This window comes from Angustibacter luteus (assembly GCF_039541115.1).
Taxonomy (GTDB): Bacteria; Actinomycetota; Actinomycetes; order Actinomycetales; family Angustibacteraceae; genus Angustibacter; species Angustibacter luteus.
Genome location: NZ_BAABFP010000007.1, coordinates 378,802 through 494,144, shown reverse-complemented (window position 1 = coordinate 494,144; position 115,343 = coordinate 378,802). Strand labels below are relative to the sequence as shown.

At 72.9% G+C, this 115,343-nt stretch carries 103 protein-coding genes and 3 tRNA genes (2 of these 106 only partly in view); 43 read left to right on the top strand and 63 right to left on the bottom strand.

What is annotated here, in order from left to right; all coding sequences use genetic code 11:
- The 3 genes from ABEB17_RS16430 to ABEB17_RS16420 form a co-directional block, all read right to left on the bottom strand.
- Positions 1-803, bottom strand: the 5' portion of a protein-coding gene (locus ABEB17_RS16430) for an MFS transporter (RefSeq protein WP_345717805.1). Its footprint begins 496 nt before the window's first position; only the first 803 of its 1,299 coding nucleotides appear in the window; its start codon is at positions 801-803; the stop codon falls past the left edge of the window.
- 61 nt (positions 804-864) lie between these two features.
- Positions 865-1,065: a hypothetical protein gene (locus ABEB17_RS16425; RefSeq protein ID WP_345717804.1), complete on the bottom strand. Its 201-nt coding sequence runs from the start codon at positions 1,063-1,065 to the stop codon at positions 865-867.
- Positions 1,062-1,283, bottom strand: coding sequence for a hypothetical protein (locus ABEB17_RS16420; RefSeq protein WP_345717803.1), 222 nt, complete (start codon positions 1,281-1,283; stop codon positions 1,062-1,064). The genes ABEB17_RS16425 and ABEB17_RS16420 overlap by 4 nt, the downstream gene beginning before the upstream one ends.
- 173 nt (positions 1,284-1,456) lie before the next feature.
- On the opposite strand from ABEB17_RS16420, the gene ABEB17_RS16415 reads away from it, so the two are divergent.
- The 4 genes from ABEB17_RS16415 to rpsT all read left to right on the top strand — a co-directional run bounded on the left by ABEB17_RS16415 (position 1,457) and on the right by rpsT (position 5,433).
- Entirely contained in the window at positions 1,457-4,177 is a 2,721-nt protein-coding gene (locus ABEB17_RS16415) for a winged helix-turn-helix domain-containing protein (RefSeq protein ID WP_345717802.1), read from the top strand.
- Positions 4,178-4,291: 114 nt separating this feature from the next.
- Positions 4,292-4,528 (top strand): hypothetical protein, encoded by a 237-nt coding sequence (locus ABEB17_RS16410; protein WP_345717801.1) that lies wholly within the window; start codon positions 4,292-4,294, stop codon positions 4,526-4,528.
- Between the two features lie 9 nt (positions 4,529-4,537).
- Positions 4,538-5,002: a type II toxin-antitoxin system PemK/MazF family toxin gene (locus tag ABEB17_RS16405; protein ID WP_345717800.1), complete on the top strand. Its 465-nt coding sequence runs from the start codon at positions 4,538-4,540 to the stop codon at positions 5,000-5,002.
- Between the two features lie 170 nt (positions 5,003-5,172).
- Positions 5,173-5,433: a 30S ribosomal protein S20 gene (rpsT, locus tag ABEB17_RS16400; RefSeq protein ID WP_345717799.1), complete on the top strand. Its 261-nt coding sequence runs from the start codon at positions 5,173-5,175 to the stop codon at positions 5,431-5,433.
- A gap of 75 nt (positions 5,434-5,508) precedes the next feature.
- Here rpsT and holA read toward each other — a convergent pair whose 3' ends face one another.
- On the bottom strand, positions 5,509-6,606 hold the full coding sequence (gene holA / locus ABEB17_RS16395) for a DNA polymerase III subunit delta (RefSeq protein ID WP_378227147.1): 1,098 nt from the start codon (positions 6,604-6,606) through the stop codon (positions 5,509-5,511).
- A gap of 97 nt (positions 6,607-6,703) precedes the next feature.
- Between holA and ABEB17_RS16390 the strand changes: the two genes are divergently transcribed.
- Complete coding sequence (locus ABEB17_RS16390) at positions 6,704-7,195, top strand: beta-class carbonic anhydrase (RefSeq protein ID WP_345717797.1); 492 nt, start codon at positions 6,704-6,706, stop codon at positions 7,193-7,195.
- On the opposite strand, the gene ABEB17_RS16385 is transcribed toward ABEB17_RS16390, so the two are convergent.
- From ABEB17_RS16385 to ABEB17_RS16320, 14 genes are all read right to left on the bottom strand, one after another.
- Positions 7,185-9,659, bottom strand: a complete 2,475-nt coding sequence (locus tag ABEB17_RS16385) for a ComEC/Rec2 family competence protein (protein ID WP_345717796.1) — start codon at positions 9,657-9,659, stop codon at positions 7,185-7,187. The two genes, ABEB17_RS16390 and ABEB17_RS16385, sit on opposite strands and share 11 nt — an antisense overlap.
- Positions 9,656-10,369: a ComEA family DNA-binding protein gene (locus ABEB17_RS16380; protein ID WP_345717795.1), complete on the bottom strand. Its 714-nt coding sequence runs from the start codon at positions 10,367-10,369 to the stop codon at positions 9,656-9,658. The genes ABEB17_RS16385 and ABEB17_RS16380 overlap by 4 nt, the downstream gene beginning before the upstream one ends.
- A 259-nt stretch (positions 10,370-10,628) precedes the next feature.
- Entirely contained in the window at positions 10,629-11,267 is a 639-nt protein-coding gene (locus ABEB17_RS16375) for a glycerol-3-phosphate acyltransferase (RefSeq protein ID WP_345717794.1), read from the bottom strand.
- Positions 11,268-11,337: 70 nt separating this feature from the next.
- On the bottom strand, positions 11,338-12,180 hold the full coding sequence (locus ABEB17_RS16370; RefSeq protein ID WP_345717793.1) for a DegV family protein: 843 nt from the start codon (positions 12,178-12,180) through the stop codon (positions 11,338-11,340).
- A gap of 4 nt (positions 12,181-12,184) precedes the next feature.
- On the bottom strand, positions 12,185-15,070 hold the full coding sequence (leuS, locus tag ABEB17_RS16365) for a leucine--tRNA ligase (RefSeq protein WP_345717792.1): 2,886 nt from the start codon (positions 15,068-15,070) through the stop codon (positions 12,185-12,187).
- Between the two features lie 189 nt (positions 15,071-15,259).
- Positions 15,260-16,000, bottom strand: coding sequence for a diglucosylglycerate octanoyltransferase (gene octT / locus ABEB17_RS16360; RefSeq protein ID WP_345717791.1), 741 nt, complete (start codon positions 15,998-16,000; stop codon positions 15,260-15,262).
- A 58-nt stretch (positions 16,001-16,058) separates the two neighbouring features.
- Complete coding sequence (locus ABEB17_RS16355) at positions 16,059-17,015, bottom strand: GGDEF domain-containing protein (RefSeq protein WP_345717790.1); 957 nt, start codon at positions 17,013-17,015, stop codon at positions 16,059-16,061.
- Positions 17,016-17,053: 38 nt separating this feature from the next.
- Complete coding sequence (locus tag ABEB17_RS16350) at positions 17,054-18,256, bottom strand: endonuclease (RefSeq protein ID WP_345717789.1); 1,203 nt, start codon at positions 18,254-18,256, stop codon at positions 17,054-17,056.
- Between the two features lie 252 nt (positions 18,257-18,508).
- Positions 18,509-18,584, bottom strand: a tRNA-Ala gene (locus ABEB17_RS16345).
- A 70-nt stretch (positions 18,585-18,654) separates the two neighbouring features.
- Entirely contained in the window at positions 18,655-19,299 is a 645-nt protein-coding gene (locus tag ABEB17_RS16340) for a histidine phosphatase family protein (protein WP_345717788.1), read from the bottom strand.
- The gene (gene rsfS, locus ABEB17_RS16335) at positions 19,296-19,682 is read right to left on the bottom strand and encodes a ribosome silencing factor (RefSeq protein ID WP_345717787.1); all 387 of its coding nucleotides are present in this window, start codon (positions 19,680-19,682) and stop codon (positions 19,296-19,298) included. The genes ABEB17_RS16340 and rsfS overlap by 4 nt, the downstream gene beginning before the upstream one ends.
- A gap of 77 nt (positions 19,683-19,759) precedes the next feature.
- Positions 19,760-21,460, bottom strand: coding sequence for a LytR C-terminal domain-containing protein (locus tag ABEB17_RS16330; protein WP_345717786.1), 1,701 nt, complete (start codon positions 21,458-21,460; stop codon positions 19,760-19,762).
- 3 nt (positions 21,461-21,463) lie between these two features.
- Positions 21,464-22,084 (bottom strand): nicotinate-nucleotide adenylyltransferase, encoded by a 621-nt coding sequence (gene nadD / locus ABEB17_RS16325; protein ID WP_345717785.1) that lies wholly within the window; start codon positions 22,082-22,084, stop codon positions 21,464-21,466.
- Positions 22,085-22,094: 10 nt separating this feature from the next.
- Positions 22,095-22,250, bottom strand: a complete 156-nt coding sequence (locus tag ABEB17_RS16320; protein WP_345717784.1) for a hypothetical protein — start codon at positions 22,248-22,250, stop codon at positions 22,095-22,097.
- A 124-nt stretch (positions 22,251-22,374) separates the two neighbouring features.
- On the opposite strand from ABEB17_RS16320, the gene ABEB17_RS16315 reads away from it, so the two are divergent.
- Entirely contained in the window at positions 22,375-23,364 is a 990-nt protein-coding gene (locus ABEB17_RS16315) for a glycosyltransferase family 2 protein (RefSeq protein ID WP_345717952.1), read from the top strand.
- On the opposite strand, the gene ABEB17_RS16310 is transcribed toward ABEB17_RS16315, so the two are convergent.
- From ABEB17_RS16310 to rplU, 8 genes are all read right to left on the bottom strand, one after another.
- Positions 23,304-23,996, bottom strand: coding sequence for a class I SAM-dependent methyltransferase (locus tag ABEB17_RS16310; protein ID WP_345717783.1), 693 nt, complete (start codon positions 23,994-23,996; stop codon positions 23,304-23,306). The two genes, ABEB17_RS16315 and ABEB17_RS16310, sit on opposite strands and share 61 nt — an antisense overlap.
- Before the next feature lie 64 nt (positions 23,997-24,060).
- Complete coding sequence (locus ABEB17_RS16305; protein WP_345717782.1) at positions 24,061-24,429, bottom strand: MmcQ/YjbR family DNA-binding protein; 369 nt, start codon at positions 24,427-24,429, stop codon at positions 24,061-24,063.
- A gap of 2 nt (positions 24,430-24,431) precedes the next feature.
- Positions 24,432-25,688, bottom strand: a complete 1,257-nt coding sequence (locus tag ABEB17_RS16300; protein WP_345717781.1) for a glutamate-5-semialdehyde dehydrogenase — start codon at positions 25,686-25,688, stop codon at positions 24,432-24,434.
- 23 nt (positions 25,689-25,711) lie between these two features.
- Positions 25,712-26,083, bottom strand: coding sequence for a hypothetical protein (locus ABEB17_RS16295; RefSeq protein WP_345717780.1), 372 nt, complete (start codon positions 26,081-26,083; stop codon positions 25,712-25,714).
- Positions 26,084-26,118: 35 nt separating this feature from the next.
- Complete coding sequence (gene proB / locus ABEB17_RS16290) at positions 26,119-27,255, bottom strand: glutamate 5-kinase (protein WP_345717779.1); 1,137 nt, start codon at positions 27,253-27,255, stop codon at positions 26,119-26,121.
- A 19-nt stretch (positions 27,256-27,274) separates the two neighbouring features.
- Positions 27,275-28,807: a GTPase ObgE gene (gene obgE / locus ABEB17_RS16285; RefSeq protein ID WP_345717778.1), complete on the bottom strand. Its 1,533-nt coding sequence runs from the start codon at positions 28,805-28,807 to the stop codon at positions 27,275-27,277.
- Positions 28,808-28,923: 116 nt separating this feature from the next.
- Entirely contained in the window at positions 28,924-29,178 is a 255-nt protein-coding gene (rpmA, locus tag ABEB17_RS16280) for a 50S ribosomal protein L27 (protein ID WP_345717777.1), read from the bottom strand.
- Between the two features lie 46 nt (positions 29,179-29,224).
- The gene (rplU, locus tag ABEB17_RS16275) at positions 29,225-29,533 is read right to left on the bottom strand and encodes a 50S ribosomal protein L21 (RefSeq protein WP_345717776.1); all 309 of its coding nucleotides are present in this window, start codon (positions 29,531-29,533) and stop codon (positions 29,225-29,227) included.
- Positions 29,534-29,750: 217 nt separating this feature from the next.
- Between rplU and ABEB17_RS16270 the strand changes: the two genes are divergently transcribed.
- On the top strand, positions 29,751-30,104 hold the full coding sequence (locus ABEB17_RS16270) for a DNA polymerase ligase N-terminal domain-containing protein (protein WP_345717775.1): 354 nt from the start codon (positions 29,751-29,753) through the stop codon (positions 30,102-30,104).
- Between the two features lie 42 nt (positions 30,105-30,146).
- Here ABEB17_RS16270 and ABEB17_RS16265 read toward each other — a convergent pair whose 3' ends face one another.
- From ABEB17_RS16265 to ABEB17_RS16250, 4 genes are all read right to left on the bottom strand, one after another.
- Complete coding sequence (locus ABEB17_RS16265; RefSeq protein ID WP_345717774.1) at positions 30,147-33,071, bottom strand: M36 family metallopeptidase; 2,925 nt, start codon at positions 33,069-33,071, stop codon at positions 30,147-30,149.
- A gap of 204 nt (positions 33,072-33,275) precedes the next feature.
- Positions 33,276-36,428, bottom strand: a complete 3,153-nt coding sequence (locus tag ABEB17_RS16260) for an Rne/Rng family ribonuclease (protein ID WP_345717773.1) — start codon at positions 36,426-36,428, stop codon at positions 33,276-33,278.
- 347 nt (positions 36,429-36,775) lie between these two features.
- A complete protein-coding gene (locus ABEB17_RS16255; RefSeq protein WP_345717772.1) occupies positions 36,776-37,504 on the bottom strand; it encodes a TIGR03936 family radical SAM-associated protein in 729 nt (242 codons plus the stop codon).
- Positions 37,505-37,506: 2 nt separating this feature from the next.
- Positions 37,507-39,501, bottom strand: coding sequence for a TIGR03960 family B12-binding radical SAM protein (locus ABEB17_RS16250; RefSeq protein ID WP_345717771.1), 1,995 nt, complete (start codon positions 39,499-39,501; stop codon positions 37,507-37,509).
- Between the two features lie 126 nt (positions 39,502-39,627).
- Here ABEB17_RS16250 and ABEB17_RS16245 point away from each other — a divergent pair, with 126 nt between their 5' ends.
- Positions 39,628-40,005, top strand: coding sequence for a YchJ family protein (locus ABEB17_RS16245; protein ID WP_378227146.1), 378 nt, complete (start codon positions 39,628-39,630; stop codon positions 40,003-40,005).
- 30 nt (positions 40,006-40,035) lie between these two features.
- Here ABEB17_RS16245 and ABEB17_RS16240 read toward each other — a convergent pair whose 3' ends face one another.
- From ABEB17_RS16240 to ileS, 10 genes are all read right to left on the bottom strand, one after another.
- The gene (locus ABEB17_RS16240) at positions 40,036-41,466 is read right to left on the bottom strand and encodes a DEAD/DEAH box helicase (protein ID WP_345717770.1); all 1,431 of its coding nucleotides are present in this window, start codon (positions 41,464-41,466) and stop codon (positions 40,036-40,038) included.
- Between the two features lie 191 nt (positions 41,467-41,657).
- Positions 41,658-42,812, bottom strand: coding sequence for a rod shape-determining protein RodA (gene rodA, locus ABEB17_RS16235; protein ID WP_345717769.1), 1,155 nt, complete (start codon positions 42,810-42,812; stop codon positions 41,658-41,660).
- Positions 42,809-44,995: a penicillin-binding protein 2 gene (gene mrdA / locus ABEB17_RS16230; RefSeq protein ID WP_345717768.1), complete on the bottom strand. Its 2,187-nt coding sequence runs from the start codon at positions 44,993-44,995 to the stop codon at positions 42,809-42,811. The genes rodA and mrdA overlap by 4 nt, the downstream gene beginning before the upstream one ends.
- Complete coding sequence (gene mreD, locus ABEB17_RS16225; RefSeq protein WP_345717767.1) at positions 44,992-45,507, bottom strand: rod shape-determining protein MreD; 516 nt, start codon at positions 45,505-45,507, stop codon at positions 44,992-44,994. The genes mrdA and mreD overlap by 4 nt, the downstream gene beginning before the upstream one ends.
- Complete coding sequence (mreC, locus tag ABEB17_RS16220) at positions 45,504-46,355, bottom strand: rod shape-determining protein MreC (protein WP_345717766.1); 852 nt, start codon at positions 46,353-46,355, stop codon at positions 45,504-45,506. Before mreC ends, mreD begins: the two co-directional genes overlap by 4 nt.
- 120 nt (positions 46,356-46,475) lie before the next feature.
- Positions 46,476-47,495 (bottom strand): rod shape-determining protein, encoded by a 1,020-nt coding sequence (locus ABEB17_RS16215; RefSeq protein WP_345717950.1) that lies wholly within the window; start codon positions 47,493-47,495, stop codon positions 46,476-46,478.
- Positions 47,496-47,593: 98 nt separating this feature from the next.
- Positions 47,594-48,016 (bottom strand): nucleoside-diphosphate kinase, encoded by a 423-nt coding sequence (gene ndk, locus ABEB17_RS16210; protein WP_345717765.1) that lies wholly within the window; start codon positions 48,014-48,016, stop codon positions 47,594-47,596.
- Positions 48,013-48,426 carry a DUF4233 domain-containing protein gene (locus ABEB17_RS16205; protein WP_345717764.1) on the bottom strand — a complete coding sequence of 138 codons (414 nt, stop codon included), beginning with the start codon at positions 48,424-48,426 and terminating at the stop codon, positions 48,013-48,015. The genes ndk and ABEB17_RS16205 overlap by 4 nt, the downstream gene beginning before the upstream one ends.
- A complete protein-coding gene (locus ABEB17_RS16200) occupies positions 48,423-49,775 on the bottom strand; it encodes a bifunctional folylpolyglutamate synthase/dihydrofolate synthase (protein WP_345717763.1) in 1,353 nt (450 codons plus the stop codon). Before ABEB17_RS16200 ends, ABEB17_RS16205 begins: the two co-directional genes overlap by 4 nt.
- 133 nt (positions 49,776-49,908) lie before the next feature.
- Positions 49,909-53,154: an isoleucine--tRNA ligase gene (gene ileS / locus ABEB17_RS16195; RefSeq protein WP_345717762.1), complete on the bottom strand. Its 3,246-nt coding sequence runs from the start codon at positions 53,152-53,154 to the stop codon at positions 49,909-49,911.
- Between the two features lie 346 nt (positions 53,155-53,500).
- On the opposite strand from ileS, the gene ABEB17_RS16190 reads away from it, so the two are divergent.
- The 8 genes from ABEB17_RS16190 to ABEB17_RS16155 all read left to right on the top strand — a co-directional run bounded on the left by ABEB17_RS16190 (position 53,501) and on the right by ABEB17_RS16155 (position 62,820).
- Positions 53,501-54,277, top strand: a complete 777-nt coding sequence (locus tag ABEB17_RS16190; RefSeq protein WP_345717761.1) for a hypothetical protein — start codon at positions 53,501-53,503, stop codon at positions 54,275-54,277.
- 68 nt (positions 54,278-54,345) lie between these two features.
- The gene (gene valS, locus ABEB17_RS16185; protein WP_345717760.1) at positions 54,346-56,937 is read left to right on the top strand and encodes a valine--tRNA ligase; all 2,592 of its coding nucleotides are present in this window, start codon (positions 54,346-54,348) and stop codon (positions 56,935-56,937) included.
- A 114-nt stretch (positions 56,938-57,051) separates the two neighbouring features.
- Positions 57,052-58,542, top strand: a complete 1,491-nt coding sequence (locus tag ABEB17_RS16180; RefSeq protein ID WP_345717759.1) for a putative bifunctional diguanylate cyclase/phosphodiesterase — start codon at positions 57,052-57,054, stop codon at positions 58,540-58,542.
- A 181-nt stretch (positions 58,543-58,723) separates the two neighbouring features.
- Positions 58,724-59,449 (top strand): DUF4129 domain-containing protein, encoded by a 726-nt coding sequence (locus tag ABEB17_RS16175; RefSeq protein WP_345717758.1) that lies wholly within the window; start codon positions 58,724-58,726, stop codon positions 59,447-59,449.
- Positions 59,446-59,931 (top strand): hypothetical protein, encoded by a 486-nt coding sequence (locus tag ABEB17_RS16170; RefSeq protein WP_345717757.1) that lies wholly within the window; start codon positions 59,446-59,448, stop codon positions 59,929-59,931. Before ABEB17_RS16175 ends, ABEB17_RS16170 begins: the two co-directional genes overlap by 4 nt.
- The gene (locus ABEB17_RS16165) at positions 59,928-60,917 is read left to right on the top strand and encodes an AAA family ATPase (RefSeq protein WP_345717756.1); all 990 of its coding nucleotides are present in this window, start codon (positions 59,928-59,930) and stop codon (positions 60,915-60,917) included. Before ABEB17_RS16170 ends, ABEB17_RS16165 begins: the two co-directional genes overlap by 4 nt.
- Positions 60,918-60,922: 5 nt before the next feature.
- Positions 60,923-62,266, top strand: coding sequence for a DUF58 domain-containing protein (locus ABEB17_RS16160; protein ID WP_345717755.1), 1,344 nt, complete (start codon positions 60,923-60,925; stop codon positions 62,264-62,266).
- Positions 62,263-62,820, top strand: coding sequence for a hypothetical protein (locus ABEB17_RS16155; RefSeq protein ID WP_345717754.1), 558 nt, complete (start codon positions 62,263-62,265; stop codon positions 62,818-62,820). The genes ABEB17_RS16160 and ABEB17_RS16155 overlap by 4 nt, the downstream gene beginning before the upstream one ends.
- A 26-nt stretch (positions 62,821-62,846) precedes the next feature.
- Here ABEB17_RS16155 and clpX read toward each other — a convergent pair whose 3' ends face one another.
- The 4 genes from clpX to tig all read right to left on the bottom strand — a co-directional run bounded on the left by clpX (position 62,847) and on the right by tig (position 67,163).
- Positions 62,847-64,130: an ATP-dependent Clp protease ATP-binding subunit ClpX gene (gene clpX, locus ABEB17_RS16150; RefSeq protein ID WP_345717753.1), complete on the bottom strand. Its 1,284-nt coding sequence runs from the start codon at positions 64,128-64,130 to the stop codon at positions 62,847-62,849.
- Between the two features lie 145 nt (positions 64,131-64,275).
- A complete protein-coding gene (locus ABEB17_RS16145; RefSeq protein WP_345717752.1) occupies positions 64,276-64,953 on the bottom strand; it encodes an ATP-dependent Clp protease proteolytic subunit in 678 nt (225 codons plus the stop codon).
- Between the two features lie 52 nt (positions 64,954-65,005).
- Positions 65,006-65,626 (bottom strand): ATP-dependent Clp protease proteolytic subunit, encoded by a 621-nt coding sequence (locus ABEB17_RS16140; RefSeq protein ID WP_345717751.1) that lies wholly within the window; start codon positions 65,624-65,626, stop codon positions 65,006-65,008.
- Between the two features lie 202 nt (positions 65,627-65,828).
- Positions 65,829-67,163: a trigger factor gene (tig, locus tag ABEB17_RS16135; RefSeq protein ID WP_345717750.1), complete on the bottom strand. Its 1,335-nt coding sequence runs from the start codon at positions 67,161-67,163 to the stop codon at positions 65,829-65,831.
- Positions 67,164-67,355: 192 nt separating this feature from the next.
- Between tig and ABEB17_RS16130 the strand changes: the two genes are divergently transcribed.
- From ABEB17_RS16130 to ABEB17_RS16120, 3 genes are read left to right on the top strand one after another with little or no spacing between them, the layout of a single operon-like run.
- Positions 67,356-68,357 (top strand): AAA family ATPase, encoded by a 1,002-nt coding sequence (locus ABEB17_RS16130; RefSeq protein ID WP_345717749.1) that lies wholly within the window; start codon positions 67,356-67,358, stop codon positions 68,355-68,357.
- Entirely contained in the window at positions 68,354-69,439 is a 1,086-nt protein-coding gene (locus tag ABEB17_RS16125; protein WP_345717748.1) for a DUF58 domain-containing protein, read from the top strand. The genes ABEB17_RS16130 and ABEB17_RS16125 overlap by 4 nt, the downstream gene beginning before the upstream one ends.
- Positions 69,436-71,493, top strand: a complete 2,058-nt coding sequence (locus tag ABEB17_RS16120) for a transglutaminase TgpA family protein (RefSeq protein ID WP_345717747.1) — start codon at positions 69,436-69,438, stop codon at positions 71,491-71,493. Before ABEB17_RS16125 ends, ABEB17_RS16120 begins: the two co-directional genes overlap by 4 nt.
- Here ABEB17_RS16120 and ABEB17_RS16115 read toward each other — a convergent pair.
- Positions 71,475-71,548: transfer RNA gene (locus ABEB17_RS16115), tRNA-Pro, on the bottom strand. The genes ABEB17_RS16120 and ABEB17_RS16115 overlap by 19 nt on opposite strands.
- Positions 71,549-71,693: 145 nt before the next feature.
- Between ABEB17_RS16115 and ABEB17_RS16110 the strand changes: the two genes are divergently transcribed.
- The 3 genes from ABEB17_RS16110 to ABEB17_RS16100 all read left to right on the top strand — a co-directional run bounded on the left by ABEB17_RS16110 (position 71,694) and on the right by ABEB17_RS16100 (position 74,115).
- Positions 71,694-71,767 (top strand) — tRNA-Gly (locus tag ABEB17_RS16110).
- A 76-nt stretch (positions 71,768-71,843) separates the two neighbouring features.
- Positions 71,844-72,308: a nitroreductase/quinone reductase family protein gene (locus tag ABEB17_RS16105; RefSeq protein ID WP_345717746.1), complete on the top strand. Its 465-nt coding sequence runs from the start codon at positions 71,844-71,846 to the stop codon at positions 72,306-72,308.
- A gap of 43 nt (positions 72,309-72,351) precedes the next feature.
- Entirely contained in the window at positions 72,352-74,115 is a 1,764-nt protein-coding gene (locus ABEB17_RS16100; protein WP_345717745.1) for a SulP family inorganic anion transporter, read from the top strand.
- Between the two features lie 37 nt (positions 74,116-74,152).
- Here the strand turns inward: ABEB17_RS16100 and ABEB17_RS16095 are convergent, their stop codons facing one another.
- Entirely contained in the window at positions 74,153-74,476 is a 324-nt protein-coding gene (locus ABEB17_RS16095) for a type II toxin-antitoxin system HicB family antitoxin (protein ID WP_345717744.1), read from the bottom strand.
- A gap of 152 nt (positions 74,477-74,628) precedes the next feature.
- Here ABEB17_RS16095 and ABEB17_RS16090 point away from each other — a divergent pair, with 152 nt between their 5' ends.
- From ABEB17_RS16090 to ABEB17_RS16075, 4 genes are all read left to right on the top strand, one after another.
- Complete coding sequence (locus ABEB17_RS16090; protein WP_345717743.1) at positions 74,629-75,072, top strand: YciI family protein; 444 nt, start codon at positions 74,629-74,631, stop codon at positions 75,070-75,072.
- Between the two features lie 2 nt (positions 75,073-75,074).
- A complete protein-coding gene (locus ABEB17_RS16085) occupies positions 75,075-76,289 on the top strand; it encodes an RNA polymerase sigma factor (RefSeq protein WP_345717742.1) in 1,215 nt (404 codons plus the stop codon).
- An 83-nt stretch (positions 76,290-76,372) separates the two neighbouring features.
- Positions 76,373-77,608 (top strand): low temperature requirement protein A, encoded by a 1,236-nt coding sequence (locus ABEB17_RS16080; RefSeq protein ID WP_345717741.1) that lies wholly within the window; start codon positions 76,373-76,375, stop codon positions 77,606-77,608.
- A gap of 21 nt (positions 77,609-77,629) precedes the next feature.
- Positions 77,630-78,226 carry a DUF4395 domain-containing protein gene (locus ABEB17_RS16075; RefSeq protein ID WP_345717740.1) on the top strand — a complete coding sequence of 199 codons (597 nt, stop codon included), beginning with the start codon at positions 77,630-77,632 and terminating at the stop codon, positions 78,224-78,226.
- Here the strand turns inward: ABEB17_RS16075 and ABEB17_RS16070 are convergent.
- Positions 78,199-79,530: a D-arabinono-1,4-lactone oxidase gene (locus tag ABEB17_RS16070; protein WP_345717739.1), complete on the bottom strand. Its 1,332-nt coding sequence runs from the start codon at positions 79,528-79,530 to the stop codon at positions 78,199-78,201. The two genes, ABEB17_RS16075 and ABEB17_RS16070, sit on opposite strands and share 28 nt — an antisense overlap.
- A gap of 34 nt (positions 79,531-79,564) precedes the next feature.
- Here ABEB17_RS16070 and ABEB17_RS16065 point away from each other — a divergent pair, with 34 nt between their 5' ends.
- Positions 79,565-80,752: an amino acid deaminase/aldolase gene (locus tag ABEB17_RS16065; RefSeq protein ID WP_345717738.1), complete on the top strand. Its 1,188-nt coding sequence runs from the start codon at positions 79,565-79,567 to the stop codon at positions 80,750-80,752.
- A gap of 23 nt (positions 80,753-80,775) precedes the next feature.
- Here ABEB17_RS16065 and ABEB17_RS16060 read toward each other — a convergent pair whose 3' ends face one another.
- Both ABEB17_RS16060 and ABEB17_RS16055 read right to left on the bottom strand, forming a co-directional pair.
- On the bottom strand, positions 80,776-81,888 hold the full coding sequence (locus ABEB17_RS16060) for a PP2C family protein-serine/threonine phosphatase (protein WP_345717737.1): 1,113 nt from the start codon (positions 81,886-81,888) through the stop codon (positions 80,776-80,778).
- Positions 81,889-81,967: 79 nt separating this feature from the next.
- Entirely contained in the window at positions 81,968-82,336 is a 369-nt protein-coding gene (locus ABEB17_RS16055; RefSeq protein ID WP_345717736.1) for a VOC family protein, read from the bottom strand.
- Positions 82,337-82,399: 63 nt separating this feature from the next.
- On the opposite strand from ABEB17_RS16055, the gene ABEB17_RS16050 reads away from it, so the two are divergent.
- Entirely contained in the window at positions 82,400-83,686 is a 1,287-nt protein-coding gene (locus ABEB17_RS16050) for a GNAT family N-acetyltransferase (RefSeq protein WP_345717735.1), read from the top strand.
- A gap of 4 nt (positions 83,687-83,690) precedes the next feature.
- Here ABEB17_RS16050 and ABEB17_RS16045 read toward each other — a convergent pair whose 3' ends face one another.
- Both ABEB17_RS16045 and ABEB17_RS16040 read right to left on the bottom strand, forming a co-directional pair.
- Entirely contained in the window at positions 83,691-84,170 is a 480-nt protein-coding gene (locus ABEB17_RS16045; protein ID WP_345717734.1) for a ribose-5-phosphate isomerase, read from the bottom strand.
- A gap of 77 nt (positions 84,171-84,247) precedes the next feature.
- On the bottom strand, positions 84,248-84,859 hold the full coding sequence (locus tag ABEB17_RS16040; RefSeq protein ID WP_345717733.1) for a mycothiol-dependent nitroreductase Rv2466c family protein: 612 nt from the start codon (positions 84,857-84,859) through the stop codon (positions 84,248-84,250).
- 195 nt (positions 84,860-85,054) lie between these two features.
- Here ABEB17_RS16040 and pepN point away from each other — a divergent pair, with 195 nt between their 5' ends.
- On the top strand, positions 85,055-87,607 hold the full coding sequence (pepN, locus tag ABEB17_RS16035) for an aminopeptidase N (RefSeq protein ID WP_345717732.1): 2,553 nt from the start codon (positions 85,055-85,057) through the stop codon (positions 87,605-87,607).
- Positions 87,608-87,730: 123 nt separating this feature from the next.
- On the opposite strand, the gene malQ is transcribed toward pepN, so the two are convergent.
- Complete coding sequence (gene malQ / locus ABEB17_RS16030) at positions 87,731-89,866, bottom strand: 4-alpha-glucanotransferase (protein ID WP_345717731.1); 2,136 nt, start codon at positions 89,864-89,866, stop codon at positions 87,731-87,733.
- Positions 89,867-89,940: 74 nt separating this feature from the next.
- Between malQ and ABEB17_RS16025 the strand changes: the two genes are divergently transcribed.
- The 7 genes from ABEB17_RS16025 (at position 89,941) to ABEB17_RS15995 (ending at position 98,679) form a co-directional block, all read left to right on the top strand.
- Positions 89,941-92,067: a prolyl oligopeptidase family serine peptidase gene (locus tag ABEB17_RS16025; RefSeq protein WP_345717730.1), complete on the top strand. Its 2,127-nt coding sequence runs from the start codon at positions 89,941-89,943 to the stop codon at positions 92,065-92,067.
- 119 nt (positions 92,068-92,186) lie between these two features.
- Positions 92,187-93,140, top strand: coding sequence for a mechanosensitive ion channel family protein (locus ABEB17_RS16020; protein WP_345717729.1), 954 nt, complete (start codon positions 92,187-92,189; stop codon positions 93,138-93,140).
- Between the two features lie 139 nt (positions 93,141-93,279).
- On the top strand, positions 93,280-94,863 hold the full coding sequence (locus ABEB17_RS16015; protein WP_345717728.1) for an SDR family oxidoreductase: 1,584 nt from the start codon (positions 93,280-93,282) through the stop codon (positions 94,861-94,863).
- Between the two features lie 38 nt (positions 94,864-94,901).
- Positions 94,902-95,408, top strand: a complete 507-nt coding sequence (locus ABEB17_RS16010) for a SigE family RNA polymerase sigma factor (protein WP_345717727.1) — start codon at positions 94,902-94,904, stop codon at positions 95,406-95,408.
- Complete coding sequence (locus ABEB17_RS16005; protein ID WP_345717726.1) at positions 95,405-96,415, top strand: hypothetical protein; 1,011 nt, start codon at positions 95,405-95,407, stop codon at positions 96,413-96,415. The genes ABEB17_RS16010 and ABEB17_RS16005 overlap by 4 nt, the downstream gene beginning before the upstream one ends.
- Before the next feature lie 108 nt (positions 96,416-96,523).
- A complete protein-coding gene (locus ABEB17_RS16000) occupies positions 96,524-96,913 on the top strand; it encodes a globin (protein WP_345717725.1) in 390 nt (129 codons plus the stop codon).
- A 65-nt stretch (positions 96,914-96,978) separates the two neighbouring features.
- Positions 96,979-98,679, top strand: a complete 1,701-nt coding sequence (locus tag ABEB17_RS15995; protein ID WP_378227145.1) for a glycoside hydrolase family 13 protein — start codon at positions 96,979-96,981, stop codon at positions 98,677-98,679.
- Here the strand turns inward: ABEB17_RS15995 and ABEB17_RS15990 are convergent.
- The 5 genes from ABEB17_RS15990 to ABEB17_RS15970 all read right to left on the bottom strand — a co-directional run bounded on the left by ABEB17_RS15990 (position 98,654) and on the right by ABEB17_RS15970 (position 103,009).
- Positions 98,654-99,184 (bottom strand): protealysin inhibitor emfourin, encoded by a 531-nt coding sequence (locus tag ABEB17_RS15990; RefSeq protein ID WP_345717724.1) that lies wholly within the window; start codon positions 99,182-99,184, stop codon positions 98,654-98,656. The genes ABEB17_RS15995 and ABEB17_RS15990 overlap by 26 nt on opposite strands.
- 83 nt (positions 99,185-99,267) lie before the next feature.
- Positions 99,268-100,266, bottom strand: coding sequence for a formylglycine-generating enzyme family protein (locus tag ABEB17_RS15985; RefSeq protein ID WP_345717723.1), 999 nt, complete (start codon positions 100,264-100,266; stop codon positions 99,268-99,270).
- A 56-nt stretch (positions 100,267-100,322) separates the two neighbouring features.
- Positions 100,323-101,837, bottom strand: a complete 1,515-nt coding sequence (locus ABEB17_RS15980; protein WP_345717722.1) for an arylsulfatase — start codon at positions 101,835-101,837, stop codon at positions 100,323-100,325.
- Between the two features lie 73 nt (positions 101,838-101,910).
- Positions 101,911-102,555 carry a DUF8185 domain-containing protein gene (locus ABEB17_RS15975; protein WP_345717721.1) on the bottom strand — a complete coding sequence of 215 codons (645 nt, stop codon included), beginning with the start codon at positions 102,553-102,555 and terminating at the stop codon, positions 101,911-101,913.
- The gene (locus ABEB17_RS15970) at positions 102,548-103,009 is read right to left on the bottom strand and encodes an acyl-CoA thioesterase (RefSeq protein ID WP_345717720.1); all 462 of its coding nucleotides are present in this window, start codon (positions 103,007-103,009) and stop codon (positions 102,548-102,550) included. Before ABEB17_RS15970 ends, ABEB17_RS15975 begins: the two co-directional genes overlap by 8 nt.
- Before the next feature lie 67 nt (positions 103,010-103,076).
- Here ABEB17_RS15970 and ABEB17_RS15965 point away from each other — a divergent pair, with 67 nt between their 5' ends.
- From ABEB17_RS15965 to ABEB17_RS15950, 4 genes are all read left to right on the top strand, one after another.
- Positions 103,077-104,108, top strand: a complete 1,032-nt coding sequence (locus tag ABEB17_RS15965) for a phosphotransferase family protein (RefSeq protein WP_378227144.1) — start codon at positions 103,077-103,079, stop codon at positions 104,106-104,108.
- Positions 104,105-104,887 carry an alpha/beta fold hydrolase gene (locus ABEB17_RS15960; protein ID WP_345717719.1) on the top strand — a complete coding sequence of 261 codons (783 nt, stop codon included), beginning with the start codon at positions 104,105-104,107 and terminating at the stop codon, positions 104,885-104,887. The genes ABEB17_RS15965 and ABEB17_RS15960 overlap by 4 nt, the downstream gene beginning before the upstream one ends.
- Position 104,888: 1 nt before the next feature.
- Positions 104,889-106,118, top strand: a complete 1,230-nt coding sequence (locus ABEB17_RS15955) for an acyl-CoA dehydrogenase family protein (RefSeq protein WP_345717718.1) — start codon at positions 104,889-104,891, stop codon at positions 106,116-106,118.
- 72 nt (positions 106,119-106,190) lie between these two features.
- Entirely contained in the window at positions 106,191-107,795 is a 1,605-nt protein-coding gene (locus ABEB17_RS15950; protein WP_378227143.1) for a glucoamylase family protein, read from the top strand.
- Positions 107,796-107,837: 42 nt separating this feature from the next.
- Here the strand turns inward: ABEB17_RS15950 and ABEB17_RS15945 are convergent, their stop codons facing one another.
- From ABEB17_RS15945 to ABEB17_RS15930, 4 genes are read right to left on the bottom strand one after another with little or no spacing between them, the layout of a single operon-like run.
- Positions 107,838-108,638 (bottom strand): SDR family oxidoreductase, encoded by an 801-nt coding sequence (locus tag ABEB17_RS15945; protein WP_345717717.1) that lies wholly within the window; start codon positions 108,636-108,638, stop codon positions 107,838-107,840.
- Entirely contained in the window at positions 108,631-109,629 is a 999-nt protein-coding gene (locus ABEB17_RS15940; protein ID WP_345717946.1) for an NADPH:quinone oxidoreductase family protein, read from the bottom strand. The genes ABEB17_RS15945 and ABEB17_RS15940 overlap by 8 nt, the downstream gene beginning before the upstream one ends.
- 26 nt (positions 109,630-109,655) lie before the next feature.
- The gene (locus ABEB17_RS15935; RefSeq protein WP_345717716.1) at positions 109,656-110,435 is read right to left on the bottom strand and encodes an SDR family oxidoreductase; all 780 of its coding nucleotides are present in this window, start codon (positions 110,433-110,435) and stop codon (positions 109,656-109,658) included.
- A 20-nt stretch (positions 110,436-110,455) separates the two neighbouring features.
- The gene (locus tag ABEB17_RS15930; RefSeq protein ID WP_345717715.1) at positions 110,456-111,601 is read right to left on the bottom strand and encodes an acyl-CoA dehydrogenase family protein; all 1,146 of its coding nucleotides are present in this window, start codon (positions 111,599-111,601) and stop codon (positions 110,456-110,458) included.
- Between the two features lie 115 nt (positions 111,602-111,716).
- Here ABEB17_RS15930 and ABEB17_RS15925 point away from each other — a divergent pair, with 115 nt between their 5' ends.
- The 3 genes from ABEB17_RS15925 to ABEB17_RS15915 all read left to right on the top strand — a co-directional run bounded on the left by ABEB17_RS15925 (position 111,717) and on the right by ABEB17_RS15915 (position 114,177).
- On the top strand, positions 111,717-112,433 hold the full coding sequence (locus tag ABEB17_RS15925; RefSeq protein ID WP_345717714.1) for a TetR/AcrR family transcriptional regulator: 717 nt from the start codon (positions 111,717-111,719) through the stop codon (positions 112,431-112,433).
- Positions 112,430-113,344 (top strand): acyl-CoA thioesterase, encoded by a 915-nt coding sequence (locus tag ABEB17_RS15920; protein ID WP_378227142.1) that lies wholly within the window; start codon positions 112,430-112,432, stop codon positions 113,342-113,344. Before ABEB17_RS15925 ends, ABEB17_RS15920 begins: the two co-directional genes overlap by 4 nt.
- 353 nt (positions 113,345-113,697) lie before the next feature.
- Positions 113,698-114,177: a C40 family peptidase gene (locus tag ABEB17_RS15915; protein WP_345717713.1), complete on the top strand. Its 480-nt coding sequence runs from the start codon at positions 113,698-113,700 to the stop codon at positions 114,175-114,177.
- A gap of 22 nt (positions 114,178-114,199) precedes the next feature.
- On the opposite strand, the gene ABEB17_RS15910 is transcribed toward ABEB17_RS15915, so the two are convergent.
- Complete coding sequence (locus ABEB17_RS15910; RefSeq protein WP_345717712.1) at positions 114,200-114,871, bottom strand: anti-sigma factor; 672 nt, start codon at positions 114,869-114,871, stop codon at positions 114,200-114,202.
- Positions 114,868-115,343, bottom strand: the 3' portion of a protein-coding gene (locus ABEB17_RS15905) for an RNA polymerase sigma factor (protein WP_345717711.1). Its footprint extends 85 nt past the window's final position; only the last 476 of its 561 coding nucleotides appear in the window; the start codon falls outside the window, past its right edge; its stop codon occupies positions 114,868-114,870. Before ABEB17_RS15905 ends, ABEB17_RS15910 begins: the two co-directional genes overlap by 4 nt.

Genomic DNA, 115,343 nt, shown 5'->3' with positions numbered 1-115,343 from the left:
GCGACGAGATGGGCCGGCAGGAAGACGAACCACACGTTGAAGGTGGCGGCGAGCACCCCGATCAACGCGAAACCGGTGCGGACGGCGCGCCCGTGCTCGCGCCAGACCCGACCGAGCGACGGCGCGGGACGTCCTGGCCCCAGCGCCCGGAACTCAGCGGTCTCCCCCAACCGCCGCCACCCGGACCAGCCGACGAGACCCAGCGGCACCGCGAGCAAGAACGGGATGCGCCACCCCCAGCGCTGCAGGTCGTCGGCGGACAGCACGGCCGAGACGATCCCGGCCACTGCGATCCCCGACGCGATGCCGCCGGCGACGGTCGAGGTGTGCCAGCCGCCGTACAGACCCCATCGGGTCCGCGGCGCGGACTCGGCCACGAACGGGATCGAGGAGCTGATCCCACCACCGGACGAGAACCCCTGCACCATCCGGAGCAGCAGCAGCAGGACCGGGGCCAGCAGACCGATGGCCGACCACGGCGGCAGCAAACCGATCGCGGCCGTGGCGGCGGTCATCAGCAGGACCATGGTGGCCAGCGCCTGGCGACGTCCCGACCGGTCGGCCCGCAGGCCCACCAGGATCGCTCCGAGCGGCCTGGTCAGGAACGACGTCGCGAACACCGCGAAGACCGGGACCAGACCCTCGCGGGCCGCGCCGCTGGGCAGGACCACCCCGACCAGCACGGACGCGAGCGCCCCGTAGACCGCGTAGTCGTACCACTCCACGGCGCTTGCGGCGCAGACGACCACGAGCGCACGGCGCGGGACCACGCGAGCCGTCGAGGGCCCCGACCCGGCTGGCATCCACACGCTCCCCTCCGGCCCGGTGGCGCACGGCTCGGACCGGCCCGGAGGGCCACGGCAGCTACCGGGTGACCCGGTCGACCTCGATCCCTCGTCGCGCCAGCGTCTCCAGGAGCGCCTTCAGCTCACCGACGTCACCAGACGCCACGGTGAGCACATTGTGGCGCGGGACCACGGTCACGTCGAGGGTCGGCAGGACCTGCCCGAGCAGCAGGTCCACCCGGCCCCGCACCGTGACCTCGACGCGCAGCTCTCCGGTCACGGCTGCGCCGGTGAGGCCGGCAGGCGCCGCACCTCGACCAGCTCGAGCCCCAGCCCCTGCAGCCGGGTGAGCAGCCCGAAGAGCGCCGCCTGGTCGGGGACGACTCCGGTGAGCACGGTCTGGGCCGGCACGACGTCGGCGGAGAGGAAGTCCAGCTCCTCGAGCAGCTCCGGCGGCAGCTGTCCGCGGACGTGGACCTCGAACGGCTGAGCCAACACGAGCTCCTCCTCCAGCGGGCTACCTCCATGGTGACCGTTCCGCGTCGTGGCGCTTCACCCGAAGGGGGTACTCGGGAGGACGGCAGCGGGCCGGTGCTGCCCAGCAGTACGGTGAACGCTAGGTGCGCCGCGGCGGGTGGTCTGCGGGGGCCCGACCCAGACCGGGAGCAAGCGTGGGGCAACAGGTCGACCAGCCGACGATATCCGGCGCTCCGCCCGCGTTCTTCCGCCCCCCGGAGGCGGCCGACCTCGGCCTGCTGGCGAGCAAGCTCGCCCTTCCGCGCGTCCCGCCCTCCTTCGTGCCCCGCCCGCAGGTCAGTGCGTTGCTGGACGCCGGCACCCGTGGTCCGCTGACCGTGGTCAGTGCCGGTGCGGGCTGGGGCAAGACGCTGACGACCGCCGGCTGGGCGGCCGCCGGCCGGCCCGTCGGCTCGGTGGCGTGGCTGTCACTGGACGTCATGGACAACGAGCCCCGCACGTTCTGGTCGTACGCCGTGGCCGCGCTGCGCGGCGCGGTTACGCCGCCCGCCGGCAACCCGTTGGCCCAGCTCGTGCCCGGGCTCGGTGGCGAGGTCGCCGACCTCAACCGGCTGACGGCCGGTCTGGCCCAGCTGCCCGTGCCCGTCGTCCTCGTGCTGGACGACTTCCAGGTGATCCAGAACCCCGGCGTGCTCGACGGGGTGACCACGCTGCTGCGTCACCCGCCTCCTCAGCTGCGCCTGGTGCTGCTGACCCGGGCCGACCCCGTGCTCCCGATGCACCGGCTCAGGGTGACGCACGAGCTGGTGGAGATCCGTCCGCGCGACCTGGCGTTCACGGTCAGCGAGGCGGAGGCGCTGCTGGCCGCGGACGGGATCACCGTCGACGTCGCCGGGGCCGACCTGCTCGTGCAGCGAACGGAGGGCTGGCCGGCCGGGCTGCGGCTGGCCGCGCTCTTCCTGGGGCGCACGGGGCCGCAGCGGACCCCGGCCGACTTCGCGGGCGACGACCAGGCGGTCGTCGACTACCTCGCAGAGGAGGTGATCGCCAGCCACCCGCCGGACCTGCAGCGGTTCCTGCTCCTCACCTGCATCAGCGACCAGGTCAGCAGCGGTCTGGCCGAGGCGCTGACCGAGGAGCCGCGCAGCCAGCAGTTCCTGGAGCGGCTCGAGAGCACCAACGCCTTCGTCGTCGGTCTGGGGCCGGGACGGGAGTGGTACCGCTACCACGCCCTGATGCGCGAGATGCTCCAGCACCGGCTGGTCGTGGACGAGCCCGAGCTGGTGCGTGAGCTGCACCGGCGGGCCGCCCTCTGGTTCGCCGGGAACGGCGACCCGCTGGAGGCGCTGCGCCACGCCATCCGGGCACAGGACTGGCCGCTGGTCGGCAACCTGTTCGTCAACGACGCCCTGCCGCTGCTGGTGTCGGTGGATCGCGCCGCACTGGACCACGTGATCGCCGGCATCCCCGCCCAGCATCTGACGCAGAGCTCCCCGTTGGCGCTCTGCGCCGCCGCGCGCCTCATGCACGCCGGCCGTTTCGAGGCGATCCAGCCGTACCTCGACCTCGCCCAGGCTCGGCTGGAGGAGACCCCGGCCGACTCTCGACCGGGGACCGAGGTGGGGCTGCTGCTGCTCTCGACCGCGGTCGCCCGCTCCCGCGGCGACAACCCGGCGCTGGTCACTGCCACGGAGGAGGCCCTCGGACTGCTGGCCGGCCCGGCCATGGCCCTGCCGGCGGCTCGGGGATACCGCGCCACGGCGCTCGGCAACCTCGGCACGGGCCTGCTCTGGTCGGGGCGCCTGGACGCGGCCGAGCAGCGGCTGCGGGAGGGCCTCACCGAGGCGGACGGCTCGGCGCTGGAAGCCGCGCGGATCAACATGCTCGCGCACCTGTCACTCGCGGAGGTCGCCACCGGCCGCCTCCGGGTGGCGTACGCGCACGCCACCGAGGCGGTCGAGATCGTCGACGCGCGGGGCTGGGCGCCGTTGACCCAGGCCGCCACCGCGTACCTGTCGCTGTCCCTGGTCAACCTGCGCTGGAACAACCTGGACGAGGCCCAGGCGCTGCTGGCCCAGGGTCGGCGGGCGGCAGCGCTCGACCGGTCCCCGCGGGCCGCGTTCGGGCTGGCCCAGGCCCGGATCGACACCGCCCTCGGCCGCCTGGCCGCCGCTCGTGACCAGCTGGCCGACGTGCGCGAGGCCGTCACCGGCACCGGCTCGCCGACCTTCCTGCTGCGGTGGCTGGCCCTGGCCGAGGCGGAGCTCGACCTCGCGGCGGGCGACCCCACATCGGCGCTTCGTCGGATCGGGCCGGCGGTGAGCGTCGACGGCTCCCCGGGGGGTGGGCAGGTGCACGTCGCCCAGGCTCACCTCGCGCTGGGCCGGCCCGACCGCGCGGAGCAGGTGCTGGCGCCGATGCGCGACGGCGCCCCAGGCGGCTCGGGCGGCTCGGAGGTCGAGGTCTGGCTGCTCAGCGCCCTGACGGCCGACCGCCTGCGCGAGGACAACCGGGCGCTCGACGCCCTGCGGCGGGCCGTCGAGGCCGCCGAGCCCGAGGGGGTCCGCCGCCCCTTCGTCGTCCTGGACCCCGAGCACCTGCCGCGCCTGCTGACCAGCCTGACGCGCCTGCAGCCCCGGCAGAGCGAGTTCGCCACCGAGCTGCTGGCCGATCTGGTGCCCCACGACCCGGTTGCCGCAGCCGCAACCGAGCTCAGCGACCCGTTGACCGAGCGGGAGCTCAGCGTGCTGCAGTTCCTGCCGACGATGATGACCAACACCGAGATCGCAGCCGAGCTGTACGTCTCGGTCAACACCGTGAAGGCGCACCTCAAGCGCATCTACCGCAAGCTCGACGTGGTCAGCCGTCGGGCCGCCGTGCACCGGGCGCACGAGCTCGGCCTGCTGACCCGCTGACCAGCGGCCGGCTGGCGGCATGTATCGGCCGGGCCGGATCCTGCTCTGGTTACCGAGCGATCTCGTGGGTGGACGTCGTCGGCGTCAGCGGGTCGCGAAGGGAGGCCAGCGGCGATGTCCGGACGCGACGACCACTCGTTGGAGCTGACCCAGTGCCCGGAGTGCGACGCGCTCGCCGAGGTGCTCGCGCGCTTCACCCTGGCCAGCACCGAGGGCCTGGTGGAGCACGTGCGCGTGACCTGCCTGAACAAGCACGGTTTCGTGATGCCGGCCGAGCGGCTGGTGCCCGAGCGGCTCGTGGCCGAGCCGTCGCAGCGGCACCAGGCCCGGGCGCGGCGGCGGCGCGACTAGTCTTCGCGGATGCCGCTGCGCGACCTCCTGGCCCGGATCAGGCGACCCCTGCGCCGCACCGCGGGTTACCCCGGTGACTTCACGGGGACGTCGAGCACGCAGTACGCGCCGCACCCGGACGGTGTCGCCGACCCGGGCGAGGTCGTCTGGACGTGGGTGCCGTTCGAGGAGGACCACTCCCAGGGCAAGGACCGGCCGGTGCTCGTCGTGGGGCGGCAGCGCGGGCGGCTGCTGGCGCTGATGCTGACCAGCAAGGACCACGACCGGGACGCGGCGCGCGAGGCCCGGCACGGCCGGGTCTGGGTGGACATCGGGTCCGGCGCCTGGGACCCGCGGCGGCGGCCGAGCGAGGTGCGGGTCGACCGGGTGCTGCAGATCGACCCGACCGCCGTACGACGGATCGGGGCGCAGCTCGACCGGCCGCGGTTCGACGACGTCGCCGCGGCCCTGCGGGCGCGGCGGGGGTGGCGTTAGCCGTCTTTTGGTCGGTGGCGCCTGCGCTGGTAACCTTGATCCTCGCGTGCACACCCAGGTCGTGCGTGCACGGAGCAGCTCCGCCACAGGTGTCCCCACCACCTCGGTCCCGGAGCGGCTCGACGCCCTCTAACCGACCTATCTGACGAGCGAACCGAGAGAGTTCATCCGTGGCGAACATCAAGTCCCAGATCAAGCGCAACCTGACCAACCTCAAGCGCACCGAGCGCAACAAGGCGGTCAAGAGTGAGCTGCGCACGCACATCCGCAACGCGAAGGCGGCCATCGAGGCCGGCGACGCCGCCAAGGCCCAGGAGGCCGTGGCCGTGGCGTCCCGCAAGCTCGACAAGGCCGTGAGCAAGGGCGTCATCCACAAGAACCAGGCTGCGAACAAGAAGTCCGCGCTGGCCACGAAGGCCGCCGCGCTCTGAGGTAGCCCCACCGCACGTCCCGAGAGGCGCCGGATCCCTGACCAGGGGCTCGGCGCCTCTCGATTTTGCTGGGGATCAGGCCGTGCGACGGCGAGCGGCACCGATCTCGAGCACGGCCTTCTCGACGGCGTACACCGGGTCGCCTGCCCGGCGTCCCTTGATCGGCAGGCCACCCTTGACCGCGAGGTCGGCCGCGGCCACCGCCTGGATGGCGTCGGACAGCCCGGACGGCGTCCAGGCCCGCAGCTGTCGGCGGGCCTTGTCCACCTGCCACGGCGCCATGCCGAGGTCGCGGGCGACGTCCGCGGACCGCATCCCCCCGACGCTGGAGCTGGAGACCTTCGCCAGCGACCGTAGGCCGAGGGCGAGGACGGCGACGATCGGCACCGGGTCGACGCCGGAGGACAGGGCGTGCCGCAGTAGGCCGAGGGCCTGGTCGGTCTGACCGGCGATGGCCGCGTCCGCCACCTTGAAGCCGGTGGCCTCGACCCGGTCGCCGTAGTAGCGCTCCACCACGTCGAGCTCGACCGTCTCGGCGTCCTGCGGCGCGCCGTCCGGGGGCATGGTGTCGGCCATCAGCTGCGTGCAGCCCGAGGCCAGCTCTCGCACGTCCTGCCCGAGGGCCTCGACGAGGGCGACGACGGCCTCGGGGGCGATCCGGCGGCCGGCCCGGCGGAACTCGCCCTGGACGAAGGTGGTCTTGTCGGCGTCCGAGGTGATCTTGGGACAGTCGTGGACGCCGGCCCCGGCCTTCTTGGCCGCGTCGAGCAGACCCTTGCCGCGCTGACCGCTGCGATGACGCAGCACCAGCACGACGTCCGGCTCGGGTGCCAGGACGAGCGCCTTGGCATCCTCCAGCAGCTCGTCCGGCGCGTCCTCGAGGGCGCGCAGCACCAGGACGGTGCCCTCGCCGAACAACGACGGGCTGGCGTGCGCCGCGAGGTCGCCGGACACGTAGCCGGCGGGCTCGACCTGGACGACCTGCACCGACGGGTCGCCGGCCCGAGCGGCTGCGACGACACGATCCACGGCCCGCTCGGCGAGCAGGTCCTCCGGGCCGGTCACCAGGTGCAGCGGGCCGGCGGGGTCGACGTCGGGCTGACCCGTGCTGGGTCCGGCGGCTCGTCGGGCGGGCGGCGTCATGATGGCGACCGTATCGCTCACCTCCCACATCCTGGGACGGCGGCCCAGGCCCTTGCCTGCGAGCGGCAGCGGGCTGAGGCTGGCACTGGGGTGGGCACCCGGATCCGACCGAGCCTGAGGAGATCGCATGTCCGTCACCGACGAGTACCTGGAGAACAACAAGGGGTACGCCGAGGGGTTCAGCGGTCCGCTGCCGCTCCCGCCGTCCAAGCACATCGCCGTCCTGGCCTGCATGGACGCCCGGCTGGACGTCTCCCGGGTGCTGGGGATCGCCGAGGGTGAGGCGCACGTGATCCGCAACGCAGGAGGCGTCGTGTCCGACGACGCGATCCGCTCGCTCGCGATCAGCCAGCGGCTGCTCGGCACCACCGAGATCGTGCTGGTGCACCACACCGACTGCGGGATGCTCACGTTCACCGACGAGCAGTTCGCCGGCATCCTGCGGGACGACACCGGGTCCGAGCCCGAGTGGGCGGCGCGGTCGTTCACCGACCTGGACACCGACGTCCGGGAGGGCATTGCCGCCATCCGGACCAGCCCGTTCGTGCCGCACACCGACCAGGTGCGCGGGTTCGTCTTCGACGTGGCCGACGGGACGTTGCACGAGGTCACCGGCTGACCCGTCCGCGGGGCTCGTGCCGGTGCGGGCCCGAGGTCGACAGCGCGAGCCCGCCGTCGCGGACCACCACGGCGAGGTCGCCCTGCCGGTCCGTGCGGGCCAGCACCGTCCCCTGCTCCGCGAGCAGGCGGAGCAGGGACGGCGCGGGGTGTCCGTAGTCGTTGCCCTCTCCCACGCTGACCAGCGCCAGCCGCGGACGGGCGTCGGCGATCAGCCCGGCATCCTGCTGCGCGCTGCCGTGGTGGGCGACCTTGAGCACGTCGACCTGCGGACCGCCGGGGGCCTGGCGGGCCCGGACCGCGACCGCGCGCGCCGCAGCGGGCTCGACGTCCCCCAGGAGCAGCAGGCTCAGCCCACCGGCACTGGCGCGCAGCACGATGCTGGCGTTGTTCGGCACGGAGCCGTCGTGCACGACGCGTCCGGGCCACAGCACCTGCCAGGACAGTGGCCCGTCTCGCCCGGTCTCGCCGTCCACGACGGTCCGGACGTCGATCCCGGCCCGCCCGGCGAGCGCCCGGACCCGCCGAGCCTGCTCCGGCGGGTCGTCCACGATGGTGACGACGACCTGACCCACCCGCCGGCCCCGTATCGCACCGGCTAGCCCGTCGACGTGGTCGGCGTGGAAGTGGGTGAGCACCACCGTGTCGAGCTGCCGGATCGCGAGGTCACGCAGGCAGTCGTCGACGGCGTCCGGGTCGGGCCCGGCGTCGACCAGGACCCCGCGGCCCGGGCCCGTGGCCAGGACCAGGGCATCCCCCTGGCCGACGTCGCACGCGACCAGCACCCAGCCCGGCGGCGGCCAGACCCCGGCCCCGGGCCGCGGCGGCAGGCTGGGTCGGACCACGGCGAGCAGCACACCCACGGTGACCGTCGCGGCCGCGACCAGCAGCGACCGACGCCGTCGGGCCAGCACCGGCCCCAGGAAGACCGCGGCGCCGAGCAGCACCGCGAGCAGCACCGCGGCTGGCGCCGCATCGGGCCACGGCAGCTGGCCACCGGGCACCTCGGCCAGCGACCTCGCGATCCAGCCGATGGCCTGGCACGGCAGTCCGCCGACCCGGGCCAGCAGGGCGGCGACCCAGGGTGACACGGGCGAGACCACGGCGGCGGCGACCCCGATCACCGTGGCCGGGGCCACACACGGCTCCGCGAGCAGGTTCGCCGGCACGGCCACCAGGCTGACCCGGCCGGACAGCAGCACGATCAGCGGCGTGCAGGTCACCTGGGCGGCGACGGGGACGGCGAGCGCCGTGGCGAGCGGTCGGGCCAGTGGGCCGGGCAGCCGCCTCGACCACGCCCGGCCCCAGCGGGTGGCGAACAGCAGCAGGCCGAGCGTGGCCAGGACTGACAGGGCGAAGCCGAACGACCGGGCGAGCCAGGGGTCGAGCACGAGCAGGACGACGACGGCCGTGGAGAGCGCCGGCAGGGCGGCGCGCCGCCGAGACGTCCCGACGGCGAGCAGCCCGATCGCCCCCATCACGGCCGCCCGCAGCACCGACGGCTCAGGACGGGCCAGCAGGACGAAGCCGGCCAGCAGGACGCCAGCCGCCACGAGCCGGGTACGGCGGCCGAGGCCGATCCCACGGGCCAGCGCGAGGGCCATCGCGCAGACGATGGAGACGTTCGTCCCCGACACTGCCGACAGGTGCGTCAGTCCCGTCGTGCGCATGGCCTCGGCGAGGTCCTCGGGCTGTTGGGACGTGTCGCCGTCCACCAGGCCGGGCAGCAGCCCACGAGCGTCGACGGGCAGTGGCTCCACTGCGCGGCGCAGCCCGGCGCGAACCGCCTCGACCCGCCGGTCCAGGCTCGAGGCGGCCCGGGTGACCTCGGGCGGACCCCGCGCCGTGAGCGTGGCGACCACGTCGTCGGCGGTCGGTGACGGCCCGAGCCGGCCCCGTAGCCGCACCTGCTGGCCCCAGCGCAGCCCGGACCACCGCTGGTCGGCGAAGACCAACACGCGGGCCCGGACGCTCCGGCCCGCGCCACGGCCGGCCAGCGACCGCGCGGAGACCCGGAGCATCACCATCGGGGGCTGGTGGCCGCGGGCTGGCAGCGTCCGCGGGTCGCTGGCCACCACGCCCTCGACCACCACCGTCGCGCCGTCCTGCGCGAGGGCCCGCACACCCCCCGAGTCGCGCGCCCACGCCTGCAGACCGGACGACGCGAGAACCAGTCCGGCGGCCAGCGACGCCAGCGCGGCCGCGGCCAGGCCCGGCCCGGCGCGCAGCCTGGCGTGCCGTCCGCCTCGCTCCAGCCGGCGGCGGGCCGCCCTGGCCGTCCAGCCCGACGCCAGCACCAGGACCACCGCCGCCGCGCCGCGCCCGATGGACGGAGCGCCGAGCGAACCGGCGGCGGCGCACCACGCCACGAGGGCCGGGACGAGCAACCGCAGGTCCGGGGGCTCAGTGGGATCAGTGGGATCGGTGGGATCAGTTGGCTCGGCTGGCTCAGCGGTCTCCGTCACACCCGGACCAGCGGGCGCAGTCGCTCCAGCACCTTCTCACCGATGCCGCTGACCTCACCGAGCTCGTCGACGGAGCTGAACCGGCCGTGCTGGGTGCGCCAGTCCAGGATCCGCCCCGCCAGCACCGGCCCCACTCCTGGCAGCGCGTCGAGCTGCTCGACGGTAGCGGTGTTGAGGTCGACCGGTGTAGCGGGCGCAGTCCCGGAGACCGCCCCTCCGGTGGAACCGGCCGGGCCGGCCGGGCCGGCCGGGCCGGCCGGCGCGGGCGCGGCGAGCGCCTCGCCGCGCTTCGGCACGACCACCTGCTCGCCGTCCACCAACGGCCGCGCCAGGTTCACCGCGGCGAGGTCCGCACCGTTCCTCGCCCCGCCGGCCGCCTCGAGGGCGTCCTCGACCCTGGCTCCGACGGGGAGCCGGACCACCCCGGCCCGACGGACCTGGCCGACGACGTGCACCACCAGCCGCGCTGCGGTCACGGTGCCTGATGCGGTCGGCGTCCCCGGTGCAGTCGCGCCCACGGATGAGCTCGGCGCGGTGCTGGACGTCGCCGCCGCCGAAGCATTGGTGGCCAACGCCGGGATCGGCGTGGGCTCGGCGCCCGCCCGGGTCAACCCAGTGCGCAACCCGATGACGGCGAGCACGACGAGCGCGAGCACCAGCAGGCAGACCACGGCCCGCGGGCTCACTCCCGTCCGGGCTGCGACGTCCACCAGGAGTCGGTCCGCACCTGCGCGCAGGCTGGTCCGCCGTCCAGTCCGAGGCGCGGGTTCGTGTGGTTCGAAGTCGTCGATCACGCTGCGACGCTAGGCATCCGGCGTCCGCGGCACAGCCCGCCGACCCGCACCTGTGGACGGTGGGACGAACCGTCTTCCCGTGGACAAGAGCCCGCTTCCGCCGCCCAGGCCGGTTGCGTGGCCGGGAAACCGGCCTGAGTGGCGGAAACCGGACTGAGTGGCGTTAGTGGGGGGGTCAGGTGCTGGTGCTGGTGCCGGTGCTGGTGCCGGCGCCGGCCTTGCGCGCCATCCAGCGCAGCACCAGGTTCGTCCGGTGCCGGCCGAGCACCACGAGCACCAGGACGAGTCCGAAGACCCGCGACCAGGCGTCCGCCGGGACGCCCCAGACCGGCCCCAGCAGCAGGCACACCGGCGCCAGCGCCAGCGCTGCCGCGACGGACGCGCCGGCCACCCACCGGGTCACTGCCACCACCACGACGAACACCACCGCCACGGCCGCCACCCACAGCCAGGCCGCGGCGAGCAGCACGCCGAGCGACGTCGCCACCCCCTTGCCGCCCCGGCCCCGCAGGAAGGGCGACGTGACGTGGCCGAGCACGCACGCGACGGCGACGGCGTACACCCCCGGACGACCCAGCACGAGCAGGCCGACGAGAGTGGGGACGGTGCCCTTGAGCACGTCCAGGACGCCGACGGTGATCCCCCAGCGCCGGCCCATCGCCCGGGCCACGTTCGTCGCACCCGGGTTGCCGGACCCGCTGTGCCGCAGGTCGATCCCGCGCCGGCGGGCCAGCAGTGCGGCCGGGCTCACGGAGCCCACCAGGTAGGCCAGCACCACGAGCAGCACGAGCTGCCACCACGGCGCGCCGTTCATGCCCGGCCGATCATGGGCCGGCCGTTCATGGGCCGGCCGTTCATGGGCCGGCCGTTCATGGGCCGGCCGTTCATGGGCCCGGCACCACCACGACCGCGACCATCCCCGGCCCGACGTGCGTGCCGATCACGGCGCCGGCGTCCCGCACCTCGATCGGGCCGAGGTCGGGCAGTCTGGCGGCGAGCCCGTCCGCCAGGGCCTGCGCCCGCTCGAGGGCGTCCAGGTGGTGCACGGCGACCTCCGCCGGGCCCGGCCCGATCTGCGCCGCCGCCAGGTCCGCGAGCCGGGCCAGCGCCCGGGACGACGTCCGGACCTTCTCCAGCGGCGAGATGATCCCGTCGTCCAGCACCAGCAGGGGTTTGATCGCCAGCGCCGAGCCGACGAAGGCGGCGGTGGGCCGGATCCGGCCGCCGCGCCGCAGGTGCTCCAGGGTGGCGACGAAGAAGAACGCGCGCGAGGTCCGGGCGCGCTCGCGGGACGCGGCCGCGATCGTCGCCGCGTCCTGTCCGTCCGCGGCCGACCGTGCCGCCTGCAGCACGAGGTAGCCCAGGCCCATCCCCATCGAGCGCGAGTCGACGACCTCGGTGGGCACGGGCGAGTCGCGCGCGGCGAGCACCGCGGACTCGTAGGTCCCCGACAGCGCCGCCGAGATGTGCAGCGACACCACCGAGTCCGCGCCGGCCTCGGCGGCCGCCGTGTAGGCGTCCAGGAAGAGCTGGGGGCTCGGCCGGGACGTCGACGAGGGCGTCCCGGCCCGCAGCGCGGCCGCGACCTCGGCCGAGGTGATCTCGACGCCCTCGTCGTACGCCGTCCGGCCGACCACCACCTGCAGCGGGACGACGCGCACGTCGAGCCCCTGGAGGTCGTGGTCGGTCAGGGTGGCGGTGGAGTCCGTGACGACGGCGACGACCACCGTGCTACTCCGGCACCACGTTGACCAGCTTCGGCGCCCGGACGACGACGGTGCGGATGCCGCGACCGGCCAGGGCCGCGACGACCTTGTCGCTGGCCAGGGCCAGCTCGCGCAGCTCGTCCTCGGCGATGCCCGGCGGCACCTCCAGCCGGTCGCGGACCTTGCCCTGGACCTGGACGACGCAGGTGACCGTGTCGTCGACCAGCAGCGCGGGATCGGCCTGCGGGAACGGTTCGAACGCCAGCGAGGTGTCGTGCCCCAACCGGCGCCACAGCTCCTCCGCCAGGTGCGGCGCCATCGGCGCGGCCATCAGCACCAGCGGCTCCGCCAGCTCGCGCGGCACGGCCGCCAACGGCGTCAGCTGGTTGTTCAGCTCGATCAGCTTGGCCACGGCGGTGTTGAACCGCATGCCCTCGAAGTCGCGCCCGACCGCGTCGACGGTCTGGTGCAGGGCCCGGCGCAGCGCCTCGGGAGCCGGCTCGTCGACCACCGTCAGCCCACCGGTCTGCTCGTCGACCACGTTGCGCCACAGTCGCTGCAGGAAGCGCAGCGAGCCGACGACGGCCCGCGTCTCCCACGGCCGTGACACGTCCAGTGGACCCATCGACATCTCGTAGACCCGGAAGGTGTCGGCGCCGTAGCTCTCGTACATCTCGTCGGGCGTCACGACGTTCTTCAGCGACTTGCCCATCTTGCCGTGCTCGCGAGCGACCGACTCGCCCTGCCACGACCACTCGCCGTCGTCCTCGACGACCTCGTCGGCCGGGACGACCTGACCACGGGTGTCCCGGTAGGCGAACGCCTGGATCATGCCCTGGCCGAAGTAGCGCCGGAACGGCTCCTCGCTCGTCACGTAGCCCAGGTCGTGCAGCACCTTGTGCCAGAAGCGCGCGTACAGCAGGTGCAGGACGGCGTGCTCGACGCCGCCGACGTACAGGTCGACGCCGCCGGGGTCGGCCACCCCCGGCGCGCGCTCGCCGCGCGGCCCCATCCAGTAGGCCTCGTTCTCCGGGTCGCAGAACGTGTCCTGGTTCGCCGGGTCCAGGTACCGCAGGAAGTACCAGCAGGACCCGGCCCAGTTCGGCATGGTGTTCGTCTCGCGGCGGTAGCGCCGCGGGCCCTCACCCAGGTCCATCTCCACGGACACCCACTCGGGCACGCGGCCCAGCGGCGGCTCGGGGTCGGAGTCGGCGTCGTCCGGCGCGAACGTGCGCGGCGAGTAGTCCGGGACGTCGGGCAGCTGCACGGGCAGCTGGTCGTCCGGGACGGCGTGCACCCGACCCTCGTCGTCGAACACCACCGGGAACGGCTCGCCCCAGTAGCGCTGCCGGCTGAACAGCCAGTCGCGCAGCTTGTAGGTGATCGCTCCCTCGCCAGACCCGTTGCGCTGCAACCACTGCGTGATGGCGGCCTTGGCCTCGGGGATGCCCAGGCCGTCCAGCCTGATCTCGTCGTTGGCCGAGTTGATCGCCGGACCCTCACCGGTGAACGCCTCACCCTCCCAGCCCGACGGCGGCGCGACGGTCCGGATGATCGGCAGGTCGAACCGGGTGGCGAACTCCCAGTCGCGCTCGTCCTGGCCGGGCACGGCCATGATCGCGCCGGTGCCGTAGCCCATCAGCACGTAGTCGGCGACGAAGACCGGGACCGGCTGGCCGCTGACCGGGCTGGTCGCGAACGCCCCGGTGAACACGCCGGTCTTCTCCCGGCCCTCGGTCTGCCGCTCCAGGTCGCTCTTCAGCGACGCCTGCTGCCGGTAGGCGGCGACCGCGGCCGCCGGGTCGCTCGCGCCGCCGGTCCAGGCGTCCTTCGTGCCCTCGGGCCAGGCCGCGGGGACGATCTGGTCGACCAGCGGGTGCTCGGGCGCCAGGACCATGAACGTCGCACCGAACAACGTGTCGGGCCGCGTGGTGAAGACCTCGATGTCGGCCCCGCCGGCCACCGCGAACCGCACCCGCGCACCGTGGCTGCGCCCGATCCAGTTGCGCTGCATCAGCTTGACCGGTTCCGGCCAGTCCAGCCGGTCCAGGTCGTCGGTCAGCCGGTCGGAGTACGCGCTGATCCGCATCATCCACTGCCGCAGGCTGCGCTTGAAGACCGGGAAGTTGCCGCGCTCGCTGCGGCCTTCGTTCGTGACCTCCTCGTTGGACAGCACCGTCCCCAGGCCGGGGCACCAGTTGACCGGCGCCTCGGAGACGTAGGCCAGCCGGTAGCCGTCCACGACATCGCGCCGCTCCCCCGCGTCCAGGTCCGCCCAGTCGCGCCCGTCCGGCAGCGGCCGGACGCCGTCCGCGAACTCGCGCTCCAGCTCGGCGATGGGCCGCGCCCGACCCCGCCCGCCCTCGGCATCGGTGTCGTACCAGGCGTCCCAGATCCGCAGGAACATCCACTGCGTCCAGCGCACGAACTCCGGGTCCGTGGTCGCCACCGACCGGCGCGAGTCGTGCGCCAGCCCCAACCGCCGCAGCTGGCGGCGCATCGTGACGATGTTCTCCTCGGTGGTCTTGCGCGGGTGCTGCCCGGTCTGCACGGCGTACTGCTCGGCAGGCAGGCCGAACGCGTCATAGCCCAGGGCGTGCAGCACGTTCAGCCCGCGCATCCGCTGGTAGCGGCCGAACACGTCCGTCGCGATGTAGCCCAGCGGGTGCCCGACGTGCAGGCCGGCGCCCGAGGGGTAGGGGAACATGTCCAGCACGAACAGCTTCTCCCGGGCGGCCACGCCGTCCGGGTCCGCCCACGGCCCGGCGGGGTTGGGCGCGCTGAACGTGCCCTCGCTCTCCCAGTGGTCCTGCCAGTCCTGCTCGATCTGGCCGGCAAGCTGCGCGGAGTACCGGAACGGCGGGGTCTCCGCCGCGCTCGCGGTGCTGGCGCTGTCGATCGTGTCGCTCATCATGGTCCTGTCGTCGTCAGGGTGCCGGCCGCTGGAGTGTCTGCGAGACACGAAAAGACCCCCGGGTCACAGGCTGGACCTGCGCAGGAGGGTCGCCGCGCTGACGCGGGATCGTGCGGGGCCCGGCGGGGTCGCACCCGTTCTCGAGGTCAGCGCGGCCGGCTAAGGAGCTGCACGACTCGCACCTGGTCAGGTTAGCGCAGTGCCGGCGGCGCTCGCGCGGACGGCGCGGGCCACGGCAGCACTGACCGCCCGCCCGATCTCCTGGTGGGTCGGCCAGTCCCAGTGCAGGCCGTCCGGGTTGCCCCGGCCGGCGGCCAGTGCCGGTGCGACGATCGGGTCCAGCTCGACGAGGTCGACCCGCTCGCGGGCCGCCCAGGCCCGCGCGGCCTGCACGGACGGGCCGTGCGTCCGGTGCACCGGGAAGTCGGCGGATCGCCACGGCGGCGGGGTCAGCGCGACCACCGCGATGCCCGGCCGGTAGTGCCGCGCACCGGCCACGACCCGGGACAGGTAGTGGTCGGTGGCCCGCTGCGGCAGCGCCCGCAGCCGACCGCCGGTGCACCGCACCACGACCGGGTGAGCGGTCCGGTAGGCGGCGCGCACCCGACGGCGCGCGGCGGCCGGCCGCACGTACGGGATCCCCTCCCGCAGGTACGTCGGGAGGCTGGCCGGCAGCGCGTCCATGCCGCCCACCGCGAGGACCAGGACGTCGGCCCGCGGCAGCAGCACGGACCAGGCAACCGGGTCCTTGGTGAGCGCCCACCACGCGTCGCGGGCGGTCCAGCCCTGCCGGGCCAGCAGGTCGAGCCGGCGTCCGGTGGACGCCGCCACCTGCTGCGGCCACAGCCGCGGGTCGGTGACGAGCTCGGGCCCGGTGGGCCCGTGGTAGGTCAGCGAGTCGCCGAGGACGAGCAGCCGACCGGTCACGCGAGCACGCTAGCGCTGCCCGTGCCCCTGCCCGTCCCCGTGCCCGCGCAGGTGCGGGTCAGTCGGACCAGCCGTGCGGGCGGCGCAGGTCCGGCGGGTTGGGGCTCTGGTCGAGGCGCACCGGCCGGTACGGCGGGGCCGCGGCCTCGCGGCGCAGTGCGCGCCGCAGGTGCATCTCGCGGTCGGCCTGGCGCAGCAGCGAGTCGACGTCCCCGTCGTCCCAGGGCTCAAGGACGGCACCGCCGGCGCTGATCCGGGCACCCCAGCGCTCGCGCGGGACGGGCGAGTTCTCCAGGCAGCGGGCGCGGACGCGGCGCTCCATCTCCAGCGGCGCTAGGCCGGTGCCCGGGCCGACGACGACGAACTCGTCGTCACCCCAGCGGGCCACGGCGTCCGTGGCGCGGGTGGAGGTGGTCAGGGCCTCGGCGACAGTCAGCAGGACCTCGTCGCCGGAGGCGTGGCCCAGCTCGGTGTTGACCCGGGCCAGCCCGTCGACGTCCAGGAACATGCAGTAGACGGCGTCGCCGCGGCGTCGCGCGGTCTCCATGATCTGCGCACCGAGCATGGCCAGGCCCTTGCGGTTGGCCAGGCCGGTCAGCGGGTCGTGCACCGTGGCGTCCTGCGCGAAGGCCATCGCCCGGTCGACCTCGTGCCGGCCGCGGTGCAGCCGGGCGTGCGCGACGAACGCGACCCACCCGACGCCGGCGAGGACGACGAGGGCCAGGGCCCAGTCGAGGATCTCGGAGAGGGTCCACGTGGGCGTCCGCACGACGTGCATCCCGACGCTGACCAGGAGCGCGGTGCAGCCGGTGGCCAGGGCGATCGACAACCAGACGGAGCGCTCGGATCCCAGCACGCCCACGGCCAGCGCGAGGACGGCGAGGGCGGTCCAGCCCGGGTCGACCGACAGCACGGTGAGCACGGCGCCGACGGCGGCGAGCGCCACGGCGGCCACGTCGAACGCCCACAACGGCAGGGCCGGTGCGTGGTGCGGGCGATCCAAGGGTTCCGTCACGGGTGAATCTTCGTCACACGGGCGCGGTTCCTTGAGCCTCAGCCCCAGATCGACGCGACCCATTCGGGGTGATCGACGAACGGGTTCCGGTTGTGCTGGAACTGGTCGTAGATGACCTGGTTCCGCCGTTTCTCGAACGCGTCCGGCGGGTCCTGGGCGTTCCACTGCTTGAGCACGGAGAGGCGGCCGATATAGGGCGCGCTGCCGTTGTTCACCACGTCGTCCAGCTCGAGGTTCGCGAACCCGTCGCCGCCCTCGTAGCGGATCGCCATGTAGAAGATCATCCGGGCCACGTCACCGCGGACCGCCGCGCGCGGGGCGAACGAGTCGGCGTCCACGGTGCAGCCGCTGCACTGCGCCACGGCGCTGCCGCCGTTGTCGAAGTCCAGGTTGCCGCGGGCCGAGTTCACGCTGACGTCCTCGGGGCGCAGGTGGTGGACGTCGGTACCTGGCCCCGTCGCGGTCCCGAAGTCGCCGTGCGACTTGGCCCAGACGTGCTCGCGGTTCCAGTCGTCGACTCCCCCGCCGTTGCTGCTCTTGGCGATCGAGCGGCCGGAGTAGATCTCGATGACGTTGGCGGTGTTGTTCGGGTCCTGGTCGGTGACCTTCAGGGCGTCCCAGACCTGGTCGTAGGTGAGCCGGGTGACGCCGGTGGAGATGATCGAGTGCAGGGCGTTGCGGAGCGCGGCCCCGCTCTTGCCGGCGGCCGCCGCGTAGTACGTGGCGTTCGGGTCGGACCCGGTCGGGCTGGATGTCGGGGTTGGTGTCGCGGTTGACGTCGGGCTGGACGAGCCCGACCTCGCGAACGCCGTGGACGACGTGACGCCGGGTCGGGAGAAGTACGCGCTGAGCGCTCCGGTGACGTCGAGCTGCTGGCCGAGCAGCGACGGGTTGCTGCGCAGGCCCCACGCGGAGCGGAACGCCGCCGGGATCTGCACGTAGACCATCGACGTCGTGCTCGTGGTGGAGGCGCTGTCGGCGAGCGCCATCGCGTAGTCGTTGGGGAACCCTGAACGCACCACCGTGTCGGACGCCGTGGGCTGGCCGACGACGTAGCCCCGCACGGTGCCGGTGGCACCGGTCTGGCTCGCCCGGGCCTGGGCCACGGTGAGCGGGGCTGCGGCCCCGGCCGTGCCGGCGAGCCCCGGGACGACGATGACCGCCGCCGCGAGCGCGGCGACGAGCGCCAGCACACCCTTCCACCGGCCTCTCGTCCACCGGTTGCCCGGGTTGCGCGTCATGGGTGCTCCCGTCTCGTCTACCGCCAGTCCTCCTGACGGAGCCTCGACAACGTAGCGATCCTGCGGTCAAGAACGGGCAAAGCGCACGTTTCGACTTGTCGTCGATCACGCCGCTTGCCCGCGTCGCGGACGCGAGACCAGAGAAAGTGGGGCAGCCGAGCCGGCCCAGATGCCCCACTTCTCTGGTCTCGGCGCCGCACCAGGTCGCAGGCAAAACAGAAGCGGCGGGCCGTCACCGGCCCGCCGTCGTCCTGGTGGAGCTGAGGGGACTCGAACCCCTGACCCCTTCCATGCCATGGAAGTGCGCTACCAGCTGCGCCACAGCCCCGTTCACCCCGTAGGGCTCGCCAAGTTTAGCCTGACCCCCCGGCACCGGACCAAATCGGGGGTCGAACGCCTCAGGACTCGTCGCCGACGACGTCCTCGGGCAGCGAGAACGCGTTGTGCTCGGTCAGCACCCAGCGTGCGTCCCGCTGCTGCTCCAGGACGGTCCAGTGGCAGTTGCCGACCCCGGACACGACCGGCCAGTACTCGCGCGGCACGCCCAGCAGGGTCTGCACGCCGTTGCTGATGGAGCCGCCGTGGGTCACCACGACCAGCAGCTCGCCGGGGTCGATGATCTCCGCGTGCTCGCGCACCGCCTCGGCCACCCGCTTGCCCAGCTCGAGCCGCGTCTCGCCGTCCCCGCCGGGCCGCACGTCGGCGCCGGTGCGCCAGGCCTGCCGCAGCTCGGGGGTCTGCTCGTCGATCTCGGTGGTCGTGAGGCCCTGCCACGACCCGGCGTAGACCTCGCGCAGCCGGACGTCGACGGCGACCTCCAGCTGGGTCTGCGCGGCGAGCGCCGCGGCCGTGGCCCGTGCCCGGAGCAGGTCCGAGGACACGATCGCGGACGGCGAGAGCCGAGCCAGGTGGGACGCCGCCCGCTTGGCCTGACGCCGGCCGACGTCGTCCAGCTCGATGTCCGTCTGGCCCTGGAAGCGGCCGGCGGCGTTCCAGCCGGTCTGGCCGTGCCGCAGCAGCAGGACCTGTCGGCCGCGACTCACGCGTCCGTCCGCTTCCGGCCCCGAGCCTCCTCGGGGAGCTCGATCAACGGGCAGTCCTTCCAGAGCCGCTCGAGCGCGTAGTAGGTGCGTTCCTCGTCGTGCTGGACGTGCACGACGACCTCGGCGTAGTCGAGCAGCACCCAACGTCCGTCCCGCTCGCCCTCACGGCGCAGCGGCTTGGCGTCGTGAGCGCGCAGCGCCTCCTCGACGGCGTCGACGATCGCGCCGACCTGGCGGTCGTTGGGTGCCGAGGCCACCAGGAACGCGTCGGTGATGACGAGCTGCTCGCTGACGTCGATGGCCACCACGTCGGTGGCGAGCTTGTCCGCGGCCGCGTGCGCGGCGGCGAGCACGAGCTCGCGGGCACGATCGGAGGCTGGCACCGGTACTCCTTGCGGGTCAGGAGGCGGGCCGGGGACCCGGCCGCGCGCGCCCCTAGCCTCTCACGAGCCGGCGACCGCTACGTCCGGGCGAAGTCCGCCCCAAGCACGGCGACGACGTCCGCGACGGACGGCATCGAGTCCGACAGGCGCAGCGCCGACTCGGTGAGCCCCAGAGCCTGCGCGACCGCGAGGCCCCTGGCCCGGCTGGTGGACGACCCGTCCGGGATCAGCACCACGCTCTGCGTGACGCCGAAACCCTGGATGTTGCCGCCGCCCTTGTACTTCAGGCCGTGGGCGACGAGCTTCGACCGGGCCGTGTCACCCAGACCCGGGCTACCGACACCGTTCTGCACCAGCACGATCAGCCGACCGCCGGCCGGGACGGGCACCAGTGCGCCGGCGAGCCGGCTCTTGACCACGTCCGCAGCCGCCGCGTCGTCCAGCCCGTAGGCGGTGATGTCACCGCCGGTGTCGATGTCGCGCACGGGGAGCACGGTGGAGGGCAGCGCGTTGCTCGCGGCCGCCTCGCGCAGCCCACCGGTGACCGCGACCACGGCGTTGAGCACGTCGGACGTCGGAGCCCCCGGCAGCCCGACCAGGAACGCGCGGCGACGGGCGTCGTCCTCCGGCAGAGCGGCCAGCAGGGCGGTCACGACCCGCTCCTGGCGGGCCAGCCGGACGGCCTCGGGCTCGTCGCCCACCAGGAGCTGCGCGTACGCGGCGGCCTGTGCGCCGTTGAGCCGCTGGTCGTCGCCGGCGGACGCCACGATCGCGGCGCCCTCGCCGGAGCCCTTCGGGACGTCGACGTCGACGTCGACGCTGACGCCGCCGACGCTGTCCACCAGGGTGGCCAGCGCGGACGTGCTGAGCACCCACGTGCCGGCGACCCGGATGTCCAGGGCGTCGGCGACCGCCGCACCGGGGGCCGAGGCGCCGGGGGCGAGCGAGCGGGACACCGGGAGCCGGCCGGCCCCCGGGACGTCGAGAAGCAGTCGGCTGGGGACGAGCACCTGCTGAGCCCCGCCCTGGCCGGCCGCGAGCAGCGACACCCCGGTCAGCTGGTCACCCGCGGACAGCGCGAGGGCCACGACCTGCTGGGACGGCGCCGCGGCGGCGCCGGCGCCGTCAGGTTTGTCGGAGCTCCCGTGGGTGAGCACGACCACGGACGCGACGGCGGCGAGCACCGCCGCGACGGCGCCGGCGATCACGGCCAACCGGCGCCGCTGCGACCGGCGACGCGCGCCGCGCTGGGAGCGGGCGACCGAGGGCAGCAGGTCCGGCCGCGTCGCGCGGCTGGACGACGGCGGCCCGGCCTGGGCGGGGATGTCCAGCTGGGGCTCGGGCTGGGGCTCGGGTTCGGGCTGGGGGTCGGGCTCGGGCTGGGGGTCGGGCTCGGGCTGCATGGTGGGCTCGTACTGACGGCCGAGCACGCGCGACAGCTCGTCCTCGACCAGGTTGAGCACCGGCGGGGTGATCAGCGGGTCGGGCTGCCAGCCGTCGGTGACCTGGGCCTGCTCGAGCGCCCGACGGCGAGCCATCCGCGTCGGGTAGGTCACCAGGTCGACCCGCTCGACGACCCAGTCGGGGACGTCGGCGATCGCGATGCCACGACCTGCGCCGGGATCGCCGGCCGGGTCGTCGGGCGGGTCGTCGGGCGCATGCAGGGTCGGCGTCGCGGCCGAGCCGCTGAGGGCGCCCACGGGGGCTCCGTCAGGGTCCGGCTGGACGCGCTGCCAGGGACGCTCGGTGTCGCCACCGGAGACGAGCAGATCTGCCACCCTCTATCTCTCGGCAGATTCACCCGTTCGGTAGAGCCCATATTTTCCGATGAACTGGACGACACCGTCGGGGACCAGGTACCAAACCGGCATTCCGGTCCGAACCCGCTCCCGGCAGGCGGTGGACGAGATGGCCATGGCAGGCACCTCGAACAGCGTCACCCGGTCCGCCGGGAGCCCCGCGCCGCTCAGCTCGTGCCCGGGGCGGGTCACCGCGACGAACTGGGCGAGCTCGAACAGCTCGTCGACGTCCTTCCAGGACAGGATCTCGGCCAGCGCGTCCGCGCCGGTGATGAAGAACAGGTCGGCGTCGGGGTGCTGGGCGTGCAGGTCACGCAGCGTGTCGATCGTGTACGTCGGACCCGGACGGTCGACGTCCACCCGGCTGACGGTGAAACCGGGGTTGGAGGCGGTGGCGATCACCGTCATCAGGTACCGCAGCTCGGCGGGGCTGACCGCCCGCTGGTCCTTCTGCCAGGGCTGGCCGGTCGGGACGAACACGACCTCGTCCAGACCGAACCCGCTGGACACCTCGCTGGCCGCCACCAGGTGGCCGTGGTGGATCGGGTCGAAGGTGCCGCCCATCACGCCCAGCCGACGTCGCACGCCGTCCGCCGGGGTCATCTGGTCGGGCTCAGTGGTGCTTGTTGGAGCTGCCGCGGAAGGTCCAGACCAGGCCGAGGAGCGCGATGAACACCGTGATCGCGATCACGCCGTACATCAACGGCGGCAGCGGCAGCTCGGTGTGGTGCTCGGGCGTGGTGGCCGCCAGGACCAGGGCCTGCGACATCGTGGGCTCCTCGTTGCAGCGCGGGCGTGGGGGCCCGACGCGCGGTCGGTGATGGGCTCGTCCGCGTACAGTCTGACAGAAGGCCCCGACCGTCCTCGAAGGAGCAGTCATCGACGCGCCTGTGCTGTCCGTCGTCGTCCCCGTCTACGACGAGGCCGAGGTGCTGCCGTTGTTCACCGAGCAGCTGCGCCCGGTGCTGGACGACATCGGCGAGACGTACGAGGTCCTGGTCGTCGACGACGGCAGCAAGGACGCCACGCCGGTGCTGCTGGAGCGGATCCGGCGCGAGTGGCCGGCCGTGCGGGTCGTGCGGTTGCGGGCCAACAGCGGCCACCAGGCGGCGTTGTCCGCCGGGCTGGCGCGGGCCCGCGGTGACTGGGTGGTGAGCATCGACGCCGACCTGCAGGACCCGCCGGAGTCCATCGCCGCGATGCTGCAGGCCGCACGCTCGCAAGGCGTGGACGTCGTCTACGGGGTGCGTACGGACCGCAGCACCGACTCGGTGTTCAAGCGCGGCACGGCCAGCGCGTTCTACCGCGTCATGGGCCGGATCGGGCGGACCAGTGGCCCCTCCCACGCCGGAGACTTCCGGTTGATGAGCCGGGCGACCGTCGACGCGGTCAACGTGCTGCCGGAGCACCACCGGGTGCTGCGGCTGGTCGTCCCGGCCCTGGGCTTCCCCAGCGCCGAGGTGGGGTACCAGCGCGCCGCCCGGGCCGCCGGTCGCTCGAAGTACCCGTTCACCAAGATGCTGCGGCTCAGCGTCGACAGCATCACCGGCTTCTCCACCGCGCCCTTGCGACTGGCCACCTGGTTCGGCCTGGTCGGCGGGGTCGCCGCGCTCGCGCTGCTGGTCTACGCCCTCGGGTCGTTCCTGACCGGGCACACCACGCCCGGCTGGACGTCCACGTTCGTCGCGGTGGCCGCCGTGGGCGCCGTGCAGCTGCTCTGCCTCGGGATGCTCGGTGAGTACGTCGGGCGGATGTACACCCAGATGCAGGGCCGGCCGTCGTACTTCGTCGCCTACGACTCGCTCGCGGCGACAACGCCCGATCAGGGACGTCGGGCCGCCACCAGCAGCGAGACGCCGGGCAGCGAACGCACCGGCAGGTAGCGCTCCGCGGTGATCACCGCGCGCAGCCCGTGGTTCACGATGCCGGGCAGCTGCTCGAGGTCGCTGCCGCTGCTGCTGCGCCGCCGGACCGCCACGACCGGGCGGAGCAGCACGTTCCAGGAACGAACCGGGCCGATGGCGAAGCCGTTGCGCACCAGGAGCGTGGTCAGGGTGGGTCGGGTGTACCGGCGCACGTGCCCGACGGCCTCGTCGTGCGCGGACCACAGCTTCGGGTCGCACGGCACGGCGACGATGTAGTGCCCGCCCGGACGCAGCGCCCGCAGCACCTCGCGCACCGCGGCGTCGTCGTCCTCGATGTGCTCCAGGACGTCGAAGGCGACGACGAGGTCCAGGCTCGCGTCGGCCACCGGCAGCGCCGTCGCGTCGCCGCGCAGGGTGGCCAGGCCGCGCTCCTGCGCGACGCCCGCTCCCTCGGCGCCGTACTCCAGCGCGGTGGCGCGCCAGCCCAGGTCGCGCAGCACCCGGGTGTTCCCGCCGCCGGCGGCGCCGACATCCAGCGCCGTCCCCGGACGCAGGCCACGCAGCTCGCGGGCCAGCAGGTGCCGGCGCTCCCGGTACCACCAGTGGGTGTCCTCGAGCTCGGCCAGCTTGCGCACCTCGGTTGCTTCCACAGGCGTGCATCCTGCCAGGCCGCCCGGCGGCCACCTAGCCGGCCGCCACCGAGTCGGCCGCCACCTAGTCGGCCGCCAGCTCCTGCACCAGGCCGGGCGGCGCCACGCACCGGTACGAGTCGGTGACGACCTCGGTCAGCGCGTCGACGCCGACGACGGGGAGTCGCACCAGCACGACCGCGTAACCGTCGTAGTGCGGCTCGGTGAAGAACGCCTCGGGGTCACTGGCGATCAGGGCGCCCTTGTCCGGCAGGTCGGGGACGCGCACCGCGAGGACGTCGGGGCGCGGCACCTTGGTCTTCTTCGGGTGCACCCGTTCGCGCCACGTCCAGACGAACTGCTTGCCGCGCACCGTGAAGAGCGGGTCGCCCGGCGTCTGCTCCGCCTCGGGCAGGGCCAGTGCGATGCGGCCCAGGTCGTCGTTGGTCGCCACGGTCAGTCCCGGACGTGACCCTCGCCGGTGACCACCCACGTCGTGGTGGTCAGCTCGGCGAGGCCCATCGGCCCACGGGCGTGCAGCTTCTGCGTGGAGATGCCGATCTCGGCGCCCAGGCCGAGCTGGCCGCCGTCGGTGAACCGGGTCGAGGCGTTCACCATGACGGCAGCCGAGTCGACGGCCGCGACGAAGCGGCGGCTCGCCGTGAGGTCGTCGGTGACGATCGCCTCCGTGTGGCCGCTGGACCAGCGGTCGATGTGCGCGATCGCGTCGTCCAGGCTCTCGACCACCCGGACGGCGAGGTCGAGCGAGAGGTACTCGCGGGCCCAGTCCTCGTCGTCCGCCGCGACGACGTCGATCCCGGCGGCCAGGCCGGCCCGCACCGTCTGCGAGTCCCCGTGCAACGTGACCCCGGCGGCGTCCAGCGCGGGGATGGCCGCAGCCAGGAACGAGCCCGCCACGGACTCGTGCACCAGCAGCGTCTCGGCCGCGTTGCACACGCTGGGCCGGTGGGTCTTGGAGTTCAGCGCGATGGCCAGGGCACGCTCGAGGTCAGCAGCGGCGTCGACGTACACGTGACAGTTGCCGACCCCCGTCTCGATGACCGGCACCGTCGAGCCTTCGACCACGGTGCGGATCAGCTCTGCGCCACCGCGCGGGATCAGCACGTCGACCAGCCCGCGCGCGGTCATCAGGTGCTTGACCGCCTCGCGTCCGCCGCCGTCGATCAGGGTGACCGCGTCGGGCGGCAGTCCGGCGTCTGACAGCACGGACCGCAGCACCGCGACGAGCGCCGCATTCGACTGCGCCGCAGCGGATCCACCGCGCAGCACCACCGCGTTGCCGCTCTTCAGGGCGAGCCCGGCGGCATCCACCGTGACGTTCGGACGGGCCTCGTAGACCATCGCGACGACGCCCATCGGCACCCGGGTCTGGCGCACCTCGAGGCCGTTGGCGAGGCGCTCACCACGGACCACCTCGCCGACCGGGTCGGGCAGCGCGGCCAGGTCGCGCAGGGCCTGGGCCACGGCGGCGACCCGGTCGTCGTCCAGCCGGAGCCGGTCGACCAGTCCCTCGGACAGCCCCTCCGCGCGGCCACGGGCGACGTCCTCGTCGTTGGCGCGCACGATCACCGCGGTCTGGTCCACGAGCGCGTCGGCCATCGCGAGCAGCAGCGCGTCCTTGTCGGCGCGGGTCAGCGGGCGGACGGCGCGACTGGCGAGCTTCGCGTTGCGGCAGGCCGCGAGGACATCCATGCGCCCAGGCTACGCGGGACGGGTCAGAAGGGGGCGACGCCGGCGACGATCAGCGGCGTCTGCGGGCGCTCGACGCCGCGCACGTGCACGGTCTCGCGGTCGATCACCTCGATGCCGACGACCCGCCAGGCCGGCAGCTCGCAGCTCGCCCGGTGGTCCCCCCAGATCCGCAGGGCGAGCGCCGCGGCGTCGTCGACGTCCTCGGCCTCGTCCCAGTACCGCAGCTCGGCGCGGTCGGCCGAGTACTTGACGGCGAGCATGAAGGGCCGTTCCTCGACGAGGCGCTCGAGCCCCGTGCGCAGCTCGGCGGCCGTCACCGCCTCCCCCGCCACCGTGAGCGTGACGTGCCACAGCGGCAGTCCGCTCGTCGATGTGCCGTCGACGCCTCTCGCCACGCGGTCCTCCCCAATCGCACGCCCTTTCGGCGTGCTCAGTGCAGCAGCACCAGGTCGTCGCGGTGGACGACCTCGCGCTCGTAGGCGGGTCCGAGCTCGGCAGCAAGCTCGTGCGTGGAGCGCCCCAGCAGGCCGGGTAGCTCCCCCGCTCCATAGTTCACCAGTCCGCGGGCCACGACGTGACCCTTTTGATCACACAGGTCTACCGGATCTCCGGCGTCGAACTGCCCTTCGACGGACACCAATCCGGCCGGGAGCAGCGACATGCGGCGCTCGACCACCGCCGCGACCGCCCCGTCGTCCAGCACGAGCCGCCCCCGAGCCAGGCTCGCGTGGGCGAGCCAGAGCAGCCGGCTGGCCCGCCGCGAGCCGGTCGGCGCGAACCAGGTGCCGACGTCCTGACCCTCCAGCGCCGGCGCCACCTGGGCCGCGCTCGTGAGCACCGTGGCGATGCCCGCGGTCGTCGCGATCGACGCCGCCTCGACCTTGGTCACCATGCCGCCCGTGCCGATCCGGCTGCCCGGGGTGCCCAGCGACACCCCGGCCAGGTCCTGCGGGCCGGCGACGACGTCGATCCGGCGCGCGCCCGGCTTCGACGGCGCCCGGTCGTACAGCCCGTCGACGTCGGTGAGCAGCACGAGCGCGTCCGCGTGCACCAGGTGGGCGACGAGCGCGGCGAGCCGGTCGTTGTCGCCGAACCGGATCTCGTCGGTGGCCACGGTGTCGTTCTCGTTCACCACGGGCACCACGCCGAGCTGCAGCAGCCGGTAGAGGGTGCGCCGGGCATTCACGTAGTGGGTGCGGCGGATCACGTCCTCGGCGGTGAGCAGGACCTGCCCGACGCCGATGCCGTGCCGGCCGAACGCCGCCGTGTACCGGGCCACCAGCAGGCCCTGACCGACGCTGGCCGCCGCCTGCTGGGTGGCCAGGTCACGGGGGCGCCTCGGCAGCCCGAGCGGGTCTAGCCCGGCGGCGATCGCGCCCGAGGACACCAGCACCACCTCGGTGCCGGCGGCGCGCCGGACGGCCAGGGCGTCGACCAGCGCGAGCACCCGCTCGTCGTCCACCTTGCCCTCGGAGGTGGTCAGCGAGCTCGAGCCCACCTTCACCACGATCCGCCCGGCCGTGCGCAGGTCCGCGCGGGCGCGCAGCGACGCGGCAGACCCGCTCATCGCCGCGTGCCGGTCATGGTCAGGCGTCCTCGACGGGGTCGGCCTCTGGGTCGGTCCAGCGGCCGGCCTTGCGTTCGGCGGCGAGCTCCTCGCGGGCGCTCTCGCGGGCGTCCCGCAGCCGCTCCAGGGCCTCGCGCTTGTCGGCCCGGGTGGGCCGGACGTCGTCCCCCGAGACCCGCACGTCGGTGCCGCGCGGGCCGGCGAGCAGCTCGGCGCCCGCGCTCATCGTGGGCTCCCAGTCGAACACGACGGCGTCGTCGCCGACACCGATGAGCACCTCGGCGCCCGGGGTGGCGCCCTTCTTGAACAGCGCCTCCTCGACACCCAGCCGCGCCAGCCGGTCCGCGAGGTAGCCGACGGCCTCCTCGTTGGCGAAGTCGGTCTGCCGCACCCAGCGCTGCGGGCGCTCGCCGACGATCCGGAAGCGCGGCCCGTCGGCGGTGTTCTCGGCGTGCACGACGAAGCCGGTGTCGTCGACGGCCTTGGGCCGCAGCACGATCCGTGGGGCCACGTCGACGACTCGCGCGTCCCGGTCGGCCTGGACCATCGCGGCGAGCGCGAAGCCCAGCTCGCGCAGGCCCTGGTGGGTGGCGGCGCTGACGACGTGGACGGCGACGCCGCGGGCCTCCAGGTCGGGCCGGACCATGTCCGCCAGCTCGACGGCGTCGGGGACGTCCGCCTTGTTCAGCACGATGACCCGCGGGCGCTCCTGCAGCGGACGGCCGCCGAGCGTCTCGTCGATCGTGTAGGCGGCGAGCTCGGCCTCGATGACGTCCAGGTCGGTGAGCGGGTCGCGGCCCGGGTCGAGCGTGGCGCAGTCGATCACGTGCACCAGCACGGAGCAGCGCTCCACGTGCCGCAGGAACTCCAGCCCCAGACCCTTGCCCTCGCTCGCGCCCGGGATCAGCCCGGGGACGTCAGCCATGGTGAACCGCACGTCGCCTGCCTGCACGACACCGAGGTTCGGCACCAGCGTGGTGAACGGGTAGTCGGCGATCTTCGGCCGCGCGGCGGACATGGCCGCCACCAGGCTGGACTTGCCGGCGCTCGGGTAGCCGACCAGCGCGACGTCCGCCAGCGACTTGAGCTCCAGGACGACGTCCCCGCCGTCGCCGGGCTCGCCGAGCAGCGCGAAACCGGGCGCCTTGCGCCGGGCCGAGGCCAGCGCCGCGTTGCCGAGGCCACCTCGGCCGCCGCGGGCCACGACGAAGCGCTCGCCCGCCGTCACCAGGTCGGCCAGCACCTCGCCCGTGGCGTCCTTCACCACGGTGCCCAGCGGCACGGCCAGCTCGATGTCGCCGCCCTCGGCGCCGCTGCGGTGCGAGCCCTGACCGGGCTTGCCGTTGGCGGCCTTGCGGTGCGGGCTGTGGTGGTAGTCCAGCAGCGTCGTGGTGCTCGGGTCGACGACGAGGACGACGTCCCCGCCGCGGCCCCCGTTCCCGCCGTCCGGACCGCCGAGCGGCTTGAACTTCTCGCGGTGGATCGAGGCGCAGCCGTGCCCACCGTCCCCGGCGGAGACGTGCAGCACGACGTGGTCGACGAACGACGTCATCGCTGGCCTCCTGGGTGGTGCGGAGCCCTTACGGGCTGGGTGGCTGGGCTGGACATGCCACGAGGGGGTGGGCCGTCATCGGCCCACCCCCTCGCGAGAGATCTTGGTGCGGCCGGTCAGGCCGGCGGCAGCACGCTGACGACGCGGCGACCACGCTTGGTACCGAACGTCACCGCACCCTCGACCAGCGCGAACAGCGTGTCGTCGCCGCCACGGCCGACGCCGTCGCCCGGGTGGAAGTGGGTGCCCCGCTGGCGGACGATGATCTCGCCCGCACCGACGACCTGGCCGCCGTAGCGCTTCACGCCGAGGCGCTGGGAGTTGGAGTCCCGACCGTTGCGCGTGGAGGACGCGCCCTTCTTGTGTGCCATGAGGTGCCTGCCTTGTTCTGGGTGTGTGTGAGGACGAGCGCGGGGCTCAGGCCTCGATGCCGGTGACCTTGACGCGGGTGAGCTTCTGGCGGTGACCCTGGCGCTTGCGGTACCCGGTCTTGTTCTTGAACTTCATGATCGTGATCTTCGGGCCCTTCTCGGCCCGCACGAACTCGGCGGTGACCTTGACCTTGGCCAGCTTCTTGGCGTCGGTGGTCACGGTCGCGCCGTCGACGAGGAGGAGCGGGGCGAGCTCGAGGGTGTCACCAGCCTTGCCCTCGATCTTGTCGATGACCAGAATGTCGCCGACGGACACCTTCTCCTGACGGCCGCCAGCGCGGACGATCGCGTACACCTGAAGCTCACTTCTCTCGTCGTTCGGGGGGACCGGGCACGACCAACCGGCAGCGACCGGGGTCGCACTGGCACACGCTCGGGGAGGCGCGCACGTGGCGCGCCGACCACTCAGGATACCGCGAGGCCCCGGGTCCGGGTCAAACCGGCCACCGAGCACCCCTGCGCGAGGGTGACGAGGACGGGCGCGCGCGGCGCTGAACGGGCAGGCTGGGCGGGTGGACCGACCCGCTTTCGTGCTGCACGAGCACCACAAGCCGCGCCACCACTTCGACCTGCGGCTCGAGGAGGGCGGCGTGCTGCGCTCCTGGGCGCTGCCCCGCGGCCTGCCGGACTCGCCGTCCAAGAACCGGTTGGCGGTCGCCGTCCCGGACCACGACATGGACCACCTGACGTACACCGACGCCGACAAGTCCATCGCCGACACCGGCTGGTGGGAGCAGGAGTCGCGCGACGAGCGACGCATCGTGCTGGTCCTGCACGGTCAGCGGGACGAGCGCCGCTACGCCCTGATCCACACGGGCGACGACTGGTTGATGCACCTGACCAAGGACCAGCCGGGGCGTGCCTGACGCTCTCGCGCCGGGCACGCCCCGCTGGTCCTCGCGTGGCCGCTAGGCGGCCGGCACGCCCTGCACGACCAGCTCAGAGGCGTCGATGAAGACGCAGCCCGAGGTGACCACGGTGGTGCAGTTGACCCCGAAGTCGCCGGTCTGGGTGCCGAGCAGCACCAGCCGCACGTACCGCACGCCGGACGTCGACCCCGCCGTGAGCGGGACGGTGGCCAGCGTGTGGATCTGCGCCGGCGTGAAGTGACCCGTGGCCGCGACCGTCCACGTGGTGCCGTCGGTGGAGGTCTCGAACCGGTAGTCACCCGTCGATGCCGAGATGTCGTCACCACAGGTGCCGGACGGGTCGACCTGCACGGACGACACGTTGACCGACGCCGGCAGCTGGACGACGGCGTGCACGTCCTGACCGGCCTCGGGCAGGAACGCGGACCAGCCGACGCCCTGCGAACCGTCGATCAGCGCCGCGGCCCCGCACCCGAACGGTGCGCCCGTGTCGTCGTTGGTCTCGGTGATGCTCGCCCCGCCGCTCGACTGGGCCCAGTTGCGGACCACGGCCCAGTTCTGCGTGTTCGGACCCTGGTGCAGCGACAGCGTCTTGACCTGCGGCAGGTAGCCGGGGCCGCCGGCGATCACGTCGGGGTAGCGACCCGGGAAGAACCCGGTGATCGTGTAGTGACCCGTGGCGTCCGTCGTGGCCGCGAGGTCGCCGGCGAAGCCGGAGGCGTGGCCGCCGAAGACGACCGTCGCGCCCTGGACGGGGGTGCCCTGGCCCGCGGAGGTGACGACGCCGTTCAGGCTGGCGTTCGGCGTGCCCGTCGGCGGGACCTGGAAGTCCTCGACGGGAGCGGTGTCGTTGGCACTCGTCGTCCCCGCGAAGTAGCCCATGCCACGGGTGGCGAACAGCTTCCAGAGCTTCTTGGCGTGGCTCCCGTTGTGCAGCACCAGGTCGGCCTGCAGGATCGAGTTGCGCATGTCGAGCATCGAGGGCTCGGGGGGCGACAGCTCCATCCCGCGGGTCACCAGCGACTCGGTGAGCTTGCTGCCGAGGGCGGTGCGGATGTCCCACAACGTCTCGCCCCAGATCTCGCCGTCCGCGTGCACCTCGGCGCCGCGGCTGCTGATGTGGCCCATGTCGCCGTAGGTGTAGCCGCCGGCTCCGGCGTTCGGCCGGCCCGGGCACGCGGCGTCGACGACGCCCACCGGGCAGTCCAGCGGCTGGGTGCGGATCAGGTCGTTGCCGGTGCCGACGTAGTCGCCGACCCGGACCTCGCCCGGCTTGGCGGTGTCCTTGGCCAGTCCCTCGTTGTTCAGCAGGTCGAACGCGTACCAGTCGGACCACGCCTCACCCATCGCCCCGGACTGCGCCGAGTTCAGCGCACCGGCGCCCGAGGTGTCGGTGACCAGTCGGTTGGACAGGCCGTGGGTGTACTCGTGGAACACGATGTCGGCCTCGTCCGCGCCGCTGACCGCGATGAACGGGTCCTCGTCCGGGTAGCTGGTGCCGGGCTCGTGGAACAGGTACATCTGCATCCGCGGGGACTGCCCGTCCGGCGGGGTGCTCATGTTGGCGTTGTCGATGTGGTCGGCGTCCGGCAGGCCGGCGGCCGTGGACGCGCCGTCCAGCGGCTCGTCGAGCACCGGGTCCCCGCCCTGGCCCTGGCCGCTCTTGTTGACCAGCTGGAAGTTGCCGGCCGCCTCGGTGAAGCCGATCGGCTTGGCCGCCAGGTGGTCGTGGTACTTGTTCACCAGGAAGAAGTTGTTCGTCGCCGTGCGCTGCCGGTTGGCCGCCCACGAACGCGCCGTGCCCGGGTCCCAGGTGCAGATCCACGAGGTGCACGGCGGCTCGTCCGCCGGGAACGCGCGGACCAGCGGGAACTGGAAGCTGTTCGCGCCCTGCGTGGTGACCTCTTCCGCCGCGCCGGCCGCGTTGTCGTCGTTCACGTCGGTGTAGGTGTGCGCGTTGTTGCCGAACAGCGACACCGACCCGGCGGCGAGCCAGCCGGGAGCGCTGAGGTCGACCTTCTTGGCCGTCCCGCCCTTCGGGGCGCCCGGGTAGTTCTCGAACACCAGGGCGGTGGCCGGCTTCGCCTTGGCAGCGGGCGCGTTGGCGTCCGAGCTGAGCGAGATCCGGTACAGCGTGCGCCCGGTCTCGGCGTCCAGGACGTGCAGGGACGGCCTGTCCGCGCCCATGGTCACGACCTGCCAGGCCCGGCGCGTGCCGCCCGGTGACTGGAAGAGCACCGGGGTCGCCTCGTCGCCCTTGGCCGGGGTCAGCGAGCGCTCACCGAGGTCCTTGCGGGCGGATCCGATGGCCGACCTGGCGCTGGCCAGGTCCGGGCCGGAGAGCGTGGCCGGGGCGGACAGGCCGGGGACCGGGGAGCCGAGGACGCTGATCAGTCGACCGTCCTTGGCGACGTTCGCCTTCAGCCCGTTGCCGAACAGGCTAAGGCCACCGGCGGTCTGCTGCCAGGTCAGGTGGTGGGTGCCGGCGACGTCGACGTAGTCCCGGGTCAGGGTCAGGTGCTCGAGGTCGGCCGCGGAGAGCCGGAAGACGCCCGAGTTGGTGCGCACGTAGCCCAGCGCGACGTCCTTGGCCGCGGTCCGGCTCGGGCCGGTCAGGAAGCCGTCGACCTTGGTCACCTGGCGCGGTGTGCCGGTCAGGGCGTCGACATCCAGGACGCCCTGACCGCCCAGCGACGAGCGGAGCTTCTTGACGTCCGTGCGGGCAGCGGCCTTGGCCTCGCGCTGGGTGGCGACGTTGCGCTGGACGCGGGTGCTCGGCACGCGGACGTCGACGTCACCGTCCGAAGCCGCCTTGCCCAGCGCGGTCGAGGCGCCGCTGGACAAGGGCGACGCGGGCCCGGGAGAACCTGCTGCGGCCGCGACGCCGGGGACGAGGACCGTGCTGACGGCCAACGCTCCCGTCGCCACGAGGATCGTGCTGCGATGCCGAACTGCAGGCCTCATGCCCGCCCCCATTCGAGAAGGTCTCCGCGCCGGGTGGGTCCCGGAACGGTCGAACCGCCCGAATAGTTACACTATGGAGGCTTGCGTGCAAGAGATCCCAATAGCGGGATCCGCGAAGGATCTTCCCTGTGGCGCAACGCGCAAGATCGCGGCGAGCACGCGCCACAGGGGGCGCGTGCTCACCGCGATCTTGGGTGGACCGCTTCAGTCGGTGGTCGCGACCGGCGGACCGGCCGGAGCGGACGCCCGACGACGCCGCCGGGGGGCCTTCGCCACAGGAGCCTGCGTCACCGGCGCCTCGGCCACCGGAGTCTCTTCAGCCACCGGAAACTGCTCGGCAGACTGCCCCTCCGTCTCAACGGCCTGGACGTCCGCAGGCTGGGCCTCGGCAGGCTGTGCGTCGGGCTGCGCCTCGGCAGGCTGCGCCTCGGCAGCCTGGGCCTCGACCTGCTCACCTTCGGGGTGCTCGTGGTCGTGGTGGTGTGCGAGCGAGGCGACGAGTCCGGCCGGGATCGGCTGGCGGGGCGGCGCCGGCGGCTGGGCCGGTGCGGCGGGCTCGGCGTCCTGGCCCTTGCCCCGACCGCGGCGCGAGCGGCCGGAACCCTCACCCTTGGCGCCGCGGTTCGCGTCACCCTTCCCGCTCTCCCCCCGACCGCTGTCACCGCGGCCGCTGTCCCCGCGACCGCTGTCGCCCTTGTCGGACTCACCGCCGCCCTTGCTGCCGTTGCTCTTGGACTGCACGGGGTCGGCGTGCACGATGATGCCGCGGCCGTTGCAGTGCTCGCACGACTCGCTGAACACCTCGAGCAGGCCCTGTCCGACGCGCTTGCGGGTCATCTGCACCAGACCCAGCGAGGTGACCTCGGCGACCTGGTGCTTGGTGCGGTCGCGGCCCAGGCACTCCAGCAGACGGCGCAGGACGAGGTCGCGGTTGGACTCGAGCACCATGTCGATGAAGTCCACGACGATGATGCCGCCGATGTCTCGCAGCCGGAGCTGGCGGACGATCTCCTCCGCTGCCTCCAGGTTGTTGCGGGTGACGGTCTCCTCGAGGTTGCCGCCGGCGCCGGTGAACTTGCCGGTGTTGACGTCGACCACGGTCATGGCCTCGGTCCGGTCGATCACCAGGGAGCCGCCGCTCGGCAGCCAGACCTTGCGGTCCATCGCCTTCGCGAGCTGCTCGTCCACGCGGTGGGCCGCGAACACGTCGTCCTCCGACGTCCACTTCGACACCCGCTCGGCGAGGTCGGCGGCGACGGAGTCGACGTACGGCTGGACGACGTCCCAGGCCGAAGCACCGCTGACCACGAGCTTGTTGAAGTCCTCGTTGAAGACGTCGCGGATGACCCGGACCGTGAGGTCAGGCTCGCCGTGCAGCAGCTTCGGCGCGGACCCGCCCGCCGACGACTTCGACTTCTTCTCGATGGCCTCCCACTGCGCGGTCAGCCGCTCGACGTCACGCTGCAGCTCCGCCTCGCTGGCGCCCTCGGCGGCGGTGCGCACGATGACGCCGGCCTGCTCGGGGACGACGGCCTTGAGGATCTTCTTGAGACGAGCCCGCTCGGTGTCGGGCAGCTTGCGCGAGATGCCGGTCATCGAGCTGTTCGGCACGTACACGAGGTAGCGGCCGGGCAGCGAGATCTGGCTGGTGAGCCGGGCACCCTTGTGACCCATCGGGTCCTTGGTGACCTGCACGAGCACCGAGTCGCCGGACTTCAGCGCGACCTCGATGCGCCGGGGCTGGCCCTCGAGGCCGGCGGCGTCCCAGTTGACCTCACCGGCGTACAGCACGGCGTTGCGGCCCTTGCCGATGTCGATGAACGCGGCCTCCATGCTGGGCAGCACGTTCTGCACCCGGCCGAGGTAGACGTTGCCGATCATCGACGCGTTGGTCTCGTTGGCCACGTAGTGCTCGACGAGCACCTCGTCCTCGAGCACGGCGATCTGGGTGCGACCGGCGCGCTCGCGCACGATCATGGTGCGGTCGACGCTCTCGCGGCGGGCGAGGAACTCGGACTCGGTGATCACGGGCTTGCGGCGACCGGCCTCGCGACCGTCCCGGCGACGCTGCTTCTTGGCCTCGAGACGGGTCGAGCCCTTGACCGAGGCGACCTGGTCGTCCGAGGTGCGCGGCTGGCGCACCTTGGTCACGGTGCCCGGCGGGTCGTCCGTGGCGTCGTCCCCAGAGCCGGCGCGACGGCGACGACGACGGCGTCGACGGCTGGAGGCCGAGCCGCCCTCCTCGTCGGAGTCCTCGCTGTCACCGTCCGCCGGTCCGTTCGAGGTGTCCTCGGCGTCCTTGTCGGCGTCCTTCTCAGCGTCCTTGGCGGGAGCCTTGCGGCCCGACTTCTCCGCCGGGTCGGGGGCGTCGGCGGTCGAGCCGTCCTGGCCGGCCTCGGGCGCACCCGACTGACCCGAACCGTCGGCGTCGCCGCCCTCGGTGCGGCCACGGCGTCCGCGGCCACCACGACGGCGGCGCTTGCGCTGACCGCCGCCCTCGCTGGTGTCGTCGCCCTGCTGACCCGCGCCCGTCTCGTCACCCTCGGGACGCTCCGCCTCGGCTTCGTCCTCGATGGCGACATGCTGGGCGGGGTCGCCAGCCGGGGCCCCGCCCGGGCCGGTCGGAGTCGCCGGAGTCGCCGGAGTCGCCGGGCCGGACTCGGTCTCGATGGTGGGGTGGCTGGTCGGCGGGCCAGCCGGGGACGAGGCCCGTCGACGAGAGCGCGGGGCGGGTGCGGCGGACGGGTCCGGCGCCTGGAACAGCAACCCACCGAACCCGGCGGTCGCGGCCACCGCGGCAGCCGCCTCGGCCTCGGCCGACTCATCGGTCTCGTCGGTCTCGTCGGTCTCGTCCGGCTCGACGAGGGCGACGGCCTCGTCCTGCGTCGGCGCGAGCTCGGCGGCCGGCTGGGTCGCCTTCGCGGCCTTCTTGCTGGTCCGCTTGGCCGCCTTCTTCGCGGTCTTCTTCGCGGGCTCGGCGGACGGCTCGGCGGCCGGCTCAGCGGCGGTGGCTCCTGCCGGGGCGTCGCCCGGAACCTCGGACGCGGGCGCGCTGGCGGCCGTCGCCTTCGCCGTGCGCTTGCGCGCGGCCCTCTTCACCGGGGTGGCGGGCTGCTCGGCGTCGCTGGGGGCGTCCGTCGGTGCGTCGGCCGGTGCGTCGGCCGGTGCGTCGGCCGGCGCGTCGGCCTGGACGTCGACGTCCAGGGTCGGCGCGCTCGCCGGGGGCTGGGCCGGCGCGGTGGCCTTCTTGCGCGGTGCGCGCTTGCGCGCCGCCTTCTTGGCGGTGGGCGCGTCGGGCGCGCCGCCCGCGCCGTCGTCCGCTGCGCCTGCGTTCTGCTCAGGTGTGGTCTCGCTCATCCGGGTACTCCCGTCGGCCCCGGGCGCCGTCCACACTTTCCGGCGCCGCACGGGGCGGGTCGCGTCGTCGCGCCGCGGGTGCGGTCACGACGGAAGTCGTGGTGTTTGCGCCCAGCAGTTCGCGCGGTTCGCGCGTGTGCTGCCGAACGCCGGCGAGGTACCCACCAGGACCGAGCTACCGGTCCAGTGCTCGGCCGTGCGGCGGCCCCTCAGGCAGAGTCACCTGGGATGGTGACCGCTGCGCCGGGTCAGCCACCGCGCGAGCGCGGCGGAAAGATCGTCGGGGCGAGCGACAGGTGTGGCTGTCGTTCGACCACGCTCAGTATCGCACACGGGCCCCGGAACGCTCACGAGGCGGCGACGGCCAGCGGGTCGCCGACGACACCGTCGCGGAGCGGACCCTGCCGCAGCCTGGTGGCCTGCGGCGCCTGGTCGGCCACCAACCCGAGCGATGCCAGGGCGACCAGCACCTCCTGGGGACGCACGGTCGGGGTGACGTGCCGCACCACCAGCCGCAGCGTCGGTTCGGCGGGCGCCTCGGCGGGGGCCTCGACCTCGAGGCTGACGACCGGCCCCCGGGCGTCCAGGCTGCGCGGGCCGTTCTTGGTCAGCCGCTCGACGTCCAGCTGCTCGGCCGCGAGGAACGTGGCGACCGCAGCCGTCACGGCAGCCCCGTCGGTGCCCGGCAGCACCACCAGCCACTCGCTGGCCTCGAGCCGGTCCGCGAGCGCGCCGGGAGCGGCCTCCACGACCTGGACGACGTCCAGCCCGTCGGGCAGTGACTCGTCCAGTGCCTGGCGCACGGCCAAGGGGTCGCAGCGCTCGGCCAGCGACAGCTCCACGTACTCGGCCTCACTGGCGGTGCCCGTAGGGGCGGCGTTCGCGAACGAGATCTTGGGGTGCGGGTGGAAGCCCGCGGAGTAGGCCATCGGGACGTCGGCCCGCCGCAGCGCGCGCTCGAGGGCGCGCTGGAAGTCACGGTGGCTGCTGAACCGCAGGCGGCCGCGCTTGGCGTACTGCAGGCGCAGCTTCTGGACGACGGGCGGCGGCGGCGGCCCGTCCGGCTGGCGAGCCACGGCTAGTGCTCGTGCCCGCCGGCGGACGACGCGCTGGCGGCGAGCCGCTGACGTCCTCCACCCGTCGCACCGTTGCCGGTCACGGTGAGGGGCAGCAGCGCCTTGCCGGTGGGCCCGACCTGGATGTCGGTGCCCATCTGCGGGCACACGCCGCAGTCGAAGCACGGCGTCCAGCGGCAGTCCTCCACCTCGACCTCGGACAGCGAGTCCTGCCAGTCCTCCCAGAGCCAGTCCTTGTCGAGGCCGGAGTCCAGGTGGTCCCAGGGCAGCACCTCGGAGAACTCGCGCTCCCGGGTGGTGTACCAGGCGACGTCCACCGGCACGTCCGCCAGCGCGGTCTCGGCGGCGGCCATCCAGCGCTGGTAGGAGAAGTGCTCGCTCCAGCCGTCGAACCGGCCGCCGTCCCGCCAGACCTGCTCGATGACCCGGCCAACCCGGCGGTCGCCGCGGGACAGCAGTCCCTCGACGATGCCGGGCTTGCCGTCGTGGTACCGGAAGCCGATGGACCGGCCGTACTTCTTGTCGGCTCGGACGGCGTCCCGCAGCAGGGCGAGCCGGGCGTCCGTCTCCTCCGCGCCGAGCTGGGCGGCCCACTGGAACGGGGTGTGCGGCTTGGGGACGAAGCCACCGATGCTCACGGTGCAGCGGATGTCGTTCTGCCCGCTGACCTGGCGGCCGGTGCGGATCACGTTGGCGGCCATCTGGCCGATCTGCAGGACGTCCTCGTCCGTCTCGGTCGGCAGGCCGCACATGAAGTACAGCTTCACCTGACGCCAGCCGCTGGCGTAGGCCGCCGAGACCGTGTTGATCAGGTCGTCCTCGCTGACCATCTTGTTGATGACCTTGCGCAGCCGCTCGCTGCCACCCTCGGGGGCGAAGGTCAGCCCGGAGCGCCGGCCGCCGCGGGACAGCTCGTTGGCCAGGTCGATGTTGAACGCGTCCACCCGCGTCGACGGCAGCGACAGGCCCGTGTTGGTGCCCTCGTAGCGGTCCGCCAGGCCTTTGGCGACCTCGGCGATCTCGGAGTGGTCCGCGCTGGACAGCGACAGCAGCCCGACCTCCTCGAAACCCGTTGCGGCCAGGCCCTTCTCGACCATCTCGCCGATGCCCTGCAGGCTGCGCTCGCGCACCGGCCGGGTGATCATGCCGGCCTGGCAGAACCGGCAGCCGCGGGTGCAGCCGCGGAAGATCTCGACGCTCATCCGCTCGTGCACGCTCTCGGCGAGCGGCACCAGCGGCTGCTTCGGGTAGGGCCACTCGTCCAGGTCCATGACCGTGTGCTTGCTGACCCGCCACGGCACGCCCGGGCGGTTCGGCGCGACCCGCTGGATGCGGCCGTCCGGCAGGTAGTCGACGTCGTAGAAGGCCGGTACGTAGACCCCGCCCGAGCGGGCCAGGCGCAGCAGCAGCTCCTCGCGGCCACCGGGCGAGCCCTGCGCCTTGAAGTCGCGGATCACGTCCGTGATGGCGAGCACGGCCTCCTCGCCGTCGCCGACCACCGCAGCGTCCAGGAAGTCGGCCATCGGCTCGGGGTTGAACGCGGCGTGCCCGCCGGCCAGCACGATCGGGTGCTCGTCCGTGCGGTCCACGGCGTGCAGCGGGATGCCCGCGAGGTCGAGCGCGGTCAGCAGGTTCGTGTAGCCGAGCTCGGTCGAGAAGCTGACGCCGAGCACGTCGAAGGCGCCCACCGGCCGGTGCCCGTCCACCGTGAACTGCGGCACTCCGTGCTCGCGCATCAGGGCCTCGAGGTCCGGCCACACGGAGTAGGTGCGCTCGGCCAGGGCGTCGGGCCGCTCGTTCAGCACCTCGTACAGGATCATCGTGCCCTGGTTCGGCACGCCGACCTCGTAGGCGTCCGGGTACATGAGCGCCCAGCGCACGTCGACGTCGTCCCACTCCTTGACGGTGGAGTTCAGCTCGCCGCCGACGTACTGGATCGGCTTGCTCACGCGCGCGAGCAGCGGCTCCAACGCGGTGAACACGGACTCGACCGGCATGACGACGGACCTTCCATGGGTGGGGGACGCCCGGCGACCGTCGGGCCCCACCAGGATAACGCGCTCAGGGCGGACCGGCCCCGCCCCGCGCTCGGCCGTAGCCGGGCGTGCGCGATGATGCGGGCCATGGGTGACCACTGCCCGTGCGGGTCCGGCGACCCGTACGCGGACTGCTGCGGCCGGCTGCACCGCGGGACGTCAACGGCCGCAACAGCCGAACAGCTGATGCGCTCGCGGTACAGCGCGTTCGTCGTCGGCGACCGCGACTACCTGCTGCGCACGTGGCACCCCGCGCACGCGCCGTCCGAGCTGGAGCTGGACGACGCGCTGCGCTGGGTGCGCCTGGACGTCACCGACGTCCGGCGCGGCGGCTTCCTGGACGTCGACGGCGAGGTGGAGTTCACCGCCCACTACCGCAACGACGGGGTGCGGGGCGTGCAGCGCGAACGCAGCACGTTCGTCCGCGAGGGCGGGCGGTGGCTGTACGTCGACTCAGCCGACTGACCACCGACCCGCGTCGTGGCGGGGCTGGGCTCAGCGCGCGCTGGGACGGCGGCGACGTCGTCCGCCGCCACCGGTCGGCTGTCCACCACTCTGGTTGTCGTGGGTGGCACGGCCCGCGCCGCCACCCTGAGCGCGCCCGCGTGACGGGGCGCCGGAACGGGACTGCCCGCCGGACGACGCCTGACCGCTCGAACGACCCTGGCCGGGACGCGACGAGCGCGCAGAACCCTTGCGCTGCACCGGCTGTGCGGCTGGCGCGGCAGCGGCGGGCTGGACGTACTCGGCGGGCGGCCCGGCGAGCTTGCTGAGCAGCTCGTCGCCCGGGACGACGACCGCCTGCTGCGGACGGATGCCGGCCTGACGGGTGAGCGAGCGCACGTCGCCGTGCTGGTCCGGCGTCATGATCGTGACGACGACCCCGGCGGCACCGGCGCGGGCCGTGCGACCCGAGCGGTGGGTGTACGCCTTGTGCTCGGCCGGCGGGTCGACGTGCACGACCAGGTTGATGTCGTCCACGTGGATGCCCCGAGCCGCGATGTCGGTCGCCACGAGCACCTTGACGCTGCCGTCGGAGAACGCGGCGAGGTTCCGCTCACGGGCGTTCTGCGACAGGTTGCCGTGCAGGTCGACAGCCGGGATGCCCGCCGCGGTCAGCTGCTTGGCCAGCTTCTTGGCGGTGTGCTTGGTGCGCATGAAGAGCAGGCTTCGGCCCTGGCCACCCGCGAGGGCGCGGACGACGTCCGGCTTGTGCTCCTTGTCGACCGCGAGCACGTGGTGCTCCATCGCGGCGGCGTCGGCCTTCACCGGCTCGACCGCATGGGTGACGGGGTTGCTGAGGTACCGCTTGACCAGGACGTCGATGCCGTTGTCCAGCGTGGCGGAGAAGAGCAGTCGCTGGGTACCGCGGGGCGTCTTGTCCATGATGCGCTTGACGCCGGGCAGGAAGCCGAGGTCGGCCATGTGGTCCGCCTCGTCCAGGACTGTGACCTCGATCGCATCCAGGACGACGTGGCCCTGGCCCATCAGGTCCTCGAGGCGGCCGGGGCACGCGACGAGGATGTCGACGCCGGCCCGCAGCGCGGAGACCTGCGGGTTCTGGCCGACACCGCCGAAGATCGTGGTGACGTTGAGCCCCAACGCCTTTGCCAGCGGCGTGATGGTTTCGGCGACCTGGGAGGCGAGCTCACGGGTGGGCAGCAGGACCAGGGCGCGAGGGCGGTTCGGACGGCGGGTGCGGCCGCTGCTGGCGAGCGCGGTCACGGTCGGCAGGGCGAAGGCGACGGTCTTGCCGCTGCCCGTCTTGCCCTTGCCGAGGACGTCGCGGCCGGCCAGCGCGTCCGGCAGCGTCTTGGCCTGGATCGGGAAGGGGGTGGTGATGCCGCGCTCGGCGAGCGAGCGGACGAGCCGTGCGTCGACGCCGAGATCAGCGAAGCCGGGCACAGCAGAGGTGGTGTCAGACAAGGGGTACTGCCTCTCGATGAGGTACGGGGTGGCCGTTGATGCGTGGCGACCCGCGACGTCATCGCGGCATACCTGGGCCTCGTGGTGAGGCACTGCACTCGACCGCGGCCAGGTGGGTTCACCGGAGCCGCTACCCACCAGTGTGACAGATCCGCGGCGCCGTTCCTGCCACTGGGCCTCTGGCGGGCCGATCAGGTGAAGCGCGAGCTCATGCCGAGGCGGACGTTCTGCAGCAACCCGATCGCCAGCCAGGACGCGAACATCGAGGAGCCGCCGTACGACACGAAGGGCAGCGGCAGGCCGGTCACCGGCATGATTCCCAGGTTCATCCCGACGTTCTCGAAGACCTGGAAGGTGAACCAGCACACCACCCCGACCGCGACCAGACGGCCGAAGAGCTCCTCGGCCCGGGCCGCGATCAGCAGACCGCGGACGAGGATGAAGCCTTCCAGCAGCAGGATCGTGGCCGCGCCGAGGAAGCCGAGCTCCTCACCCGCGACCGAGAACACGAAGTCCGTCTGCTGGTACGGCACGAACCCGCCCTGGGTCTGCGTGCCGTGGAACAGGCCCTGCCCGTCCAGGCCACCGCTGCCGATCGCGATGCGCACCTGCCGGGTCTGGTACCCGATCCCGCGCGGGTCGACACTGGGGTCGGCGAAGGCGGTCAACCGGTCCTTCTGGTACGTGTCCAGCACGTTGGTGCCCAGCCCGACCGCGATGCCGACGGCACCGACGACGAGCAGCCCGACCACCCAGCGCGCCGGCGCGCCGGAAGCCGCGACGACCCCCACCAGCAGGGCCGCCAGCACCAGCACCGAGCCGAGGTCCGGCTGGAGCATCACCAGGGCCATGGGGATCGCGGCCACCACCAGAGCCAGCGCCACGTCGACGTGCCGCGGCGTGTCGTCCGCATCACGCTTCTCGGCGAGCAGCAGGGCCAGCGCCACCACGAGCGCCACCTTCGCGAACTCCGACGGCTGCACCGAGAACCCCAGCGGCAGCACGATCCACGAGTGCGAGCCGTTGATGGTCGAGCCCAGCGGGGTGAGCACGACGACGAGCCCGATGATGGACAGCACGTAGAGCACGGGCGAGTAGGCGCGCAGGCCGCGGTAGTCGACCAGGGCGACCGCGCCGCCGAGCAGCAGCCCGATGGCGAGGTTCACCAGGTGCCGGATCATCAGCGCGTCGCCCTCGACGCGACGGGTCGCCGACCAGATGAGCAGGGCGCCGATCAGGGACAGCGCGAGAGCAGCGACCAGCAGCCCCCAGTCGAGCCGCACCCAGACACTGCCGTTCTCGCGCGCCCGGCGGGACCGGGTGTCCAGCCAGCCCATGGTGCTCATCGCGAGGCCCTGACCCGCGGGTCGGGCAGGCCCTGGGTCGAGGCGACCGGCCCCTCCGGGGTCTGGATGGTTCCGTCCGGCCTGATCGTCGGCAGGGCGGCCGGCGGGCGGCCACCGGGCAGGGCCGCCTTCGACTTCACGATCCTGTTGCCCTGCACGCCGTAGATCGCGGAGTAGATGTCCCGCACGATGGGCGCCGCGGTGGTGGCACCGGTGCCACCCTGGCTGACGACGACGGACACGGCGTACTGCGGGTTGTTCGACGGCGCGTACGACGAGAACCACGAGGTGGCCTGCTTTCCGTACACCTCGCCGGTGCCCGTCTTGCCTGCCACCGGCACCGGGAACCCGGCGAACACCCCCCGACCCGTCCCTGACGTCACCACGCCGCGCAGGGCGCTCTGCAGGAACTTCAGCACGTCGTGCCGCAGCGGCACGGTCCCCGCCTTCTTCGGCGCGATGCGCTGCACGACCTTGCCCGCGGGCGACACGATCGCCTTGCCCAGGTGTGGCGTCCAGAGCGTGCCGCCGTTCGCGATGGCCGCGTACACCCGCACCATCTGCAGCGGCGACACGCTCACGTCACCCTGCCCGATCGCGAAGTTCGCCGCGTCACCGCCGCGGAACACGTTGCCGTCGGCGCAGTTCTCCTTGGCCAGCTGGGTCAGGAACGCCGCGCGGGACGGGTCGTCCTTCGCGACTTCCGGGAAGCCGCTCTTCGCCTTGCCGCAGTAGTACTTTCGGGTGTCCTCCCAGTACGCCTGCTTCCAGGCCCGGTCCGGGATCCGGCCGGCGACGTCGTCCGGCAGGTCGATCCCGGTGTCCTTGCCCAGCCCAAACGCCTTGGCCATCGCCACGAACGGGTCCCTGGCGTCGCTGTGGTTGTCCGACCCACCCAGCCGCAGCCACGTCTCGTAGGCGAACTTGTAGAAGATCGTGTCGCAGGACACCACGATCGCCTTGTGCAGGTCGATGGTGCCGTACGCCTCGGACTCGTAGTTGTGGAAGGCGCGCTCCCCCACCTGGTACGAGCTGCCGCACTGGTAGCTGCCGTGCAGGTTGTAGCCGCTCTGCACCGCCGCGGGCAGCGAGACCACCTTGAAGGTGGACGCCGGTGGGAACAGGCCCTGGGTCGCCCGGGAGACCATCGGCGTCCCGGCCCTCTCGTCAGTCAGTCCAGCCAGCTCGGTGTCGGTGATGCCGCCCAGCCACACCTTCGGGTCGTACGTCGGCCAGCTGGCCATCGCGACGATCTGACCGGTGCGCACATCCATCACGACCGCCGCCCCGGAGTCGGCCTTGGTCTTCTTTCCACTGCCCCGGTCCGTGCGCTTGCGCGCCTCCTTGATCCCCTTGGCCAGGGCCTTCTCCGTCGCTGCCTGGACCTTCGCGTCGACGCTGGTGACCACGTAGTTGCCGGCGACCGGCTCCGTGCTGGACAGCTCGCCGGTGACCCGGCCGCGGATGTCGACCCCCACGTCGGTGACACCGGGCGACCCGCGCAGGGCCGTGTCGTACTCCTTCTCCAGACCCGCGCGGCCGACCCGGTCCGTGCGCTGGAGCTCGGCTCGCCCCTCACGCGCCGCCGCCGAGCTCGCCTTCAGCTCCGCGTCGGTCACCGGCCCGAGGTAGCCGAGCAGGTGCGCGGCGTTCACTCCGAGCGGCTCGGGGATCGTGCGGACCGCCTGGAGCTCAGCGGTGACCCCCGGGAAGTCCTCGCTGCGCTCCATGATCTGCAGCGCGATGCGCGGGTCGACGTCCTGCGCCACCGGCACCGGCTGGTAGGGCGCACCGTTGAAGCAGATCGGCGCCTTCGGCGCGCCCTTGGTGCCGCACAGCTGGGTGCGTCCCCAGACGGTCGCGAAGGGTAGCCGCAGCGCCGTGGCCAGCCGGGTGATGAGCGCCCTGCCCTCGTCGGCACTGTCCAGCAGCGTCGTCCGGCTGACCGAGACGACCAGCGCGGACCGGTTCGAGATCAGCGGCCGGCCGCGGTCGTCCAGCACCAGCCCCCGCACCGCCGGCGTGACGATCTCGCGCTCGCGGTTGGTCGAGGCGGCCGCCCGGTACCCGTCAGCGCCGACGACCTGGACCGTGAACAGGCGCGCGCCGAGCGTCACCATCAGGGACAGCACGAACACGCCGACGACGAGCAGCCGGGTGCCGCGGCCCGTGGTGCGCTTCACAGCCGCACCGCCTCGGCCGGGTCGCCCTCCACGAGGCGGTCCAGCAGGACCACCACCGGGACCACGACGAGCGCGCCCAGCACCGCGTACAGGACGGACGCCCCCAGGCCGGTCAGGGTGGAACCGATGCTCTCGCGTCCGCTGAGCAGCGGGATCAGGGCCTGCACGGCGCTCGCCACCAGCGCGGCCGCAGCCGCAGCGGTCACCGGCAGCAGCAGGGACCGCTCACCGGGGCGGTGCCAGCGCCCGGCGACCGCACCGGCCAGCGCGTAGGCGACCGCAGTCAGACCCAGCGGGCCGGCCCCCGGCGGCGTGAGATCGACCAGCAGGCCAGCGGACAGACCCGCCACCACACCGGACGCCGGCCCCCCGAGCAGCGCGAGCGCGACCACGACGAGCAGCGTGAGGTCCGGGGTGGCGCCCGGCCAGGACCAGCGGGCCAGGACGCAGACGTTCAGCAGCTGGGCGAGCACCACGAGCCCGGCGGCCAGCACGATGCGGGGGGCGCTCATCCCGCACCTCCGGTCGCGGTCGGGCTGGCCGTCGCAGTCGGCCGGGGAGGCAGCACGGCGTCGCGCGGGTCGGTGCGCGGCGGCTGGACGACGATGCCGACCAGGTCGAGGCGGGCGGGCTCGACGTAGGGGTTCACCTGCCCGGTCCGGGACAGGGTGCCGGGCGCGGTGCGCACCGACTTCACCTCACCCACCGGCACTCCGGGGACGAACGGCGAGCCGCCGGCGCTGCCCAGGGTGACGAGCCTGGCGCCCGGCACCACCTTGGTCTGCGCGTCCAGCAGCTTCAGGCTCATCGGCAGGTCGTCGTTGCCGGACGCGACCCCGATCAGTCCGCTCGCCTCCAGGCGCACGCCCACCGAGAACGTCGGGTCGGTGAGCAGGAGCACGTCGCAGGTCGTCGGACCCACCCGAACCACGCGGCCCACCAGGCCTTGGCCGGACAGCACCGTGAGCTCGGGCTTCACACCGTCCCGGCTGCCCGCGTCCAGCGTGACCATGCGGTGCGAAGCCTGCTCGGACGAGACGGCGACGACCCGCGCGGCGACCACGCGGTACCGCCCCAGGCCGGCTGTCCTGAGCAGGGCGTCGGCCTCCTCGGCGCGGCGCCGGTCGTCCTGGCTGGCGCGCTCCGCCAGCCGCAGCGCGTCGTTCTGCCGGCGCAGCTCGTCCAGCTGCGCGCGGTTGTGCCCGGTCAGCCCGGAGGCGGCGTCCGAGATCGCCCGGGCAGCGCCGGTGACGGCGCCCTCGGCCGGTCCCAGGACGGTCGAGGTGACCCCGCGCACCCGGTCGCCGGCCCCACCGGGTGAGGCGAACACGTCCAGCAGCAGCAGGGCCGCGGTGAGCACGACCAGCGGGGCGAGGATGGCGCGAGAACGACGCGGTGGGCGTCGCGACGGCCGCGGCACTAGGCGTCCAGGCGAGAGCGGCCCGGAGCGGGGCAGCAGATGGCGTTCACGTCGAGCTCGTCACATACGTCGTTCGGGCACGAGCACACGCTGCAGGGCGTCGAAGTCCTCGACGCACCGACCGGAGCCGAGCGCCACCGACATCAGCGGCTCGTCGGCCACGTGGATCGGCATGCCCGTCTCGTGCCGCAGCCGCTCGTCCAGACCCTTGAGCGACGCGCCGCCCCCGGTCAGCACGATGCCGCGGTCCATGATGTCGCCGGACAGCTCGGGCGGGCACTTGTCGAGGGTGGACTTCACGGCGTCGACGATCGCGTTGACGGGCTCCTCGATGGCCTTGCGGATCTCCTCCGCGCCCACCGTGATCGTCTTCGGCAGGCCGCTGACGAGGTCCCGGCCGCGGATCTCGGCGGTGGGCTCCTCGCTCAGCGGGAACGCCGAGCCGATGCTCATCTTGATCTCCTCGGCGGAGCGCTCGCCGAGCATCAGCGAGTACTCCTTCTTGACGTACTGGATGATCGCGTTGTCCAGCTCGTCCCCGGCCACCCGGATCGACTGGGCCGTCACGATGCCGCCGAGACTGATCACGGCGACCTCGGTGGTGCCGCCACCGATGTCGACGACCATGTTGCCGGTCGGGTCCTCGATGGGCAGGCCGGCGCCTATCGCGGCGGCCATCGGCTCCTCGATGATGTAGACCCGGCGGGCTCCGGCGTGGCTGGCAGCGTCCTCGACGGCGCGGCGCTCGACGCCGGTGATGCCGCTGGGCACGCAGATCACGATGCGCGGCCGGGCGAAGCGCGAGCGCTTGTGCACCTTGTGGATGAAGTAGCGCAGCATCCGCTCGGTGGTGTCGGCGTCGCTGATCACGCCGTCCTTCAGGGGGCGGATCGCCTTGATGTAGCCGGGCGTGCGGCCGATCATCCGCTTGGCCTCGATGCCGACGGCCACCATGCGGCCGGTGTGCTCGTCGATGGCGACGACGCTGGGCTCGTCGAGCACGATGCCGCGCCCTCGGACGTAGACGAGCGTGTTGGCGGTGCCGAGGTCGACGGCCATGTCACGACCGATGAAGGACAGGCTGCTCATGTTGGGGGGTACCACGACTTCCGGATCGCTGACTCAGGAGGTTTCGGACGTCATGGTACGTGGTCGCGCTGACGATTCGGACCAGCCGATCAGGCCAGATGGGGGAACCAGATCGCGATCTCCCGCGATGCGGACTCCGGTGAGTCCGATCCGTGGACGAGGTTCTGCTGGACCTTCAAGCCCCAGTCGCGGCCGAGGTCCCCGCGGATCGTGCCGGGCAGCGCCGCGGTGGGGTCCGTGGCGCCGGCAAGCGCCCGGAAGCCCTCGATGCAGCGCTCGCCCTCGATGACGACGGCGACGACCGGGCCGGAGGACATGAACTCGACGAGCGGCTCGTAGAAGGGCTTGCCCTCGTGCTCGGCGTAGTGCTCGGCGAGGATGTCGCGGCCCACGGTGCGCCGGTCCAGCGCGACCAGCTCGTAGCCCTTCCCCTCGATCCGGTGCAGCACCTCACCGGTGAGGCCGCGACGCACGCCGTCCGGCTTGACGAGGACGAGGCTGCGCTCGGTCATGGGGCACCTTCCGTGGGGGTCGCTGGATCGCGGTCAACCCTAGCCGCCGCCAGCCGCTGGGCCGTGATCGCGTCGGCCTGGGCGCCGAAGTGCAGCGCGGCGAACCAGATGCCGCCGAACAGCAGGCCGACGACGAACATCATCGGCACCCAGAACCCGCTCAGCACGAGGAGCACCTGGACGGCCCAGCCCAGCAGGTACCCGGTCCGGGAGCGCAACAGCCCCGCGGCGAGCAGGCACAGCACCGCCGTCCCGCCGGCGACGATCCCGAGCGTGCGCCCGGACACGTCCGACAGGTCCTTGGCGACCAGCGACGCGAACCCGACGACGAAGACCTCGCCGACCAGCACCATCGCCGCGAAGGACCGCCGCAGCGAGCGGGGCTCCGCCGAAGGGACGTCGTCGCTCACCGCAGCCCCAGGAGGGTCCGGACGTCGGCGGCCATCGTCACCGAGCCCGTGGCCAGCACGCCGGCGCCGAGGTCGCCGTTCCGCTCCGCGAGGTCCACGGCCATCCCGAGGCCCTCGGGCAGGTTGCGGGCGACGTGCACGCGGTCCTCACCGAAGACGTCCCGGGCCACCTCAGCGAGGTCGTCGGGGTCCACCGAGCGCGGGGACGACGTCCGGGTGACGACGACCTCGTCCAGCACGGGCTCGAGCGCGGCGAGGATCCCCTCGGGGTCCTTCTCGCTGAGCACGGCGACGAGGCCGACGAGTCGGGTGAAGGCGAACGCCTCGTCCATGGCGTCCGCCACGACCTGGGCACCGGCCGGGTTGTGCGCGGCGTCCACGACGACGGTGGGGCTGCGTCGGACGACCTCGAGCCGGCCGGGTGAGTCCATGTCCGCGACAGCCGTGCGGACGACGTCCGGGTCGAGCCGTTCCTGACCGCCTCCGACGAACGCCTCGACCGCGGCGATGGCGGTGACCAGGTTGTGCGCCTGGTGCTCGCCGTGCAGCGGGAGGAAGAGGTCCTCGTAGTCGCCGCCCAGCCCGCGGACGCTGAGCAGCTGCCCGCCCACAGCGATCTCGCGGGACAGCAGGCCCACCTGCTGGCCATCGAGGACGACGTCCGCCCCCACCTCGCCGGCACGGGCCAGCAGGACCTCGGCGGCGGGTCGGGTCTGCTGCCCGAGGACGGCAACCGCACCGGCCTTGATGATCCCGGCCTTCTCGGTGGCGATCTGCTCGACCGTCGACCCGAGCAGCCGCTCGTGGTCGATCGCGATCGGCGTGATCACGGCGACCTGGCCGTCGGCGACGTTGGTGGAGTCCCAGGTGCCGCCGAGGCCCACCTCGAGCACGGCGACGTCGACCGGGGCGTCCGCGAACGCCGAGAACGCCATCGCCGTGAGCACCTGGAAGTAGTTGATCTGCGGTTCGCCCGCGTCGGCGCAGCGCTGGTCGATGATCTGCAGGTAGGGGGCGATGTCGTCCCAGGCCGCGACGAAGCGCTGCGGGCTGACCGGCTCGCCGTCGAACGCGATCCGCTCGCGGATGTCGGACAGGTGCGGGCTGGTGAACCGGCCGGTCCGCAGGCCGAGCTCACGCAGCAGGCGCTCGATCATCCTGGACGTCGACGTCTTGCCGTTGGTACCGGTGATGTGCACGACCGGGATGGTGCGCTGGGGGTCGCCCATGAGCTCCATCAGCTGGGTGATGGCCTCGATGGACGGCTCGATCTGGTTCTCGGGGGTGCGGGCCAGGATCGCCTGCTCGACCTCGACCAGGCGGGTGGTCACCTCTTCGTCGTCCGGCACGGGGAAAGCGTACGGGGGTTCGAGGTCGGCCCCCCGCACGGCCCGGAACTCGACCTCCCCGGCCGCCCGACACCGCCGGATCGTGGCAACCCCGCATCACGGGCGATGCGAGGTTGCCACGATCGGCCAGGAACTAGTCGGCCTGGCGCTCCACCTGGACGCGCACCCGCAGCCCGTCGCCCACGCTCGCCTCGGTCACACCCTCGCCGAGCCCGAGCGCCTCGACGTCCGCGGACACCCCGACCTGCACGGCCAGCGTCTCCGACATCAGCAGCCCCTGGTGCTCGGTGAGCGCCTGCCACACCGCGTCGTCGCCGGCGACCGTCAGCCGGATCCGGTCGCTGACGTGCAGTCCGGCGTCCCGACGCGCCTGCTGGACGACGCGGATGACGTCGCGCACGACCCCGACCGCCTCGAGCTCGGGCGTCACCTCGGTGTCCAGGACGACGAACCCCTCGCGGGGCAGCACCCCCACCGCCCGGTGGTCGGACTCCTCGCCGCCGGCCACGACGGTCTCCACGACGTACTCCCCCTCGACGAGCGCGAACCCGCCCGAGGTCACCGTGCCGTCGTCCGCCACCGACCAGTCGCCGGACTTGCTGCCCCGGATGGCGGTCTGCACGTCCTTGCCGAGGCGCGGCCCGGCGGCCCGCGCGTTGACCGTCAGCCGTTGCGTCACGCCGAACTGCGACTCGCCGGCGTCGTCGAGACCGAGCAGCCGCACCTCGCCCACGTTCACCTCGTCGGCGACCAGCGCCGCGAAGTCCGACAGCGCCGCCGCGTCCTCGCCGACCACGGTCAGCGCGGGCAGCGGCAGCCGGACCCGCAGCTGCTCGGCCTTGCGCAGTCCCAGGGCCACGGAGCAGACCTCACGGGTGCGGTCCATCGCCGCGACGAGCGCTTCGTCGGCGGGCAGGTCGGTCGCGTCCGGCCAGTCGGTCAGGTGCACGCTGCGCCCCCCGGTCAGCCCGCGCCAGATCTCCTCCGACGTCAACGGCAGCAGCGGAGCCGCGACCCGGGTGAGCACCTCGAGCGTCGTGTACAAGGTGTCGAAAGCCCCTGCGCTGACCGAGTCGTCCTCACCCCAGAACCGCTCGCGCGAACGCCTGATGTACCAGTTGGTCAGCACGTCCAGGAAGTCGCGCACCGACTGGCACGCCGCGCTCACGTCGTACACGTCGAGCTGGCCCTGCACGACGGACACCAGGTCGCGCAGCTTCGCCAGCAGGTACCGGTCCAGCACGTCGTCCGACGACGTCGACCACTTCGCGTCGTAGCCCGCTCCCCCGCCGAAGGCGTTGGCGTACAACGAGAAGAAGTACCAGGCGTTCCAGAGCGGGATGAGCACCTGGCGCACGCCGTCGCGGATGCCGCGCTCGGTCACCACGAGGTTTCCCCCGCGCAGCACCGGCGACGACATCAGGAACCAGCGCATCGCGTCGGAGCCGTCGCGGTCGAAGACCTCTCGCACGTCCGGGTAGTTGCGCAGGCTCTTGCTCATCTTGCGACCGTCGTCGCCGAGCAGGATCCCGTGGCTCACGCAGCTGCGGAACGCGGGACGGTCGAACAGCGCCGTGGCCAGCACGTGCATCGTGTAGAACCAGCCGCGGGTCTGCCCGATGTACTCGACGATGAAGTCGCCCGGGTAGTGGTGCTCGAACCAGTCCGCGTTCTCGAACGGGTAGTGCACCTGGGCGAACGGCATCGAGCCGGACTCGAACCAGCAGTCCAGCACCTCCGGCACCCGGCGCATGGTCGACCTCCCCGTCGGGTCGTCCGGGTTGGGCCGGGTCAGCTCGTCGATGTACGGCCGGTGCAGGTCCTCCGGACGCACGCCGAAGTCGCGCTCCAGCTCGTCCAGCGAGCCGTACACGTCGACCCGCGGGTACGTCGGGTCGTCCGACGTCCAGACCGGGATCGGGCTGCCCCAGTAGCGACTCCGGCTGATCGACCAGTCGCGGGCGTTCTCCAGCCACTTGCCGAAGGACCCGTCCTGGATGTGGTCGGGCACCCAGGTGATGTTCTGGTTGAGCTCGACCATCCGGTCGCGGAACTGGGTCACCTTGACGAACCAGCTCGACACCGCGCGGTAGATCAGCGGCTGGTCGCAGCGCCAGCAGTGCGGGTACGGGTGGTCGTAGGACTCCAGGCGCAGCAGCAGCCCTGCGTCGCGCAGGTCGCCGGTGATCGCCTTGTTCGCCTCGAAGACGTGCTGCCCGGCGTACGGCGGCACCTCGGCGGTGAACTCGCCCTTGGCGTCCACCGGGACGACCGGCTCGATGCCGGCCGCGTCGGTGACGACCTTGTCCTCCTCACCGAAGGCCGGTGCGATGTGCACGATGCCGGTGCCCTCGTCGGTGGTGACGTAGTCGGCCTCGAGCACCTGGTGGGCGTTCTCGCGCCCGGCGAAGAAGTCGAACGGCGGGGTGTAGCGACGGCCCAGCAGGTCGGCGCCGGTCAGCCGCTCGACCAGCCGACCGGTCTCGGCGGCGTGCTCGACGTCGCGCAGCCCGAGCTCACGCTCGTAGTGCCCCAGGCGGTCCGCGGCCAGGACGACGCGCTCGCCGGCGAACGCACCCTCGGCGGGGCCGGTCACCACGACGTAGTCCACAGCCGGGTTCACGGCAGCGGCGAGGTTGCTCGGGAGCGTCCACGGGGTCGTCGTCCAGATCAGCGCGTACTCGCCCGTCTCCAGCTTCAGCCCGACCGTCACCGCCGGGTCCTGACGCTGCCGGTAGACGTCGTCCATCCGGGTCTCGGTGTTCGACAGCGGGGTCTCGCAGCGCCAGCAGTAGGCCAGCACGCGGAAACCCTCATAGATCAACTCCTTGTCCCACAACGACTTGAACGCCCACATCACCGACTCCATGTAGTCGGTGTCCAACGTCTTGTAGTCGTTGTCGAAGTCGACCCACCGGGCCTGCCGGTTGACGTACTCCTCCCAGTCCTTGGTGTACGCCAGCACCGAGGAGCGGCAGATGTCGTTGAACGTCTCGACGCCCATCGCCTCGATCTCGGACTTGTGGTGGATCCCGAGCTGCTTCTCGGCCTCGACCTCGGCAGGCAGGCCGTGGCAGTCCCAGCCGAACCGGCGCTCGACCCGCCGGCCGCGCATCGTCATGTAGCGCGGGACGACGTCCTTGACGTAGCCGGTCAGCAGGTGGCCGTAGTGCGGCAGACCGTTGGCGAACGGCGGCCCGTCGTAGAAGACGAACTCGTTGCTGCCGTGCTCGCCGGCCTCGCGCTGCTCGATGCTCGCGCGGAAGGTGCCGTCGGCGTCCCAGTAGCGCCCGATGCGCTCCTCGACCGCCGGGAAGCGTGGGCTGGCGGGCACCTCGGCGGTGCCGTGGTCATCGGGGCCGACCTTGGGGTACGTCATCGGTGCCTCTCGCGGGTGCGCTCGTCACTGCTGCCCACGAGGACGACGTCGGCCGGTTGGTCCGGACGGCACCGCGGTACCACCTCGCTTGCCCGTCCACCTGCTCGGCGGGCCACTCGTCGCCGGCTGGGGTGCGGGCCGGTCCGCCCGGTTCTACCAGGCACCCGAGGGCGCCGTTCTTCCGGAGGCTCCCCGGTGATGGCCGGATCAGTGCCTGCCCTCCATCGTAGCCACCACGGCCGCCTGGTCGAAACCGACTTGTGCGCACCTCCGGGACGCGGAACCTCCGTCGACGGCGACCAACCCCGCGATCAAGATCCACGGTGGAGCGGCCGAAAGACCAAGGGTGAGCACCAACGACCCGTTCCCGCCGCCCCCCGCCGGACAGCCGGCCAACCAGTTCGGGACGCCGTCCAGCCAGTTCGGCACACCGTCCAGCCAGTTCGGGACGCCGTCCAGCCAGTTCGGCACGCCACCCGGCCAGTTCGGCGCGCCCGCCGGGCCCGCCCAACCGACCCCGTTCGGCTACGCGGGCGCTCCCGCCGCTGGCTGGGGCTCACCGCCCGCGCCGGCCAAGCGCGGTCTCACCGGCCCCACGCTGGTCGCCCTGGCGCTCGGGCTCGCTCTGCTCGTCGGTGGCGGGCTCGCACTGCGGTACTACGTGTTCCCCGACCTGTCCAAGCCGATCGACCTGCCCGCCGTGGCCGCGGGCCTCGCGCAGAACGCCGGCACGGGCACCAACAGCGTCACGATCCAGGCCAAGGACGGCGACGGCCGCGCCCAGGCGATGGCGGTCTACGCCGACGAGCAGACCCGCCCGACGACCGTCGTGCTGCTGATGGCCGGGCGGGGGGTCAAGGGAAACAAGGACTTCGACCTCCCGACGACGATGCAGGTGTCCAAGGTCGGCAAGCTCACCTGCACGGCTGAGACGGACTCCGCCACGCTCCTCGGCTCGGCCCCGCAGGCCTCCGGCTCGCTCAAGGTCAGCGGGCTGGCCACCGGCGCGGTGTGCTGGCGCACGAGCCGTCACCTGACGCTGATGGCCGGCGCGTTCTCCGCCAACGGGTCCGCGCGGGTCACCGCGATCCAGGCCGTGAACGACGCCTGGCGCGCCCAGTAGGTCCCAGCCGCTCGTCCCAGGAGAAACCCGGACGCGACCACCCCCGCTCGTCTGGGAGAATCCTCGGCATGCCGAATACCCCGCGCGTGCCCGACAAGCCCACCCTCGACGGCCTCGAGGATCGCTGGGTGGCCGTATGGCGCGAGCAGGACACGTACGCGTTCGACCGCACCGCACCCCGTGAGCAGGTGTTCTCGATCGACACGCCGCCGCCGACGGTGAGCGGCAGCCTGCACGTCGGTCACGTCTTCAGCTACACGCACACCGACCTGATCGCCCGCTTCCAGCGGATGACCGGCAAGAGCGTGTTCTACCCGATCGGCTGGGACGACAACGGCCTGCCGACCGAGCGGCGCGTGCAGAACTACTTCGGGGTGCGCTGCGACCCGTCGCTGCCCTACGACCCGGACTTCGAGCCCCCGGCCAAGCCGGACGCGAAGCGCCAGATCCCGGTCAGCCGTCCCAACTTCGTCGAGCTGTGCACGCAGCTGACCGCCGAGGACGAGAAGGCCTTCGCCGCCGTGCTGCAGCACCTCGGCCTCTCGGTGGACTGGTCGACGCTCTACGAGACCATCGGGGTCGACGCCCGGACGGCGGCTCAGCGCGCGTTCCTGCGCAACCTCGCGCGTGACGAGGCCTACCAGAGCGAGGCGCCGAGCCTGTGGGACGTCAGCTTCCAGACGGCGGTCGCCCAGGCCGAGCTGGAGGCTCGCGAGTACCCGGGGCACTACCACCGGGTCACCTTCCACGGCGCGGACGGCCCGGTGGCCATCGAGACGACCCGACCCGAGCTCATCCCGGCGGTGGTCGCGCTGATCGCGCACCCGGACGACGAGCGCTACCAGCCGTTGTTCGGCACCACCGTGCGCTCACCCCTGTTCGACGTCGAGATCCCGGTGCTCGCGCACCCGGCGGCCGAGATGGACAAGGGCGCGGGCATCGCCATGTGCTGCACCTTCGGTGACCTCACCGACGTCACCTGGTGGCGCGAGCTGCAGCTGCCGACCCGCGCGGTGGTCGGTCGCGACGGGCGGATCCTGCGGGACACCCCCGAGTGGATCAGCACGGACGCCGGGCGCGAGCTGTACGGCCGGCTCGCGGGCCTGACGACGTTCTCGGCGCGCGAGACGCTCGTGCAGGCGCTGCGCGACAGCGGCGACCTGCAGGGCGAGCCGACTGCGACCCAGCGGATGGCGAACTTCTACGAGAAGGGCGACAAGCCGCTCGAGATCGTCACCAGCCGTCAGTGGTACATCCGCAACGGCGGCCGGGATGAAGCGTTGAAGGCGACCTTCGTCGAGCGCGGCCACGAGCTGAAGTTCGTCCCGGAGTTCATGGCGCACCGCTACGAGAACTGGGTCAGCGGCCTGAACGGCGACTGGCTGATCAGCCGCCAGCGCTTCTTCGGGGTGCCCTTCCCGGTCTGGTACCGGCTCGACGACGCCGGCGAGATCCGCTACGACGACCCGATCGTGGCGGAGGAGTCGGCGCTGCCGGTCGACCCGTCGTCCGATCCCGCCCCCGGCTTCCGCAACGACCAGCGCGGCGTCCCGGGGGGGTTCATCGGTGACCCGGACGTCATGGACACCTGGGCGACGTCCTCGCTCACCCCGCACATCGCCGGCGGCTGGGAGCGCGACGCGGACCTGTTCGAGCGCGTGTTCCCGATGGACCTCAACACGCACGCGCACGAGATCATCCGCACCTGGCTGTTCTCCCGCGTCGTCCGAGCGCACTACGAGAACGGTTCGCTGCCGTGGGCCCGATCGATGATCAGCGGCTTCGTGGTCGACCCGGACCGCAAGAAGATGAGCAAGTCGAAGGGCAACGCGGTCGTGCCGACCGAGATCCTCGAGAAGTTCGGCACGGACGCGGTGCGCTGGCGGGCGGCCATGGCTCGCCCGGGGATGGACTCCCCGTTCGACGAGAGCCAGATGAAGGTCGGACGCCGGCTCGCCATCAAGGTGCTGAACGCGACGAAGTTCGTGCTCGGCGCCGGCGCCAGCATCGACGCCGGCCCGGTCACCGAGCCGCTGGACGCCTCGATGCTGGCCGGCCTCGCCGAGGCGGTGCGCGAGGCGGGTGAGGCCTTCGCCGCCTTCGACTACACCCGCGCGCTCGAGGTCAGCGAGCGGTTCTTCTGGTCCTTCTGCGACGACTACGTCGAGCTCGTCAAGGAGCGCGCCTACGGCGAGGAGTCCGCCGACGCCGCCGCCACCGGCTCGGCGCGGGCCGCGCTGGCCATCGCCCTGTCGGTGCAGCTGCGGCTGCTCGCGCCGATCATGCCCTTCGTCACCGAGGAGGCGTGGTCGTGGTGGCAGGACGGCTCGATCCACCGGGCGCCGTGGCCGACGGTGGACGAGCTGGTCGGCCTGAGCGCGTCCGCGCGCGACGGGGACGCCGGGCTGCTGCCCGTCGTCGCGACCGCGTTGGCGGGGGTGCGGGGCGCGAAGTCCCAGGCGAAGGTCTCGCAGCGCACGGCCGTCGCACGCGCCGAGGTGAGCGCGCGGCCGGCGGACGTCGAGCGGCTGCGGGCCGGTGCGGCGGACCTGCGAGCAGCGGGCGGCATCGACGAGCTCGTCCTGCTGGACGGCGCTGCGGACGCGGACGGCGTGTACGTCGCGGCGGTCGAGCTGGTCGCCCAGGCGCCGATCGGCTGATCCGCCACGCCCGGGAGCGAAACCGCACGCCGCCACTGCTCAAGCGTCCTCCCGGCCCTGCCGAAAGGGAGGAGTCGGCGGGAGCATCCCGCCAGTGGTGAGAGGGACGTCGAAATGGGTGGCCTAGCACTGGTCGTCACGGTGATCTTCGCGGTCATCGCGGTGGCCTCGGCCGTCGTGCTCGCCGTCATGCTCGTGGCGCGCGACCGCGAGCGGGAGCGCGTCGCCCGTCGCGACCCGCTGACCCAGCTCGGCAACCGCCGCATGCTCACCGAGGCGGCCGACCGGCTGCTCGGCGACCTCAGTGACCTGGACGCGGTCGACGGCAACGGCTCGCACGGTCCGGCGCTGCTGCTGGTGGACCTGGACGGGTTCAAGGACGTCAACGACACCCTCGGCCACATCGCCGGCGACGAGGTCCTCGTCGAGGTGGCGCAACAGCTCGTCGCCTCGGCCGGTAGCGACGCGCTGGTCACCCGGCTGGGTGGCGACGAGTTCGCCGTCCTCATCCGCGGTCCGATCAACGTCTCTGGCGCCAGCGTCCGGGCCAAGCGCATCCTGGGCGCGCTGACGCTCAGCGAGTTCCAGGCCCGGGGGGTGTCCATCGACATCCGCGCGAGCATCGGGGTCACCGTCGCACCGCAGGACGGCCGCACCCTCAGCGACCTGCTCCAGCACGCCGACATCGCGATGTACCAGGCCAAGCGCGAGCGCGCCGGCGTCGCGACGTACGACCCGGCGTTCGACGACCACTCGACCGACCGGCTGGAGACGCTCGCCCACCTGCGTGAGGCGATGCTCGAGGACCAGCTGCACGTGCGCTACCAGCCGGTGATCCGCGCCGACGACCACACCCTGACCGGCTTCGAGGCGCTGCTGCGCTGGCAGCACCCCGAGCGTGGCCTGCTCCTGCCCGCGGAGTTCATCCCGATCGCCGAGCGCACCAGCCTGATCCACGCCCTCACCCGCTGGGTGCTGCTCACCGCCGTCCGGGACGCGACGCGCTGGCGCCAGGAGGGGCTGCAGGCCACGGTCGCGGTCAACATCAGTCCGATGTCCTTGGAGTTCGGCCTGCTCGGCATCGTCGAGGAGGTGCTGGCGCTGCACCGCTGGCCCGCCGAGCTGCTGGTGCTGGAGATCACCGAGAGCGCCGTCACCGACAACCCCGACACCGCCCGCGCGGTGGTGGGCTCGCTGCGTGACCGCGGCATCCAGGTCTCCGTGGACGACTTCGGCGCCGGCTTCACCAGCCTGAGCCAGCTGCGCGGCCTGCCGGTGCACCAGCTGAAGATCGACCGTCAGTTCATCACCCAGCTCGAGCGCTCCCCCAGCGACGACGCCGTCGTCACGTCGATCATCGAGCTGGGGCACCGGCTCGGGTTGTCGATCGTGGCCGAGGGCGTCGAGACCGAGGCGACGGCGGCCCGGTTGGTCGAGCTGGAGTGCGACGACCTGCAGGGGTTCTGGTTCGCGCGGCCCATGATCGCCAGCGAGGTGCTCGGCTGGGCCAGCGAGCACGCCGCGAGCCGGACGACGAGCGCCGTCGCAGCGGCCGCGGCGTCGGCCGCCGCTGCCACCGCCGCCGTCAGCGGCCCCGTCGACTGACCGAGGCCCCACCTTCTTGTCGCCCCCTTGTCCGTCCTGTCAGGTTGCGGAGACATGGGGATAGACCAGTGCCCTACCCGGATGGACGCCGGACGCCGTCCTCGCACCGTGGCGGGATTCCTGGCACCGGACCCGGGCAGCGTTGACGGCAGCGCCGCGCGCGCGCAGTAGGCTCGCCGCCGTGATCGCCGGAGGGGGAAAGCAGCGCCTCGTCGTGGCCCTCGCCGTCGGCGCCGTCCTGGTCGTCTGGGCGGCGACGACCGGCAGCACCCACCTGATCGACACGCCCCGGTTCGGCGCCAGCCCGCTGCCACCCACCGACGTGGCCAGCCCGACCACGACGATCCCGAGCGGGACGTCCACCGCCGACCCCACCACCACCACCCCGACGCCCTGGGCGGACCTGCACTGGCTCGGCTACCTGATCGCGGTCGCGTTCGTCGTTGCCCTCGGCGCCCTGGTCGTGCTCGGCCTCCTCCGGCTGGTCAACCGCCTGCGCTCCCACAGCCTCGACCTGCCGACGGCCCCGGCGGGCTTCGAACCCGAGCCCGATCCCGAGCTCGAGGTGGCCCGCGAGCTCAGTCAGCGCCGCGAGCGCCAGCTGGACGCGCTCCGTCACGGCACCCCGCGCAACGCCATCGTGGCGTGCTGGCTCGACCTCGAGGACGCGGTCGAGGCGAGTGGCGTGTCACCGGCGCCCCATCAGACCGCCGAGGAGCTCACCCAGCGGGTCCTGCGCGAGCTCGCGGTGGACCCCTCCTCGATCGGCGACCTCGCTCGCCTCTACCGCGAGGCCCGGTTCTCCCGGCACGCGATGGGCGAGGCCGACCGGGCGGCGGCACAGTCCGCCATCGAGCGCCTGCACGCGGACCTCGGTGCGGGCGCCGTCCCGCCGGCCTCGCCATGAGTGGCCCCTGGACGCGCGGACGACGGGTCGGCACGCTCCTCGTCTGGGCCGCGATCTGCGGGTTCGGCTACCTGGCGGGGCTGCACCCGTCGCCCGTGGGGCTGGCCGCGGCGGTCGGCGCGACGTCCCTGGTGCTCTGGACCGTGGTGGACCTTTCCGGACTCGTCCGGGCACCGTCCTGGTTCGCCCACGTCCGTGACCCCGAGGTGAGCTGGCGGGGGGACCCGCGGTTGACCCGGCTGCACCGCACGATGGCCAGCACCGGTCGCTCTCGGGCCAGCGCCGTCGAGGCCCACATGCTGCTGTCCCGCGTCGTCGACGACCGGTTGCGGGACCTGCACGGCATCCAGCGGGCCCAGCACCCCGAGCGGGCTCGACCGCTGCTCGGACCCGACCTGCAGGCCTTCCTGGACGACCCCCGGAAGGTCCCCACCGACCCGGCGGCGCTGACCGCGCTGCTCGAGCGAATCGAGGCCCTGTGACGACCACCCCACCCGCCGAGCTCTCCCTGCCGGAGACCACCGCGCTCGCCCACCGGGTGCTGGACGAGGTCGAGCGCGCGGTGGTCGGCAAGCGCGAGTCGCTCACGCTGGTCCTGGCCGCGGTCCTGGCCGGCGGGCACGTGCTGCTCGAGGACTACCCCGGCCTCGGCAAGACCCTGGCGGCACGCTCGTTCGCGAGCACGCTCGGGCTGGACTTCTCACGGGCCCAGTTCACGCCGGACCTGCTGCCCGCCGACCTGACCGGGTCGTTCGTCTACGACCAGGGCAAGGGCGAGTTCGCCTTCCGTCCCGGCCCGCTGTTCGCCGGGCTGCTGCTGGCCGACGAGATCAACCGGACGCCACCCAAGACCCAGTCCGCACTGCTCGAGGCCATGCAGGAGCGGCAGGTCACCGTCGAGGGGCAGACCTTCCGGCTGCCCGCCCCGTTCCACGTGCTGGCCACCGCCAACCCGGTCGAGTACGAGGGCACCTACCCGTTGCCGGAGGCGCAGCTCGACCGCTTCCTGCTGCGGGTGTCCTTCGGTTACCCGACCCCGGCCCAGGAGTGGGACGTGCTGGCCCGGCGGGTCGAGCGTCAGCAGGAGGAGGTGGCCCTGTCCCCCGTGACCGACGCCGCCGGGCTGCTCGCGATGCAGCGGGCGGTCGAGCGGGTGGACGTCGAGGCCAGTGTCGGGCAGTACTGCGTCGCCCTCGCCACCGCGACCCGCGAGCACCCGCAGGTGCTGGTCGGCGCCTCACCGCGGGGCTCGCTGGGCCTGATGCTCACCGCCCGCGCCTGGGCGGTGCTGGACGGCCGGGACTTCGTGGTGCCGGAGGACGTCAAGGCGGTGGCGGGCACCGTGCTCGCCCACCGCATCACGCTGCGCCCCGAGCTGTGGATGAGCAACGTCTCGGCCTCGGACGTCGTGGCCACGGTGCTGGGCGACGTCGCCACGCCGTCCGCCCGCGAGCGGCTGAGCAGCTGACCTCGGTGTCGACGCAGCGATCGACCACGGACGCCGGGTGGCGGCCGACTGCGGCGCAGGTGCGCGCCGTCGGCTGCGGGAGCGCCTTCGCGGTGGCGGCCGTGCTCACCGGGCGCCCCAACGTGCTGCTCCTCGCGGTTCCGCTGGTGGTCGTGTTCGTCTGGTCGCTGACGCTGCGGCCCGACCCGGCCCGCTCGGTGTCCGTCACCGTGACCGCGGATCCGGCGCGGTTGCGTGAGGGCGCCGTCTCGCGCTGGCGGGCGCAGGTCGAGCCCGCCCGGCGGGTCGAGCACGTGGTCGCCGCGCTCGACCACGACCGCTGGCTGCAGCCGCAGACGGACACGCCGAGTCTCGGGCTGGCTCCCGGCTCCGTCGCGCCGCTCCTGCTCCTGCAGGCCCAGCTCCGACCTCGGCGGTGGGGAGGACGCCGGGCCGGACCCGCGACCGTGTCACTGACCAGCGCCTGGGGGGCCTACCGGCTGGTGCCGCCCGTGCTGCCCGAGCGGAGCGTCACCGTGCTGCCGCAGCCCGCCGCGTTCGACAGCAACGCACCCGCCCCGCACCCGAACGGGCTGGTGGGGCCGGACCGGGGCCGTCGGGTCGGCGACGGGTCGGAGTTCGCCGGCATCCGCCGCTTCCAGGTCGGCGACCGGTTGCGTCGGGTGCACTGGCCCGTCTCGCTGCGCACGGGGCAGCTGCAGGTGGTCACCACGCACGCCGACCAGGACAGCGAGGTGGTGCTCGTGGTGGACGCGCTCGGCAGCGTCGGCCTCGACACCGACGTGACTGCGAGCAGCCTCAGCACGAGCGTGCGCGCCGCCGGAGCCCTGGCCGAGCACCACCTGCACCGCGGCGACCGGGTGTCCCTGACGTCGGTGGGCGGGGTGCGCGCGGTGCGCGTGCCCGCGCGGTCCGGCCGCCGGCACGCGTTCCGGGTGATCGAGGTGCTGGCGCGGATCGAGCCGCAGGGCCGCAGCCGCCGCACGCACCTGCACCGCGGGCTCGGCGTGCGGGCGGGCTCCCTCGTGCTGGTGGTCTCGCCGCTGCTGGACGAGGAGATCATCACGACGCTGCACGTCCTGTCCGGTCGCGGGCTGACCGTCGTCGCGGTCGACACGTTGCCGGATCCGGCCCAGCTGGGTGCGGCGGACCTCACGATCGACACCGACTCCGGCGACCCCTGGGTCGGGCCGGTGTGGCGGCTTCGGCTGCTGGAGCGCGCTGCGGCCGTCCGCGGGCTGCAGCAGGCAGGGGTGGCGGTCGTGCCCTGGCGCGGGCCCGGCAGCCTCGACCACGTGCTGCGCGAGGTCGGCGCCCGCGGCTCGCGGGTCCGGGCGGTCTCGCGATGAGCCCCCAACCGGTCAGCTGGGGTCTGCTGCGGCGGACCGTGCACACGGTCGTCCTGCTCAGTGCCGAACAGCAGTGGCTGCGCGCCGTCGTCCTGGTCACGCCGCCCCTGGCGGTGCTGTGCGCCGTCGCCGCGGGTGCGCCGGCACCCGGGGCCGCCCTGGTCGGGGCGGCCCTGCTGGGCCTGGCCTCGGCCGCTCGCCCGGACTCGCACTGGCCGGCTGCGGCGCTGGCAGCCGTCGGCGTCTACTGGCTCGGGTGGGGCCCGGCGGGTCTGTCCTGGTGGTCGCTGGCCGCGGCGCTCCTGCTGCTCGGCTGCCACGCGGCCGCCGCCCTGGCCTCCCTCGGCCCGCCGGGGATGCGGGTGGACGCCGTCACCTGGCGCACCTGGGCACGGCGGACCTCAGTGGTCGCGGCCGCGACGGTGGGCGTGTGGGCGCTCGCCTGGGGGCTGGGTCGCCTGGCCGACACCGGTCACCTCGTGCTGACCGTGCTGGGCCTGCTCGCCGTCGCTGTGGTGACCGCAGGGGCATTGACCCGGCCGACGTCCGACTGAAGGCCGCCCGACAGACGACCGGACGCTCAGGCCGACTTCTCGCGCGGGGCGCGCTTGCGCGGCTCGGGGGTGTCCCGACGGACGATGGTCGGGTTCACGTTGTCGAGCACGACCTCCTTGGTGACCACCACGCGAGCGATGCCGTCGTCGCTCGGGACGTCGAACATCACGGGCAGCAGCACCTCCTCCATGATGGCGCGCAGGCCACGGGCCCCGGTGCCGCGCAGGATGGCCTGGTCCGCGACCGCCTCGAGCGCGTCCGCCGTGAACTCCAGCTCGACGCCGTCGATCTCGAACATCCGCTGGTACTGCTTGGACAGCGCGTTGCGCGGCGCGGTCAGGATCTGCACCAGCGCGTCCCGGTCGAGGTTGGACACGGTCGTGATGACCGGCAGCCGGCCGATGAACTCCGGGATGAGCCCGAACTTCATCAGGTCCTCCGGCATGACGTCGGCGTAGCTGTCCGACGCCTGGTCGGCCGCCGTGTGCAGCTTCGCGCCGAAGCCGAGACCCTTCTTGCCGGCCCGCTGCTCGATGAGCTGGTCCAGCCCGGCGAAGGCACCGCCCACGATGAACAGCACGTTCGTCGTGTCGATCTGGATGAACTCCTGGTGCGGGTGCTTGCGCCCACCCTGCGGGGGCACGCTGGCCGTCGTCCCCTCGAGGATCTTCAGCAGGGCCTGCTGGACTCCCTCACCGGACACGTCCCGGGTGATCGACGGGTTCTCGCTCTTGCGGGCGATCTTGTCGACCTCGTCGATGTAGATGATGCCCGTCTCGGCCTTCTTGACGTCGTAGTCGGCCGCCTGGATCAGCTTGAGCAGGATGTTCTCGACGTCCTCGCCGACGTAGCCCGCCTCCGTCAGCGCGGTGGCGTCAGCGATCGCGAACGGCACGTTGAGCATCCGGGCGAGGGTCTGCGCGAGGTAGGTCTTGCCACAGCCGGTGGGACCGATGAGCAGGATGTTCGACTTGGCGAGGTCGATGGTCTCCTCGCCCTTGCGGCTCGGCTCACCGGCCTGGATGCGCTTGTAGTGGTTGTAGACGGCGACGGCGAGCGCCTTCTTCGCCGGCTCCTGGCCCACCACGTACTGCTCGAGGAAGTCGAAGATCTCGCGCGGCTTGGGCAGCTCGTCGAGGCCGAGCTCGCTGGTCTCGGCGAGCTCCTCCTCGATGATCTCGTTGCAGAGATCGATGCACTCGTCGCAGATGTAGACCCCGGGACCGGCGATCAGCTTCTTGACCTGCTTCTGGCTCTTTCCGCAGAAAGAGCACTTGAGCAGGTCACCCCCATCACCGATGCGCGCCACGTGCGGGTCCTCCCTCAGTCGCGATCGTCCGGGCCAGGACGTCGAGTTTCGTTCAGCGACGGTACCTCGCCCGATGCGGCACCGCTCCTATTGAACGCCGGTGTCGGCGCGCGAGTCAGCCCTGTACGCCCAGGGCAGAACCGGCCTAGTCGTTCGACGCCTTGCGGCTGACCAGCACCTCGTCGACCAGGCCGTACTCCTTGGCCTGGGCGGCCGTCAGGATCTTGTCGCGCTCGATGTCCTTGCGCACCTGCTCGGCCGTGCGACCCGAGTGCAGCGCGAGCGTGTCCTCGAGCCAGCCGCGCATGCGCAGGACCTCGTTGGCCTGGATCTCCAGGTCACTGGCCATGCCGCCGGTGCCCTCCATCGCGGGCTGGTGGATCAGGATCCGCGCGTTCGGCAGGGCGTACCGCTTGCCCTGGGCGCCGGCGCCCAGGATCACGGCCGCGGCGGACGCCGCCTGGCCGAGCACGTAGGTCTGGATGTCCGGACGGACGTACTGCATCGTGTCGTAGATCGCCGTGAGGGCCGTGAACGAGCCACCGGGCGAGTTGATGTACATGAGGATGTCGCGGTCCGGGTCCTGCGACTCCAGCACGATCAGCTGGGCGATGATGTCGTCGGCGGACGCGTCGTCCACCTGCACGCCGAGGAAGATGATGCGGTCCTCGAAGAGCTTCGTGTAGGGGTCGAGGCGCTTCATCCCGTAGGACGTGCGCTCCTCGAACTGGGGCAGGATGTAGCGGCTGCTGGGGGCCGGGGCCGCCAGCCGGCCGTACGGGCCGGGGACCTGCAGGCCGCCGTGCGGGGTGGGGACGCTCATCGCGCTGGATCTCCTGATCGGTCGAAGCGAAGGGGTGTGGTCGGGGCGGCCGTCAGTCGGTCGTGCCCGCGCCGCCGCGGGCCTCGCTGGCGCTCTCGATGACGTGGTCGACGAAGCCGTACTCCTTGGCCTGCTCGGACGTGAACCAGCGGTCGCGGTCCGAGTCGGCCTCGATCTGCTCCACCGGCTGGCCGGTGTGCTGGGAGATGAGGTCGGCCATCTGCTTCTTGATGTGCAGCATCTGCTCGGCCTGGATCTTGATGTCGCTGGCCGTGCCGCCGATGCCGCCGGAGGGCTGGTGCATCATGATCCGCGCGTGCGGCGTGGCGTAGCGCTTGCCCGGCGTGCCCGCGGAGAGCAGGAACTGGCCCATCGAGGCCGCGAGCCCCATGGCCACCGTCGCGACGTCCGGCTGGACGAACTGCATGGTGTCGAAGATGGCCATGCCGGCCGTCACCGAACCGCCCGGGGAGTTGATGTACAGCCAGATGTCGCGCTCGGGGTCCTCCGCGGCGAGCAGCAGCAGCTGCGCGCAGATCGCGTTCGCGTTGTCGTCGCGGACCTCGGAGCCGAGGAAGATGATGCGCTCCTTCAGCAGCCGGTTGTAGATGTGGTCGTCCAGGCCTACCGCCGACTGAGGGCCTGCGGCCTGGATGCTTCCGGACTCGCTCACGCTGGTCTCCCTGATGTGATGACTGCTGCGGCATCGTTCGCCGTCCTGGCAAGGACCCTAACGTCGACCCCCGACGCTCCACTCCCGAGAACCCCCGGTGTTCGCCGTGAGCGCAGCCCGCTCAGGTCGGCCCCGCGGGTGTTCGCGGACGGCGAAGGGGCACCGGACGTCGTCCGGTGCCCCTTCGCGGGTCGTCGAGCGATCAGCTCTCGTCGGCAGCGACCTCGGCGTTGGCCTCGGGCACCTCGGCGCCGGCCTCGTCGGCGTCCGCGGGGCGCAGCTGCTCGAGGTCCACGGCGTTGCCGCTGGCGTCGGTGATGGCCACCTGCTCCAGCACGACCGCGAGCGCCTTGCGGCGGGCGACCTCGGCGACCATGGACTGGACCTGACCGGCCTCGTCGACGGCCTGGGCGAACGCGTCCGGCGACATGCCGTACTGCTGGGCGCTCATCACCAGGTACTCGACGAGCTCGGGCTGGCTGACGGAGACCTTCTCCTGCTCGACGATGGCGTCCAGCAGGAACTGCGCCTGCAGGGCCTTCGTCGCGTTCTCGCTGACCTCGGCGCGGTGCTCGTCGTCCTCGAGACGGTCCTCGCCCTCGAGGTGCGAGTGCACCTCAGCCTCGACCAGCGCGGCCGGGACGGGGATGTCGGCGGCCTCGAGCAGCGCGTCCAGCACCTTGTCGCGGGCCTGGACGCCCTGCTGCAGCTTCTTGCCGCGCTCGGCCTGCGAGCGCAGGTCGGCGGTCAGCTCGCCCAGGGTGTCGAACTCGCTGGCCAGCTGGGCGAACTCGTCGTCCAGCTCGGGCAGCTCACGCTCCTTGACCGACTGCACCGTGACGGTGACGGCGGCCTCCTGGCCCTCGCGGTCGCCACCGGCCAGCGGCGCGGCGAAGTCCTTGGTCTCCCCGGCGGACATGCCGACGAGCGCGTCGTCCAGGCCCTCGAGCATGTTGCGGCTGCCGATCTCGTACGAGACACCGGTGACCGCGTCGATCTCGTCGCCGTCGATCTCGGCCTTGAGGTCGATCGAGACGAAGTCCCCCTCGACCGCAGCCCGCTCGACGCCCACCAGGGTGCCGAAACGCTGCCGCAGCGCGGTGATCTCGGAGTCCACGTCCGCCTCGTCGACGACCACGTCGTCGACCTCGACGGCGAGCGTCGCGTAGTCGGGCAGGGTGATCTCGGGGCGGACGTCGACCTCGACGCTGAACTTCAGGTCGCCGCCCTCAGCGGGGTCGGGAGCCTCGGTGATCTCCACCTCGGGCTGGCCGAGGGGGCGGATCTTCGCCTCCTCGACGGCCTGGCCGTAGAAGGTGGGGAGCGCGTTGTTGACGGCCTCCTCCAGCACGGCGCCCCGACCGACCCGCTGGTCGATGATGCGGGCCGGCACCTTGCCGCGGCGGAAGCCCGGGATCTGCACCTGCGACCCGATCGTCTGGTACGCGGCGTCCAGGCTCGGCTTGAGCTCGTCGAACGGCACCTCGACGGTGAGCTTGACCCGAGTCGGGTTGAGGTTCTCGACGGCACTCTTCACTGCGGTGGTCTCCTGCTGGTTCGGGGACGCGCACCAAGGTGGCGCCCACTCAAGGGCGCACGGAACGCGGCGCCCATGCTATCCGCCCGACGGGGTCTCGACCCAATCCGCTTCAGCCCGGGGCGGGTGAGGCCGATGGGAGGGGCAGCGAGCACCGGCGCCCCGCAGCGCCCCGTCGGAAGGTCCACCCCTGTGAGCAGCGCGACCACGTCCGAGCTGGCCGGTTCCCGGGACGAGTCCGCGGGCAGCGCTGCCGGCGACCCGAACGGTGTCGGGCTGCGGGTGGCGCAGGCCGTCGGCTCGGTGGTGCGCGGCGCCGAGACGACCATCGGCCTGGTGACCTGCGCCCTGCTCGCCGGCGGCCACGTGCTGGTCGAGGACCTCCCGGGAACCGGCAAGACCACGCTGGCCCGCGCGTTCGCCCGCGCGGTCGGCGGCTCGTTCGCCCGCGTCCAGGGCACCCCCGACCTGATGCCCGCCGACGTCACCGGCTCCGGCGTCTGGGACGACGGCCTCGGCGCGCTGCGCTTCGCGCCCGGCCCGGCCTTCGCCAACGTGCTGCTCGTCGACGAGCTCAACCGGGCCGCGCCGCGCACCCAGTCCGCGCTGATGGAGGCGCTTGACGAGGGTGCGGTGACCTCGGACGGCGTGCGGCACGCCCTGCCGGACCCGTTCTTCGCGATCGGCACCCAGAACCCGTCCGACCAGCACGGCACCTTCGCGCTGCCCGAGGGCGAGCTCGACCGGTTCGCCGTCCGGGTGAGCCAGGGCGACCTGGACCTGCGCACCGAGATGGCCGTCGTCCGCGAGCAGCTCGCCGGGCCCACCGTGGACGCGCTGACCCCCGTCGTCACGCTGGCGGACCTGCGCCGGGCGCGGGCCGCCGTCCGCACCCTGCACGTCGCCGAGGCCGCGCTCGCGTACGCCGTCAGCGTCGCCCGGGCGACCCGGGTGGACGAGCGGATCGTCCAGGGCGCCAGCTCGCGCGGCGCCCTGACCCTGGTCCGGACCTCGCAGGCCCGGGCCGCGCTGGCCGGGCGCGACTACGTCACCCCCGACGACGTCAAGGCCGTGGCCGTCCCCGTGCTGGCGCACCGGCTCGTCCTGCACGACCCCACGAGCTCGCCCCGGGACGCGGCCCAGGTGGTCGTGAGCCAGGTGCTGGCCCGGGTGCCCGTCCCGCTGAGCACGTGACCAGCCGGCTGGGCGGCTCGCGACCGAAGGTGCCCCCGCCGCGGCCGACCGCGCTGTCCGGGGCCCTCGTCGCCGCCGCCAGCCTGCTCGTGGTCCTGGCGATGCTGACGGCGAACCGTTGGCTCGTGCTCGGTGCCGCTGCCCTGGTGGGGCTCCTGGTCACGGCGCACCTGAGCCGCCCGAACCTGTCCGCGGTACGGATCTGCCTGGCCGGCGTCCACCGGGTCCGGGCGGGCGAGCACTTCACGGTTCGGCTGCACGTGCACAACGACGGCCGCCGGGTGCTGGCGCCGTCGCAGCTGCGGCTGCGGCTGGCCGGCACCACCGAGGAGGCCGTCGTGGACGTCGACCCGGTGGCCCCGGGTCAGACCGCCCGCGCGCAGGTGCCGGCGCTCGCGGTGCGCCGCGGCGTGTACGCCCGATCCATCGCCCTCGTCGAGGTCGGCGACCCGCTGGGGATCACCCGGTCCACCCGCGGCTGGGCGACGGACCACGAGCTGCTGGTGCACCCGTCACCCGCCCGCCCCGCCGATCCTGCCCTGTCCGCGGCACCGATCGACGCGGCGTCCCGGGCGTCGATCCGCGGGACGGAGGAGCTGGCCGGGCTGCGGCCCTGGCGCCCGGGTGAGGACCGGCGCGCCGTGCACTGGCGCGCCTCGGCGCGCCGCCGCCAGCTCGTGGTCGCCGAACGCGACGTCCCCGACCGGCCGACGCGTTGGGTGCTGGTGCTGGCCGGCGCCGCCGGCAGCGACACCGACGAACACGTCCTGGCCGTCGCGGCAGCCACCTGGGTGGACCAGCTCGCCCGCGGTCACGACGTGCACGTGCTCGCCTGGACGCCGGACGGCGCGCTGCTCCCGCCGCCGGACCGTGCCCCGAGTCCCGTCCTCGACTGGTTCGCGAGGCTGCCCGCGCTCGCCGTGCCCAGCCAGTACGCCGTCCTGGAGGCGCTGCCCGCGGGCACCGACGCCATGACCGTGCTGACGCTGGCGTCCACGCCGTACGGCTGGGTGGCGGACCTGACCGCCCGGTCGGCGCGGCAGGGCGTCCGGGTCAGCAATGGCTTCGGGAGCACCCGATGAGCGCTCCCCCCGGGCCGCGCTGCACCGACCCCGCGCTGCGCATCGCCGTCGTCGCGCTCGGCGTCTGCGCCGCCCTCGGGGTCGGCGTGAGTCACCTGATCGAGCCGGCCGCCGCCGTCGGCACCGTCGTCGCCCTGCTGCTCGCCGCCTTCGTCGCCGCCCACGGCGGCCACCGCGGGACCCGCACCGCGGTGGGCTTCGCCTGCCTGGGAGCGGCGACCATCCTCGGCGCGGCCACCGGTGGCTTCGCGGTCAGCACCCTGACGCTCGTCGCCCTGTGGCTGCTGGTCACCGCCCAGCTCTGCGCCGACACGCTCCGCGAGCTGCTGTTCGCCGCGATGCTCGCGATGGCCCTCCTCGTCCTGTCCGCCGGGCTCGCGCCCACCCTCGTGCTCGCCGTCCCGTGGCTGCTCGGCTGGGCCGCCGCCGTGAGCACCCTGGTCCTGGCCGTCCGGGCGCGCGCAGCCCAGAGCACCACCCACGTGCGGGCCCGGACCGATGAGGGCAGCGGAGCCAGCAGCAGTCCGTGGGGCGCGATCGGGCTGGCCTTCGGCATCTCCGTGCTGCTGGCGCTCGTGGCGGCCCTGGTCGTGCCGATGCCCCAGGGCGCGGCTGCCTCCCGGATGGACGCGCTGTCCCGGCTGGCCGGTCGGCCACCGGCGAACCTGCCGAGCCGCTCCGCCGCGCAGTTCCAGAGCGGCGAGATGGACATGCGCCTGCGCGGCGACCTGCCCGACACCGTGATCGGCTACGTCGCCCCGGACGGCCCCAGGTACTGGCGGGCGACCACCCTCGACGACTACGACGGCGCGGTCTGGCGCTCCGGCGGCGGCCAGCCGCCGGGACGCAGCTTCGACGCCGGCAGCCGGGGCACGTACGTCGCCAGTGCGCTCGCCGACCAGCCGTCGCCCGGCACCGGGGCCCTGCGCGAGGACCACGTCGAGCTCACCGGACGCACGTCCGGCTTCCTGCTGGCGCCCGGGCACCCGACGAACGTGCGTCCGGACGACGGCAGCCAGGTGCTGGTAGCCGCCGGTAGCGCGATGTTCCTGGTCGGCGGCGCGACCGGGCCGCTCGGCTTCGCGCAAGGCCCGGTCAGCTACGACGTGACCTCGGTCGTCACCCCGAAGGCCACGTCGGTGGCGGGCACGTCCGTCACGGTCGGGCAGGGTCCGGCCGGCGACTGGCTCCAGCTGCCCTCGACCGTCACCCAGCGCACCCACGACCTCGCCCTGAAGATCACGGCCGGCGCGACGACCCGCGGCGAGCAGGTCGCCCTCGTCGAGCACTACCTGTCCACGACGTACCGGTACCGCCTGGACTCACCGGTCCCGCCACCGGACCAGGACGCCGTCGACCACTTCCTGTTCGACGCCCGGACCGGTTTCTGCGAGCAGTTCGCCGCCGCGGAGGTCGTCCTGCTCCGCACGCTGGGTGTGCCGGCCCGGGTCGCGACCGGTTACGCCTTCCCGACCGTGGAGAACGGCCGCGGCGTGCTCCGCGCCAAGCAGGCCCACGCGTGGGCCGAGGTGTGGCAGCCGGGTTCCGGCTGGCTGACGTCGGACGCCACCCCGCCCGGGGAGGCGGCGACGTCGAGCTCGAGCAGGCTCGCCACCGCGCTGCACCGGCTGATGGGCTCGACTCGAGCCCGCTGGGCGCTGGCCGCTGGCCTGCTCGGCCTCGGCGGGGTCGTCGCGCTCGTGGTCCTGCTGGTCCGTCGGCGTCGCCGACGTCGCGCCCTGGTCCCGGCGACCGCCGACCTGGACGGGCTGGACCCGCAGCAGCGGCAGGTGGTCGCCGCGGTCAGCGGGCTGGTGGCAGCGCTGCGGGCGGCCGGGCGGCCCAGCCCGCCGGCGGACACGGTGACCGAGCTGGCCGGGCGGGTCCCGGAGCTGCGCCCGCGCGCCCTGCTGACCGCCGAGCGCACGCTGTACGGCCGTCGTCCGCCGCCGGCCGACCTGGTCGACGAGGCCGTCCGGGACATCGACACCGTGGCACTGCAGATCCGCACCGCAGCCGAGGAGGCCGGTGCCAGTCGGGGTACCCGGATTTGAACCGGGGGCCTTCCGCTCCCAAAGCGGACGCGCTACCAAGCTGCGCCACACCCCGTCGCGCGCGCCGACGTCACCGAGAGCGCACTGAGACGGCCCCATCGTAGGCCCTGCCGGACGGTCCCTCGTGCCGCACTCGTCGGGCCGACCGGTAGGCTGTACGTCGATCCTTCAGCCCGGGCGGTTGCCCGGTCGGGGGTCACGCGGATGTAGCTCAATGGTAGAGCCCCAGTCTTCCAAACTGATTACGCGGGTTCGATTCCCGTCATCCGCTCCAGCCTCCCCCGCGGTGATCATGCACGTCACCCCGGATTCGGGGCGAACGTGCAGGATCACCGCGGAGAGGAGCCGGCATGAGCTTCGACACGCAGAACGGGACGCGCGGCGCGCGCCAGCCCAACGGCGCTCCCCTGAGGTGGATCAACAAGCTGGTCGGCCGCCGGGTCGCCCGCAAGGGCCGGATGCCGGGCATGGGGTTCGACGCCCTGGTCCTGGTCACGGTCGGGCGCAAGAGCGGCCAGGAACGCAGGTCACCGCTCGGCTGGTTCCCGGGCCCGGAGGGCAGCTGGCTCGTCGTCGCGGCCGCCGCCGGCGCGCCGAACAACCCGGCGTGGTACTACAACCTCGCCGCCAACCCCCACCGGGTGCAGATCGAGGTCCCCGGCCGCACGGTGCCGGTCACGGCCGAGCAGCTGCACGGCGCCGAGCGCGACCAGGCGTGGCAGCAGATCGTCACGGCGTCCGCCCAGTTCGCCAAGTACCAGGAGAAGACCGATCGCGAGCTGCCGGTGATCCGGCTGGTGGCCAAGCCGGTGTAGTCGAGTCCTGTCGACGGCGGCCCACCCGCACTAGCCTCGGCGAATGGACCCGCAGGCACCGGCAGCCGGTGGGACGCGCGCGGCCGGCGGAGCGAGCCGGCTCTTCCCGATCGTCGGCTGGCTCGGGTCCTACCAGCGGTCCTGGCTGCGTGGCGACCTGATCGCCGGGGTGACCGTCGCGGCCCTGATCGTCCCGAAGAACCTCGGCTACGCGGGCATCGCCGGGATCCCCTTGCAGAACGGCCTCTACGCGGCCGCCGCCGGCGCGCTCCTGTACGCCGTGTTCGGCACCTGCCGCCAGATCTCGATGGGTCCGAGCTCGGGGCTCGCCGCGGTGGCCGCGAGCGCCGTGGTGGCCGCGGGCATCACGGACGAGGGCGACATCGCGTCCTTCGTCGCCGGGCTGACCCTGGCGTCCGGTGCGCTCTTCCTCGTCCTCGCCGTCCTCAAGATGGGCTGGATCGCCCAGTTCCTGTCCCGGGCGGTCGTGACGGGTTTCCTGTTCGGCGCGGCGATCGACGTCGTCATCGGTGAGCTGCCCAGGCTCACCGGCACGCAGACGTCCGGTACCAACTCGTTCCAGGAGCTGTGGTCCTGGCTGGGCTCGCTCGGCGACGCCAACGTGGCCACCGTGCTCGTCGGCACCATCTCGCTCGTCGTCGTCTTCGGCCTGCGCCGCATCGCCCCGCAGGTCCCCGGCGCCCTCGTGCTGGTGGTCGGGGGCCTGGTCGCGTCGTACGCGTTCGACCTGGGCGAGCACGGGGTCGCCCTCGTCGGGGACGTGCCTCGCGGACTGCCGTCGTTCGCCGTCCCCGACCTCGGGCTCATGTGGGACCACGTCGTCCCCGTGGCGCTCGGCGCGTTCGCGCTCGTGCTCATCGGCTTCTCGCAGACCACGGGCGACGCGCGGGCGTTCGCCGCCAAGCACCGGTACCAGATCGACGTGAACCAGGAGTCGGTCGCGCAGTCCGCCGCGAACGTCGGAGCCGGGCTGTTCCAGGGCATGCCCGTCTCGACCAGCCTGTCCGCGAGCTCCCTGAACGACCACGCCGGCGCTCGCACCGGGCTGGCCTCGATCACGTCCGGCGTGACGGTCCTGCTGACCCTGCTCGTCCTGGCCCCGCTGTTCTCCCAGCTGCCCAAGCCGGTGCTGGGCGCGCTGATCATCGAGGCCGTCGTCATGGGCATGATGGACGTCCGCGAGATGCGGCGGATCCACCGCGTGCAGCGCTTCGACTTCTGGATCGCGGTGGCCGCCATCGTGGCCACGCTCGCCTTCGGCGTCCTCGCGGGAGTCATGATCGGGATCGGGCTGTCGCTGCTGTGGCTGGTCCGGGTCGCGACGCAGCCCGACATGCCGGCGCTGGCCCGCCAGCCGGGCACGCAGGTGTACCGCGACCGCGACGAGCACCCGGACGACGAGCAGCCGGCCGGGGTGGTGGTGGTCCGGATCGACGGCGGCCTCTTCTTCGCGACGTCGGACGCCCTGGAGGACCGGATCCGCACGCTGATCCAGGCGGAGCCCGACGTGTCCGCGGTCGTGATCGACTTCGAGGGCGTCAACTTCATCGACTCGCAGGGGTCGGCGAAGCTGGACGACATCCTGGTGCTCTGCCAGCAGGCGGCGGTCTCGCTGCGGCTGGCCCGGGTGAAGCCTCGGGTCCGTGCGGTCCTGGAGCGCGAGGAGCTGGTCACCCGCCTCGGCTCGGACCACATCCACGGCAACGTGCACCGGGCGGTCGTGGCCCACGACCCGACGCCCCGTGACAAGGATGCCGCTGACTCGTCCCCCGCCGACCCGGGGTAGGGGTCGACGCCGACCGGTCAGGGTCAAGATGCGGCGGTCAGGATGCGGCGGTCAGCCTGCGGACGACGGAATGGTTGAGGCTGAGCCCCTCCTCGGCGGCGTGAGTCGCCAGGTCGCGGTGCAGTCGCTCACCCACGCGCAGGTTGAACTTGCCGGAGTAGCTCCGCTCGGCGAACGGCAGCGGGACCGGCTCACCCTGCTCCATCAGATCGGCGAGCACCTCCGTCAGGAGGTCTTCGAGCCCGCTCAGTGCCGTGATCTGCGAGGACGAGAGCCACGACAACGAAGGGAACTCCGCGCAGGACGCCACGAACTCCCGATCATCAGCCGACCACGAGACCCGGTAGGTGTCGTGCGACACATCAGGTCGCGGTGCACCCCTCACGACGCAGCCTCCTTCTTGTCGATCGCCTTCAGCACCGCGCCGACGAGGCGATGTCGAGGACGTCGTCCCCGCTCCGTTCTCCGGGTGACAGTGCCAAGGTGGGCACAGCACGAGGAGAGAAGGTCGACATGTCGAAGTACCTGCTGGTGGTGGACTTCCAGCCGGGCGTCTGCGAGGCGCCGATGTCGCAGTGGCAGCCGGACGAGATCACCGCGCACATGGACTACTACCGCCTCCTGCACGACGAGCTGGTCGCCAGCGGCGAGCTCGTGCAGTCCGAGGTGCTGACCGGGCCCGAGCTGGCCGCCGTCGTCACGTCGGACGGCCGCGGCTCCACCGTCGTGACCGACGGCCCCTTCCAGGAGTTCAAGGAGTGGTTGGCCGGCTTCCAGGTCGTCGAGGTCGAGACCCGGGCCCGCGCGCTCGAGATCGCCGCGCGCCTGTCGGCCGTGCCCGGCCCAGGCGGGGTCGCGATCCAGCAGCCCATCCAGGTGCGCGAGGTCATGGAGCAGGCCCCCCGGGACACCGGCGCCATGGACGACTGGCTGCAGACGGTCGGTGACGGCAGCTGAACGTGCCGGACGACGTCGAGGACCTGCTGCGCGAGCTGTCGCCGCAGGTCCTCGGCACGCTCGGGCGCCGGTACGGCGACTTCGACGCGGCGGAGGACGCCGTGCAGGAGGCGTTGCTGGCCGCCGCGACGCACTGGCCGCGGGACGGCGTCCCGGAGCGGCCGCGCGGCTGGCTGCTGCAGACCGCCGAACGCCGACTGGTCGACCAGTGGCGCAGCGAGCAGTCCCGGCGCCGCCGCGAGCAGGAGACCGCGGTGCGCGACGGGCCGGCGCCCGACGTCCCGGACCAGGACGACACCCTGGTCGTGCTGTTCCTGTGCTGTCACCCGGCACTGACGTCCGCTTCCGCGATCGCGCTGACCCTGCGGGCCGTCGGCGGACTCACCACCGCCGAGATCGCGAAGGCGTTCCTGGTGCCGGAAAGCACCATGGCCCAACGGATCAGCCGCGCGAAGAGGACCGTGCAGGACTCGGGTGAACCCTTCGCGCTGCCCTCGCCGGCGCAGCGCCCGACCCGGCTGCGACAAGTGCTGCAGGTGCTCTACCTGATCTACAACGAGGGGTACACGAGCAGCAGCGGCCCGGCGCTCAACCGGACCGATCTGGCGGACGAGGCGATCCGTCTGGCCCGCCTGGTGCACCACCAGCTGCCGGACGACCCCGAGGTCACCGGACTGCTCGCCCTGATGCTGCTCACCGACGCGCGCCGCGCGGCGCGGACCGACGCCGCCGGCGAGCTGGTTCCGTTGGCCGCACAGGAGCGCAGCCGCTGGAACCACCCGCGCATCGCCGAAGGCGTCGCACTGCTCGACTCGGCGATCGGCTCCGGCTCGGTCGGTGAGTACCAGCTCCAGGCCGCCATCGCCGCACTGCACGACCGCGCACCGGACGCCGCCGCGACCGACTGGCCGCAGATCCTCGCCCTCTACGGGCTGCTGGAGCGCATCACCAGCAGCCCCGTCGTCACCCTGAACCGGGCCGTCGCCATGGCGATGGTCGACGGCCCGGCGTCCGGACTCGCCGTGCTGGACGACCTGGGCGACCGCGTGACGGGTCACCGGGTGGACGTCGTCCGCGCCCACCTGCTCGAGATGGCCGGTGACCGCGCGGGCGCGGCCACCCACTTCGACGCGGCCGCCCGCCGGACGTCGAACCTGCCGGAGCAGCACTACCTGACCCAGCAGGCGGCCCGCCTGCGGTCGTCGCCGACCGACTGACGCGCGCCTCGCCGTCCCGCCTGATCGTGGCAACGTCGCATCGCCGGTGATGCGACGTTGCCACGATCGGCATACTCGGCGGCATGAGCGCGCCGACCCGCCACGCACGCCCCTGGCGCCGTCCGATGGTGGGACGCGACCCGGACGAGCAGCACCGCGCGTCCACCCCGCTCGAGCTGCTCTTCGACCTGACGTTCGTGGTTGCAGTGGCGCAGGTCTCCGCAGAGCTGGCGCACGCGATCGTCGACGGCTCGGACGTCGGCGGCGCGGTCGTCAGCTACCTGATGACGTTCTTCGCCATCTGGTGGGCCTGGGTGAACTTCACCTGGTTCGCCTCGGCCTACGACAGCGACGACGTCCCGTACCGGCTGCTCACCCTCCTGCAGATGCTCGGCGTGCTGATCCTGGCTTCCGCGGTGCCGCAGCTGTTCGAGCACCACGACTTCACCTGGGGCGTTATCGGGTACGTCGTCATGCGGATCGCGCTGGTCGGCCAGTGGCTGCGGGCCGCCGCGGGCGACCCGGCGCACCGGACGACGGCCCGGCGCTACGCGGTCGGCGTCACGGCGGTGCAGGTCGGCTGGGTCGCCTTCCTCGCGGTGCCGCAGGACTGGCAGCTGCCGGCGTTCGTCGTGCTGGCCGCCCTCGACATGCTCGTGCCGGTCTGGGCCGAGCGCACGGCCGTGACGCCGTGGCACTCGGAGCACATCGCGGAGCGGTACGGGCTCTTCGTCATCATCGTGCTCGGCGAGTGCGTGCTCGGGGCGACGGCGGCCGTGCAGCAGACCCTGCAGGGCAGCGAGGGACTGTCGGTGGCGCTGGCCGTGACCGGCGCCGGCGGCCTGCTGCTGGTCTTCGCCGTCTGGTGGCTGTACTTCCTGTGGCCGTTCCCCGACGCGCTGGACCGCGACTCCGGTCGCATCTTCGCCTGGGGCTACGTGCACTACGGCGTCTTCGCGGCGCTCGCGGCGCTCGGCTCCGGGCTCGAGGTCGCCGCGGAGACCTTGGGCCACCACGAGCCGACGGGGTCGCACGGCGGACCGGACCCGACGAGCGCGTGGGCGCTGGCGATCCCCGTCGCGGCGTTCCTGCTGATGCTGACGCTGCTGGGTCGGGTGGTCGCCATGACGACCACCGCCGACGTGGTCGCGAAGTGCGGCGCCGCGCTCGTCACGCTCGCCGTCCCGCTGCTCGTTCCGGGGCTGCCGTGGGTGGTGCTGCTCGTGGCAGCCCCGGTGGTCGCGCTGGACGCCCGCGGGGTGTGGCAGCAGCACCGCGCGCACCGTCTCAGCAGTCAAGACGCAGGAATCACGGGCTGAGATCTGCGGTTGGCTGAGGACATGAGCCAGCCCCGCTTTCCCCGGACGGTCGACGACGTCACCGTCCGCGTCATCGCCGGCGAGGTGCTGGTGCTCGCCGTCCTGGCTGTGGTGCTGCAGCAGCCCTGGCTGTACGGCGTGCTCGCCGTCGACTTCACGCTGCGCACCGCACTCGGTCCGAAGGCCAGCCCGCTGGCCCGGATCGCCTCGTCGTTGATCCGCCCGCGCATCGCGGCGGCTCCCCGGCCCACGCCCGGCCAGCCGAAGCGCTTCGCCGCCGCCATCGGCGCCGTCTTCACCATCGCGGCCACCCTCGCCTACTACGGGCCGGGCTGGTCCACCGTGACGTGGGTCATCGGCGCGATCATGATCCTGTTTCCCGCCCTGGAGTCGATCCTCGGCATCTGCGTGGGCTGCATCGCCTTCAGCCTGCTCATGCGCATCGGCGTCATCCCGCGCTCCATCTGCGAGGAGTGCGCGGACATCCGGCTGCGGCTGACCGCGAGCCAGCGGGCCAAGCTGGCCGACGTCCAGCCGGTCGCCGTCGCGGACGGCGTGCTGGCGGCTCAGCCGACCCAGGGGCCGTCCGCTCAGCCGGAGAAGACCCGCTCCAGGTAGGCGTTGCCGAACACCCGATCCGGGTCGACCCGGTCCCGGACCTTCATCGCGTCGGCGAAGCGCGGGTAGCGGGCGGCGAGGTCCGCCGCCGCCAGGGTGTGCATCTTGCCCCAGTGCGGCCGTCCCTCGTAGGCCGTCAGGATCGACTGGACGGCGGCGAAGTACCGGCGGTGGTCCATCCGGTGGTACTGGTGCACGGCGATCCACGCCGTCTCGCGGCCGTTCGCGGTGGACAGCCACGGCTCGTCCGCGGCCCCGAACCGCACCTCGACCGGGAACGGCAGCCGCTCCCCCGAGCGCTGCACCCAGGCGTCGATCTCGCGCAGCACGTGCGGCATCGCCGCCCGCGGCATCGCCCACTCGCTCTCCCGGAACCGCACCGTCCGAGAGGACGCGAACACCCGGTACGAGACGTCGGTGAACTCGCGGGCGCTGAGGGCGCGGGCGCTGACCGCGTTCAACGACGGGACCACCCGTGGGGCCAGCGTGGCCAACCGGTTCAGCCCCTCGAACAGGGTGTTGGACAACAGCTCGTCGTCCACGTAGGACCGCACCCGGCCCAGCGGTGCGAGCGGCGTGCCGGGCGAGACGCGGTTGTTGCGCTTCGTCAGCGTCCGCTGCGTGTGCGGGAACCAGTAGAACTCGAAGTGGTCGTTGGCGGCGACCAGCTCGTCCACGCCGTCCAGGACCTCGGCCAGCGGCATCGGCGCCTCGACCGCGTGCAGCGCGTACAGGGGCTCGCATTGCAGGGTCACCGCGGTCACCACACCGAAGGCGCCCAGTCCGACCCGCGCCGACTGGAACAGGTCGGGGTCGACGTCCGCCGAGACCTCGACGACCGAGCCGTCGGCCAGCACGAGCTGCAGCCCGCGGATCTGGTCCGAGATGCCACCGAACCCGCCGCCGGTGCCGTGCGTGCCGGTGCCGACCGCGCCGGAGATCGTCTGGACGTCGATGTCGCCCAGGTTGCTCATCGCCAGACCGTGCGCGGCGAGCGCCGGACCGAGCTCGTGCAGCGGCCAGCCGGCGCCGACCGTGACCAGCCCGCCGTCGTACACGTCGAGGCGACGCGTCAGCTGGTCGAGACGCACGTGCACGCCGTCCGTGACCGCGACCCCCGTGAACGAGTGGCCGGAACCCACCGCCTTGACCCGCCGCCCGGCGTCCACGGCGGCCCGGACGACCCGGCTGACGTCGTCCGCACTGCGCGGCCGGACGACGGCCGCCGGGGTGGCGACCTCGGTGCGCGCCCAGTTCGTCCAGGTCGCCCCGCCAGGAATCGCGTCAACGCGAGAGATAGTCACCACACGATGATGCCTCACCGGGCATGATGATCGGGTGAACGACCTCGGAGCGCGGCTCGACGCCGCCACGGCGACCCTGGACCCCCCGCTCGCCGTGGTCGACCTGGACGCGTTCGACGCCAACGCCAAGGACCTGCTGCACCGGGCCGGCGGCGTGCCGATCCGGGTGGCCAGCAAGTCGGTCCGCGTCCGCGACCTGGTCGCCCGCGCACTCGCCCGCCCGGGGTTCCACGGCGTGCTCGCGTTCTCGCTGCCGGAGGCGATCTGGCTGGTGCGCACCGGCGTCACGGACGACGTCGTCGTGGCCTACCCGACGGCCGACCGGGCCGCGCTGGCCGAGCTCGCCGGGGACGCCACCCTGCGCGCCGCGATCGCCATCATGGTGGACGACGAGGCGCAGGTCGCGCTCACCGCGAAGGCCGTCGCGGAGTCCGGCACCGTCACCGCGGACGGGCCGCTGCGGCTGTGCTTCGACATCGACGCCTCGCTGCGGATCGGTCGGGTGCACCTGGGAGTGCGCCGGTCGCCGCTGCGCACGCCGGACGACGCCGCCCGGCTGGCCCGCGCGGTCGCCCGGCACGAGGGCCTGGCCGTCATCGGCGTGATGTTCTACGAGGCGCAGGTCGCCGGCCTACCCGACCGCAGCCCCGCCGTCCGGCTGGTGAAGAAGCGTTCGCTGGCCGACCTCGCCACCCGGCGCGGCGCCGTCGTCCAGGCGGTCGAGACGACGATCGGGCACCGCCTCGAGCTGGTCAACGGCGGCGGGTCCGGCAGCCTGGAGGCGACCGCCGCCGACGGCGCGGTCACCGAGCTGACCGCCGGGTCGGGCCTGTTCTGCCCGACCCTGTTCGACGGGTACCGGGCGTTCACCCCACGGCCCGCGGCCTGGTTCGCGCTCTCGGTGGTGCGTCGTCCGGCGCCGGACGTGGCCACCTGCTTCGGCGGGGGGTACATCGCCTCCGGCCCGACCGGCAAGAACCGCCAGCCGCTGCCGGTCGCACCCGCCGGGCTCACGCTCCTCGGCGCCGAGGGGGCCGGCGAGGTGCAGACCCCGGTCCGCGGCAAGGCCGCCGCGTCGCTGCAGGTCGGCGACCGGGTCTGGTTCCGGCACGCCAAGGCCGGCGAGCTGTGCGAGCGCTTCGACAGCGTGCACCTCGTGCAGGGCGACCGGACGGTCGGTCAGGCCCCGACGTACCGCGGCGAGGGCAAGACCTTCGGCTGACCCCCGGCGACGACGGCGGCGCGCTACTGGCGCCAGATCAGCACGAGCGCACGGTCGTCGGTCTCGCCGGCGAGGGCGTCCTCGACGATGCGCTTGGCACCGCCGCGGAAGCCGTCGCGCACCATCCGCTCCGCCTGCCCGAGCATCCGGTCGATGCCGAGGTCGAGGTCGCGGCCGGGGATCTCGACCACGCCGTCGGTGTACATCAGCAGGGCGTCGCCGCGCTCGAGGGTGCCCACCACGCCGGGGAAGTTGACGCCGTCCATGACGCCCAGCAGCGGGCCGCCGCCGCCGGTGGTCAGCGTCCACCGGCCGGAGCCGGCCTGGTAGTGCGCCGCGGGCGGGTGGCCGGCACCTGCGATCCGGTAGCGGCCGGTCGTGAAGTCGAGGTCGAGGTGGACGGCCGTCGCGAAGCCCTCGTCCCAGCGCTGGCGCAGCAGGTACTGGTTCGCCGCCTGCAGGAAGTCCTGCGCGGCCATGGCTCCCAGCAGGCCGCCGAGCGCGCCGGACAGCAGCAGCGCACGGGTGCCCGCCGCTGCCCCCTTGCCGCTGACGTCGACGAGGGCGACCTCCAGGTGGGTGCCGTCCGTGGAGCGGCTGGCCACCAGGAAGTCGCCGGAGAACGAGTCGCCGTACGCGGAGCGCAGGAACGACTCGACCTGCCAGCCCGGCGGCAGGGCCGGCATCTCGCCCTGCATGCGCAGCCGGTCGCGCAGGTCGACGAGCATGGCCTCGCCCAGGTTGCCCTGCAGGCCCAGCCGGGCCCGGCTGCGAGCCACGAAGAACATCAGCACCGCCATGGCGGCCAGCACGACCACCACGCCCCGGTTCAGCCCTTCGGGCCGCTCCACCTGCACGTAGACCAGGCCCACCACCACCAGCAGGTAGAGCAACGACAGCGCCAGCGGGCGTAGCAGGAAGCCACCGGCGACGAGCACGATGGCGAACGAGGCCACCGGCACCCAGTCGTCGTAGCTGATGGTGGCGAAGGTGATGGCCAGGGTCAGGACGGTCAGGCCGGCCAGGTGGAACCCGCTGCTGGGCAGGACGCGCCGACGCACGAACGAGCGGGTGCGTCGCCACAGCGGAGCACGCCGCAGTCGCGTGCTCGTCGCACCACCCCGCGCGTTGATCACGCCGAAACCCTACTGATGGTCAGGGCGCAGGCCGGGGACTTGACCGACACATGACCTGGCGCGCCGTCCCACCAGGCCCTCAGACGGCGCGCTGCTCCACCAGCCCCAGCAGGTTCTGCTCGCTGTCCCGGACGAACGCCATCCACTCCGCCGTCCTGGCCGGTCCCAGCGTGTCGTCGTCGTGGGTGAAGATGACGTGCGGCTCGCCCTCGACGACGACACCGGCCGCGCGCAGCCGCGCCACGGTCGCCGGCAGGTCCTCGACGCCGAGGTACACGAGGCTGGCGGGCGCGCCGCGGTCCAGCAGCAGCCGGACGCCGTCCAGGTCGAAGAACGCCAGCCCGGGCGGGTCGTAGGTCGCGCGGTGGGCCAGCCCGACGACGTCCCGGTAGAACGCGACCGCGCGGTCGAGATCCTGCACACCTACCGCGACCTGCACGAGTCTCATGAGCGCGACCCTAGCCAGACAAAGGCGTTGCGCGCGGCGGTCCGTCCTGGCCAGGCTGGGCAGATGTCCTCCGCCGACCTGCCCGTCGTCCCCAGCGTCCCCGGCTCCGTCGTGGCGATCGCGAGGGAGCAGGACCGAGAGGTGCGCTGGCTCGACCAGGCTGCGTTCGTCTTCCCCGACGACCCCGGCCACGAGCTCGACTACTTCGAGTGGGACCGCACGTTCGGCGTCCGGGCGGACGACGGCGAGCTGGTCGGGGTGAACAGCACGTACAGCCTGCGGGTCGTGCTGCCCACCGGCGAGCTCGGCACCGGCACGGTGTCGCGACCGATGGCCGGGCTGAGCTGGGTGTCGGTGCACCCGGGCTACCGGCGTCGGGGCGTGCTCTCCGCGATGATGCGGCACCACCTGCACGAGGTGCACGCGCGCGGCGAGGAGGCGCTGTCCGGTCTGCACGCGTCGGAGGCGTCGATCTACCCGCGGTTCGGCTACGGCCTCGCCACGGTCGGCTACGCGGTCTCGCTCGGCCGGGGACTCACCCTGCGGGACGCCCCCGCCGCACCGGACGACGAGGGCCTGCGGGTCAGGTTCGCCACCGCGGACGTCGAGGCGCACGGCGCGCTCGTCGCCGACCTCTACACCCGGTCGTGCGCGCGCCGTCCCGGCATGGTCGACCGGACGGCGGCCCTGAACCGCGGCCGGTTCCGGCAGACCCCGCGGGAGCTGGAGAAGGAGGAGCCGCTGCGGATCCTGGTGGCCGACCGCGAGGGCCGGCCGACCGGGTACGCGCTGGTGCAGCGCGACATGAAGTGGACGGACCACGCCCCGGACGGCACGACCCGGGTGCTCGAGCTGGCCGCAACCGACGTGGTGACCGAGCGGCGGCTCTGGCAGGCGGTCGCCGACTTCGACCTGACCAGCGCGACGATCGCCTACCGGGTGGCGACGGACCACCCGCTGCTGGCCTGGCTGCCGGACGCCCGGACGATCAAGCCCACCCGGACCGACGAGCTGTTCCTGCGCGTCGTCGACCTGGACCGGGCGCTGACCTCCCGCGGTTACGCGATCGACGTGGACGTCGTCCTGGCCGTGACCGACGGGCTGTGCCCGTGGAACGCCGGCACCTGGCGGCTCGTGGGCGCAGCGGACGGCGCCACGTGCGAGCGCACGAACGACGCCCCCGACCTGACGCTCGACGTCCGCGAGCTCGGCGCCGCGCTTCCCGGTGGTGCCTCGCTCGCCGCCGCGGGCGCGGCCGGGCTGGTGCAGGAGCACACGCCGGGCGCGCTGGCCCGGCTGTCGACCGCGATGCGCTCCGCGATCGAGCCGGCCACCACCTACGGCTTCTGAGCGGTCAGCCCTCGGCCCCCGGCCAGGGCGGCAGCTCCTCGTGGTCCTCGTACCGGGTGACCATGGCGAGCCGGCGACGGTGCCGCTCGTCCTTGGTGAAGGTCGTGGCGAGGAAGGCGTCGACGATCGCCGCAGCGTCCTCGAGCGAGTGCATGCGGGCGCCGATCGAGACGACCTGCGCGTCGTTGTGCTCGCGGGCGAGCTGGGCGGTCTCGACGCTCCAGGCCAGGGCGGCGCGGATGCCGAGCACCTTGTTCGCCGCGATCTGCTCGCCGTTGCCCGATCCGCCGAGCACGACGCCGAGACTGCCCTCGTCGGAGCGGACGCCGGTGGCGGCGCGCAGCACCGCCACCGGGTAGTCGTCGTCGGGATCGAACCGGTCGGGCCCGTGGTCGACCACGTCGAACCCCTGCGCGAGCAGGTGGTTCACGAGGTGCACCTTCAGGTCGTACGCGGCGTGGTCACCGCCGATGTGGACGCGCATGCCCTCAGCATGGCACCAACCGGCGCGCAACGGTCAGCCCCGTCCGGTCGGGTTGACCTGGGTCGACCGGGGACCGGTCAGTCGAAGATGGGGCCCTGCGTGCGGGTGCGCTTGAGCTCGTAGAAGCCCGGGGTGCCGGCGACGAGCACGCAGCCGTCCCACAGCCGGCCGGCGTCCTCACCCTCGGGGGCGGGGGTCACGACCGGGCCGAAGAACGCGACGCCGTTCACGGACACGACCGGGGTGCCGACGTCCTCGCCGACGAGGTCGATGCCCTCCTGGTGGCTGGCCCGCAGCGCCTCGTCGAAGTCGGTGCTGTCCGCGGCGTCGATCAGGTCGGCCGACAGGTCGAGCTCGGCCAGCGCGGCCTTGGTCGCGGCCAGCAGGTCCTTCTCGCCGCCCGGGTGCACCCGGGTGCCGATGGCGTCGTACAGCTTCTTCACGACGTCGTCGCCGTACTGCTTCTGCGCGGCGATGACCACCCGGACCGGCCCCCAGGCCCTGTCCATCATCTCGCGGTAGTCCTCGGGCAGGTCGCGGCCCTCGTTCAGGACGGCCAGGCTCATCACGTGCCAGGTGACCTCGATGTCGCGCACCTTCTCGACCTCACCGATCCACCGGGACGTCATCCACGCCCACGGGCAGAGCGGGTCGAACCAGAAGTCGACGGACGAGGTCTCGGTGGTCACAGCAGGCACATTCGCTCCAGGGTTCGCGGTCAGGGTTCGGGCCAGTGGGCCCATTCCGGGCCCTGATGGCGGCAACCCCGAACCGCGTTGGGACATTCCGAGATCCGTGGGACCATGGATCGCCCCGCGCGGGACGCCGCCACCGCCGTCGTCGTCCGGGCTGCACCCGTCGATCCCGAGGAACGGAAGTCCCCTGTGCCTGGCATGAACCTGACCCGCGACGAGGCTGCCCAGCGGGCCGCGCACGTGTCCGTCGAGTCCTACGACGTGACCCTGGACGTCACCACCGGCCCGGAGGTCTTCCGGTCGCAGACCGTGGTGCGATTCGCCAGCAGCACCCCCGGCGCCAGCACCTTCATCGACCTGATCGCGCGCGACGTGCTGGAGGTCGAGCTCAACGGCCGCGCGCTGGACCCGGCCGGCGTCGTCGCCGACTCCCGGATCGCGCTGGACGACCTGCAGGCCGAGAACGTGCTGCGCGTCGTCGCCGACTGCCGGTACATGAACACGGGCGAGGGCCTGCACCGCTTCGTCGACCCGGTCGACAAGGAGGTGTACCTCTACAGCCAGTTCGAGGTCGCCGACTCCCGCCGCGTCTTCGCGGTCTTCGAGCAGCCCGACCTCAAGGCCGAGTTCACCTTCGCCGTCACGGCGCAGAACCACTGGACCGTGGTCAGCAACCAGGCCACCCCCGAGCCCGAGCAGCTCCCTGAGGGCAAGGCCGTCTGGCGGTTCGCCGCGACCCCGCGCATCTCGTCCTACATCACGGCCATCGTGGCCGGGCCGTACCACGTCGAGCGCAGCGAGCTGACGAGCGCCGACGGCCGGGTCATCCCGCTCGGCGTGTTCTGCCGGCACTCCCTGCGCGAGCACCTGGATGCCGACAACATCGTCGAGATCACGAAGCAGGGCTTCGAGTACTTCGAGCGGCTGTTCGACCTGCCGTACCCGTTCGACAAGTACGACCAGCTCTTCGTCCCGGAGTTCAACGCCGGGGCCATGGAGAACGCCGGTGCCGTCACGTTCGTGGAGACCTACGTCTTCCGCTCGAAGGTGCCGCAGGCCGTGATCGAGCGCCGAGCGCTGACCGTGCTGCACGAGCTCGCGCACATGTGGTTCGGCGACCTGGTGACCATGCGCTGGTGGGACGACCTGTGGCTGAACGAGTCGTTCGCCGAGTGGGCCAGCACCAGTGCGCAGGCCGAGAACACCCGCTGGCCGTGGGCCTGGACGACGTTCGGCGTCGCCGAGAAGTCGTGGGCCTACCGGCAGGACCAGCTGCCGACGACGCACCCGATCGTCGCGGACATCCGCGACCTCGAGGACGTCGAGGTCAACTTCGACGGCATCACCTACGCCAAGGGTGCCTCGGTGCTCAAGCAGCTCGTCGCCTACGTCGGCGAGGACGAGTTCGTGCAGGGCCTGCGCCGCTACTTCAAGGCGCACGCCTGGGGCAACACCGAGCTGGCGGACCTGCTGCGCGAGCTCGAGGTGACCAGCGGCCGCGACCTGCGCGGCTGGAGCGCCCAGTGGCTGCAGCGGGCCGGCGTGAACACGCTGGTCCCCGAGGTCGCGGTGGACGACGAGGGCCGCTACGTGTCCGTCGCCGTCACCCAGACCGCGCCGGTGGCGCACGCCGTGCTGCGTCCGCACCGGCTGGCGATCGGCTGCTACGACCTGGTCGACGGCCGGCTGCAGCGCACCGACCGCATCGAGACGGACGTCGTCGGCGACCGCACCGAGATCCCCGAGCTCGTCGGCCGCAAGCAGCCGGACCTGCTGCTGGTGAACGACGACGACCTGGCCTACGCCAAGATCCGGCTGGACCAGCGCTCGTTCGAGACCGCCGTCGCCCACCTGGACCGGTTCGGCGACTCGATGCCGCGCTCGCTGGTGCTCGGCGCAGCGTGGGACATGACCCGGGACGCCGAGTCGCCCGCCCGCCAGTTCGTCGAGCTCGCGCTCAAGGCGATCGCGACCGAGACCGACTCGACCGTGCTGCGCCTGCTGCTCGCGCAGACCACCACGACCGCCAAGCTGTACGTCAGCCCCGAGCACCGCCCCGACGTCCTCAGCCAGGTGTCGTCGTCCCTGCTCGATCTGGCGCGTGCGGCCGAGCCGAGCAGCGACCGCCAGCTGCAGCTGGCGCTCGCCTTCGCCGCCACGTCCACCACGGACGAGCACGCCGCGGTGATCCGTGGCCTGCTCGACGGTTCGGGCGAGCTGGAGGGGCTGAGCATCGACGCCGACATGCGCTGGGCCCTGCTCACCTCGCTCGTCGCGGCCGGCGCGGCCGGCGAGGACGACATCGAGGCGGAGCTGGACCGCGACTCGACCGCCAACGGTCAGCGGGCCGCGGCGTTCGCGCGGGCTGCGGTGCCGACGTCCGAGGCGAAGGACGCCGCCTGGCGGTCCGTGGTCGACGAGGGTGAGCTGCCCAACGCCGTGCAGGAGTCGATCATCGGCGGGTTCGCGCGCGTGCACGAGCCCGAGCTGCTGCGGCCGTACCTCGAGCGCTACTTCGCGGCCATCGAGCAGGTCTGGGCGACCCGCACCAACGAGATCGCCCAGCAGATCGTGCTCGGGCTGTACCCGACGGTGCTGGCCGACGAGTCGCTGGTCGAGGCCAGCGACGCGTGGCTGGAGGCGAACCCGCAGGCCGTTCCGGCGATGCGCCGCCTCGTCACCGAGAACCGCGACGGGATCGCGCGAGCCCTCCGCGCCCAGGCCCGCGACCACTCGGCCTGACCCGCAACACCACAGTTCCGCCGCTCAGGCCGCTTTCCGCCTCTTGGGCCGCTTCCGGACCCCTCCGGAGCGGACTGGGCGGCGAAAAGCGGCTTGAGCGGCGGAAGCGCGTGTGGTGGGGGGTCAGCCGGTGGTGCGGACGGCGCGCGCCAGCGAGCGCGCGCGACGGTCCCGGACGACGTCGTCGAGCAGCAGCGGCTGACCGGACGGGTCCGCCAGCGGCACCCGCCAGTTCGGGTACTCCTCGTCGGTGCCGGGCTGGTTGATGGTCCGCCGGTCCCCGACGGCGTCGGACAGCGAGACGCCCAGCAGCCGCGACGGCGTCCAGGTCAGGAACCGGTGCAGGGCCTCGACGGTCTCGCGCTCCCCCGACCCCGGCGCGAGCAGCCCGCGCGCCACCAGCATCGCCAGCACGGACTCGCGCTCGGCCTCGTCGATCTCCCGCTCCTGCTCGACGGGACGGGTCAGCAGCCCCAGCGACTCGCGCAGGTCCACGTGCACGCCGGCCAGGTACCCGGCGGTGGGCGGCAGGTCGTGCGTCGTCACGGTGGCCAGGCACAGCTCGCGCCACTTCTCGGGCGGCAGCGGCTCGCCGTCGTCGTCCTTCTCGAACCACAGGATCGACGTCCCGAGCACCCCGCGCTCGCTCAGGTAGGTGCGCACCCACGGCTCGACGACGCCCAGGTCCTCCCCGATCACGACGGCGCCGGCCCGGTGCGCCTCCAGCGCCAGGATGCCGACCAGCGCCTCGTGGTCGTACCGGACGTAGGTGCCCTCGGTCGGCGGGTGGCCGTCCGGCACCCACCAGAGCCGGAACAGCCCCAGCACGTGGTCGACGCGCACCCCGCCGGCGTGCCGCAGCACGGTGCGCAGCATATCCCGGTACGGCGCGTAGCCGAGCTCGGCGAGCTGGTCCGGACGCCACGGCGGCTGCGACCAGTCCTGGCCCTGCTGGTTGAACGCGTCCGGCGGCGCACCGACCGTGACGCCGTGCGCGAGCGCGTCCCGCAGCCCCCACACGTCGGCGCCCTCGGGGTGCACGCCGACGGCCAGGTCGTGGACGACGCCGAGCGACATCCCGGCGGCCCGGGCGCGCCGGTGCGCCGACGCCAGCTGCTCGTCGGCCACCCACTGCAGCCAGCGGTAGAAGTCGACCCGCTCGGCCAGCCGGTCGCGCTCGTCGGCGACGGCGTCGGACGTCGGGTCGTGCAGCTCGACGGGCCACTGCCCCCAGGGCAGTCCGTGCTCCTCGGCGAGCGCGCACCAGGTGGCGAAGTCCACCAGGCCCTGGCCCTGCTCGACGCAGAACGCCTCGAACTCGCGCTCACGACCCAGCGTGCGTCCCTGCTCGTGGACCTGCTCGAGGGCGGACCGCTTGGCCTGCCAGCAGGCGTCCCGGTCGAGCCCGTCGGCGGCGTTGGCCTGCTGCGCGGCGTCGGCCTGCCACTCGATGAGCTGGCGCTGGGCCGAGGGCATGGCCCCCACCTCAGGGATCGCCTCGACCCGGATGTACAGCGGGTTCACGAACCGCCGGGTGGTGGGCAGGTACGGCGAGGGCTCCATCTCGCCGACCGGCTCCGCGGCGTGCAGCGGGTTGGTCAGCACGAAGTCGGCGCCCAGGTCGGCCGCGCTCCAGACGGCCAGCTCCGCCAGGTCGTCCAGGTCCCCGATGCCCCAGGACCGGCACGAGCGCACCGAGTACAGCTGCGTCATGAAGCCCCAGGCCCGACCCTCGCCGGTCAGGGCGGCGGGCATGGTCAGCTGGGCCGGGGTGACCACCAACGGGCAGGACGACGTCCGGCCGGCCACCCGGGCCACCAACCGGTGCCAGCCCAGCGGCAGGTCGGCCGGCACCTCGAAGGTCGCCTCGCCCACCTGCTGACCCTCGAGCACCCGTGGCTCGACCCAGTGGTCGCGCTGCTCGAGCTCGCGCCGTCCGCCGCCCTCGAGCTCGATCCAGGCGAGCACGGAGCTGCCGTGCGGGAGGTGCACCGGCACCCACGGCGTCCAGCCGCTGCGCGTCACCACGACGGGTGGCAGCACCCGGCGCCACGGCGCCTCGTCGGCGAGGTGCAGCGACTGCTGGGCGGCCTCGTCGTCCGACGCGTCGACCCCGAGCGCCGCCAGCACCGCGCGCACCGTCGAGGCTGACACCAGGACGTGCTCGCCCGTCCAGCTCCAGTACTCGGTGGCGACCCCGAAGCGGCGCGCGAGATCGACCAGCTCTCGGCTGGGCGGTTCGTGCCGGGCGTCAGTCACGGGAGCTCGCAAGGGGTTCGGTCGTGCGGGGAAGGGCGGTGCAGCGTCCGATCCTGCCACGTAGGCTGCCCGACATGGCGTCCACCGCACCTCTGCCGACCCAGGACTACCCGCAGGCGGAGCGCCTCGACCTCGTCGAGCGCCTCCCCGAGTCCGACCCGACCCACGACGTGGCGGACCCGTACCGCTGGCTGGAGGACGACGCGGCCGAGGCGACGCAGGCGTGGTCCCGCGCGCAGGACGAGCTGCTCGCCGAGCACCGCGAGCAGTGGGGCGGGCGCGAGCACCTGCGCAGCCGGGTCACCGAGCTGCTCGGCGCGGGCGTCGTCAGCGCCCCGGCCTGGCGCGGCGACCGCCAGTTCGTGATCCGCCGCACGGCCGGGCAGGAGCACGCGCTGCTGCTGGTGGTGGACGGCGACGGCACCGAGCGGGTGCTGCTGGACCCGATGGTGATCGACCCGTCCGGCGCCACCACGCTGGACAGCTGGCAGCCCAGCAAGGAGGGCCACCTGCTCGCCTACCAGCTGAGCGAGGGTGGCCGCGAGGAGTCGGTGCTGCGGGTCCTGGACGTCGCGACCGGTGAGCTCGTGGACGGTCCGATCGACCGGGCCCGCTACTCCCCCGTCGCCTGGCTGCCCGGCGGCGAGGCGTTCTACTACGTGCGGCGGATCGACACCGCCCACCTGCCGGCCGACGAGCAGCAGTACCACCGCCGGGTCTGGCTGCACCGCGTCGGCACCAGCGCGGACGACGACGTGCTGGTCTTCGGCGAGGGGCTGGAGAAGACGAACTACTACGGGGTGTCGGTGTCGATGGACGGGCGCTGGCTCAGCGTCACCGCCTCGGCCGGCACGGCGCCGACGAACGACCTGTGGCTGGCCGACCTGCACGCCGGCTCCGTCGAGGCGCCCGAGCTGGTCGTCGTCCAGTCCAGCGACGTGGACGCCCAGACCAGCCTGTCCGTCGGCCGGGACGGCCGGGGCTACGTGTTCACCGACCGGGACGCCCCGCGCGGCCGCATCGCGGTCGTCGACCCGAGCGCCCCGGCGTACGAGAACTGGGTCGACCTCGTCGGGCAGGACGACGAGGCCGTGCTCGAGGGCTTCGCGGTGCTGGACGGCGACGCGCTGGACACCGCGCTGTGCGTCGTCGCCTGGACCCGGCACGCCGTCGGCGAGCTGACCGTGCACGAGCTCGCGACCGGCGTCCGGGTGGGCGAGGTGCCGCTGCCCGGCGTCGGTTCGGTCGGCGGGCTGAGCGAGCACCCCGAGGGCGGCCACGAGGTCTGGATCGGGTACACCGACTCGGTCACGCCGAGCAGCGTGCTGCGCTTCGACGCGAGGACCGGCGAGACGTCGACGTGGGCGACTGCGCCGGGCTCGGTGGACGTGCCCACGGTGAGCACCCAACAGCTGGTCTACCGGAGCAAGGACGGCACCGAGGTCCGGCTGCTGGTCGTGTCGCCCACCGCCGAGGCGGACCGCCCGCGCCCGACCGTGCTCTACGGCTACGGCGGCTTCGGCCTGCCGCTCACCCCCGGGTACTCCGCCGGCATCCTCGCCTGGGTCGAGGCCGGCGGCGTGTACGCCGTGGCCGGCCTGCGCGGCGGCGGCGAGGAGGGCGAGGACTGGCACCGGGACGGCATGCTCGGCCACAAGCAGAACGTCTTCGACGACTTCCACGCCGCGGCCGAGTTCCTCATCGAGCAGGGGTGGACGACGACCGAGCAGCTGTCGATCAGCGGCGGCTCGAACGGCGGGTTGCTGGTCGGCGCGGCCGTGACCCAGCGGCCGGAGCTGTTCGCCGCCGTGGTGTGCTCGGCACCGCTGCTGGACATGGTGCGGTACGAGAAGTTCGGCCTGGGCGCGACCTGGGCGAGCGAGTACGGGACGGCGGCCGACCCCGAGCAGCTGGGCTGGCTGCTCGGCTACTCGCCCTACCACCGCGTCGTCGAGGGCACCCACTACCCGGCGACGCTGTTCACCGTGTTCGCCGGGGACACCCGGGTGGACCCGCTGCACGCCCGCAAGCTCGCGGCGGCCATGCAGCACGCGACGTCCGTGGGTCCGGATGAGGCGCCCATCCTGGTGCGCGCCGAGGCGAACGTCGGGCACGGCGGGCGGGCGATCTCGAAGTCCGTGGAGCTCACCGCGGACGCGCTGGCGTTCGCTGCGCACCACACCGGGCTCGCGCTGGGCTGACGGGCTCGCCTGGGGCTCAGGGGTGGGCTGACACGCCGCTGTTCGGTCCTTCCCGGGTCGGCCCGTAGCCTGGGAGGCTGCCCGAAGCAGGGATCCGACGACCAGGAGGTCCCCTCCCCGTGCTCCACGCGCTCACCGAGTTCTCCGCTGCCGACGCCAAGAACCTCCCCACCTGGCTGACCGAGAACGTCGTCCCGCCGCTCGTCCGGATCCTCACGATCCTGTTCGTCGCGGCGGTCATCCGGTTCATCCTGCTGCGGCTGCTGCGGCGACTGATCCGCGGGACGGTGCAGTCCACCGACAAGCTGGCGGAGAACCGCGCGACCCGGGTGCTGGTGTCCGCGACCGGCGCCCTGAACGAGCGCCGGCGCGCGCGCACCGAGACGCTGGGTTCGGTGCTGGGCAGCGTGATCACCGGGGTGGTCTTCGGCATCGCGTTCCTGATGATCCTGAGCGAGCTCGGCTTCAACCTCGCGCCGGTGCTCGCCTCGGCCGGGGTGGCCGGTGTGGCGCTGGGTTTCGGGGCGCAGAGCCTGGTCAAGGACTACCTGTCCGGCATCTTCATGCTGCTGGAGGACCAGTACGGCGTGGGTGACCTGATCGACACCGGCGAGGCCGTCGGCACGGTCGAGGAGGTCACGCTGCGCATCACGAAGCTGCGCGACGGCAGCGGGGTCGCCTGGTACGTGCGCAACGGCGAGATCGTCCGGGTCGCGAACAAGAGCCAGGGCTGGTCGACGGCGATCGTGGACATCCCGGTCGCCTACGCCGAGGACATCGAGCGCGCGAAGCAGGTCATCAGCGACGTCGTCGCGCAGGTGTACGCGGACGAGTCGTTCGCCGGGATCATCCTGGACGCGCCGACCGTCGCGGGGGTCGAGCAGATCACCGGGTCCACCGTGACGATCCGCGTGATCGCCAAGACCGAGCCGAACGAGCAGTGGGGCGTCCAGCGCGCCATCCGCGAGCGGGTCAAGGTGGCGTTCGACGCAGCCGGGGTGCGCGCCCCGGTGGTGTACCCACCGGCCGGCGGCGCAGCGGCCGGCCCTGGCACCATCAGCGGCACCGTCTAGCTCCCACCCCCACCCACGCTTCCGCCACTCAAGCCGGTTTCCGCCGCTCAGGCCGGTTTCGGACCGGTGAAACCGGCCTGAGGGGCGGAACCGTTGCGGTGAGCGGGCGCGCGGACGGCGCGGGCGGCACTGTGGAGGCATGCCTCCCCTCGCACTCGTCACCGGCGCCACCGGATACATCGGCGGCCGCCTCGTCCCCGAGCTGCTGAAGGCCGGGTACGACGTCCGCTGCCTGGTCCGCAGCCCGGACAAGCTCCGGGACCGGCCCTGGCGCGACGACGTCGAGATCATCGAGGGGGACGTCGGGGACGTCGACACCGTCACCAAGGCCGTCGAGGGCACGGATGTCGCCTACTACCTGGTGCACAGCCTCGGCTCCGGCAAGCGCTTCGAACGCCGCGACCGTGACATGGCCCGCTCCTTCGCCCGCGGTGCCCGGGCCGGCGGCGCGCAGCGGCTGGTGTACCTCGGCGGCCTCTACCCCGACACCGAGGACCTGTCCCCGCACCTGGACTCCCGCAAGGAGGTCGGCGAGATCCTGCTCGACTCCGGGGTGCCGACCACGGTGCTGCGCGCGGCAGTGATCCTCGGCTCGGGCTCGGCGTCCTTCGAGATGCTCCGGTACCTCACCGAGCGGCTGCCGGTGATGATCACCCCGCGCTGGGTCGACAACAAGATCCAGCCGATCGCCGTCCGCGACGTGCTGCGCTACCTCGTGGGCGCCGCCCAGGTGGACCCCGAGGTCAGCCGCGGCTTCGACATCGGCGGTCCGGACGTGCTGACCTACCGCGAGATGATGCGCCGGTACGCGACCGCAGCCGGGCTGCCGCGCCGACGGATCTACCCCGTCAACGTGCTCACGCCCCGGCTGTCCAGCCACTGGGTCGGCGTGGTCACCCCGGTGCCGAACAGCCTGGCCCGTCCGCTGGTCGAGTCCCTGGTGCACGAGGTGGTCTGCAAGGAGCACGACATCGCGCGCTACGTCCCGGACCCGGACGGCGGCCTGGTCGGCTTCGACCGGGCGCTCGAGCTCGCGCTGGCCAAGGTGCAGGCGTACGACGTGGACACCTCGTGGTCGTCGGCCAGCATCCCCGGCACGCCCAGCGACCCGCTGCCCAGCGATCCGGACTGGGCCGGCGGCACGCTCTACGTCGACGAACGCTTCGCGCCGGTACAGGCACCCCGGGAAGCGTTGTGGTCGGTCATCGAGGGCATCGGCGGTGAGAACGGCTGGTACAGCTGGCCGCTGGGTTGGTGGGCTCGCGGCGTGCTGGACCGGCTCAGCGGCGGTCCCGGTCTGCGGCGCGGCCGGCGCAACCGCTACGACCTGGCCGTCGGCGACGCCCTCGACTGGTGGCGGGTGGAGGAGATCGAGGACCTGCACCTGCTGCGGCTGCGCGCCGAGATGCGGCTGCCGGGCCTCGCCTGGCTCGAGCTGATCGTCGAGTCGCCGCAGGACGCCGCGGACGGCCCGCAGGACGCGCCGACGGACGGCGTGGTGTTCCGCCAGCGGGCCATCTTCGCCCCGCGAGGGCTGGCCGGGCAGGCGTACTGGCAGGCCATCAAGCCGTTCCACGGCATCGTGTTCGGCGGGATGCAGCGCGGGATCGCCGCCGCGGCCGAGCAGGCGGCCCGGCGGGCGCCCGGTCAGGCGGGGGAATCGCCGGCGAAATGGCGCCCGTCGGGCAACCTTCCGGGCACCCTGGGTGGTCGTCAGGGCTGAGGGGCTCCGACCAGGAGCCCGCAGCACCCGGAGGCGACGTGGACGCAGGCTTCGAGGCCTACGTGGTGGCTCGCGGTGACGCGCTGCACCGCACCGCGTACCTGCTGACCCACGACCACGCGCTCGCCGAGGACCTCGTGCAGACCGCGTTGGCGAAGGCCTGGCCCGCCTGGGGCCGGATCCGGACCGAGCCGGACGCCTACGTGCGCAAGGTCATCGTGAACACCTTCGCGACCTGGTGGCGGCGGCGCTGGAACGGCGAGCGCCCCACCGAGACCCTGCCGGACGTCGCGTCCGCCGACCACGGTGACGCGGTCGCCACCCGGGCTGGGCTGGTCGACGCCCTGGCCCGGCTGCCGCGCCGTCAGCGCGCCGTCGTCGTCCTGCGCTTCTTCGAGGACCTCACCGAGGCCCAGACGGCCGACGTCCTCGGGATCAGCGTCGGCACCGTGAAGTCCCAGACCTCCAAGGCGCTGGCCCAGCTGCGCGTCTCCCCCGCGCTGGCCGACGCCCGCGCCTCCCTCCCGATCGAGGAGCAGTCATGACGCTGAGCACGGACGAGCTGCGCGCCGCCCTCGACGAGGCGTCCCACGCGCCCTACGACGCGGCGTCCTCCGCGCGGCTGTCCGGCGTCCGGGCTCGGGTGCGCCAGCGGCAGCGCCGTCGCACCGGTGGGGCGGCGGGCCTGGTCACCGTGGCCATGGTCGCCGTCGCCGCGGTCGCGACCGGTCTGACCGCGGGGAACGGTCCCGGCCCGGTGACCGCGGCCTCGCCGTCCCCGACGTCGTCGGCCGTGGCGGCCCTCCCACCCCTGCCGGTGCTGTACCGCGGTCAGGGCGTCCTCGCGCAGCTGTCCGGCGCGGACGACGAGAGCCCGGCCAAGCAGGTCGTGCTGCCCGCCAGCAGCAGCGGGGGCATCGTCGTCCGGTGCGCTGGCCCGAAGGACGCCGCACTGGACGACGGCACCTCGGTGCTCGTGTCGGCGGATCTCGGTGGCACTGCGGTCGCGCCGCACGCCGTCACCTGCCTACCTGACGGCGAGCCGGTCGACGGGACCATCCTGGCCACCGTCGACCCGAAGGCTGGGGCGGCGATCCGGCTGCAGGCGCGGTTCGACCGGCCGGTGCCGGCGGGGTCGACGTTCTCCGTCGCGGTGCTGGACGGCGAGAACGTGATCGACCTGTCGCCCTTGCGCAAGGCACCAGCGGGCTACGCGTTCGTGAGCTCGCTGGCGCTCTCCGACGGCTGGGTCTACGCCTCGGGATCACCCGACGGCGCCGAGACGTCGTCTCGCGACGACGTCCTGGGTGGCGCCGAGATCATCATGGAGCAGCAACGATCCGTGCACCTGGTGGTGCGGTGCATCGGCCGGCAGCAGCTGCTTGCCACCACGGCGGACGGCGGGCGGCAGACGGTGAGCTGTCCCGCCGGGGAACGGGTGACCAAGACCGTCGACCTCACCCTGAAGCGGTCCGCCGAGCAGCGGTTGCGGCTGGACGTCAGCGACGCCGATCCGGGCGCCCTCGTCGAGGTGGGCGTCTACTCCCGCTGACCCACGCTTCCGCCGTTCAGACCGGATTCGGACGTCGGAAAGCGGGCTGAGTGGCGGAAACCGGCCTGGGTGGCGGAGGCGTGGGTGGGGGTTTGAGAGACTGGGCGGGTGAGCGAGCAGCAGCAGGTCAGCTTCTACGACGAGGTGGGTGGGCACGACACCTTCGTCGCCCTCGTGCACCGGTTCTACCAGGGCGTGGCCGGCGACCCCGAGCTGCGCGCGCTCTACCCGGAGGACGACCTGGGCCCCGCGGAGATCCGGTTCCGGATGTTCCTCGAGCAGTACTGGGGCGGCCCCACGACGTACAGCGACGAGCGCGGCCACCCGAGGCTGCGGATGCGGCACCACCCGTTCGCGGTGACCACCCACATGCGCGACCGCTGGCTGCACCACATGCGGGACGCCGTCGACGAGGTCGCGCTCGCCCCCGTGCACGAGGCGATCCTGTGGGACTACCTGGAGCGGGCCGCGCACTCGTTGGTCAACACCCCCGACTGACCGGCACGCCGGTGCGCCGGACAAGCGCTCGCACGCTCGGCGCCCGCACCCCGTAGCCTGCTGCGGTGACTGCTGAGCCCCTCGAGACCCACACGGCCGTGCCCGCCGCGTTCGCGACGTCCGCCCCCGGCCAGGAGTGGTGGCGCAGCGCCGTCATCTACCAGGTCTACCCGCGCTCGTTCGCCGACTCGGACGGCGACGGCATCGGCGACCTGCCCGGCATCACCGCCCGGCTGCCGCACCTGGCCGAGCTCGGCGTGGACGCGCTGTGGCTCTCGCCGTTCTACAGCTCCCCGCAGGCGGACGCCGGCTACGACGTGGCGGACTACCGCGAGGTCGACCCGGTCTTCGGTGACCTGGCCGCCGCGGACGACCTGCTGGCCCGCGCGCACCAGCTCGGGCTGCGGGTCATCGTCGACATCGTGCCCAACCACACCAGCGACGAGCACGCCTGGTTCCAGGCGGCGCTGGCCGCCGGCCCGGGCAGCGCCGAGCGTGCCCGGTACCTGTTCCGGGACGGGCTCGGCGAGCACGGCGAGCTCCCGCCGAACAGCTGGCGCTCCGTGTTCGGCGGCCCGGCGTGGACGCGGGTCACCGAGCCCGGCGGCGCGCCCGGCCAGTGGTACCTGCACCTGTTCGACGTCAAGCAGCCGGACCTGGACTGGACGAACCCGGTGGTGCACGCCGAGTTCGACTCGGTCCTGCGGTTCTGGCTGGACCGCGGCGTCAACGGCTTCCGGATCGACGTCGCGCACGGCCTGGTCAAGGCCGAGGGCTTGCCGGACTGGGACCACGAGCTCGACCTGCTCGAGGGCGGCGACTCGCGCTTCTCCCGTCCCCCGTTCTGGGACCAGCCGGGGGTGCACGAGATCTACCGCGAGTGGCACCGGGTCGTCGCGGAGTACGCCGGCGACCGGGTGCTCGTCGCCGAGGCGTGGGTCTACCCGGCCGCACGCATCTCCGACTACGTGCGCCCCGACGAGCTGCACCAGTCGTTCAACTTCCCCTACCTCGTCACCCCCTGGCAGGGCGCCCCGCTGCGCGAGGTGATCACCGAGTCGCTGGCCGCGATGGCCGGGGTCGGCGCACCGGCGACCTGGGTGCTGAGCAACCACGACGTGCTGCGGCACACGACCCGGTTCGGCTTCGAGCCGGGCACCGCGCTGCCGAACGGCATCGGGGCGGACGACGCGCAGCCGGATGCCGAGCTCGGCCTGCGCCGCGGCCGGGCGGCCACGATGCTGATGCTCGCGCTGCCCGGCAGCGCGTACCTGTACCAGGGCGAGGAGCTGGGGCTGCCCGAGCACACGTCCCTGCCGGACGACGTGCGGCAGGACCCCACCTGGCTGCGCTCGAGCCACGAGCACCGCGGCCGCGACGGCTGCCGGGTGCCCCTCCCGTGGTCCGCGGACGCGCCGTCCTACGGCTTCGGCCCGACGAGCAGGACGTGGCTCCCGCAGCCGGCGAGCTGGGCCGCGCTGGCCCTGGACGCCCAGCGGGCCGTACCGGGGTCGACGTACGAGACCTACCGCGAGGCGCTCGCGCTGCGCCGGGCCGAGCGGCTCGGCGAGGGTGAGCTGACCTGGGTGGAGGGCTACCCGGCGGAGGTCGTCGCGTTCCGCACCGGCGAGGTCCTCGTGCTGGCCAACACGGGGACCGGGACCGTGCCGCTGCCCGACGGCGCACAGGTGCTGCTGACCAGCGTGCCGGTGGACCTGTCGCAGGGCCTGCCGGCCGACGTCACGGTGTGGGTGCGGGCGCGCTGAACAGCTCGCCCAGCGCCTCGATCAGGGGCTTGACCTCCTCGGGCGTCTGCGTGCCGTTGATCACGTAGGTCCGCGAGCCGACGCTGAGCTTGTAGTAGATCTGGTCGCTGGTCGTGGTGTCCGGCGTGCTCGCCGGCAGCGCGGGCAGGTTCGCCTGCTCGACGGCGTCGGCGATCGCCTTCACCTGCGCCGGGTCCGCGGTACGGGTGACCGGCTCCCCCACCTTGCGCGAGACCGTGTACGTGCCGTCCGGGTTCAGGACGACGGCGTCGTGCATGCCGGCGATGCCGCCGGTGCGGGTGAGCACCACGGGACCGGCCAGGACACCGGGCGTGCCGGTGGACGTCGCGGCCGTCGTCCCGGACGTCGTACCGGACGTCGTCCCTGCGGCCGGGCCGGGCTGCTCGGAACCGCACGCGCCGGCACCCAGGACGAGGACGCCGCCGAGCAGAGCGGGCAGCAGGCGTGCGGCGGACGTCGTTCGCAGGTCAGGTCGCATGGTCATGGGACGCTAGCGGGTGACGTCCGGTTCCACCCGTTTGCGCCGGATCTGGTTCGGCGCTGCCGCGACCCGCCCGCGACAGCGGCCTAGGTCGTGGTCGTGCTGGTGGTGATGGGCTCCGGTGCGCCGGCCGGGCGGATGATGCCGCGGAAGCCCACGTGCGCGGTCCCGGTGTCGACCATCTGAGCCTGGCGCGCCGAAGGCCGGTAGCGCAGGCAGTAGTTGGGGGCGCACAGGTGCGAGCCGCCCTTGATCACCATGCGCGGGAGGTTCGAGCCCGGCTCTCCGGCGGCGGCGAAGGACTCGTCAGGGCTGGTCACCCGAGGGTTGCGGGGGACGCAGCAGGAGTGCTGGCTCGGGCCCGGGTTCGTGTAGAAGTCGCAGGTCCACTCCCAGACGTTCCCGGTGATGTCGAGCAGGCCGTACCCGTTGGGCGGGAAGCTGCCCACCGGCGAGGTGCCCTCGTGCCCGTCCACCAGCAGGTTCTGCCAGGGGAACTCGCCCTGCCAGGTGTTCGCCATCGCGCGACCCTCCGGGAAGTGCTCGTCGCCCCAGGCGAACACCGCCCCGTCGAGGCCGCCGCGGGCGGCGAACTCCCACTCGGCCTCGGTGGGCAGCTCCTTGCCGGCCCACCGGCAGTACGCGTTCACGTCCTCCCAGGCGACGTGCACGACGGGGTGGTTCGGGCGGCCGGCGGACGAGCTGCCCTTCCCCGTGGGGCGCTGCCAGGACGCGCCCGGCTCGTACTGCCACCACATGCGGTTGTCGTTGAGGTCGACCGGGCCCGCGCTCTTGCGGAACACCAGGGATCCCGGGACGAGCAGCTGCGGGTCGGCGTCCGGGTAGTCGGCGGCGTCGAGCGGGCGCTCGGCCATCGTGACGTAGCCGGTCTCGGTGACGAACTCGCGGAAGGCCTCGACGGTCACCGGGTGCTCGTCCATCCAGAAGCCGTCGACCGCGACGCGGCGCACCGGGCGTTCCTCCGGGTAGAACTGCTCCGACCCCATCGCGAACTCACCACCGGGGATCCACACCATCCCCGGTGCCGGGGGTGCCGAGGGGGCCTCGCGGGCGTCGACCGTCATGGGGACAGCCTCATGCACCAGGCGCGGCTCGCTCAACCCGGGGCCGGTCGAGCCGGTCAGTTGGCGACCCCACCGGCCACCTTGCTGAGCACGGTGGCGAGCATCTGCGTCGGGTTGAAGTCGGCCGGCGCCTGCCGCGGCGGGAAGTCCGCGAACGTGTTGGCGTGCAGCTGCAGGATGTAGCCCGCCGGCATGACGGTCCACAGCTTCTCGCCGACGTAGATCGGGTAGGACGGCGCTTCCATGTGCTGCTCGAACGGGTCGACCCGCAGGTTCACCGGCAGCGGCACCGTCGAGCGCTTGAGCTGCCCGGCGAACCAGTCGTCCTTGACCTGGAAGTGGATCTTCCAGTTCCGGTACCGGATCGCGAACAGGTCGTGCTCGCCGTAGTAGTAGAACTCGTCGCGGGCCGACTCCTCGACCTCGCCGGTGAGGTACGGCAGCTGGTTGTACCCGTCCAGGTGGACCTTGAAGTGCTTGTCGCCGGCCTGGTGCCCGGCCAGCAGCTTCTCCTTGATGTCCGGGTCCCCGGCCGCCGCCATCAGGGTGGGGACGACGTCCTCCAGCGAGAAGATCCCGTTCAGCACCTGGCCGGCCGGGATGTGCCCGGGCCAGCGGATCGCGAACGGCGCCCGGAAGCCGCCCTCCCAGCCCAGGCCCTTCTCGCCGCGGAAGGGCGAGGTGCCGCCGTCCGGCCAGCTGAACTTCTCGGCGCCGTTGTCGGTCGCGAAGATCACGATCGTGTCGTCGGCGATGCCGAGCTCGTCGAGGCTGCCCAGGAGCTCACCGACCACCCAGTCCAGCTCCTGCATGCCATCCGCATACAGGCCGAACCCCGTCTTGTCCTTCCACCGCTCGGACAGGTGGGTCCAGACGTGCATGCGGGTCGTGTTGTGCCACAGCAGGAACGGCTTGTCCGCGTCGCGGGCCCGGGTCATGAAGTCGACCGAGTGCGCGAGCAGGTCGTCCTCGATGGTCTCCATGCGCTCGCGGGTCAGCGGACCCGTGTCGCGGATGGTCTGCTTGCCCACTCGGCCGAACCGCTCGTCGACGGTGTCGTCATCCACGTCGCTCGCCGTGCACTCCAGCACGCCGCGCGGCTTGAAGAAGTGCTGGAAGGCCGGGTGGTCGCGCGGGTAGTCAGGCTGCTCCGGCTCCTCCTCGGCGTTGAGGTGGTAGAGGTTGCCGTAGAACTCGTCCCAGCCGTGCACGGTGGGCAGGTAGTCGTTGCGGTCCCCGAGGTGGTTCTTGCCGATCTGCGCGGTCAGGTACCCGAGCGGCTTGATCAGCTCCGCCAGCGTGGGGTCCTCGGCCTGGATACCCTGCGGCGCACCGGGCATGCCGACCGTCGTGAGACCGGTGCGCATCGGCAGCTGCCCCGTGATCAGCGCGGCGCGACCGGCCGTGCAGCTCGCCTGCGCGTAGCAGTCGGTGAGCCGCACGCCGTCCGCCGCGATGCGGTCGATGTTCGGCGTCCGGGTGCCCATCAGGCCCTGGTGGTAGCAGCTCGGGTCGGACCAGCCGATGTCGTCGGCGAGGATGATCAGGATGTTCGGGGTGGACTGAGGCATGCCTCGAACGTAGGTGCGGGCGGACGGGGCTGGCATCACCCGCGGTGGGTGGCGCGCGGACGGCCGGGACGGCTCAGATCAGCGAGCGCCGCGCGATCACGTGGCCGCGGACGCTGGACAGCCGGCGCCACGGCCCCTGCGCGTGCAGGGTGACCGGCTCGTCCGCTCCCAGGAAGCCCAACGACTCGGCCACGTACGCGGCACCGGCCGGGACGCCGTCCACGCCGTCCAGGTCGCGGCCCCAGACGAGGGCCCGCAGCCGGACGACCGCGGCCGAACCGGAGCCCTCGCCGGCGCCGGTGGCGATCTCGTCGATCCCGGCCCGGGCCGCCACGCCGAGGGCCTGGACGTCGAGCGCGCCGACCGCCTGCCACCCGGTGCGCGGTGGCGTGACCCCGGCCCACCCGGCGTCCGTGGCGTCCATCGGCGGCACGGGCAGCGCCACGGTGCCGGTCTCAGCGGAGGGCCTCGCGAGCCGGTCCGCCAGTGCCGACAACGGGACCGTCCGGTCCAGCGCCGCCGGCGCGGCGAGCGGGACGACGCGCAGCCCCAGCACCGTCGGCCCCGAGCCGCCGTGCACCGGCGAGACGTAGACCGCCAGCGCCGTCCCGGCCGCGACCAGCCGGGCCGCGCCGTCCGGGTCGACCCGGCGGGCGCGAGCCAGGTAGGTGGTCAGGTCCGCGGCGGTCTGCGGGTCCGGCAGCAGCAGGTCACTCACTGCGGGACCGTCGCACCCGGAACGGCACGGGCTCGCCGCGCAGCGCGTCCAGGCGCTCCAGGTCGGCCTGGCCGATGCGCTTCGGCCGCTCGCTGACCAGGTCGAAGATCACCAGGGTGGATTCCGCCACGGCGTACCGAACCCGCTCGGCACCCTCGTGCGCGTCGTACACCTCGTACCCGACGTCGATGCGGGCGCCCTTTAGCTCGGTGATCCAGAGGTCGATGTGCACCGGCTCAGGACGCCACTTCAGCGGCTTGAGGTACTCGATCTCGTGCCGCACGACCAGGATCCCGGCGTCGAGCAGGCTCTTGTCCCCCTCGCCCGCCTGGTGCGCGGCGAACGCCTCGATCCGGGCGTCCTCGAAGAACCGCAGGTACTGCACGTTGTTCACGTGGCCGTAGGCGTCCATGTCGGACCAGCGCATCGGGTAGTCGCAGCGGTAGCGGGCCATGGCCGACATCCTGCCTTGCCAGCGGTGGGTCACGGCAACCCAGCGGCCGTGATCGGGCTGGGATACGGTGCCTGGCGTGCCCCGTGGACTCGACCTCGCCGCGCTGACCCGGTGGCTCGACGTCCACCACCCGCGACTGCGGGACGGCGACCTGCGGGCCGAGCTGATCGCCGGTGGGCGGTCCAACCTCACCTACCGGCTGGACGACGACACGCACCGCTGGGTGCTGCGCCGGCCGCCGCTCGGGCACGTGCTGGCTACCGCGCACGACATGAGCCGCGAGTTCCGGGTGATCGGCGCCCTGCACGGTGGCGCGGTGCCCGTCCCGGAACCGCTGCTGCTGTGCGCGGACGACTCGCCGCTGGACGCGCCGTTCTACGTGATGGAGCGGGTGGACGGCCTGGTGCTGCGCACGAGCGAGCAGCTGATGAGCGTCCCCGAGACGGCCCGGGGGCCGCTGGCGGAGCGCCTGGTGGACACGCTGGCGGCCCTGCACTCGGTCGATCCCGGCGCGGTGGGGCTCGGTGACTTCGGCCGCCCGGACGGCTTCCTGACCCGGCAGGTGTCGCGGTGGGGCAAGCAGCTGGCGGCGAGCCGCAGCCGGGAGGTGGCCGGGATCGACGAGCTGCACGCCGCCCTGGCAGCAGCCGTGCCGGCCGCTCAGCGAGCCACCGTGGTGCACGGCGACTTCCGGCTGGACAACCTGCTGGTGCGCCCCGAGCGCTGGGACGTCGCCGCGGTGCTGGACTGGGAGATGGCCACTCTCGGCGACCCCCTGACCGACCTCGGGCTGCTCCTCGTCTACTGGGGCGACGAGTCGACCCCCGCGTTGGGTTCGATCACGGACATGCCCGCCGCGGTGCGCGGTTTCCCGAGCGGCGGCGAGCTGGCGCAGCGCTACGCGGCCAGCGCGGGTCTCGACCTGACCGCGCTGCCCTGGTACGTGGCGTTCGGCTGCTTCAAGCTGGCGGTGATCCTCGAGGGCATCCACTACCGGTACACCCAGGGCCAGACCGTCGGGGCAGGGTTCGACCAGATCGGCGCCGTGGTGCCCGGACTGGTCTCGACGGGACGGCTCGCACTGGAGGAGACGCCATGAGTGACCTGCTCGCGCACGACGTGGCCGGCGACGGCGAGGCGGTGCTGCTGCTGCACTCCGGCGCGGCGGACCGCCGGCAGTGGGACGGCCAGTGGGCCGCGCTGACGGCCAGGCACCGGGTCGTGCGGCCGGACCTGCGCGGCTTCGGTGAAACCCCACCACCTCCCGAGCCGGGCTGGAGCGACAGTGCCGACCTGCTGGCCCTGTTGGACGCGCTCGGGATCGAGCGGGTCGCCGTGGTCGGCTCCTCGTACGGCGGCCGGATCGCGCTGGAGCTGGCCACCGTTGCGCCGCAACGGGTCTCGCAGCTGCTGCTGCTCTGTGCGGCCTACCCGGGGGTTCAGCGCACCCCGGCCGTCGAGGCGTTCGGCGAGGCCGAGGACGCCCTCCTCGAGGCCGGGGACGTCGAGGCCGCGGTCGCGCTGAACGTGCAGACCTGGCTGGGCCCGGACGCGACTCCGGCTGCTCGGGATGCCCTGGGCGAGATGCAGCGCCGTACCTTCGAGATCCAGCTGGTTGCCGACGACGACCTCGACCCGGTCCGGCCGGACGTGGACGCCGCGACGATCGAGGTCCCCACGGTGGCCTTCAGCGGCGGCCAGGACCTCGACCTCTTCCAAGACGTCGCCCGGCACCTGGCCGACGTGATGCCGCACGCTCGGCTGGTGGAGCTGGCGTGGGCCGGGCACCTGCCCGGGCTGGAGCGGCCCGAGCAGACCGGCTACCTGTTGCTCGCCGAGCTCGCCGCACCCGCCGAGCCCGCCGACGGAAAGGCCTGACGTGGACTTCGCCTACGACGACCGCACCCGCGCGCTCGCGGAGCGGCTGCAGACCTTCCTGGTTGAGCACGTGTACCCCGCGGAGGCGGTGCTGCACGAGCAGGTCCAGCGGGCCCGCGGCACCGACCGCGAGTGGTCGCGACCGGCCGTCGTCACCGAGCTCAAGGCTGCGGCCAGGGCGCAGGGCCTGTGGAACCTGTTCATCCCGGGCGAGCACGGCGCGGGCCTGACGAACGCCCAGTACGCGCCGCTGGCGGAGCTGACCGGGCGCTCCCCGTGGCTCGCGCCGGAGGCGCTGAACTGCGCGGCACCGGACACCGGGAACATGGAGGTGCTGGCGGAGTTCGGCACTCCCGAGCAGCAGTCGCAGTGGCTGGAACCGTTGCTGGACGGGCGGATCCGTTCGGCCTTCTGCATGACGGAGCCCGACGTCGCCTCGTCCGATGCGACGAACATCGAGACCAGGATCCGGCGCGACGGTGACGAGTACGTCGTCAGCGGGCGCAAGTGGTGGTCGACCGGTGCGATGGACCCGGCGGCGGAGATCTTCGTCGTCATGGGCCAGTCGGCGGACCCGGCCGACGACAGCGTGCACCGGCACCGCCGGCAGTCCATGATCCTGGTCCCGCGGGACGCCGAGGGGGTGCGCGTCGTCCGTGCCCTGCACACGTTCGGGTACGACGACGCCCCGCACGGCGGGCACGCCGAGGTCGCGTTCGACGACGTGCGGGTCCCGGCGGCCAACATCCTCAAGGGCGAGGGCGAGGGGTTCGCGATCGCCCAGGCCCGGTTGGGGCCAGGCCGGATCCACCACTGCATGCGGCTGATCGGCATGGCGGAGCGAGCGCTCGAGCTCATGTGCCGGCGGGCCAACGAGCGGGAGGCGTTCGGCCGGCCGCTGGCCCAGCAGGGTGTGGTGCGCGAGCAGGTCGCGAACGCGCGGGTCGCCATCGAGCAGGCCCGGCTGCTGGTGCTCAAGACCGCCTGGCTGATGGACACGGTCGGCAACAAGGGGGCGCACGCCGAGATCCAGGCCATCAAGATCGCGGTGCCGCTGATGGCCCAGCGGGTCATCGACGACGCGATCCAGGTGCACGGCGGAGCCGGCGTCTCGCAGGACACCCCGCTCGCCGAGCTGTGGGTCGCGGCGCGCACCCTGCGGCTCGCCGACGGTCCGGACGAGGTGCACCGCATGTCGCTGGCGCGCCGCGAGCTGGCCCGCTACTCCTGATCTGAAGTTGCGCGATTCGGACACCTCGGACAGGGTGCCGGGTGGGGAAGATCCCATGGGAGGTCCCACACCGTGCACCGTCGCACCGTTCTGCTGACCGTCGCGAGCCTGATCCCGCTCACCCTGGCCGCGGGGGTGAGCACCGCCAGCGCGACGTCCACCGCTAGCGCGACGTCCACCGCCAGCGCGACGTCCGGCGCGAGGCCGACGTCGGACCGGCTCACCCGGGCTGACCAGGCCACGCTGCGCCGCTACGCCGCCGACACCTGGCGCTCGTTCGTCGCCATGACGGACGACGCCACCGGGCTGCCGGCGGACAACATGACCGGCCCGGTCACAGCGCCGGTCCGGTCCGGCTACACCTCGCCGACCAACATCGGCGGCTACCTGTGGAGCACCGTGGTGGCGCGGGACACCGGGGTGATCTCCCACCGCGAGGCCTTGCGGCGGCTGTCCACGACGCTGCGGACGTTGCAGCACATGGACCGTCACCCGGCCAGCGGCATGTTCTACAACTGGTACGACGAGCACACCGCGGCCAAGCTCACGGTGTGGCCGACGTCCGGGGACCCGATCACCCCGTTCCTGTCCAGCGTCGACAACGGCTGGCTGGCGGCGGCGCTCATGGTGGTCTCCGGCGCCGAGCCGCAGCTGCGCCGGCAGGCCCAGGACCTGTTGCGCCCCATGGACTTCGGCTTCTTCTACAACCCCGCGCCGGCGCGCGACGGGGTGAGCGCCGGCTTCATCCGCGGCGGCTTCTGGGACACCGCCCCCACCGGCTGCGCGGTCGTGGACAACTACCGCGACCGCGGCCCGGACGTCTGGTACACCTGCAACAGCTACGACACGACGGTGACGGAAGCACGCATCGCGCTCTACCTGGGCATCGCGCGGGGCGAGATCCCGCCGCAGGCCTACTACGCGACGTGGCGCACCTTCCCGAGCACCTGCGACTGGTCCTGGCAGGAGCAGCAGCCGGTCGGCACCACCAGGACCTACCTCGGCGTCCCGGTCTACGAGGGCGCCTACCGGTACCGCGGTATGCGGCTGGTGCCGAGCTGGGGCGGCGACATGTTCGAGTCCCTGATGCCGGACCTCTTCGTGCCGGAGTCGGCCTGGGGCAAGCGCAGCTGGGCGGTCAACCACCCGCTGACCGTGCGCGCCCAGATCGAGCACGGTCTGGACGACGCGAAGTACGGCTACTGGGGCTTCTCGCCGTCCAGCACGCCCGGTGGCGGGTACCGCGAGTACGGCGTCGACGCGATCGGAATGAACTCGGACGGCTACTACTCGGACGCCGAGAAGACGGCCGTGGACGGCGGGTTCGGCGACTGCCGCCCTGCGACGGCGCCCGCACCGACGTTCGGCGACGGGGTCGTCACCCCGCACGCGTCGTTCCTGGCGCTGCCCTACGCCCCGCGGGCCGCGATGGACAACCTGGCCAGGCTCAAGCAGAACCTCGGCGCCTACGGCGACGGCGGCTTCTACGACGCCGTCGCGGTGCGGTCGGGCACGGTGGCCAGGACGTACCTGTCGCTGGACCAGGCGATGGTGATGGGCGCGATCGGCAACGTGCTCGAGGGCAGCCTGCACCAGGCGTTCGTCACCCCGGACGTCGAGCGACGGCTGCGCCCGCTGCTGGCCCGCGAGGTCTTCTCAGCCGGCGTGGACCGCTAGCGCCGAGCCTGGCGGTTCAGTGGCCGGGCTCAGCGACCGAGCTCAGCGACCGGACTCCAGCCGCTGCTGGAGCCGGTTCATCGAGTCCACCCAGCCGTCGGGGTCGGCCGCCTTGGCGGCGAGGTAGCCGGCCACCTCGGGGTGCGGCAGGACGAGGAACTCGCCGGTCCGCAACGCGGCCAGCACGGCGTCGCCGACGACGGAGACGTCCACCGCATCGGGCTCCAGGAGTGCGCGGCCGAGTCGACCAGACCCCTCGAGCATCGGCGTCCGGACGCCCTGCGGACACAGCGCCTGGACGACGATCCCGCGGTGGGAGTAGGTGAGTCGCATCCACTCGGCGAACGCGACCGCGGCGTGCTTGGTCACCGCGTACGGCGCACTGCCGAGCATCGTGAGCAGCCCGGCGGCGGAGGCGGTGACGAGCAGGTGCCCGCGGCCCCGCTCGAGCCAGGCCGGCAGGAGCTCCTCGGCGGCCCGCACGTGGGCGAGCACGTTGACCTCGAGGGCCTGGGACCAGGCCTGCGGGGTGGTGGCGCCCGGGCCGACCGGACCACCCCGCGGGGCGACGCCGGCGTTGGCGCAGAACAGGTCCACCTCGCCGAGGTGCTCGCGGGCCAGCGCGACGAGTGCGGCCACCCCTTCGGCGGTGGCTGCATCCCCCGGCGCGGCCAGCGCACCGATCTCGCTCGCCACGGCCTGCGCCGCATCAGGATTCAGGTCGTTGACGACCACCCGCGCGCCGCGCGTGGCAAAGCGGCGGCACAGCTCGGCGCCGATGCCCGACCCGCCCCCGGTGACGACGACCCCCGCGTCCTGCAGGTCGAAGACGGGCTCAGTCACGGACGACCACCACCCGGCCGGTCGTGCGGCCGGCCGCGAGCCGGGCCAACGCGTCGGGCACGGCCGCCGCAGCGATCCGCTCGGACACGAGAGGCTGGACGAGCCCGGCGGCCACGAGGTCGTTGACCTGTTGCTGGGCGTGCCGCACGGCACCCGGGTCGTGCTGCACGTACAGGCCCCAGTGCAGGCCCAGGACGCCGTAGTTCTTCACCAGGGCGTGGTTCAGGGCGGCCTGCGGCACCGTGCCGCTGGTGAAGCCGACGACGACGATCCGCCCCTCGAACGCAACCACCTTGGTGGAGGCGGCGAACGCGTCCCCGCCGACGGGGTCGTAGACGACGTCCGCGCCGCCCGGGCCGCAGGCCGCCTTGAGGGCGCCGACCAGCCCCGCGAGATCGCCTGCGGCGTGCCGGTCCACGACCTCGTCGGCGCCCAGCTCCCAGGCGACCTCGGCCTTCTCCGCTCCCCCGACGACCGCGACCACGCGGGCGCCGGCGGCCTTGCCGAGCTGGACGGCGGCGCTGCCGACCCCCCCGGCCGCGGCGTGCACGAGCAGCGTCTCACCGGCCAGCAGACCGGCTCGCCGGTGCAGCCCGAACCAGCCCGTCTGGTAGCCGACGTACAGGGCGGCGGCCTGGGCGTCGTCGAGCGCCTCCGGCGCCGGGAAGGCGGTCACGGCCGACATCACCGCGTAGTCCGCGAGCGCGCCGTGCGGCAGGTTCGGCGTGCCGAGCACGCGGTCGCCCACGGCGAGCGTCTCGACGCCCTCGCCCACGGCCGCAACGGTTCCGCAGAGCTCGATGCCGGGGGTGAACGGCAGCTCCGGCCGCAGCTGGTACGTCCCCGCGGCCAGCATGGTGTCGGGGTAGTTCAGCGCGCAGGCCGCGACCTCGACGAGCACCTCCCCCGGTCCGATCGCCGGCACCGGTACCTCGCGCCGCTCCAGGGCGTCCGCGGGGGCACCGTGCTGGACGACCTGCCAGGCCTGCATCGTGTGCGGCACAGCGGGTCCGTCACTCATCCGAGGCCACCCGACTTGCTGATGCCGCCGTCGACCACGATGGTCTGGCCGGTGACCCAGCCCGCGTCGTCCGAGAGCAGGAACGCGACGGGCCCGGCAATGTCGGCGGGCAGTCCCAGCCGCTTCAGCGGGTAGTGCCGGGCCACACGCTCCTCGTCGTGCGCGTAGAGCATCTCGGCGAACTTGGTCTTGACGATGGCCGGCGCGACCGCGTTCACCCGCACGTTCGGCGCGAGCTCGATCGACAGCGACTCGGTCAGCGAGATGACGGCGGCCTTGCTGGCGCCGTAGAACGCGATCCCGGGGGCGGGCTGCACGCCGGCGATCGACGAGATGTTGACCACGGCCCCGCGCCGCTCGCCGATGCCCGCCTTTACGGCGAGCTGGGTCCAGGCCAGGGTCGAGACGATGTTGGTCTCGGCGATCTTGCGGCCGGCGTCGAGGTCGAGGTCCAGCAACGGGCCGGCGACCGGGTTGATGCCGGTGTTGTTCACCAGGAAGTCCAGACCGCCGAAGGTGGCGACCGCCCGCTCGACCGTCTCGGCCCGGTGGTCGGCGTCGTCCGAGCGGCCGGCCACGGCCAGCGCGACGGCCGGGCCACCGAGCGCCGCCACCGCCTCGTCCAGCGCGTCGGGGTTGCGAGCGGTGATCACCACCGTGGCACCCTCGGCCACCAGGCGCTCGGCGATGCCGAGGCCGATGCCGCGGGAGGCTCCGGTGACGATCGCGGTCTTGCCCTCGAAGCGGCGCACCGGCCCGGTCACAGGCCCGGTCACAGGCCCGGTCACAGCCCCGGTCACAGGCCCAGGTCCCGGCCGATGAGCTCCTTCATGATCTCGTTCGAGCCGGCCCAGATCTTGGTGACCCGGGCGTCCCGCCAGGCGCGTGCCACGCGGTACTCGTTCATGTAGCCGTAGCCGCCGTAGAGCTGCACGCACTCGTCGAGCACGTCGTTCTGCACCTGGGCGCTCCACCACTTGGCCTCGGCCGCCTCGGCCGACGACAGGTCGCCCTGGGCGAACAGCACGATGCACTTGTCGACGAACGCCTGGGTGACGTCGACCTTCGTCTTCAGCTCGGCCACCTTGAACTTGTTGTGCTGGAACGATCCCACGGACTGGCCGAAGGCCTTGCGCTGCTTCACGTACTCGATCGTCTCGTCCAGGATCTGCGAGGCGTGCGCGATGTTCGCCAGGGCCGCGCCGACGCGCTCCTGCACCAGCCGCTCCATCATCGAGATGAAGCCCTGACCCTCCTCGCCGATGCGCAGCGCGTCCGGCACCCGCACGTCCTGGAAGAACAGCTCGGCGGTGTCGGACTCGGTCTGGCCGACCTTGTCGAGCTTGCGGCCGCGGGTGAAGCCCTCCATGCCGGTCTCGACGCCGAACAACGTGATGCCGCGGGCGCCCTTCGACGGGTCGGTGCGGGCGGCGACGATCACCAGGTCGGCGCTGTAGCCGTTGGTGATGAACGTCTTGGAGCCGTTGAGGATCCAGTCGTCACCGTCGCGCACGGCGTTGGTCTTGAGCGCCGCGAGGTCGGAGCCGCCGCTGGGCTCGGTCATCGCGATCGCGCAGACCAGCTCGCCCGTGCAGAACCGGGGCAGCCACCGCGCCTTCTGCTCGTCGGTCGTCAGCTCGGTCAGGTACGGCGCGCACACGCTGCCGTGGATGCCGAAACACGACGAGATGGACGCCGACACCTTGGCGAACTCCTCGGCCACCGCGACGCCGAACAGGTAGTCCTCGCTGCCGCCGCCGCCCCACTCGTCGGGGATGTGCAGGCCGAGCAGTCCCTGCTTGCCGGCCTCGAGCCAGAACTCGCGCGGCAGGCCGCGGTTCTCGATGAACTCGTCCTGGTGCGGGATCACATGACGGGCCAGGAACTCCTTGGCCGTGGCGCGCAGCGCCTCGTGCTCTTCGCTGAACAGGGTGCGGCGCACCGGGACCTCCAGAAGGTGGTGACTAAGCGCTTGCTTACCTGCTAGCCTCCCGAACCAGCCGCACCCTGTCAAGCGGTCTGCCAAGCGGTCGGACGACACCTGCGAGGGGGTTCGCGTGACCACCGGAGCACTCGAGTCCGGCGCGTTCGTCGGCCTGAACGAGACCTCCCGACGCATCGTCGAGGCCGCCGTCGAGGCGTTCGCCGACCGCGGGTTCCACGCCACCACGACGCGCGACATCGCCGTCGCGGCCGGCCTGTCCCCCGCCGGTCTGTACGTGCACTACCCGAGCAAGGCGGCCGTGCTGGCGCAGGTCAGCCTGCTCGGCCACGAGGGCGCTCTGCAGCTCGTCCGGGCCTCGCTGGCCACCGACCCACCCGACCTGCCCGATCGACCCGACGTACCCGAGGTGCCTGGCGGCAGCGCGGAGCGCCTGGAGCACTTCGTGCAGACCTTCACCGCCTGGCACGCCCGGCACCACAAGGTCGCCCGCGTCGTCCAGTACGAGCTCGGTGCCCTGAGCGCGCAGGACCGCGCCGAGGTGGCCCGGATGCGGCGCTCGATCGAGTCCCTCGTCGAGGGCGAGGTGCGCCGCGGGGTCGAGGCCGGCGAGCTCGCCGTCGACGACCCGCACGGGGTGACCCGCGCCGTCCTGTCGCTGTGCATCGACGTGGCCCGCTGGTTCGACCCCGCCGGCCGGGAGTCGCCGGAGGACGTCGCCGCCCTGTACGGCAGGCTGGCCCTGCGCATGCTGGGCGCCAGCAGCACGACGGCCAGCACGACGGCCAGCACGGCAGCCAGCGCGACGGCCAGGACGACGGAGGACACGTGAGCGAGCGGACGACGCCGGAGCCGGACGGGGACGGCGCCCAGCTGCTGGGCAGCCTGCTGCAGGTGCTCGACCTCGCCCCGCACGGTCAGGACGAGCACGGCCAGGACCTCTTCGTCGGCGAGAGCCAGCGCCAGCCGCACGGGCGGGTCTTCGGCGGCCAGGTGCTCGGCCAGACCCTGGTGGCGGCCGGTCGAACGGTCGAGCCCGGGCGCGACGTCCACTCGATGCACGGCTACTTCCTGCGGCCCGGGGACTCCAGCGAGCCCATCACGTTCGCCGTGGAGCGGCTGCGTGACGGCCGCTCGTTCAGCGCCCGGCGGGTGCACGCCATCCAGTTCGGCAAGCCGATCCTGTCGATGATCGCCTCGTTCCAGGACGAGGCGCCCGGGCTGGACCACCAGGACCCGATGCCCGACGTCCCGGGCCCGGACGAGCTGCCCACCACGGTCGAGCTCCTCGGGCACATCGACCACCCGGTCGCCCAGTACTGGGCGCGCGAGCGCCCGATGGACCTGCGGCACGTCCAGTCGCCGCTGTACTGGGAGGCCGACCCCGAGCGGGTGGCCCGCAACGCGGTCTGGATGCGGACGCCGTCCGCGATGCCCGACGACCCGCTGCTGCACCGGGCGGTGCTCGGCTACGCGAGCGACTACACGCTGCTGGAGTCGGTACTGCGCCGGCACGGCGGCACCTGGGCCACGCCGGGCCTGAAGGCCGCCAGCCTGGACCACGCCATGTGGTGGCACCGGCCGGTGCGGGTCGACGAGTGGCTGCTGTACGTGCAGGCCAGCCCGTCGGCGTCCGGCGCGCGGGGGTTGGGGATCGGACGGATCTTCAGCCAGGACGGACGGCTGGTCGCGTCGGTGGCGCAGGAGGGCATGCTGCGGGTCCCCGCCGAGCTGATCAGCTGAGCACGGATTCGTGCTCAACCCCGCTACTCCGAACCGGTCGACTTCGAGGTGACCTCGACCACAAAGGCTTCAGCGATCGCCCGGCGCCGCCGATGACACCTGCAAGCCCTCGTCAGACGACGGGGCGCCTGGTGTCACGCCGAGACCTGTCACGGCACCAGGGAGTCGTCTACACGACGCGTTGGTGGCAGGTACGGAGCGCCCAGGTAGTTCGAGCGGCCGTGCACCATGGCAGCTCTTGGGGGTAAGGACACCGCTGGAACCTCGCAGGTCGAGGCTCGCAGACGGTGGACCGGGGAACAGGTCCCCGACCCCGACAGGTCCCGCTTCGCAGGCGCTGACCTGGAGTACCCATGACCGCGACCCGTCGCGTGATTCATCCTGCCCTCTTCCGGCTCGTCATCGGCGCTGCGGTGGCCGTCGGGCTGGCGATCCCCCTGGCTGCCCTGAGCAGCAGCTCCGCGGACGCCGCGGTCTCCGCCTCCGTGGGCATGCACGCCGTCAAGGTGGCGGCGACCCGCAAGGGCGCCAGGTACCACCACGGGTCCCAGGGCCCCAAGGCGTTCGACTGCTCCGGCCTGACCCGCTGGAGCTACCTCAAGGTCGGCAAGCGGCTGCCCCGCACGGCCCAGGGTCAGTGGAACGCCACCGCACACATCCGCAAGACCTCACGGCGAGCCGGGGACCTGGTGTTCTTCTTCCACGGCAAGCACGTCTACCACGTGGCCATCTACGCCGGCCACGGCAAGGTCTGGCACGCGCCGCGGCCCGGCAAGCGGGTCAAGAAGGTCCCGCTGTGGACGTCGCACGTGCGGTACGGCCGGGTCCGCTGACCCACCGGGTGCTGCGCGGCGGTCAGTAGCCGGCGCGCAGCACCGAGGTCGCGGAGTGCGCGGGGTTCCCGTCGTCGTCCTGCAGGCTGATGTCGACGGCGTGGTAGCGGCTGACCAGGTCGTCGGAGACGTCGAACCGGGTCGAGCCGTCGGGCGAGACGACGCCGAGCGGCAGCATCTTGTTGGTGACCGGGTCCAGCAGCCACGCGTAGTAGAAGTGCCCGGCCCCGGCCGGTGCGAGCCCGGCGGTGGTGATCCGCATCCGGGTCAGGTCGTCGTCCGTCGCGGTCCCGGACATGCTGACCTCGCCCGTACCCTCCCCGGTGACCGGTTGCAGCGCAACGGTCCTGGACGTCGGGACGGCCTCGTCGCCACCCTGCCACCGGTCGATCCCGACAGCTCCGCAGACCAGGACCACGACGGCCGCCGCGCAGGCGGCCAGCCAGACCGGGAACCGGCGGTGCCGCCGGACGTCGAGTGCCGGCAGCGGCGCGGCCGCGACCTCGGGGGTCGGTTCGGTGCGCAGCAGGCGGGCGACCGCGGTGAGCGGGCCGTGCACGGCGGCGACCTCGACGAGCTCCGAGCGACAGGTCTCGCACTCGCGCAGGTGCTGCACGACGTCCCGCGTCCTGGCGCGGTCCAGCTCCCCGCGCAGCAGCGCGAGCAGGTCCTGGTCCGACAGCTCGTGGCTCACTCGAGCTCACCTCCCCTCTCCATCGCCGGCGGGTCGTCCTGCGTCAGCAGCTCCCCGAGTGCCTTGGTCCCGCGGGCCATTCTGGCCTTCACCGTGCCGAGCGGGACGTCGAGCACCTGGGCGATGTCTCGTTGCGTGCGGTCCTCGAAGTAGGCCATCTCGAGGGCCTGGCGCTGGGCGTCCGGCAGGCGGCTCATCGCGGCCCGCAGGTCCGCCGCCCAGGCGAACCGCTCGGCGATCTCGCGGCCGTCCTCGCCGACCAGGTCACGCAGGACGTCGACGCTGACCACCGTGGGGTGCCGACCCCGCAACGTGTCGATGGCCCGCCGACGAGCGATCGTGAACACCCAGCCCGACAGGCTCTGCCGCGGGTCGTACCGGTTCGAGCCGCGCCAGACATCCAGGAACGTCCTCTGCAGCACGTCCTCGGCCTCGTCCTGGCCGACGTGCCGGCGCAGGTAGGCGAGCACCG

What these genes read in the sequence shown, in the direction of transcription:
- ABEB17_RS16390 (WP_345717797.1), top strand. Translation starts at nt 6,704, where the DNA reads ATGTCCGTCACCGACGAGTACCTGGAGAACAACAAGGGGTACGCCGAG.
- ABEB17_RS16250 (WP_345717771.1), bottom strand. Translation starts at nt 39,501, where the DNA reads ATGCCGGTCGAGTCCGTGTTCACCGCGTTGGAGCCGCTGCTCGCGCGC.
- ABEB17_RS16025 (WP_345717730.1), top strand. Translation starts at nt 89,941, where the DNA reads ATGGCGTCCACCGCACCTCTGCCGACCCAGGACTACCCGCAGGCGGAG.
- ABEB17_RS16055 (WP_345717736.1), bottom strand. Translation starts at nt 82,336, where the DNA reads ATGAGACTCGTGCAGGTCGCGGTAGGTGTGCAGGATCTCGACCGCGCG.
- ABEB17_RS16300 (WP_345717781.1), bottom strand. Translation starts at nt 25,688, where the DNA reads ATGGATGTCCTCGCGGCCTGCCGCAACGCGAAGCTCGCCAGTCGCGCC.
- ileS (WP_345717762.1), bottom strand. Translation starts at nt 53,154, where the DNA reads ATGACGTACCCCAAGGTCGGCCCCGATGACCACGGCACCGCCGAGGTG.
- ABEB17_RS16180 (WP_345717759.1), top strand. Translation starts at nt 57,052, where the DNA reads ATGGGTGGCCTAGCACTGGTCGTCACGGTGATCTTCGCGGTCATCGCG.
- ABEB17_RS16005 (WP_345717726.1), top strand. Translation starts at nt 95,405, where the DNA reads ATGACGCTGAGCACGGACGAGCTGCGCGCCGCCCTCGACGAGGCGTCC.
- ABEB17_RS16080 (WP_345717741.1), top strand. Translation starts at nt 76,373, where the DNA reads ATGAGCGCGCCGACCCGCCACGCACGCCCCTGGCGCCGTCCGATGGTG.
- ABEB17_RS16155 (WP_345717754.1), top strand. Translation starts at nt 62,263, where the DNA reads ATGAGCCCCCAACCGGTCAGCTGGGGTCTGCTGCGGCGGACCGTGCAC.
- ABEB17_RS15990 (WP_345717724.1), bottom strand. Translation starts at nt 99,184, where the DNA reads ATGACCATGCGACCTGACCTGCGAACGACGTCCGCCGCACGCCTGCTG.
- proB (WP_345717779.1), bottom strand. Translation starts at nt 27,255, where the DNA reads ATGAGCGGGTCTGCCGCGTCGCTGCGCGCCCGCGCGGACCTGCGCACG.
- mreD (WP_345717767.1), bottom strand. Translation starts at nt 45,507, where the DNA reads ATGAGCGCCCCCCGCATCGTGCTGGCCGCCGGGCTCGTGGTGCTCGCC.
- ABEB17_RS16405 (WP_345717800.1), top strand. Translation starts at nt 4,538, where the DNA reads ATGCCGCTGCGCGACCTCCTGGCCCGGATCAGGCGACCCCTGCGCCGC.
- ABEB17_RS16320 (WP_345717784.1), bottom strand. Translation starts at nt 22,250, where the DNA reads ATGTCGCAGGCCCTGGTCCTGGCGGCCACCACGCCCGAGCACCACACC.
- ABEB17_RS16170 (WP_345717757.1), top strand. Translation starts at nt 59,446, where the DNA reads ATGAGTGGCCCCTGGACGCGCGGACGACGGGTCGGCACGCTCCTCGTC.
- ABEB17_RS15940 (WP_345717946.1), bottom strand. Translation starts at nt 109,629, where the DNA reads ATGCAGGCCTGGCAGGTCGTCCAGCACGGTGCCCCCGCGGACGCCCTG.
- ABEB17_RS15985 (WP_345717723.1), bottom strand. Translation starts at nt 100,266, where the DNA reads ATGACGGTCGACGCCCGCGAGGCCCCCTCGGCACCCCCGGCACCGGGG.
- ABEB17_RS16075 (WP_345717740.1), top strand. Translation starts at nt 77,630, where the DNA reads ATGAGCCAGCCCCGCTTTCCCCGGACGGTCGACGACGTCACCGTCCGC.
- ABEB17_RS16015 (WP_345717728.1), top strand. Translation starts at nt 93,280, where the DNA reads ATGCCTCCCCTCGCACTCGTCACCGGCGCCACCGGATACATCGGCGGC.
- ndk (WP_345717765.1), bottom strand. Translation starts at nt 48,016, where the DNA reads ATGACCGAGCGCAGCCTCGTCCTCGTCAAGCCGGACGGCGTGCGTCGC.
- rodA (WP_345717769.1), bottom strand. Translation starts at nt 42,812, where the DNA reads ATGAGCACCATGGGCTGGCTGGACACCCGGTCCCGCCGGGCGCGCGAG.
- ABEB17_RS16265 (WP_345717774.1), bottom strand. Translation starts at nt 33,071, where the DNA reads ATGAGGCCTGCAGTTCGGCATCGCAGCACGATCCTCGTGGCGACGGGA.
- ABEB17_RS16350 (WP_345717789.1), bottom strand. Translation starts at nt 18,256, where the DNA reads ATGACGCGCAACCCGGGCAACCGGTGGACGAGAGGCCGGTGGAAGGGT.
- ABEB17_RS15970 (WP_345717720.1), bottom strand. Translation starts at nt 103,009, where the DNA reads ATGGCCCGCTACCGCTGCGACTACCCGATGCGCTGGTCCGACATGGAC.
- valS (WP_345717760.1), top strand. Translation starts at nt 54,346, where the DNA reads ATGCCGAATACCCCGCGCGTGCCCGACAAGCCCACCCTCGACGGCCTC.
- ABEB17_RS16045 (WP_345717734.1), bottom strand. Translation starts at nt 84,170, where the DNA reads ATGCGCGTCCACATCGGCGGTGACCACGCCGCGTACGACCTGAAGGTG.
- rpmA (WP_345717777.1), bottom strand. Translation starts at nt 29,178, where the DNA reads ATGGCACACAAGAAGGGCGCGTCCTCCACGCGCAACGGTCGGGACTCC.
- ABEB17_RS16145 (WP_345717752.1), bottom strand. Translation starts at nt 64,953, where the DNA reads ATGAGCGTCCCCACCCCGCACGGCGGCCTGCAGGTCCCCGGCCCGTAC.
- ABEB17_RS16245 (WP_378227146.1), top strand. Translation starts at nt 39,628, where the DNA reads ATGGGTGACCACTGCCCGTGCGGGTCCGGCGACCCGTACGCGGACTGC.
- leuS (WP_345717792.1), bottom strand. Translation starts at nt 15,070, where the DNA reads ATGAGCGACACGATCGACAGCGCCAGCACCGCGAGCGCGGCGGAGACC.
- ABEB17_RS16375 (WP_345717794.1), bottom strand. Translation starts at nt 11,267, where the DNA reads ATGAACGGCGCGCCGTGGTGGCAGCTCGTGCTGCTCGTGGTGCTGGCC.
- ABEB17_RS16105 (WP_345717746.1), top strand. Translation starts at nt 71,844, where the DNA reads ATGAGCTTCGACACGCAGAACGGGACGCGCGGCGCGCGCCAGCCCAAC.
- ABEB17_RS15960 (WP_345717719.1), top strand. Translation starts at nt 104,105, where the DNA reads ATGAGTGACCTGCTCGCGCACGACGTGGCCGGCGACGGCGAGGCGGTG.
- obgE (WP_345717778.1), bottom strand. Translation starts at nt 28,807, where the DNA reads ATGACGTCGTTCGTCGACCACGTCGTGCTGCACGTCTCCGCCGGGGAC.
- ABEB17_RS16100 (WP_345717745.1), top strand. Translation starts at nt 72,352, where the DNA reads ATGGACCCGCAGGCACCGGCAGCCGGTGGGACGCGCGCGGCCGGCGGA.
- ABEB17_RS16050 (WP_345717735.1), top strand. Translation starts at nt 82,400, where the DNA reads ATGTCCTCCGCCGACCTGCCCGTCGTCCCCAGCGTCCCCGGCTCCGTC.
- holA (WP_378227147.1), bottom strand. Translation starts at nt 6,606, where the DNA reads ATGTGGGAGGTGAGCGATACGGTCGCCATCATGACGCCGCCCGCCCGA.
- ABEB17_RS16090 (WP_345717743.1), top strand. Translation starts at nt 74,629, where the DNA reads ATGTCGAAGTACCTGCTGGTGGTGGACTTCCAGCCGGGCGTCTGCGAG.
- ABEB17_RS15915 (WP_345717713.1), top strand. Translation starts at nt 113,698, where the DNA reads ATGACCGCGACCCGTCGCGTGATTCATCCTGCCCTCTTCCGGCTCGTC.
- ABEB17_RS16410 (WP_345717801.1), top strand. Translation starts at nt 4,292, where the DNA reads ATGTCCGGACGCGACGACCACTCGTTGGAGCTGACCCAGTGCCCGGAG.
- nadD (WP_345717785.1), bottom strand. Translation starts at nt 22,084, where the DNA reads ATGACCCCGGCGGACGGCGTGCGACGTCGGCTGGGCGTGATGGGCGGC.
- ABEB17_RS15980 (WP_345717722.1), bottom strand. Translation starts at nt 101,837, where the DNA reads ATGCCTCAGTCCACCCCGAACATCCTGATCATCCTCGCCGACGACATC.
- ABEB17_RS16260 (WP_345717773.1), bottom strand. Translation starts at nt 36,428, where the DNA reads ATGAGCGAGACCACACCTGAGCAGAACGCAGGCGCAGCGGACGACGGC.
- ABEB17_RS16120 (WP_345717747.1), top strand. Translation starts at nt 69,436, where the DNA reads ATGAGCGCTCCCCCCGGGCCGCGCTGCACCGACCCCGCGCTGCGCATC.